The following is a 113,412-nucleotide window of genomic DNA, read 5'->3' as shown; positions in this document are numbered from 1 at the left end:
GCGACGGATCCACACGCCAAGCTCCGGGGTCTCAGACATTTGCTGTGTTCCGTTTCACCCGCGATCCCTACGCACCGTCTCTCCGGCTACGACTCAGGGCCTCGGCATCGCTGCCGCGAGATAACAAACCGGACATCCGTTGATGTGTCAAATACGGAGAGTGATCATCCGGCTTCGCACCCGGCGCTGGCATTTTCGGTATGACTTCACCCAGCACCACGCAGCGACGGAAAAGGACGGCCCGCTGGCAGGCAGGCCGTCCTTGTCGCACCCCCGCAAGATCCCCAAGCATCGGTCTCTGACGAAGGAGTACAACGTTGGCCACGGTAACCACCACTGGGCGGCGCAACCAGCGGACGACGGACAACCGAGCAGTGATCGTGAAGGCCTCACTGCTCGGATGCGGGTCCTTCACCACCGGCGTGACATCTCTGCTGGTCGTGGCGGGAAGGTTCGGAGTCAGCGATGAGCTCGCTCGTTTCGCGATCATCGCGGTCTGCATCATCGCGGCGCTCGGGCAGTTGACGGCGGCCGCCTGCCTTCTGACTCGGCATTCTCCCCGGCCGTAGCCCACCGACGCACGCCCATATATAAGGAAAGGCCCGCCCGGAGGGGCGGGCCTTTCCTGCTGCTCGGGTCAGGCGGCCGCGGTGGCCAGGGCGGCTTCCCGGCGCGCGCTGCGCTTCCAACGCCAGACGATCGTGGTGGTCAGGGTGAAGCCGATCAGGGCGGGGGCCAAGGTCAGCGGGTTCATGCCGCCGGGGTTGGCCACCGCGGCGCCGATCACGGCGTAGCTGACGGCGGACGGGATCGAGGCCAGCGTGGTGCCGAGCAGGTAGCGCTTGCGGCAGACGCTGGTGGTGCCGTAGGCGTAGCCGATCAGGCCGAAGGGGGCCAGCGGCAGGAAGCGGACCAGCAGCACCGCGGCCAGGCCCCGCCGGTTGAGCCAGCCGTCCAGGCGGGCCAGGCGGCCGCCGGCTCGGGCGTTCAGGGCGCCCCGGCCGGCCCAGCGGCCCGCGTAGTACGTGGCCGTTGCGGCGATCACGGCCGCGGCCAGCGCCGTGGCCGCGCCGGTGGCCGCGCCCAGCAGGGCTCCGCAGGCGAGGGTGATGGCGGTGCGCGGCACCAGGACGGACAGGAGCAAGCCGCCGACCACCGCGATCGCGACGGGGGCACCGTGGCCCAGCGCCAGGATCGCGTCGCCGATGTCGCGCAGGGGCAGGAGCGCCGCGGCGGCGGCCAGGCCGCCGACCACCAGCGCCAGGGCCCCCACGCGAATCAGTCGGCGCTTCCAGCCCATGGGCTCGGCTGCCGGCATGGCCGGCACGAGCGCCGAAGGGGCCGGAGGTGCGATCAGGGTGTCAGTCATGCAGGCGTACCGCCCCAACTCATCGTCGGTTCATGATCTGTGAACATGCTGGTCAGGCGCCCGCGGCTGCGAGCCTTTCGCCTCTGAGCCGGTCGGCCCACGTGTCGTCGACGGGAGCAAGGCTATCCGCGCCGATCGCCCAACGCAGTAGCAGATCGGCTATAGCTGGGTTGCGAGCCAACGCGGGGCCGTGGGAGTAACTGCCCAGGATCTTGCCGTGCCAGGCGCCCTCGGTCTGGCTGTCGTTGCCGATGCCCGCGGTGACCCGGGCCAGGGGCGACACTCCGGGGCCCAGGTGGGTGCGGCCGCCGTGGTTCTCGAAACCGGTGAGGGGAGGCAGTCCCAGCCGGGGATCGATGTCGCCGCGGAGCTCCCCGACCGCGCGGGTCTCGCCCCGGTCGGAGTGCAGGTCCAGCAAGCCTAGCCCGGGACATTTGGTGCCCTTGGCGAAGAACGAGTGACCGAACAGCTGGTAACCGGCACAGATGGCCAGAACCGCGGCACCCTGGTTGACCGCCCGGTGCAGGCCGCCGTCGGCGATCAGGCGCTGCGCGGCCAGGGCCTGCGGGCCGTCCTCACCGCCGCCGATCAGGTAGATGTCGGCGCTGGACGGCATCGGCTGGTCAGAGCGGATCTCGTACGCCTCGACCGGGATGTTCCGCATCGCGGCCCGCCGGGCCAGGATGAGCATGTTGCCCCGGTCACCGTAGGTCGACAGCAGGTCGGGGTAGATCCACACGATCCGCAGCGTGCTCTCAGAGGACACGATCCAACTCCGCTCGGATGTCCTGGAACGCCGTGTAATTGGCGATCACCTCGAGGCGGCCGGCCGGAACCAGCTGGATCGCCTCGTCAAAAGTCCTAACGTGCCGGAACGGCACACCGTTCACCTCGAGACGAACCGCGAGGTCGTAGGCCCGGTCGCCGGTGATCAGCACCGGGCGGTCGCGCAGCGGCGAGAAGTCGACGTCGTACAGCCAGCTGGTGTCCAGGCCGTCCGGGTCCCGGGCGTTGACGGAGAGCAGGGTGGGTGCCTGCTCGGCCATGTCGAACGCCTCGAGCCAGCTTGCCGGGTTCTTGGCGAGCAGCAGGCGGACATTTCGTCCGTCCCGGTCAACCTGCGCATACCGCCCGGCTACCGAGGCGACGTTGGTGAGCCGCGGGAGAGCCTCTATCGGGCGAACGCCGAACTCGGCCGCGACCGCGAGCGCGGTGGCCGCGTTGCCGAGGTTGACCGTGCCGGGCAGTTGCAGCTTGACCAGGTGCCAGTCGCCGCGCGGGTCGACCACGCCCTCGTCCTCGACCCGCCACTGGGCCTGCGGGCGGCGCAGCGGGCAGCCGGTGCACCACCAGTCACCGTTGGCGCGCTCGATCGGGTGGCCGCTCTGCGGGCAGACGAACGAGTCGTCGTGCCAGCGCTGGCCGGCGCTGAACCAGGTGACGTGGCCACTGCCCTCGGCCGCCCACACGACCATCGGGTCGTCGGCGTTGGCGACGACCCGCACGTCGGGATGGTTGGCGAGCGCCTCCCGCCACATCTGGGCCATCATCGAGACCTCTTTGGCCCGGTCCAGCTGGTCGCGGGAGAGGTTGAGCAGGGCGACGACCCGGGGCTCGGTGGCGTCGATCACCCGGGCCAGGTAGTGCTCGTCGACCTCGAGCACCGCGAACGGCGTCGAGCCCGCCTTGGCGAGCGCCGAGGTGTGCCCGGTGGGCATGTTGGCGCCGAACGAGTTGGTGGCGACCCGGCCCATCACCTCGAGCGCGGCGGTCGCCAGCCGGGTGGTGGTGGTCTTGCCGTTGGTCCCCGAGATCAGCGCGATCGCGCGGCCGCCGGCCAGGTGGTTCAGCAGCTCCGGGTCGATCTTGAGGCCGATCCATCCGCCGATGACCGAGCCGTCGCCGCGTCCCGCCGCCCTGGAGAGCGCGGCCGCGGTTTTCGACACGGAGGTCGCGACCTTGGCCCGCAGGGGCATCTTCCCGTCCGTCACGCCAGCGAGGGTACCGGACCCGGCGATTACGTCGAGTTGCGGAGGGCGGGCAGTCTACTGAACCGTTTCTGGCCTGCAAACGCGGGGTTACGGCCACTTTTTGTGTGTTCTGTTTCACCCGTAACCTTAAGCGTTCAGTGATTTGTCAGCTACGTCTCGTCATGGCATTTGTCTCGCGGAGATAACAAAACGGACAGCATCCAATATGCCAACCACGGAGCGTGACCAAATCGGCTTAACGATCACGGAAATTTTCAGGTAGCAAGGTTGGGCCGGTTCCCATCGAACCGGCTCGCGACGATCAGGCTCACGCCGAGCCCTGCCCCGGGTCGATCGCCGCGACCACCGCACGCACGACATAGGCATTCGGGGGCAGGGACGGGGGACCCAATTCTGGTCCGCTCCGCGCCACCCGCTCCGGTGGCGGTCAACGGAGCAGCCCTCGGGGTGAAGTCGGCCACCACGGCGACCGGGCACACCTTCCCGCCCGAACCCGACAGCTAACCTCGCAGGCGTGCCGGAGGGAATCCCTTACCGTGCACGAGCACAACTCGAGCCGGCGCCGACGGCTGTCCGTCGGAACCGGTACTGCCGCGCTGTCCCTGGGTCTCTGCCTCTGCGCAGGTCAGCTCATGGCTCCGACCGCGGCAAGCGCCGCCACGACCGCAACTCCCGTCGTGGCAGCAGTTCAGGCGGCCGCCAAGGTCACTCCCGCCGTCTCCATCAACTCCACCACCCGCACCATCAAGTGGGGTTCGAAGGTCAAGGTGACCGCCCGGGTCTACAACCCGAAGACGGGCAAGGCGGTTACGACCGGCTACGTCCGACTTGAGGGCAACCGGGGCGGCGCATGGACCTCCTGGGGTCAGGTGAAGGTCAACAGCAACGGCGCCGTCAATCTGTACGCCAAGCCGCTGGCCACCATCAACTACCGGGCTGTCTTCCTGGGCAACGGCGAGTACAACGTCAAGTACACCAAGGGCTACCGGTTCACGGTGAAGGCCAGCGGCGCGAAGGTGCTCGCCGAGGCCAAGTCGCACACCGGTGCGCTGTACAAGTTCGCCGCGGAGGGGCCGAAGCGGTTCGACTGCTCCGGCTTCACCAAGTACGTCTACAAGAAGACGACCGGCAAGGCCCTGCCGCACAAGGCGAACACCCAGCAGAAGTACGGCAAGGCCGTCAGCAAGAGCAACAAGCAGGTCGGCGATCTGATCGTCTTCCGCTCGGGCTCGTACGGCTACCACGCCGGCATCTACGCGGGTGGCGGCTACATGTACGACTCGCCGCACACCGGCGCCCGGGTCGGCAAGCACAAGATCTACGGCAGCAACTACGTCGTACGCCGGCTTGTCGCCTGAAAGTAGTTGATCGAAAAGGGGCGCCGCGCGGTTCGCGCGACGCCCCTTTCGGCATGGTTGTTAAATGACGACGCTGACCAGGCGGCCGGCCACGACGATGACCTTCTTCGGGGTACGCCCGTCGATCACCTCGGCGACAGCGGCCAGCGCGGCCTCCCGCACCTCCGATTCGGAAGCCTCCGGCGTCACCTCGACCCGGCCGCGCACCTTCCCGTTGACCTGCACCGGGTAGGTGATCGACTCGGCCTTCAGCTGCGCCGGGTCGGCCTCCGGGAAACCGGCGTAGGCCAGGCTGTCCTGGTGGCCCAGCTTGCGCCACAGTTCCTCGGCCAGGTGCGGCGCGAACGGCGACGTCATCAGCACCAGCGGCTCGATCGCCTCGCGGGACGCCGACGGCAGCGGGGTCAGCGTGTTCGTCAGCTCGATCAGCTTGGCGATCGCCGTGTTGAACCGCAGCTCGTCCATGTCCTCGCGGACCCCGGCGATGGTGCGGTGCAGATGTTTGCGGACCGCCGGCTCCAGCGGCTCGTCGGTGGTGCGCAGCGCGCCGGTCTCCTCGTCGACGACCAGCCGCCACACCCGCTGCAGGAAGCGCTGCGAGCCGATGACCGCCCGGGTCTCCCAGGGGCGGGAGACGTCCAGCGGGCCCATCGCCATCTCGTACACCCGGAACGTGTCGGCGCCGTACTGCTCGCACATCTCGTCGGGGGTGACCACGTTCTTCAGCGACTTGCCCATCTTGCCGTACTCACGGGTGACGGGCGCGTCGTTGTAGAACCACTTGCCGTCGCGCTCGACGACCTCCTCGGCCGGCACGATGACACCGCGAGCGTCGCGGAACGCGTACGCCTGGATGTAGCCCTGGTTGAACAGCTTCCGGAACGGCTCGAACGACGAGACGTGACCCAGGTCGTACAGCACCTTGTGCCAGAAGCGGGCGTACAGCAGGTGCAGCACGGCGTGCTCGACGCCACCGACGTACAGGTCGACGCCGCCGGAGTCGCCGTCCCGGGCCGGGCCCATCCAGTAGGCCTCGTTCTCCGCGCCGACCAGTTCCTTCTCGTTCTTCGGGTCCAGGTAGCGCAGTTCGTACCAGCACGAGCCGGCCCACTGCGGCATGGTGTTGGTCTCCCGGGTGTACGACTTCAGGCCGTCACCCAGGTCCAGCTCGACGTTGACCCAGTCCTTCTTGCGGGACAGCGGCGTCTCCGGCTCACTGTTCGCGTCGTCCGGGTCGAAGGTGCGCGGCGAGAAGTCGTCGACGTCGGGCAGCACGACCGGCAGCATCTCGTCGGGCAGGGCGATCGGCAGCCCGGTCTCGTCGTAGACGATCGGGAACGGCTCACCCCAGTAGCGCTGCCGGCTGAACAGCCAGTCGCGCAGACGGTAGGTGGTGGCGCCCCGGCCGTGCCCGTGCAGCTCCAGCCAGGCGATCATCGCGGCCTTGGCCTCGGCGATGCCCTTGCCGTCCAGCCAGTCGCTGTTGATGGCCGGGCCCTCGCCGGTGTAGGCACCTTCAAAACCATCAGGAGCTTTTACCGTACGGATGATGGGCAGCTCGAAGACCTCGGCGAAGGCCCAGTCGCGCTCGTCCTGGCCGGGCACCGCCATGATCGCACCGGTGCCGTAACCGGCCAGCACGTAGTCGGCGATGAAGACCGGGATCTCCTTGCCGTTGACCGGGTTGGTGGCGAACGCCCCGGTGAAGACGCCGGTCTTCTCCTTGGACTCGGTGCGCTCCTCGTCGGTCTTGGCCGCGGCCAGTGCCCGATATGCGGCGATCGCGGCGCCGGGGTCATCGTGGCCACCGGTCCAAGCCCGGTTCGTCCCGGCGGGCCATTCCGCCGGCGTGATCTTGTCGACCAACTCATGCTCCGGCGCCAGCACCATGTAGGTCGCGCCGAACAGGGTGTCGGGGCGGGTGGTGAAGACGGTGATGGTGTCCGCGCCGACCGGGAAGTCGACGTGGGCGCCCTTCGAGCGGCCGATCCAGTTGCGCTGCATCAGCTTGACCGGCTCCGGCCAGTCCAGCGTGTCCAGGTCCTCGATCAGGCGGTCGCAGTACGCGGTGATCCGCATCATCCACTGCTTCAGGCTGCGCTGGAAGACCGGGTAGTTGCCGCGCTCGCTGCGGCCGTCCGGGGTGACCTCCTCGTTGGCCAGCACGGTGCCCAGGCCCGGGCACCAGTTGACCGGGGCCTCGCTGACGTAGGCCAGGCGGTGGTCGTCGATCAGCTTGCGGCGCTCGACCGGGGACAGCTCCGACCACGGCTGCTCCGGCGTGGGCCGGGTGCCGGCCTCGAACTCGGCGATCAGCTCGGGGATCGGGCGGGCTTTGTGGATCTTCTCGTCGTACCAGGAGTTGAAGACCTGGGTGAAGATCCACTGAGTCCAGCGGTAGTACTCCGGGTCGGTGGTGGCGAACGAGCGGCGGTCGTCGTAGGCCAGGCCCAGCCGGCGCAGCTGGGTCTTGTACCGCTCGACGTTCGCGGCCGTGGTCACCGCCGGGTGGGTGCCGGTCTGCACCGCGTACTGCTCGGCGGGCAGGCCGAACGCGTCGAAGCCCATCGGGTGCAGGACGTTGTAGCCGGCCATCCGCTTGTAGCGGGTGTAGCTGTCGGTGCCGATGTACCCGAGCGGGTGACCGACGTGCAGGCCCGCGCCCGACGGGTACGGGAACATGTCCTGCACGTGCAGCTTGGGCGCGCCGGCCCGCGGGTGCGCCGGGTCGGCCAGGTCACCGGACGGGTTCGGGGCGTGGAACGTGCCGTGCTCGGCCCACCAGGCCTGCCAGCGCGGCTCGATCTCGTTGGCCAGCGCGGCCGTGTAACGGAACCGCGGTGTCTCTGACTCGCTCATGGGTTCGGCATCTCAATCAGTCGATGGGCACGAAAAAACCCCTCACGCAGGAGGGGTTCGCCGTGCTGTGCCCGCGTCTAGCGGCGGAAGCAGCACGGCCGGCTAAGAAGCAGGAACGGCCGGGCCATGGGTTGCATGATACCGGTCGCCGCCCGTGAGCGGCGACCGGTATCACTCGTACCGCTAGGCGGTGCCTCCGTAGACCGACAGCTCGGTCGAGTCCTGGAAGACACAGCCGCTGTAGGCCGGCGGCTGGTCGGCCGGGCAGAGCCCGGCGTCCTGGCCCTGCGTGGTGAGCATCGTGTACCGCACGAACTCGACGCCGGTGCCGGTGCCCGCGGCCAGCGCGACCGGGGTGGGCGTGACGGTGCCGTTCGGGAACGTGCCCGACGCCGCCGCGGTCCAGGTCGTGCCGTCCGCCGAGGTCTCCACCCGGTACCCGCCGGTCGACGCGGTGGTGTCGTCACCACAGGTCGCGGACGGGTTGATCACCAACTGGGAGATGTTCACCTTGCCGGACAGCTGGAGAATGATCCACTGCCCGCCGTCGGCGACGTCCGAGCCCCAGCCGGAGATCTGCGACTGATCGATCAGCTTGGCCGGGCCACAGGCGTACGGCGTGTAGTCCGGACCGCTGAAGTCGATCACCGTGCCGCCACCGCTGGACGCCGCCCAGTCCTTGCGGACCGCCCAGTCCTTGCGGACCGTGTGCGACGGGATGGACAGCGTGGTGACCAGCTGGTCGTAACCGGCGCCACGGGCGAAGACCTTCGCGTACGTCCCCGGGATGATCCCGGAGATGGTGTACGTGCCGTCCGCGGCCGTGGTGGCCTCGAGGTCGCCGGCGAAGCCGGAGGCGTGGCCGCCGAAGCCGACGGTCAGACCGCCGACCGGGCCGCCGGTGTCCTGGTCGGTCACCTTGCCGGTGAGCGCGCCCTTGGGGGTGTTGGCGGCCGGCGGCACCGAGAAGTCCTCGACCGGAGCGTTGTCGTCGCCGTCCAGCGAGGCGGCGAAGTAGCCCATTCCGCGCTTGGCGAACACCTTCCAGATGGTCTTGGACAGCTTGCCGCCGTTGACCACCAGGTCGGCCGCGAGGATCGAATTGCGCTCGTCCAGGAAGGACGGGTTCTCCGGGGACAGCTCCATGGCCCGGGTCACCAGCGACTCGGCCTGCTTGCTGCCGATCGCCTTGCGCAGGTCCCACAGCGTCTGCGCCCAGATCTCACCGTCGGCGTGCACCTCCGGACCGAACGGGTAGACCCGGCCGAAGTCACCGTAGGTGTAGCCGCCGGGGCCCGAGGTCGCGGTGCCGGGGCAGACCGTGGCGGGCGCGTCGACCGTGCAGTCGAGCGGCTCGCTGCGGATCGTGCTGTTGTTGGTGATGTACTTGCCGACCAGCACGTCGCCGATCGCCGAGGTGTCCTTCTCGAGACCCTCGTTGATCAGGTAGTCCATCGCGTACCAGTCGCTCCAGGCCTCACCCATCGAGCCGGCCTGAACGTTGCCGAGCGTGGAGTTGCCGTTGGCGTCGATCACGAGCCGGTTGGACAGGCCGTGCGTGTACTCGTGGTAGACGATGTCCGACTCGTCGCCCGAGTTGCCCGCGATGAACAGGTCGTCCGGCAGGAACAGGTACATCTGCATGGTCGGCGGGATGCCGTCCGGCGGGGTGTTCATGTTGGCGTTGTCGATGTGGTCGCCGTCGGGCAGCCCGTCCGCGGTGTTCGCGCCGTCGTCCGACTGGCCCTGAACCGCGTCGCCGTCGACCGCCTCGAAGTTGCCGGCGGTGCGGGTGAAGCCGATCGGCTTGGCCGCCAGGTGGTCGTGCCAGGTGCCCAGGAAGTAGTACATCTGGGTCGCGTTCTGCTCGCGGTTGACCTGCCAGGAGTTCGGCGTGTTCGGGTCCCACGAGCACGGGTTGGTGGCCGAGCAGTTGCCGCCGACCGTCGCCGAGAAGTCGGTGAACGGGTAGACGAAGCTCTTCTTCCCGGACGGCTTGACCTCTTCGGTGGGGTTCGCGATGTTGTCGTCGTTGACGTCGGAATAGACGTGCGCGACGTTACCCGCGAGCCACGGCGAGTTGTTCGGCAGCCACTTGCCGAGGTCGACCTTCTTCTGGGTGCCGCCCTTGGCCGCGCCCGGGTAGTTCGGCCAGGCCACCGCCGAGTCGGCGTCGACCGTGTTCTGCCGGTACAGGATCTCGCCGCTGGCCGCGTCGACGACGTGCACGTAGCCCTCGTCGACCGCCACCGTCTGCCAGGCCAGGCGGGCACCGCCGGCGGCCTGGAACCAGACCAGCTTGGCGTTGCCGCCGTCGGAGAACGTGGTCTTCTTGACGGCTCCGGCCTCGGTCTTGGTGACCTTGGCGGCGGAGTCGCCGAAGACGTCCTTCACCGCGGCCGCCCGCGCGCCGGCCGCCGTGATCTTCGCACTGCCGGCCGCTGCCGGGAGCTGCCGCAGCGGTGCACCGTCGAACTGGACGAGCTGGCCGTTCTTGGTGATGTGCGCCTTCAGGCCGTTGCCGAAGACCGGGACGCCGCCGACGCTCTGCACGAAGCTGAGGTGGTGGGTGCCCTGGATGTCGACGTAGTCCTGGCGCAGGGTGAGATTCGCGAGCGTCGCGGCGTCCAGGCCGAAGACGTCCGCGTGCGCGGCCAGGTAGTCCCGGGCGATCTTCTCCGGCTTCGCCTTGCTCTTGGCGGTCAGGAAGCCGTCGAGCTTGGCGACCCGGCGCGGCGTTCCGGTGGATTTGTCCACTTCGACGATGCCCTGCACGCCGAGCGAATCACGCAGTTTGTTCACCGCGGTGGTGGACGCCTGCGGGACGACCTTGGCCGCCAGGGCGGCGGTCGGCTGGGCGGCGGCGGCGGCGCCGAGGCTATCCCGGCTGTCGTAGTCGGCGCGGCGATCCTGCTGCTGACGATCGGTTGCCTTGGCGGCGGCTCCCTTACCGGGCTCCGGTGCGGCCTGCGCGGTTGCCGGCAACAGTCCGGCCAGCAACAACACGCCTGCGGTCGCCGCCCCGACCCGCCGGGTCACGGACGGTACGGATAACGGTCTCAATTCAGCCCCTCTCGATCGGGCGCCCGATGGTGGCGCCCGTCGATGGCTGACTCTGTCCGAAGATCGGGAAATGTAACTAGAGCGATGTCTGATTCTTTACCTATCCGATATTCGTGTCCGGTTGACGGTCGCCGAATGGCGGCCGACGGCCGCACTCGGCGAGTTGGTGTGATCGGGCTAACCTGTGGGGACGGGCGCGTGCTGGACAGCCCGCGTACCTTTCGCTGCCCTTTTTTCCGCGGCGCCGAAGCCGCGCAACGCGGCGAGAACGACTTGGAGGAGGCCCGTGACAACCCCGACCTGGGACGCGCCCGGTGGACCGATGACCGGCGAGGACTTCCGCACCGCGACGCAGGCCATCATGGCGAACATCGAGCAGGTCATCGAGGGCAAGAGCGCGACGGTCCGGCTGGCGCTGGCCGTGCTGCTCGCCGAGGGCCATCTGCTGATCGAGGACGTACCGGGCGTCGGCAAGACCAAGCTCGCCAAGGCGCTCGCCCGTTCCATCGACTGTTCCGTCCGCCGCATTCAGTTCACCCCTGACCTGCTGCCCAGCGACGTGACCGGGGTCAGCGTCTACAACCAGGAGACGCGCGACTTCGAGTTCAAGCCCGGCGCGGTGTTCGCCAACCTGGTGGTCGGCGACGAGATCAACCGGGCCTCGCCGAAGACCCAGTCCGCCCTCCTGGAGTGCATGGAGGAACGGCAGGTCACCGTCGACGGCACCACCTACGAACTGCAGGCGCCGTTCATGGTGATCGCGACGCAGAACCCGATCGAGATGGAGGGCACCTACCCGCTGCCCGAGGCACAGCGCGACCGGTTCACCGCCCGGATCGCGATGGGCTACCCGGACCCGCGGGCCGAGCTGGCCATGCTCAACGGCCACGGCGCCCACGACCCGCTGAACGACCTGCGCTCCGTCACCGACGCCGCCACGGTCCGTCGGCTGATCGCTACGGCCCGTGACGTGCACGCCGCCGAGGCCGTCCAGCAGTACGCGATCGCGCTGGTCACCGCGACCCGCGAGGCCCCGGAGATCCGGCTCGGCGCCTCGCCCCGGTGCACCCTCCAGCTGATCCGCACCGCCAAGGCGGTCGCCGCGCTCGAGGGCCGCGACTACGTGCTCCCCGACGACCTGCAGGCCCTGGCCGTGCCGGTCCTCGCGCACCGCATCATCCCGACCGCGGACGCCCAGCTGAACCGCCGCACCACCGACGCGATCGTGTCGGAGATCGTGCACCGGTTGCCGCTGCCGCACGAGCGCAGCCGCTCGCCCTACGACACCCGCCCGTCCTCCAACGGGGGCACCCCGTACGAGCCGAGGGGGCACTGATCATGCGAGAGGCCTTGCGGGGACTCACCACGCGCGGCCGATCCTTCCTGGCCGCGGCGGGGGCGGCCGGCATCTCGGCGATCGTCCTGGGCGAGCGCGACCTGCTGCGGGTGGCGGTGCTGCTCGCGGCGCTGCCGTTGCTCGCCGCCGCGTACGTCGGGCGCAGCCGCTACAAGCTGGCCTGCACCCGGTCGCTCGAGCCGGGCCGGGCCCCGGTCGGCTCCAGCGCCCGGGTCATCCTGCGGCTGCAGAACATGTCCCGGCTGCCCACCGGCACCCTCCTGCTGGAGGACAAATTGCCGTACGCGTTGGGCAGCCGTCCCCGGGTCGTCCTGGAGCGCCTCGGCGCCCACCAGGCCAGCTCGGTGGCATACACGGTGCGGGCCGACGTGCGCGGCCGCTACCCGATCGGCCCGCTGGTCATCCGGCTGACCGACCCGTTCGGCCTGTGCGAGCTGACCCGCTCCTTCCCGAGCGTCGACCGGCTCACCGTCATCCCGCAGGTGATCGCGCTGCCCACGGTGCGCCTCGCCGGGGAGTACGCCGGCACCGGCGACAGCCGGGCCCGCTCCGTCGCGGTGCACGGCGAGGACGACGCCGCGACCCGCGAATACCGTCGCGGCGACGACCTGCGCCGGGTGCACTGGCGGTCCACCGCCCGCACCGGCGAGCTGATGGTGCGCCGCGAGGAACAGCCCTGGGAGAGCCGGGCCACCGTGGTGCTGGACACCCGGGTCTACGCCCATCGGGGCGAGGGCCCGACGGCCAGCTTCGAGTGGGCGGTGTCGGCCACCGCCAGCATCGCCATGCACCTGCGCCACGCCGGTTACAAGCTGCGCCTGGTCACCGGCTCGGGCGTCGACATCGACGCCGCCGAGGTGGCCGGTGAGGGCGTCATCCTGGACACCCTCGCCGACGCGAAACTCGCCCAGAACGGCGACATCTCCGTCCTGGTCGAGCAGGTGCGCCGACGCTCCGACGGCGGTCTCGTGATCGGCATCTTCGGCTCGCTCACCGTGGCCGAGGCCGAGTTGCTGGCCGGGCTGCGCGGCAACGGCGCGACCTGCATCGGCTTCGCCATCGACAGCTCCACCTGGGTGTCGATGACGGCCGGCGAACGGACGGAGGCCGACCGGGAACACGCCGCCGCGGCGCTCGCCCTGGTGCACTCCGGCTGGCGGTCGGTGCCGGTCGTGCACGGCGCGACGCTGCCCAACCTGTGGCCGGCCGCGGCGCGCGGCTCCAGCGGCTTCGCCTGGCGGGCCGCGATGGCCGAGACGGTCGGCGGGGTGATCCGATGACCGGGCGCAGGCGACTCGGCGTCATCGCGGCCGGGGCCACGCTGCTCGCGGCCGCGCCGATCTCGTCCATCTTCGATACCTGGACCTGGCTGCTGCGCTGCATCCTCACCGTCGGCCTGATCGCCGGGGCGGTGCTGCTGGCTCGCACCCTGCGGTTCCCGGTGTGGGCTCAGGCGGTCACCGAAGTCATGGTGCTGCTGCTGACGCTGACCTGGATGTTCCCCAGCGGCCACGAGATCCTGATCCCCCAGCCGGCCACGTTCGCCCACTTCGCCGAGCTGGTCCAGCAGGCCGGGCAGGACACCCGGTCGTACGGGGTGCCCGTCCCCGACCGCGACGGCCTGCTGTTCATCACCACGTTCGGCGTCGGCTCGGTGGCGATCGCCGTCGACCTGCTCACCGTGGTGGCCCGGCGCCCGGCCCTGGCCGGCCTGCCGATGCTGGCCATCTACTCGGTGCCGGTGGCCGTCTACGTCGACAGCGTGCCGGTCCTGCCGTTCATCATCGGCGCGGTCGGCTTCATGTGGCTGCTGGTCTCCGACAACGTCGACCGGGTCCGCCGGTTCGGCCGCCGCTTCACCGGCGACGGCCGCGACGTGGACGTCTGGGAGCCGTCCCCGCTGGCCGCGGCCGGTCGCCGGCTCGGCGTGGTGGGCGTGGCCGCGGCGGTGGTGCTGCCGCTGCTGGTGCCGACCGTCAGCGGCGGCCTGCTGTCCCAGATCACCCAGAGCGGCAGCGGGATCGGCGGGGCCGGAGCCGGCAACGGCGCCGGCGGCCGGATCAACCTGTTCGCCTCGCTCAGCGGCCAGCTTCAGCAGAGCGAGACCACCCAGCTGATCAAGCTGAACACCACCGAGAAAAACCCGTTCTACCTGCGCTTCGGCGTCGCCGACCAGCTGACCAACCTGGGCTTCGGCAACCGCACACCGGTCGGCAACTCGGTCAACCGGGGTCTGCCCGACCCTCGCGGCGGCACCGCCGGTGGCGACTTCCAGCAGTACCACGCCCAGATCGAGGTCACCGACGCGCTGCGGCAGAACATGATGCCGATCTACTCGAACACCGTGCAGATCAGCGACATCGGCGGCGGCTGGTCCTTCGACCCCAACCAGCAGGTCATCTTCTCCAACCGGCAGACGACCAAGGGCAAGAAGTACACGTTCGACTACGTGCGGGCCAGTTACACCCCCACCGAGCTGCGCAGCGCCGACCCGCTCGGCCGGGACAACCCGCTGCGCACGCAGTACACGAACACCCCGCGCGACGCCGAGGTGGAAGCCCTGGTCGCCGACAAGATCAAGGGCAAGACCACCGAGTACGACAAGATGCGGGCGCTGTACGACTACTTCTCCAAGGACAACGGGTTCAGCTACAGCCTGTCCACCCAGTCGGCCGGCAACAGCTCGGACATCGCGGCGTTCCTGCGCACCAAGGTGGGCTACTGCCAGCAGTACGCCGCGGCGCTCGCCTGGATGGCCCGGGTGGCCGGGATCCCGGCCCGGGTCGCGTTCGGCTTCACTCGCGGCACCCCCGACAACGGCGCCTGGTCGATCACCAACCGCAACGCGCACGCCTGGACCGAGGTCTACTTCCAGGGCTTCGGCTGGATCCCGTTCGACGCCACCCCGGCGGCGAACGTGCTCGGCGCGGCCCGCTCCGACTACGCACCCGACACCGACGCCCCGGTCCCGACGGCCTCGTCGTCGACGTCCGCGGCGGCGCCCGGCACCAACCCGTCGGCCGCCGCGGCCGGCCCCGACGAGGCTGACCGGGGTGGCAACAACCCGGCCGGCAACGGCGGCTTCAACACCGCCGCCGACACCACGTCGTCGACCACCCTCTGGATCTTCGGCATCGTGGCCCTGCTGATCGCGCTGCTGCTGATCCCGGCGCTGCGCAGGGTCCTGCTGCGGAGACACCGGCACGCCGCGACGGTGCCCAAGGCACCGAAGGTGCTGTCGGCGTCGGGCGGGCCCGGTGTCGATCTCGCCGTCGAGGTCACCCCCGAGGCAGCACGCGCCCGCGAGGACGCCCACGCCGCTTGGGAAGAACTCCTCGACACCATGATCGACTTCCGGATCCCGGTCGACCCGACCGAGACGCCCCGCGTCACCGCACAACGACTGGTCCAGGACGCGGTCCTGCTCGAGGGCCCGGCCGCCGCAGCGACCCTGCTCGGCACGGCGGAGGAGCGGGCCCGCTACGCCCGTCAGCCGCTGCAGGGCGGCGAGCTGACGGCGGCGCTGGGCAACGTCCGCAAGGGCCTGTCCCGCTCGGCGAACCGCCGCACGCGGGTAATGGCCGTCCTGATGCCACCGTCGGTGCTGCTGCGCTGGCGACTGGCCCTGGCCGAGGCCTCGACCCGCACGGTCACGGTCTCCGGCCGCCTGCGCGACGTCCTGTCCCGCTTCAGCCCACTACGCCTGCTCCCAGGCCGCCGCTGACGCACCCGGATCAGGGCTGCACCGACCCACGACAGGACGCGGAAACGCCGCCCCGGCTACATCGGGGCGGCGTTTCCACGTCTCCCGCGGCCTGCGTCTCCCGCGGCCTGCGTCTCCCGCGGCCTGCACCGCCCGCGGGCCTGCACCGCCCGCCGCGCTGCATCACCCCGCCGCCAGCACCGCCCGCGGCCTGCACCGCCCGCCGCGCTGCATCACCCCGCCGCCAGCACCGCCCGGGGCCGGAGCCTCGCGCTCGTCGGCTGCCTTCAGCGGCCTGTGGTGAAGGCGGTCAGCCAGGCGTCGCCTACCTCGCCGAACGGCTCGTGCCGGTGCGTGATCATCGCGATGAGATCGTCGGCGGTGTGCCGGGCCTGGGTGATCACCTCGGCCGGGTAGCCGTAGAGCCGCTGGTGTTCCTCGAACTCGTCCTCGTCCAGCAGTTCGACGCTGCCGTCGCGCAGGCGGATCACGTCGAGGTCGAGGTCGACCGCTTCGACCAGACCGTTCGCGCGGACCGGGTCGTCGGTCACATCCACGTAGACGGCGACGTGCCGGTGCGCCGGGCCGTTCCAGGAGGCGACCCACCGGCCTCGCTCGGGCACCAGCACGATGAAGTCGTAGTCCACGACGACCGGTTCCTCGAAGCCGCGGCGCATCGACGTGCCGGCCGGGCAGCCGTACCACCAGCCGAACTCGTCGCTGCCCAGCGGCTCGGCCGCGAACCGCCAGTGCCGTTTGCCGCCCCACTTCGTATAGCGCACCTCGATCAACGCTCGACCCCCCGAAATTTGTCGTAGGCGGCGTCTAGTCTCCCCCGCGTGACGACAATCGTGGAGTTCGCCCGTTTCACCGTGCGCGACGGCGCCGAAGAAAAACTGGTCGCCGACCGGCCGGCGATGCTGGCCGCGCTGCGCGAACGATTCCCGGCCTGCCTGGCGGCCTATCTGACCCGCGAGGACGACGGCACCTGGGTCGACGTGCTGATCTGGCGCAGCCGCGCCGAGGCCGAGGAGTCCGCCGCCCAGATCGCCACGATCCCGGAGTGCGCGGCCTGGCTCGCCCACATCGCCGAGTCCGGCGGCATCCGCCACGGCGAGGTTCTGCACGCGTGGCCCGCGCTCTGAGACCGGTTGACACCGAAACCGACGGTCTGGCTTCCGGATCGACGCGGGGTCCGGATCGACGCTCGGCCTGGGCCGGCGCCGGCGCCGAGTCGGCACCGGCCACGGATTGCCGCCAGCAGGACGGCGGCCAGCGGCCCGTCCGCATACACCGCGTCTGGTCCGGTTTGACGCCGCGTCCGAATTGAGGCCCGCTCCGGGCGGCTGGAGCCGGGTCGGCACCAGCCTGGGAGAAGGCTCCGCGACCGATCCGGGCCGGCGCTCGCTCCGGGTCGGGCTAGTGCCAGGTCGGCACCAGCCCGAACGAAGGCTCCGCGACCGGGCCCAGGTCGGCGCCGGCTTTGGGCCGGACTGGCACCGGCCCGAAGGATGGCTCGGCGACCGGGTCCGGGTCGGCGGTGGCTCTGGGCTGGCGGTGGGTGCGGAAAAGCGCCGGCGCACTGAGCGCACGGCGCATCGAGAAACGGCGATGGCGGCCGGAGGCCGCCATCTGCCGGTCGCGGGCGCCCCGGAGGGCGCCAGCGTTGTTCAGTTTGCGCGCTCAGGTCGTCGAGCGCGCCGGTGTCAGCGGTGCCCCTCCGGGCGCTGACGCCACCGGTCTTCGAGCCGATCGATGAATCCTGCCTTGCGGGTCTGCCGCGTGCGGCGTGTGGCCGTGCCGCCGACCGCGTGCAGGTCGGGGGCGTTGACCTTGCGACGGGACTGCATCGCGAAGGCGGCCGAGCCCAGCATCACCACGAAACCGCCGACGGCGAGCAAGGCGTTGCTGCTCGCGGTGCCGAAGACGAGAAGGGCGAGACCAATGATGATCATGAAGGCGGCGACGAGGATCCGGCGTCGTGCGTGGAAACGCGGGTCGTTGGCCCGCACAGCCGAGGCGAACTTGGGGTCCTCGGCAAGCGACCGCTCGATCTGATCGAACAGCCGCTGCTCGTGCTCCGAGAGCGGCACGGCATTCCTCCCCGGGCGCATCGTTGATGAAACTCAGCCGGTCCCAAGGGCGGGGCCGGGGTGAAACAGGTAGGTGGCGCGGGACAGCCGTCGGCTGCCTTACCGAGCAAGTCTACGAGGGGGTGGGCGGCTCGGAAAGCGGGACGACCGTCCGCTGCGGGTGATTTTCGGCCCGGCGAAGATCGGTTCGTCCCAAAAGACTGGCTGGACCGACTCTTGCGCCGCCGAACCGGGCCGCCACGGCGTCGGCCGCGGCCTCCGCCTCGCGCCAACCGCGCTCCGGTTCACCGAGGCTGAGCTGCCGCGATGTGGTGGCCGCGGCGGACAGGCCCTCGACCCGGACGCCGATCAGCCGGATGTGATCACTCGCGCCGAGCGCTTCGAACAATCCCCAGGAGATCTCGAAGATCTCACGTGCCACATCGGTGCTCGTCGGCACCGTGCGGGATCGGTTGACCGTCCGGAAGTCGGCCAGCCGCACCTTGATCGACACGGTGCGGCCCACCTGACCGGCCGCCCGCACCCGCGCACCCACCTTCTCGGCGAGGGCGAGCAGGCTGCGCCGGATCACCTGCGGGTCGGCCACGTCGACGTCGAAGGTCATCTCGGCGCCGATCGATTTCTCCACGTGCTCCGGGGTGACCCGGCGCGGGTCGCGCCCCCAGGACAGCTCGTGCAGGTGGGCGGCGGCGGCCTCGCCGACGGCCCGGCGCAACATGCCCATCGGTGCCTGGGCCAGCTCGCCCACGGTGGTCAGGCCGAGCCGGCGCAGCGTCTCGGCGGCCCGCTCCCCCACGCCCCAGAGCGCGTCGACCGGCAGCGGGTGCAGGAAGTCGAGCACCAGGCCGGCCGGCACCACCAGCATGCCGTCGGGCTTGGCCCGGGTGGAACCGAGCTTGGCCACGAACTTGGTCGGCGCGACCCCCACCGAGCAGGTGAGCTGCTGCTCGGCGAACATCCGCGCGCGGATCTGGCGGGCGATCTCGGCGGGCCGCCCGAGCAGCCGCTGCGCGCCCGCGACGTCGAGGAAGGCCTCGTCGGACGAGAGCGGCTCGACCAGCGGCGTCACGTCGCGGAAGATCGCCATCACCGCCTCGGAGGCGGCCGCGATGGCCGGGCCCTCGACCGGCAGGAAGATCGCCTGCGGGCACAGCGCCCGGGCCCGGGCGGTGGGCATCGCGCTGCGCACCCCGAACCGGCGGGCCTCATAGCTGGCCGAGCTGACCACGCCGCGCGGCCCGACCCCGCCCACGACGACCGGTTTGCCGCGCAGCTCGGGGTGCGAGCGGACGGCCACCGACGCGAAGAACGCATCCATGTCGACGTGCAGGATCGTGCAACCCGCGTCGTCGGCCTCCGGACCGAACCGCGGGTCGCGCCCCCGGGGCACCACCTGACTACGTCCCACGTCAGGGACCCTAGCCGGACCCTCTGACAAAAGTCGGAGGTCAGCGGGCGATCAGTAGCGGGATCGTCATCTCGGCCGCGGTCAGCGAGCCGTGGTAGGCGATCAGGCGGCCCACGGTCAGCGGTTCTCGGTCGCTCGCCAGCACCACCGTGCGGTCCCGGCAGACCACGACGATCTCGCCGATCCGGTCCAGATGGTCGGCGGGCACCGGACCGTACCAGCCCTCGGCGATCGCTTCCGCCCTGGTCAGCACGTGAGCGGCCGAACCGAGGACACTCCGCCAGGTGGCGAGCACGTCGTCCCGCGCGCCGGCGGCCGGATAGAGATAGCGGACCCGCGGCTCGCCGGCCACCGCGACCACGCCGGCCGCGAGTTCCGGCATCTCGGCCATATCGAACCGACCGGCCAGCGGCACGTTCAGTTGCCCGTGATCGGCCACCACCAGCAGCGCCGACCGCGGCGGCAGCCCGTGCACCAGGCGGTCGAGCAGGGTGTTCACCCCGGTGACGGCCATCCGCCACTGGGGTGAGTCGACGCCGTTCTCGTGGCCGGCCTTGTCGACGTCGGGGTGGTAGCCGTAGACCAGCCCCCGGCCCGCCGACAGCGCGGCGAGCATGCCCTCGGCGAGTTCGTCGGAGTTCGAGGCAGCCACGTACGCCGCGCCCCGGTTCGCCGAGACGCTGAGCCCGCTACCGGCGTACTCCGGGCGGCTGACCACCGTGACCGGCAGACCGGCCGCGACCGCCCGCTCGAAGGCCGTCGGCACCGGCTGCCAGCTGCGCGGATCGGGTTTGGTGTCCCACTGGATGTGGTTGAGGATCGACCCGTCGGGCTGCTTCACGGTGAAGCCGAGCACGCCGTGCGCCCCGGGCAGCGACCCCGTCCCGAGGGTGACCAGGCTGACCGGGGTGGTCGACGGAAAACCGGCGGTCAGGGTGCGGGAGCCGGCCGCGAGGTCGGTGAGGACCGGAGAGTACGGCGCGGCGGTCGGCAGTTGATAGGCCCCGAGGCCGTCCACCAGCAGCACCGCGACCCGTTCCACCCCGTCCAGCGACGCCGCGAGCCCGAGGGTGTCGGCCATGCCGGGAACCCCCAGCACCGAGCCGACGCTGGGCATCACGTCGGCGAGACTGCCCGACCCGTAGGCGGGCCGCACCGTCTCGAACGCCGACTTCGGCAGGTGGTCGGGGATCACGAGCGGCGGCGCGCGAAGAGGTGCAGTTGGGAGGCGATGTCCCGAAACGGCGGCCGCGCGGACAGGGCCAGTTCGAGTTCGAGCAGCGCCTGCGGGTCCTCCTCGACGACCGCGGCCGGCAGGAGATCGGCCAGAACGCGTACGCCATGGGTCTCCTCCACCTCGAGCCCCGCCGAGCGCAGGAGAGCCGCCGCGGTTTCCGCGTCGTAGCGGCGGCGCAGCGTGTCGCGCGCGCCGGCGTGCCCCTCCGGGTCGTTGACCAGCGCGGACGCCGACCGCAGATGCCCGTTGATGGCCCGCCCGAGGACGGCCGCGGCGCGGCCGGCCACCAGCACACTGACCGCGCCGCCGGGCCGCAGGGCCGCGGTGATCGCGGCGACCACGTCGGCCGGCTGGTCGACCACCTCGAGCACCGCGTGGCAGAGGATCAGGTCGACGCTGCCCGGTTCGACCAGGCCGGCGAGCGCGTCGCCGTCGCCCTGCACGGCCCGGATGCGCGCGGCCACGCCGGCGTCGGCGGCCCGCCGGGTGAGAGCGGCGAGCGCGTCCGGACTCGCGTCGACGACGGTGACGGTGTGTCCGGACTGGGCGAGCGGCACGGCGAAGCCACCGGTGCCGCCGCCGACGTCGAGGACGGTCAGCTCACGTCCCTCGTGCCGCTCGAGCTCCTTGCGCAGCACCGCCCAGACGGCGGCGGTGCGGGCGTTGACGAGCGGGCGGGCCGTACGCGTCGATGCGGTTTCCACCCCGGCAGCGTATCGGCCCTTGCCACCGGTTACCCGTTTCGACCGCCGGCCTGGAAGTCGAAGAGGTCGGCGGTGGCCCGGCGCATCTCGCAGATGTTGCCGAACTTGTGACTCCACGTGACGGTGGTGCCGCGCCAGTCGCCGGCGATCTCCGCGACGACCGGCGCGTAGATCAGGATGCACATCTTCTTGGCCGGCACGATCCGGTCCACCTCGCCGCCGACCTCGGCAAGTTCGGCGCAGGCCAGGTCGGCGTGCGGATGGCCGCCGCCGACCGGGTCGCACTTGAGTTTGACCGCGGCGGCGAACCCGGCGTCCGCCCGGTAACTGAGCGTCAGATTCGAGCTCGCATAGCCGGCGTGATCCCGCGGCCCCGGCGCCGCCGCTCCGCCGGCGACGAGCGCGGCTGACGCCGCAAGACCCACGATGGTGGTGAACATGTGCTATTCCCCCGCTTTTTTGGCGTACGCCGTTAATGGTGCAAAGCGGGAGAATAGCTCACCGGAAGTCGCGGGATGCCGGGGTGACCGGCGGCGTGGCCGCGTCGAGCCGATCCGCGACCAGGTTGAGCACCCCCTCGGCCTTCTCCAGGCGCCCCCGCACGATCAGCGCCGAACTGGTCCGCGCCACCCGCCTGTACCGCTGCCACAGCCCCGGCGAACAGGTCACGTTCAACATCCCGCTCTCGTCCTCCAGGTTCACGAACGTCACCCCGCCCGCGGTGGCCGGCCGCTGCCGATGCGTGACGATCCCGCCCACCCGGATCCGGGTGCCCGCCTCGACCGCCGCCAGCTGCGAGATCCGCAACGCACCGACCCGCTCGAACTCCGCCCGCAGGAACTGCGCGGGATGCGCCTCCGGCGACAGCCCGGTAGCCCACACGTCCGCGACCAGCCGATCCACCTCGCTCATCCCGGGCAACATCGGCGCGTCGGTCCCGGTCACCGTCTCCGGCAGCCGATCCGGCCGGTCCTGCGCGGCCGCGCCGGCCGCCCAGAGCGCCTCCCGGCGCGAAAGCCCGAACCCGGCGAAGGCATCAGCGGTGGCGAGGGCTTCGAGGTGCGAGGTCTGACATCCGGTACGCCGGGAAAGATCAGCCATATTCCGGTACGGCCCGTGCGCCCGCCGCTCCGCCTCGATCGCCTCGGCCAGCTCCTTCCCCACCGTCCGGATGCTGCCGAGCCCCTGCCGGACCGCCGGCCCACCCAGCCCCCACGCGTGCCGGGGCTCGTCCTCACCGGCTTTCTTCTTGCTCTGCGGGGTCCACTCCAGCGTGGCGGCGGCGTCACTGAGGTTGATGTCCGGCCGGCGCACCTCCACCCCGTGCCGCCGGGCGTCGTCGACCAGCGACTGCGGCGAGTAGAAGCCCATCGGCTGCGCGTTGAGCAGCGCCGCGCAGAACGCGGCCGGGTGGTAACGCTTGAGCCAGGCGCTCACGTAGACCAGGTAGGCGAAGCTGATCGCGTGGCTCTCCGGGAAGCCGTAGTTCGCGAACGCGCACAGCTTCACGTACAGGTCGTCGGCCAGTTCCCCGCTGATGCCCCGTTCCGCCATCCCCTGGTAGAGCCGCTCGCGCATCTCCTCCATCCGCCGCACCGAACGTTTCGAGCCCATCGCCCGGCGCAGTTTGTCGGCCTCCACCGCGGTGAATCCGGCCGAGTCCATCGCGAGCTGCATGAGCTGCTCCTGGAAGAGCGGCACGCCCAGGGTCTTCTCCAGGGCCCGCGCCATCGTCGGGTGCGGCATCTCCCACTTCTCCAGGCCGTTCTTGCGCCGGATGTAGGGGTGCACCGAGCCGCCCTGGATCGGTCCCGGCCGGATCAGCGCCACCTCGACGACCAGGTCGTAGAAGACCTGCGGCTTGAGCCGGGGCAGCGTCGCCATCTGGGCTCGGCTCTCCACCTGGAACACGCCGACCGAGTCGGCCTCGCACAACATCGCGTAGACGTGCTTGTCGGACGGCCGGATGCTGGTGAAGTCCAGCTTGGACTCGATCATGTCGAACGCGTAGTGCAGCGCCGACAGCATGCCCAGGCCCAGCAGGTCGAACTTGACCAGGTTGATCGCGGCGCAGTCGTCCTTGTCCCACTGCAGCACCGTGCGGCCCGGCATCCGGCCCCACTCGACCGGGCACACCTCGCTCACCGGCCGGTCGCAGATCACCATGCCGCCGGAGTGGATGCCGAGGTGGCGCGGGAACGTCTGCAACTCGTTCGCGTACGTCACGACCTGCTCGGGGATGTCCTCGACGTCGACCGTGGCGACACTGCCCCAGCGGTCGATCTGCTTGCTCCAGGCGTCCTGCTGGCCCGGCGAGAAACCGAACGCCTTGGCGACGTCCCGCACCGCCGAGCGGGGGCGGTAGGAGATGACGTTGGCGACCTGCGCGGTGTGCCGGCGGCCGTGTTTCTCGTAGACGTACTGGATGACCTCCTCGCGCCGGTCCGACTCGATGTCCACGTCGATGTCCGGCGGTCCGTCCCGTTCCGGCGCCAGGAACCGTTCGAAGACCAGGTCGTACTCGAAAGCGTCCACATTGGTGATGTACAGCGCGAAGCAGACCGCCGAGTTCGCCGCCGATCCGCGCCCCTGGCAGTAGATGTCCTTCTCCCGGCAGAACCTGGCGATGTCGTACACGATCAGGAAATAGCCAGGGAAATCGAGTTCCTCGATCATCCGCAGCTCGTATTCGAGCTTCTCGTAGACCTCCGGCATCTCCTCCGGCAGCCCGTAACGCTCCCGGGCACCGCGCATGGTCAGCTCGCGCAACCAGCTCATCTCGGTGTGCCCGGCCTCCGGGATCGGGAAGGCCGGCAGCTGCGGCGCGACCAGCTGCAGGTCGAAGGCGAGCGCGGCACCCAGCTCGGCGGCGTGCTCGACCACGCCCGGGTAGGCGGCGAACCGGCGGGCCATCTCGGCGCCGCTGCGCAGGTGGGCGGTGCCGGCCGCGGGCAGCCAGCCGTCGATCTCGTCGAGGCTGCGACGGGCCCGGACCGCGGCGAGCGTGGTGGCGAGCCGGCGCCGGGCCGGGACCGCGTAGTGCACGTTGTTGGTGGCGACGGCGCCCAGCCGGCGGCTGCGGGCCAGCTCGTAGAGCACGTCGTTGCGGTCACCGTCGTCGGGGTTGCCGTGGTCGGTCAGCTCGACCACCACGTTGCCGGCCCCGAAGAGTTCGGCCAGCCGGTCGAGCTCTCCGGCCGCCCGGTCGATCCCGCCGGTGGCCAGCGCCTCCGGGACGATCCCCTTGCGGCAGCCGGTCAGCACCAGCACATGCCCGCGCAGCTCCTCGGCGATCTTCTCCACCGAGCCGTAGTCCGGTTTGCCCTTCTCACCCCCGGCGAGCTGCCCTTCGCCGATGGTCCGGCCCAGCGCGGCGTAACCCGCGGCGTCCCGGGCCAGCACCAGCAGATGCCGGCCCTCCGGATCGGGCTCGCCGTTCTGCGGTCCGGTCAGGCCGAGGGAGAGCTCCGCCCCGAAGATCGTCGGCAGTTTCAGCTTGCCCGCCGCCTCGGAGAACCGGACCACTCCGTAGAACCCGTCGTGGTCGGTGACGGCGAGTCCGGTGAGTCCGAGCCGGGCCGCCTCCTCGGCGAGTTCCTCCGGGTGGCTGGCCCCGTCGAGAAAGCTGAAGTTGGTGTGACAGTGCAGTTCGGCGTAGGGGACGGTGGTCTCGGTGCCCGGCACCAGCGCCGGCGCCTGATAGGGCTGCCGTTTCCGGCTCCAGACCGGCGAATCCCCGCCGTCCGCGTCCACCGCGAGCGGGTCCACGGCGAACGGCTGCGGTTTCTCCTCCCCGATCCGCCGGACCCCCTCCTCGGGCGGCGGCGGTTTCACCGGCCGTCCGGTGAGCGCCTCCTCCAGCTCGGACCAGGGCATCCGCGGGTTATGGAAGCCCATGGCGGCCTCGCTCAGTCATAGATGGCCTCCACCGCCCAGTGGCCGCCGGTCAGGGCCAGCAGCAGCGCCCGCCCGTCGGTCAGCGCCACCTGGAACCGCGCCCGGCGGCGGCTCTCGCCGGCCGCCCACCAGCGTTCGTCGATCGGCCACGGGCCGGCCCATCCGCTGATCTCGATCGGGCTGCCCCGCTCCACCATCAGAGCCGCCGGTTCGCCGGTCAGTTCGAGGCGCGCGCTGACCCCCACCGGCGTACCGCGGTCGTCGATCACCACCGCGGCCAGCGGGCGGAGCGGCACCACCGCGGGTGAGGGTTTCGGCAGCCGCCCCGGCCACGGCGGCAGGCCGGCGGCGGGATCGGCGGCCCGCCGCCCACCGCCCTTACGCGGACCCGGCGGCACGGCGATCACCGTGACCCCTCCGGCAGCTGAGCCCGCCGCGGCCTGACCCGGCGCAGGGTGCACCGCGGCCTGAACCGACGCGGGGTGCACCGCGGCCTGAACCGACGCGGGGTGCGCAGGCGCGGGCGTGAGCGCGGCCACGGGCGCGGGGTGCTCGGGTGCCTGGCCGACGGGTGGCACCAGCGCGAGCCGCCGGGCCGGCGCCGGGCCGTCGTCGCCCTTGGGCGCGGGCAGGTGGGAGATCGTGGCCAGGGCTTCCCTCTCCGCGGGCGGGGCTGATCTGCGGAACGGCAGCTCAATGACCTCGGCCTCGGCGTGGGCCTGCAAGGGGACGGTGATCAGGTCGGGGATGGGGTCGGTGTGCGGGGCCGTGGGGCGGTGGGGGTCGCGCTCGTCGCCCCAGGGGACCAGGCGGATCTGGTCGTCGGCCGAGCGGCCGCCGGTGGGCACCGGCGTCACCAGGGCTTCGGGGCCGAGCAGGCCCTGCACCCGGCTGAAGGCGCGGTGGGCTCGCTCGCGGTCGGCGCCGGCGTCGCCCCACAGGCCCGGCTGGAGTCCTAGATGGACCAGGACGCCGTCGGGGATCAGGCGCAGCCGCACCAGACCGGCGGTGGGACGGGCGGGCGCGCCGCGCCGGGCGCCGGTGAGCCAGCCGTCGAGTTGCCAGCGGACCCGTTCGGCGATGGCGGCCGCGGTCAGCGTGCCGTCGTGCCGCCACACCCGGTGCAGCTCCTGGCCGTCGGCGGTGACCGCCTCGATGCCGAGCCGGGTGCAGGCCAGGCCGTGCGCGGCGAGCCGGTCGTGCAGGCGCTCGGCCAGCGCTTTACCGGCGAACGCGGCCACGTCGACCCGGTCCAGCGGTTCGTCGTAGGTGTCGGCGACGTCCAGGTCGGGTGGCGGCCGGCGCACGGCCAAGGGGCGGTGGTCGCGGCCGCTCGCGAGCCGGTGGGCGAGGGCCCCGTCGAAGCCGAACCGGGTCAGCACGTCCCCGGCGGGCAGCGCCGCGAAGTCGCCCAGCGTCTTGACGCCGAGCCGTTTGAGCAGGTCGACCAGCTCGGGCCGGTCCAGCGCGGCGATCGGCCGGCCGGCCAGGAACGCCACGGTCTCGCCCGGGCCGAGCACCCGGCCGTCGCGGGCCGCGAGACCGGCCGCGAACACCCCGTCGGCGATCCCGACCTGGCTCTCCACCGCGCAGGTCTCGGCGATCTGCTCGACGATCCGCTCGGCCGCGGCCTCCTCCCCGCCGAAATAGCGGGCCGGACCGCGGGCGGCGAGCGCGAGCGCTCCCGGCCGGATCACCTCGACCCCGACCGCAACCTCCTCGACCGCGGCGACGACGGCCTCGAAGGCCCGGGCGTCCCGCCCGGGGTCGTGGTCGACGACCACCAGTCGCGGGCACCGGCTCTGCGCTTCCCGGCGCCGCAGACCACGGCGTACGCCGTCCTGCCGGGCCGCCTCGGAACAGGCGACCACCCGGTTTTCCCGCAGGACGGCCACCGGGCCGGCCGCGTCCACCCCGTCGACGATGTCGGCCGCGGTCACCGGCCAGTCCGGGCACCACACCAGCAGGGTCCGCACCTCATCCACGGAACACCCGCAGACAGCGAGCGGCCTTGCGGGTGACGCCCGGCATCCACATGGTTATCTCCTTGGGGCGGCTGGCGGCGCCGCGGCCCCGGGCCAGGATCGTCACCTCGCGGCGGCGCAGCCGGCCCCGGCCGGCGGACAGTCCTTCCCAGCGGCCCTCGGTGACCCGCAGCGTCACGTCGGCGCCGTCCCACCGGCCGAACGGCACGAGCACGCTGCCCCGCTGCCGGGCCCGGGCGGCCAGGCGGCCGGACACCGTGGCCGCGACCGGGCCGGGCACCGCGGTGACCACCACGTCGACGCCGTCGATCAGCGCGGCCACCACGGTGGGCCAGTCGGGACCGGGGTTGGGCACGAGGGCGAGCCGTTCCAGGACGATGCCGCTCTCCTGGGCGGCGAGCGCGCCCAGGGCCGGCACTCCGACCACGGCACACCAGGAGCCGGCCCGGGACGCCTCGGCCAGCAGCGCGAGCATCAGTGACGTGCCGCCGCCGGCGGGTGCCGCCCGCCCGGTGGCCACCGCGACCGTGCTGCCCCGGCGCAGCCCACGGCCGGGCAGCAGACCGCTCAGCTCGGGTGCCACCGGCAGGACCCGGTGCACGCCCGGCTCATCGGTCTCCTCCGCCGTGCGGATCAGCTCGGCGAGGGCGGCCGCACCGTTGATCATGCGTCCCGCCATCGTTGCCCCGCTCCGTGTCACAGTGTTTCTGGCCCGCGATCGGGCGGGTCAGGCAGCGGCGAGCGGTGGCTGGTAGCTCAAGCCCAGGGAGCTCTCGACCACCGTCACGAACTGCTCGGCGGCCCGGAGCAGGTCGTCGGCCTCCCGGGGACTCACCACCCGGGGGATGCCGGCCTCGGCCGCGGCCCGCTTGGTGGCGCCGAGGGCGAAATAGCTCGCCCACTCGCCGAACTCGGGGGCCACCAGGACCAGCAGGGACCAGACGCTGGTCACCGGGCGGCGACGGGTGGGTGCGGCGGGGCGGGCGCGGGCCGCGAGGATCGCGGCGGCGGCCCGGAGCGCGGCGAGGTGGGCCGCGGCGTAGCGGAGGCCGTCGGGGCGGGTGTGCGCCGCCTCGGTCAGGCCCTGCCGGGCTATCACCAGCAGCTGGGACGGGGTGCGGTGCGGCAGCATGTGCGCCGGGACCGTGGGGGCCTCCGTCTGGATGGCCGCGGTCGGCGCGTGCGCCAAGCCGGGAACCTGCATGAGGCCCGGCGCCGTGTTGCTCGCCATAGGTCGTCTCTCCTCGCGTGTGTCGCATCCGACGTGTCGGGGTCGAACCGATCAGCTGCGGAGGAAGGCGCAGCGGTGGTGGTGCCGCCGAGCCGGCCGGGCGTGAAGCTTCCCCACACCACACCCGGCCGGACCTGACCGGCGGGCCCGCCGCCCGCCACCCGGGGGTCGGGGGGCAGCGGACGGCGGTCCTGCCTTGTCTTGAGGGGACCGGACCCGCGAATGCCCGGAACCTCACGTGCGGCACTTCGCGGGTGCCGCACCCGGAAGCCGTGCCGCGAAACACCGCTTCCGGAGCTAGTTCGAATGCTTTCGAACATCCGTTCTAACCAAGAAGAAGGCTAGCACGCCTGTACGACAAAAACGCAACCCTCAGCGCGGGCCGACCGACTTCTCGAAGGTGAGCTGGTTGTACGGCGAATCGCCGTACGGCGGGATCTCCCGGTAGCCGCTGCTCCGGTACAGCGCCGCGGCCTCCGGCAGCGACGAGTGCGTGCCCAGCCGGAGAACCCGGATCCCCTGCTCGGCGGCACCGTGTTCGAGCCGGGACAGCAGCCGGCGCCCGAGCCCGAGCCCCCGGCACTCCGGGCCGATCCACAGGTGCCGGATCTCGGCGACGTGAGCGCGCCGCTCCAGCACCTGCCAGGCACCGCAGCCGACGGCCGTGCGGTCCTCGAACGCCACCAGGAACTCGCCGCCGGACCGGGCCAGTTCACCGGGACGGATCAGCGCGCTCTCGTCGTACCCCTCCGGAAAGCGGGCAGCGAGCTCGGCGGCGTATCGACGCAGGCATTCCCGCGCCGCAGGCGCGTCGTCCGGCACCGCCTCGACCACGACGGAGGCCATCCGCAGCAGCCGGCGGACCTGGTCCTGGGCCGCGACCAGCCGGTCCCGCTGCGCGGCGGTCAGCTGCCCGAGCAGCTCCCCCACGCTCTCCCGGGCCCGCGCGTCCAGGTCGGCCCGGGCCCGCACACCGGCCGGGGTCAGCTCGGCCACCCGCACCCGGCCGTCGGACGGGTGCGGCCGCACCACGACCAGGCCCTGCTCCTGCAGGGACCGCAGCATCCGGCTGAGGTAGCCGGAGTCGAGCCCGAGCCGTTCCCGCAGGTCACGCAGGTCGGCCGCGGCACCGATCTCGAACAGCAACCGGGACTCGCTCCACGGCCGGTCGAGACCCAGGTAGCGATCGTCGAGGACGCCGAGCCGCCGGGTGTAGAAGCGGTTGAAGTCGCGTACGAGCTCGATCTGGTCCATGGGGAAATTCTCTGACCTGAGTCAGAGAATTTCTAGACTCCGCCGACGTGGATGACCGGGCGACGCTCGATGTCGGGCTCGGTCTTGCGGATGATCTCGCGCACCACCGGGGCGGTGTCGCCGCGGCCGAGCAGCAGGTAGCGGAACAGGTGGACCAGCGGGCTTCCCTCGGCCCAGGCGAAATAGCAGTGCGGCCGGACGCCGGTGGCGTCGCGCAGGGCGAGCAGGACCGCCGCGATCGCGTTCGGTGCGGCCGGGCTCTTCACCCGCAGCACCCGGTGGCCGGCCACCTCGGCGCCGTGCACCTCGAGCACCCCGCTGAACCCGGACGGATCGGCCACCTCGACCTCGAGGAAGAGGATGTCGTTGCGGCCGGGCACCGGGTTCATCCGGCGCTGCTCGTCCTCCTTGTAGGCGTACTCCGCCGAGGTGCCGTGCTCCCGCCGGTTGGCGACGATGTCCAGCTCGCCGTCGTTGGTGATGGAGTCGGCGATGTACTGCCGGGCGGCCTCGTCGAACTCGATCCGCTCGGCCCGCAGCTCGGTGGTGCGGCTGACCCGGGAGATCAGCGAGACCACGATGATCCCGGCCACGAACACCGCCGAGATCGCGATCCCGTCCGGCTTCTCGATGATGTTGTCGCCCAGGGCGTACAGCAGGATCAGGGTGAGAATCGCGAAGCCGGCGGCGGCCCGCCGCTGTCCGGCCCGCGCGGCCGAGATGGTGACCGCGACCGCGCCGGAGACCATCATCGCCAGAATGCCGGTGGCATAGGCGCCGGCCTGCGCGTTGACGTCGGCGCCGAAGGCGATCGTGATGCCGACGCTGATCGCGGTGTAGACCAGCACGACCGGCCGGACGGCCCGGCCCCACTCCGGCGCCATGCCGTAACCGGGCAGGTAGCGGGGCACGATGTTGATCAGGCCGGCCATCGCGGAGGCGCCCGCGAACCAGAGGATCAGGATGCTGCTGATGTCGTAGGCGGTGCCGAAGACCTCGCCGAGCTTCTCGTGGGCGAGGTAGGCGAGCGCCCGGCCGTTCGCCGCGCCGCCCGGTTCGAACTCGTTTTTCGGGATGAGAACGGTGGTGATGAACGACGTCGCGATCAGGTAGACGCTCATGATCAGCGCGGCGGTGGTGAGCAGTTTGCGGGTATTGACGATCCGCTGTTGCGGCGAGGACGCCCTGATCAGCGGCATCATGCTGACCCCGGTCTCGAAGCCGGACAGGCCGAGGACCAGCGCCGGGAAGGCCAGGATGGACGGTCCGAAAGGATTGCCGGACGAGGTCAGCGAGGAAGTCCAGGACGAGAAGGCACCCGGCGTGGTGAAGACGTCGACCAGGCCGACCACCGTGATCACCGCGTTGAGCAGCAGGAAGATCGCGACCAGCGGGATCGCGACCCCGACGGCCTCGCTGAAACCGAGCAGAAAGACAAAACCGAGGATCAACAGCAGGACCACGGTGATGAGTACGGCATGACCGTGGAAGAAACTCGGAAAGTACGGGTTCTCGGACATGTGCACGGTGGCGTCGGCCGCCGACAGCGTGATCGTGATGATCCACGAGGTGCACACGAAACCGAGCAGGACCAGCACGAACAGCTTGCCCCGCCAGAACGGCAGCAGATGCTCGAGCATCGCCACCGAGCCCTGGCCGTGCGGGCTCTCCTTGGCGACCCGCCGGTACATCGGCAGCATCCCGAACAGGGTCAGCGCCACGATCAGCAGCGTCGCGAGCGGCGAGAGGGCACCGGCGGCGAGCGCCGCGATGGCCGGCAGATAGGACAGCGTGGAGAAGTAGTCGACCCCGGTCAGGCACATGACCTTCCACCAGGGCTGCTCGTGGTCGGTCTGGGCGGACTCCGGGCCGACCGGCTGCACCCGGTGGGCGAGCAGCCAGCGACTCACCGTGTGCTGGGGAACGTGCGGGTGCGCCGGACTCTCGACCACAGCCGGCACGTTGATCTCGGTACTCATCGCTCCCCGATCGTGGATGAAGATGCCAGGATGCACCAATGGATCGGACCGTAGTCATCACGGGCGCCAGTTCCGGGGTCGGCCTGGCCGCCGCCGAGCAACTGGCCGCGCAGGGCGACCGGGTGGTCGTCGTCGGCCGCAACCCCGAGCGGCTGGCCGCCGCCGTCGCGAAGGTACGGCAGGCCGGGAATGGGCGGGAGCCGGGGCAGTTCCGCGCCGATTTCGAGTCGCTGACCGAGGTCCGCGAGCTGGCCGCGCACCTGCTCGACACGTACCCGAAGATCGACGTGCTGGCCAACAACGCGGGCGGCATGATCGCGCAGTATCGAAAGACGGTGGATGGTTACGAGGCCACCGTCCAGGGCAACCACCTGGGCCCGTTCCTGCTGACCAACCTGCTGCGTGAGCGCCTGGCCGGCGGCCGGATCGTCAACACCGCCTCGGACGCGCACCGTTCCGGACAGCCGAATCCCGACGACTTCACCAGTGGCCAGGGCTTCCGTGCCTACGGCGGCGCCAAGGCCGCGAACATCCTCTTCGCGTCGGAGGCGGCCCGCCGCTGGCCGGACATCACCAGCGTGTCGTTCCACCCGGGCGTGGTGCGCACCAACTTCGGCGACGGCACCCTGACCCGGCTGTTCTACCGGTTCGCGCCGTTCCTGGTGACTCCGGAGAAGGCCGGCGCCCTGCTGGTGTGGCTCGCCACCACGCCCGATCTGGTCGACGGCGGCTACTACGTCGGGCACGAGGTGAAGAAACCGGCCTCCTACGCCGCCGACCCGGCCGCCGCGGCGAAATTATGGGACGCCAGCGCCGCCGCCGTGGGTATTTAATCGCCGGATGAGATACCGGACCCTCGGCCCGAGCGGGCTGCGCGTGTCGGAGCTGATCCTCGGCGCGATGACCTTCGGCGAGCAGGGCGGCGTCGGCGCGCCGCCGGAGGAGTGCCGCCGCATCCTCGACGCGTACGCCGAGGCGGGCGGCAACACCGTCGACACCGCGATCAACTACCGGAACGGGCAGAGCGAGGAGATTCTCGGCGACCTGCTGGCCGGCCGGCGCGAGTCGTTCGTGCTGTCCAGCAAGTACACCGCGACCCGCGACGCGAACGATCCGAACGCCGGCGGCAACGCCCGGAAGAACCTGCGCGCCTCACTGGAGACCAGCCTGCGCCGGCTGCGCACCGACTACCTCGACATCTACTGGGTGCACGTGTGGGATTCGGCGACTCCGATCGAGGAGACGATGCGGGCGCTCGACGACGCCGTACGCTCGGGAAAAGTTCTTTATGTCGGCATCTCCGATGCGCCGGCCTGGGTGATCGCCCGCGGCCAGACCCTGGCCGAGCTGCGCGGCTGGTCCCCGTTCACCGCCCTGCAGATGCCGTACAACGTGATCGACCGCGACATCGAGCGGGAACTGCTGCCGATGGCCGAGTCGCTCGGCCTCGCGGTCACCGCCTGGAGCCCCCTCGCCGGCGGCATCCTTTCCGGCAAATACACCGACAAGTCGGGGACCGGCCGGCACAATCCGGCCGACATCGACGAGCGCCAGCACGCCGCCGCGGCCGCCGTACAGAAGGTCGCCGACGAGATCGGGGCCACCCCGTCGCAGGTGGCGATCGCCTGGACCACCGCCCGCTCGAAGTCGATCATCCCGATCATCGGCGCCCGCTCCCTCGACCAGCTCACCGACAACCTGGGCACCCTCGACGTGACGCTGACCCCGGAGCAGGTCGACACGCTGACCGCGGCCACCGACTTCAAGCTCGGCTTCCCGCACGACTTCGTCAACGGCATCGCGCCCTGGGTGTTCGGCCGGGGCTACCTCGGGAAAGAATGATCGACATGGAGAACCACCCGAACGTCGTCGCGGTCCGGGACGCCCTGGACGCCGCGGGCGTCGGCCAGACCCAGGTGATCGTCCTGGACGAGGCCGTGCACACCGCCGCCGCGGCCGCCGCGGCCCTCGGCGTCGAGGTCGGCCAGATCGCCAACTCGCTGATCTTCGACGCGGACGGCGCGCCGCTGCTGGTCCTGACCTCGGGCGCGCACCGGGTCGACACGGCCAAGCTGGCCGCCGAGCACGGCATCACCAAGGTGCGCCGAGCCACCCCGGAGTTCGTCCGCGAGCACACCGGCCAGCCGATCGGCGGGGTCGCGCCGCTGGGTCACCCGAAGCCGGTGCGCACGCTGGTCGACACGGCTCTGCAGCAATATGACGTGATCTGGGCGGCCGGCGGCGTGCCCCGCGCGGTCTTCCCGATCACCTACGCCGAGTTGGTCCGGGTCACCGCGGGCACGCCCGCCGCGGTGGCCTGACCACCCATGCCGGTAACCCTGCACGTCTGGCGGGTGCCGAGGCGGAGGATCGGCGCGGTCCTGCTGCGCCGGGCCCTCGCCCTCACCCAGAAAAAACCGGACAAAGTCCAATTCGCAAAATTCCTGGGTACGGGTACGGGCGACACCTTCGGTCCCGGCGACTCGGATCTGACCCGGTGGGCCGCCCTGATCGTGAGCTCCGCCCGGACGGAACTGCCCGCCTGGGATCGGCTGGCCGCGGCCAAGGCAACCGTCGACCTCACCCCGCTGACCAGCCGGGGCACCTGGTCGGGCCGCACCCCGTTCGGCGACCCGTCCGGCGGGAAGCACGACGGCATGGTTCTCGCCCTCACCCGTGCGCGCCTGCGCCCCAGCCGGGCCCTGACCTTCTGGCAGGCCGTCCCGCCGGTGGTCCGGGAGTTGCACAGCGCGCCCGGCCTGCTGGCCCGGTTCGGCATCGGTGAGGCACCGATCGGCTGGCAGGGCACGGTCAGCCTGTGGCGTGATGCGGCGGACCTGACCCGGTTCGCGTACCGTCAGCCGGAGCACCGCGCGGTGATCGCACGCACCCCGGCCACCCGGTGGTACGCCGAGGAGTTGTTCGCCCGGTTCGCGGTCGACGGCATCACCGGTGACCGCACGGTGCTGGGCTGGCTGGAAGAGGGGCAGACTGAGGTATGAGGCTCGTTGCGTGGCAGCCGGACGACCTGCTCCGCCGCCTGGACGACGTGGTCGCCGTCTACGGCGAGGCCATGGGCTACCGCCAGGAGCTGCTGCAGACGCGGCGCGGCTACATCGGCGCCCACGTCCGCCGGCCCGGTTTCCGGGCAGTGGCCACCCTCACCACCGACGGCCGGCTCGCCGGTTTCGGCTACGGCTACACGTCCGGTCCCGGCCAGTGGTGGCACGACCAGGTGCGCTCGGCCCTCGACGACCAGAACCGCGAGCACTGGCTGTCCGATTGCTTCGAGGTGGTCGAGCTGCACGTCCGGCCGGCCGCGCAGGGCCACGGCGTCGGCGCCCGCCAGCTGCGCGCCCTCCTGGCCATGGCCGACGGCAAGACGGTGCTGCTGTCCACTCCCGAGGCCGACGAGCAGAAGTCCCGGGCCTGGCGGCTGTACCGGCGGTTCGGTTTCGTCGATGTGCTGCGCGACTTCCTCTTCCCCGGCGACGAGCGCGCGTTCGCGATCCTGGGCCGCGAGCTGCCGCTGGTGGACCGGCCCGTCGAGGACGCGCCCGGCATCGTCGGCATGTAACCGGACGATGCGCACCCGCCTGCCGTGGGCGCTGCTCGCCGCCCTGGTCCTGGCCCAGATCTGTTATCCGCTGACCGGCGGCGGCACCCGCGCCGCACTGACCGTCAGCACGGTCCTGCTCGGTTACGCCACGTCGGTCGCGCACGCCGGGCTGACCCGCGGCCCGCGCGCGGCCGCCGCCCTGATCGGCACGGCCACGGTGGGCGGTTTCGCGGTGGAGGCGATCGGCGTCGCGACGGGTTTCCCGTTCGGCACCTACGACTATTCCGGCGAACTCGGACCTAAGCTCCTCGACGTCCCCCTGATCATCCCGCTGGCCTGGACCTGGATGGCCTGGCCGGCCTGGGTGGCGGCGACCCGGCTCACGCGGAACCCGACAATTCGCATCGTCGTGGCGGCCGCCGGCCTGGCCGCCTGGGACCTCTTCCTCGACCCGCAGATGGTCGCCGAGGGTTACTGGCGATGGCACTCCCCCACCCCCGCGTTGCCCGGCGTGCCCGGCATCCCGATCGGCAACTATCTGGGCTGGCTGGGCTTCGCCCTGCTGCTGATGCTCGCCCTGTCCGCCGCCGGCGGCCGGGCAGTCAACACCCCCACGGTGGGTGACGCGCCGATCATCACACTCTGGTTCTGGACGTACGCTTCGTCGGTGCTCGCCCACGCGGTCTTCCTGGGCCTCCCCGCGTCCGCGGCTTGGGGAGCCGTTCTGATGGGCGCCGCAGCTCTCCCCTTGGCCGCAAAGATGATCAGGGCACGAAAGCATGGGCCGCGGATCCCCGGCGCGGAGATCGAGGCCCCGCGATGACCCCGTCGCCGGCCCTGGCGTGGCTGGCCCTCCTGCCCTGCCTGGCCCTGACCGCCCACACAGCCGTCAACGCCACCCTGCTTCGCCGCCTCCCCCGGCCCGACCAATCCGAAATATCCGGCAAGCGGAGGGACGACAGCAGGGTGAGCGTTCTGCTTCCGCTTCGCGACGAAGCCGGGCGGGTGGGGCCCTGCCTCGAGGCCCTGCTGGCGCAGCGAGGCGTCCCCGAGCTGGCTATCCACGTCCTCGACGACGGCTCGACGGACGGGACCGCTGATGTGGTCACGGCGATCGCCGGCGACCGAGTGCAGCTGATCAAGGGCGCGGAGTTGCCCGAAGGCTGGCTCGGCAAACCGCACGCCTGCCACCAGCTTGCCCAAGTCACGAAAAATGCTGACATCCTGGCCTTTGTGGATGCGGACGTCGTTCTCGAACCGCACGCGATCGCCGAGGCCACGGCGCTGATGCGCGGGATCGGCGTCGACCTGCTATCTCCGTACCCAAAGATCGTCGGCGCCGGAAGCGGCCTCCTACAGCCTCTCCTGCAGTGGTCCTGGCTGACGTTTCTGCCGCTCCGCGCGATGGAACGCTCGCCGCGGCCGTCGCTCGCGGCGGCCGGCGGCCAGTGGCTGATGATCGACGCCGAGAGTTACCGCCGGGCCGGCGGCCACGCCGCCGTGCGCACCGAGATCCTCGAGGACATCGCGCTGGCCCGCCAGGTCAAACGCTCCGGCGGCCGGATCGCGCTGGCCGACGCCACCGGCGCCGCCACCTGCCGCATGTACGACTCCTGGCCGGAAATGATCAACGGCTACACCAAATCGCTCTGGGCGAGCTTCGGCTCACCGGTCGCGGCCGGCTGCGTCGTGGTCCTGCTGCTTTTTCTGTACGTCGTTCCGCCCGTCGCCGCACTGGTCCTCGCCGTCACGGGGTTCGGCGTTCCCGCACTCGTCGCGTCGGCGGCCTATCTCCTGGGCGTGCTCGGCCGGGTCATCACCGCCGCCGCGACCGGCGGAAAGGCCTGGGCCGCCATCGCCCACCCGGTCTCGATCGTCCTGTTCACCTGGCTCGTGGCCCGCTCGTTCCGCCTGCGCCGCGCGGGCCGCCTGACCTGGCGAGGCCGCGCGGTATGACAATCAAGGAGACCGGGATGAGCCGGGTCGTGGTGATCGGCGCCGGGGTCGGGGGGCTGGCCGCCGCGATCCGGCTGGGTGCGGCCGGGCACGACGTCGAGGTGCACGAGCGGGCCGTGACCGTCGGCGGCAAGCTGGCCGTGTACGAACGGGACGGGTTCCGCTTCGACACCGGGCCGAGCCTGCTCACGCTGCCGCAGGTCTTCACGGATCTCGGGCTGCGGCTGCCGGCGCTGCAGCCGCTCGACCCGGTCGTCCGGCACTTCTTCCCGGACGGGACGGTTCTCGACTCGTCCGCCGAGCACGAGGTCTTCCTGGAGCGGATCGCCGGCGCGTTCGGGACCGGGGCGGCGGCCGACTGGAACCGCCTCTGGCATCGCGCCGAGCGGATCTGGCGGGCGTCGTGGCGGTCGGTGCTGCGCCGCGAGGTCACCCCCGCATCCCTGGCCGCGCTCTCCTGGCGGCTGACCGACCTGGCCGCGATCGCCCCGGGCCGCAGCCTGCGCCATCTGAGCCTGCGCTATCTGCGCGACCCGCGGCTGCGCATGCTCCTGGACCGGTACGCCACGTACACCGGCGCCGATCCGCGCCGGGCGCCGGCCGCGCTGGCCGCGATCCCGTACGCCGAGCTGCACTTCGGCGGCTGGTACCTGCCCGGCGGCCTGGGCACGATCGGCACCGCGATGGTGGACCGCTGCACCGACCTGGGCGTCCGGATCGTCACCAGTTCGGCGATCACGAAGATCGAGACTTCCGGCGGCCGGGCCACGGGGGTGCGCTCGGCGGCCGGCCGGACACCTGCCGACATCGTGGTGTCCGATGTGGATGCACTCACTCTCTACCGCGATCTGCTGCCCACCCCGAGGCGGCTGGCCCGGCTCACCGACCGCAGCCTCGCCGGTTTCGTCCTGCTGCTGGGCGTGCGCGGCGAGACCCCGGGACTGGCCCACCACAACGTCTTCTTCCCCGGCTACTACGACGCCGAGTTCGACGCCGTCTTCGGCGCGCACGACCGCCGGGCCGTCCCGGCGAGCGACCCCACCATCTTCGTCACCCGGGCCACCGATCCGGCGGTGCACCCGCCCGGCACCGAGGCGTGGTTCGTGCTGGTCAACGCACCCCGGCACGGCACCGCCCGGTCGGCGGTCGACTGGCGGCGTCCGGGGCTGGCCGACGCGTACGCGAAGCATGTCCTTGATCTTCTGGCCCGTCGCGGCCTGGACGTGCGCGATCGCCTGCTGTTCACCGAGACCCGCACCCCGGCCGATCTGGCCGATGCGGTGGCCGCGCCCGGCGGTGCGATCTACGGCACGGCCGGCGGGCTGCTCCGGCCGCCCAACCGCGGCCCGGTCGGCGGACTCTACCTGGTCGGCGGCTCGGTGCACCCGGGCGGCGGCCTGCCGATGGTGACCCTGTCCGCGAAGATCGCCGCCGACCGGATCGCCAAGCATTCGCGGTCTTGAGCCGGACCCGGCTCCTCGCGGCCGCCGAGCGCGGCCGCTGCCGCACCGTTTGCGCGCCCGCCGCCGCACAGCCTTGCGCGCCCGCCGCCGCACAGCCTTGCGCGCCCGCCGCCGCACAGCCTTGCGCGCCCGCGGCCGCATGACCTTGAGCGTGCCCGCTACCGTGGCGGAGTGCCGATTGTGGACGATCCGCGCGCTGCCGTCCGGCCGGGCCTGCCGATCGAGGCCGACGGCCTCGGTCAGGTCGCCCGCGGTGGCCGCCGCCTGCTCGACGACGTCTCCCTCACCGTGCGGCCGGGTGAGCTGGTCGCGATCATCGGGGCCAGCGGCGCCGGTAAGACGACCCTGCTGGAAACCCTGGCCGGGGTGCGCCGGCCCGGGAGCGGCACGGTTCGCCACGACGGGCGGCCGGCGCCGGACGCGACCGTCGGCTACGTGCCGCAGGACGACATCATCCACCAGGAACTGCCGCTCGCCCGCACCCTGCGCTACGCGGCCCGGCTGCGCCTGCCGGCCGGCACGTCCCGGGCCGGGGTGGAGGACCGGGTCGCCGAGGTTCTCGGCGTGCTCGGCCTGACCGGGCGGGCGGACACCCGGGTGGGCAGCCTGAGCGGCGGCGAGCGCAAGCGGGCCAGCATCGCGGTCGAGTTGCTCGCCCGGCCGCGGGCCCTGTTCCTCGACGAGCCGACCTCGGGCCTCGACCCGGCCACCGCGGCCGAGTTGCTGACGCTGCTGCGCGGGCTGGCCGCCGACGGGGTCCCGGTCGTGCTGACCACGCACAACCCGGCCGACGTCAACCGCTGCGACACCGTGGTGGTGCTGGCGCCGGGTGGCCGCCTGGTCTTCGCCGGCCCGCCGGCCGCGGCTCCCGGCCATTTCGGCGCCGACGACGTAGCCGGCGTCTACGGCCGCCTGACCGACGCACCTTCCTGGCCCTCCACCGTGGACGCCGCCACGGCAGCCGAAGACACCGGCGCCGCCACGGCGGCCGCCGACGCCGGGACGGCAGCCGAAGGTGGTCGGCGAGTGGCGCCGGGCACGCCCGGTCCGCTGCGTCAGGCCGCCCTGCTCAGCCTGCGCAATCTCGACATTCTGCGGGCCAACCGGCTCACCCTGGCGATCCTGATCGGGTCGCCGCTGGTGATCCTGGCGATGTTCCTCATGCTGTTCCGGGCCGGCGCGTTCGACCCGGGCCGCCCCGACCCGGCCACCACCGTGATGATCCTGTTCTGGATCGCGTTCGGGGTCTTCTTCTTCGGCCTCACCTACGGCCTGCTGCAGATCTGCGCCGAGCTGCCGATCCTGCGCCGCGAGGTCTTCGCCGGCCTGCGCCTCGGCCCCTACCTCGCGGCCAAGGTGGCTCTCCTGCTCCCCCCGCTGGCCTGCGTCGACCTGCTCCTGCTGGCCGTGCTCCGGGGCCTCGACCGACTCCCGGCCACCGGCCACTTCGCCGAGCTCTACCTGACCGCGCTGCTCGCCTCGGCCTGTGCTCTCGCGCTCGGCCTGCTCTGCTCGGCGAGCGTCTCCGACGTGGCCCAGGCCAGCCTGCTGCTGCCGATGCTCTGCTTCCCGCAGGTGCTGTTCGTCGGCGCGATCCTGCCGGTCCCGGTGATGGCCCCGGTCGGCCGCGCGCTCAGTTACGCGATGTCGAACCGCTGGTCGTTCGAGGCACTCGGGCATTCGGCCGGGCTGGAGGAGCTGTGGCGCGACGGCGGTTCGCCGCTCGGCCCGCCGCTGCTGGCCACCTACGGTGACTCGTTCGCCCGCGAGCCGTGGCAGAACTGGCTGATCCTCGGCGGCATGACGCTGCTGTTCCTGGCCGGCGCGGTGCTGGTGCTGCGCCTGCGCTGCGGGCGGCGCCGTGGCTGAGCTGAACTTCCTCGATCGTTACCCCAGTTACCGCGACACGACCCGGCTCGACGAGCTGCGCGCCACCGAGTACTCGCACCTCGACCACGTCTACCTCGACTACACCGGCGCCGGGGTGTACGCCCAGGCCCAGCTCCGCGCCCACCACGAGCGGCTCGGATCGCGGACATTCGGCAACCCGCACTCGGAGAACCCGGCGTCGGTCGCCTCCACCGAGCTGGTCGATTCGGCCCGGCGCGCAGTCCTGCGCTTCCTGAACGCGGATCCCGCCGAATATGCGGTGATCTTCACGCCGAACGCGTCCGGGGCGTGCCGGCTGGTCGGCGAGGCGTACCCGTTCGGCCGGGGCCGCGATCTGGTGATGACGTTCGACAACCACAACTCGGTCAACGGCATCCGCGAGTTCGCCCGCCGGGCCGGCAGCCGCCGCCGCTACGTCCCGCTGGTGCCACCCGACCTGCGGGTCGCTTCCGCGGCGGTCGACGCGGCGCTGAAACCGAGAAAGGGCCTCTTCGCCTTCCCGGCGCAGAGCAACTTCACCGGCGTGCAGCACCCGTTGAGCTGGGTCGAGAAGGCCCACGACAACGGGTACGACGTACTGCTCGACGTGGCCGCCTACCTGCCGGCCAACCCGCTCGACCTGAGCCGGGTCAAACCGGACTTCGTGCCGATCAGCTGGTACAAGGTGCTCGGCTACCCGACCGGTGTCGGCTGCCTGGTCGCCCGGCGGGACGCCCTGGCGAAGCTGCGCCGGCCGTGGTTCGCCGGTGGCACGATCGCCGCGGTCAGCGTCGGCGCCGAGTGGCACCAGCTGGCCCCGGACGAGACCGCGTTCGAGGACGGCACCCTCAACTTCCTGCACATCCCGGACGTCGAGTTCGGACTGTCCTGGCTGACCGCGATCGGCCCGGAGTTGATCCGCGAGCGGGTGCGCACGCTCACCGGCTGGCTGCTGGACCGCCTGGTCGTGCTGCGGCACGCCAACGGCAACCCGATGTGCCACATCTACGGCCCGACCGGCCTGGACCACCGGGGCGGCACGGTCGCTTTCAACCTGCTCGACCCGGACGGCCGGATCGTCGACGAGCGCCTGGTCGCCACCGAGGCCGCCACCCAGGGCCTGTCGCTGCGCACCGGCTGCTTCTGCAACCCGGGCGCCGGCGAGGGCGCCTTCGACATCGGCCGGCGGCAGCTGCGTGGTTCGGCCCGCTGGGGCGTACGCACGATCGACGATTACCTGACGATGATCGGCCTGCCCAGCGGCGGCGCGGTCCGGGTCTCGTTCGGTGTCGCCTCCACGTTCGGCGACGTACAGCGTCTGCTCGATTTCCTGGAAGGCACCTACCGCGACCGCGGCGCCGACGCGGCCGGCCTGGCACCGCGCCTGCGTTGCTGAAGCGAGGCTAGGCCGGCGCGTGCGCGGCCAGGAACGCCTTGGCCAGCGCCGATGCCAGGTCGGCCGGGTCCTTCGCGGCGATCGCCTTACCGCCGGTCACCTTCGCGATGTCGTTGAGCGTGGCCATGTCCGCGTCCGGCCCGAAGCCCACCCCGATGACCGGCACCGGCCGCTGCGCGTCGCCCTCCTTCGCGAGCCGGGTCAGGAACGTCTTCTTCGGCATCGTGTACTTCGACTCGGCGTCCGAGCCGTCGCTCAACACGATGATCATCGTGTTGGCCCGGGGCTTGACCCGCGGTTTCATCGCCGCCCGGGCGTCCAGGATGGTCTGGAACAGCGGGGTGCCGGCCTGGTTGGGCGCGGTGTAACCGGTGATCGCCGCGGCCAGCGCGTCCCGCCGGCCCGTGCCGCCGGCCCGGCCGGTGATCGGGCCGAACGGCACCACCTCGACGTGCGGTGGGCTCTCCGGTTTCGGCGTGTTGAAGGTCCACATGCCGATGCTGGTCTCGTCGCCGAACAGCTGGGCCGCGGCGAGCCCGGACTGCCGCAGCAGCCCGGCCTTGGTGGTGGTGCGGCCGGTCTTGTCGGTGGCCGGCTTGTTCATCGAGCCGGACGAGTCGATCAGCAGCAGCACCTGGAACTCGAGCGCGCGGTACTGCGCCCACTGGACGGCCGGGTCGAGCACCTGGTCGGAGCGCTCCGGCACCTCGATCGAGAGCGGCATCTTGTAGGCCCGGAAGCCCGCCTCGGTGATCGCCGGCACGCTGATCGCCGCCCGCAGCCGCTCGGCCAGCGCGCCCTGCTTGGTCGAGGTCGAGATCGCGAACGGATAGTCCGCCTCGACCAGCCCGTCCGACGGGTAGGAGCCCTTCAACGCGACCGTGTTCCCGCCGCGCTGGTACATGGTGAGCTGCTGCTCGGTGATCGGGAAGACCCCCACGTCGTTGGCGACGGCGTCCGCGTCCGTCTGCGCGGCGACCCTGCGCAGCAGTTCCGCCGGGTCGGCCGAGGCGTCCTTGAGCCGGCTGCGCAGGGTCAGCGCGCGCAGCTGCGCGATGCCGGCGTCGGGCGTGCTCTGCACCATGGCCGCCTGGATCGCGTAGACGGCGAGCAGGCCGACGCTCGAGTGCAGCGGGTCGGGCATGGTGACGGCCGGGATCTGATGCCCGGCGACACCGGTCATCAACTGAAGCCAGGAGGTCTGGTCACCCTTGGCGAATTTCGCGGCGACGGCGGTAGGTGCGGCCAGGACGATCGGGCTGCGGGCGATCGGCCCACCTTCCAGGCGGTACGCGTTGATCCCGCCCACCAGCGCGATCCGCAGCCAGACGCTGCTCGACGGAATCCACACGTCGGGCTGCTGGGCCGCGAGCGCCGTGACGGCCGGCTCCTGCGCGGTGACGGAGATCGGCCCGCACCCGCTGTCGGGGTTGAGGCTGCGCGCCGCCTCCTCGACCGCGGGCGCGATCTCCGGGGCGGCGACGACGTGCAGCAGGGTCTCGTCGCAGGGCCCGGCGACGGCCCGGTTCTCGGTGCCGGTGGCGACCGGCTTCTGCGCGTAGAGCCACCAGGCGGTGCCGCCGGCCACCAGGACCAGCACAATGACGATCATCCCGGCGAGCATCACGCGAACGCCGGGACTGACGGCCTGTCCCATTTCCGGATCATGCTCCGGCAGCGGCTCGCGCCATAGCGGATCCGACATGACACTTCCCTTCGGGCGGTTACCCAAGGTCGTCTTTGGACGAGGCCGAATAGTAGCCACAGATTCACGTCGAGCAACAGAGAAACTGGCGCTTGGCAGATGTCACCAGACGAATCCGCAGCCAGGACCACCCGCGCCGCGCGAATCGGCTGCTCTTCCGACCGAAATCGGCCATCCCCCCGAGACCCTATTGATCGACACGAAGAGTATTTGTCACCGATCTATACGCTCCGTCGCAAAGGGACATGGAACGGCGACCGAAAATCGAAAGATCGTGGCCCGGCGATTGAAGATCGGAATACCGCGAACGCACCCGGTAGCGTCCGGCTCCGCCGATTACAACCGATCGTCAACGGCACCGCTCGACGGCAAGGCGGTGAAGGTCCTGCCGGCGCCGACGCCCCGACCAGAGGTCCGCGAGATCGTCGCCTGGGGTCCGAGCCGCAACGGTGCACTCCAGAGCAGATCCGGCAGGCATACCACCGGCTCGCGGGGCAGAATCCGCTGCGGGTCGATGGGTAGGGTCGCGGCATGGGATGGCTGCCGGACGCTCGCTACGCCGCGGAGCTGGAGGCCGAGGCCGACCGGCTGGCCGCGGCCGTCACCAATCGCTCGCCGGACGAGACCGTGCCGAGCTGCCCCGAGTGGACGGTCCGGGACCTGATCACCCACGTCGGCACCGGTCACCGCCTGGCCGCTGGAATCATCGAGGACCGACGCACCAGCATGGCCGAATACCGGCTGGTCGACGCACCCGCCGACCCGCACGACTGGGCCGACTGGCTGGCCGCCGGGGTGCGGCGGCTCAACGCGGCGGTCGACGACCTCGGGTTCGGCAACCGGGTGTGGACCTGGCAGCCGAAATATCAGACTGCCGGGTTCTGGCAGCGCCGCATGCTGCACGACCTGATCGTGCATCGCTTCGACGCCGAGCCGGACGGCGACCTCGCGCCCGACCTGGCGGCGGACGGCGTGGCCGACTTCCTGGACACCATGTCCTACCTGGCCAAGGTGCGCGGCAACGACGAGACGCTGCTCTTCACCGCGACCGACACCCACGACTCGTGGCTGGTCACGCTCTCGCCCGGCAGCATCACCTGGCGGGACGGGGGTAAGGCCGCCAAGGCCATCGTCGTCGCGCCGGTGACCGAACTGCTGCTGATCCTCAACCGCCGTCGCGAACCGCGAGCGGTCCACGGCGACATCGCGCTCTATCAGCACTGGCAGAACGGAACGCGCTTCTAGAGCGGGCGTACGCCGGAGGGCAGTTCCTGCGTGGCCACGTGCGCCAGCAGCGTCGTACGCAATGCTTCTGCCGCGTGTGGGAGCACGGACCGTTTGCGGTGGGCCAAAGCGATCGTCCGGCGCATGCCGGGCGGCGCCAGCGGCGTTGCCCGCAGCATGGGGCGATTGGCCAGCACCATGCTCGGCACCAGCGCCACGCCCAGGCCGGCCTCGACGAAGGCCAGTACCGCGTCCATCTCGCCGCCCTCGACCGCGAACTTCGGGGTGAAGCCGGCCTGGTGGCAGGCCTCCAGGGTGACGCCGCGGATGTCGTAGCCGGCCCGGAACATCACCAGCGGTGTGTGTTCCAGCTCGGACAGGGCGATCTGGCCGTGCGTGGTGGGTGGCGGGCGGTCGAACGCGGACGCCACCACCAGGCTCTCCCGCAGCACGGGGGTGGTGGTCAGGGCCGGGTCGACGCCCAGGTCGGGCTGCACGATCAGGGCCAGGTCGAGCGTGTGGGCCAGCAGGTTCTCGATCAGGTCCTGGGAGCTGCCCTCGTTCACGTACAGCTGGATGTCGGGGTGTCCGGCCCGGAAGGTGCGCAGCACCTCGGGGACCAGCGACGAGCAGAGGCTCGGGGTCGCTCCCAGGCGGACGTCGCCGCGGCGCAGGCCGACGATGTCCTGGACGGCCTCGCGGGCGGCGTCGGCGTCGGCCACCATGCGCTGGGCCATCGGCAGGAGGGTTTCGCCGGCGACGGTGAGGGCGGCGGCGCCGCGGATGCGTTCGAACAGGGGCGCGCCGAGGCTCTGTTCGAGCGTGTGAATCTGCTTACTTAAAGTTGGCTGAGAGACGCCCAGATTGTCAGCCGCCTGGGTGAAATGCCGGGTTTCTACGACTGCCAGGAAGTAACGAAGCTGCTGGAGCTGCACCCCCATAGCCTATCTCTATCGTTACCTACCCGATCATGCATTAGACGAATCGCCAGGGACTTCATACCGTCATTCCTGTGGCGGTAGACACGAAAGTTCCCAAGGCGCCGGCCGCGCCGGTGCGGAGCAGGAAGCGGACCTCGTCCGTCCTGCTCAAGATCATCATGGCCGTGACCGGCATCCTGCTGATCCTGTTCCTGTACCTGCACATGATCGGCAACCTGAAGATCTTCTTCGGTGCGGAGGCCTTCGATCACTACGCGCACTGGCTGCGGACCATCGCCACGCCGCTGTTGCCCAAGACCTGGTTCCTGTGGATCCAGCGGGGCGGCCTGACGATCGCGGTGGTCGCGCACATCGCCGCGGCGATCATCCTGGCTCGCCGGGCCGCCGCGGCCCGGCCGGTCAAGTACGCGCACCGGCCCAAGGTGCAGGGCAGCTACGCGGCCCGCACGATGCGCTGGGGCGGCGTGATCGTCCTGCTCTTCGTGATCTTCCACATCCTCGACCTGACCACCGGCACGCTCAACCCGGTCGGGGACAAGTCCCACCCGTACGCGAACGTGGTCGCCGACTTCGCGCTCGACCGCTGGTACGTGACGCTGTTCTACACGCTCGCGATCGTGGCGGTCGGTTTCCACCTGCGGCACGGCATCTTCAGCGCCGTACGCACCCTGGGCCAGCAGACCGCCAAGGGTGAGCGGATCGCCCGGGCCTCCGCCCTGGTTCTGTCGCTCATTTTGGTCGTCGGCTACCTCTCGGTGCCGTTCGCGGTCATGACCGGATTGGTGGACTGATGACTGACTTCTGGAACGACGGCGACCCCATTGCCGACACCGCCGCCCCCGACGGGCCGATCGAGACCCGCTGGGAGCGCCGCAAGTTCTCCGCCAAGCTGGTCAACCCGGCCAACCGCCGCAAGCTCACGGTGATCGTGGTCGGCACCGGCCTGGCCGGCGGCTCGGCCGCGGCGACCCTGGCCGAGGCCGGTTACCACGTCAAGTCGTACTGCTACCAGGACAGCCCGCGCCGGGCGCACTCGATCGCGGCGCAGGGCGGCATCAACGCGGCCAAGAACTACCGCAACGACGGTGACTCGATCTACCGGCTCTTCTACGACACGGTGAAGGGCGGCGACTTCCGCGCCCGCGAGTCGAACGTGTACCGCCTGGCCAGCGTGTCGGTGAACATCATCGACCAGTGCGTGGCCCAGGGCGTCCCGTTCGCCCGGGAGTACGGCGGCCTGCTGGACAACCGCTCGTTCGGCGGCACCCAGGTGTCCCGCACGTTCTACGCCCGCGGGCAAACCGGTCAGCAGCTGCTGCTCGGGGCCTACCAGGCGATGGAACGGCAGATCGGTCTCGGCAACATCGAGATGAACGCCCGGCACGAGATGCTCGAGCTGATCGTCGTGGACGGCAAGGCCCGCGGCATCGTGGTCCGGGACATGGTGACCGGCGAGATCACCACCGAGATGGCGGACGCCGTCGTCTTGGCCTCGGGCGGCTACGGCAACGTCTTCTTCCTCTCCACCAACGCCAAGGGCTGCAACGTCACCGCGTCGTGGCGGGCGCACCGCAAGGGCGCGCTGTTCGCGAACCCCTGCTACACCCAGATCCACCCCACCTGCATCCCCGAGTCGGGCACGCACCAGAGCAAGCTCACCCTGATGAGCGAGTCGCTGCGCAACGACGGCCGGGTGTGGGTGCCGCGCGCCGCCGGCGATTCCAGAAAACCGGGCGACATCCCCGAGGACGAGCGCGACTACTACCTCGAGCGGATCTACCCGTCCTTCGGCAACCTGGTGCCGCGGGACATCGCGTCCCGGGCGGCCAAGAACGTGTGCGACGAGGGTCGCGGCGTCGGCCCGGGCGGGCTCGGCGTCTACCTGGACTTCGCGGACGCGATCGCGCGGCTCGGCCAGAAGGCGGTCGAGGCCAAGTACGGCAACCTGTTCGAGATGTACGAGCGGATCACCGGCGAGAACCCGTACCAGGTTCCGATGCGGATCTACCCGGCCGTGCACTACACGATGGGTGGCCTGTGGGTCGACTACGACCTGCAGTCGACGATCCCCGGTCTGTTCGTGGTGGGCGAGGCGAACTTCTCCGACCACGGCGCGAACCGGCTCGGCGCGTCCGCGCTGATGCAGGGTCTCGGCGACGGGTACTTCGTGCTGCCGACGACGCTGGGCAACTATCTCGCGAGTGGGCCGTACGAAAAGATCTCGCCGGATCACGAGGAGGTCGTCGCCGCCCGCCAGGCCGTCGAGGACCGCATCGCGAAGTTCCTGTCGATCGACGGTGACCGGACCGTGGACTCGTTCCACCGCGAGCTCGGCCACATCATGTGGGAGTACTGCGGCATGGAGCGCACCGAGGAGGGCCTGACCAAGGCCATCGGCCTCATCCGGGCGCTGAAGGACGAGTTCTGGCAGCGGGTCAAGGTGCCGGGCACCGGCGAGCAGCTCAACCAGAACCTGGAGAAGGCCGGCCGGGTCGCCGACTTCTTCGAGCTGGGCGAACTGATGTGCATCGACGCGCTGCACCGCCGGGAGTCCTGCGGCGGCCACTTCCGGGCCGAGTCGCAGACCCCGGACGGCGAGGCGCTGCGCCACGACGACGAGTTCGCGTACGCCGCCGCCTGGGAGTACTTCGGTGCCGACCAGAAGCCCACCCTGCACAAGGAACAGCTCGAATTCGAGTACGTCCACCCGAGCACCCGGAGCTACAAGTAATGGACATCCAGGTTCGCGTGTGGCGCCAGACCGACTCGTCCGACAAGGGCCGGATGGTGACCTACGACGTCAAGGACATCTCCCCCGACGCATCCTTCCTGGAGATGCTCGACGTCCTGAACGAGAAGCTGATCCTCGACGGGGACGACCCGGTCGCGTTCGACCACGACTGCCGCGAGGGCATCTGCGGCGCGTGCAGCATGGTCATCGACGGTGTGGCGCACGGCCCCGAGCGGGCCACCACCACCTGCCAGCTGCACATGCGGCACTTCAAGAACGGTGACGTGATCGACGTCGAGCCGTGGCGGGCCGCCGCCTTCCCGGTCATCAAGGACCTGGTGGTCGACCGCACCGCGTTCGACAAGATCATCCAGGCCGGTGGCTACATCACCGCGCCGACCGGTGCCGCCCCCGAGGCGCACGCGACGCCCGTACCCAAGAAGGACGCCGACCTGGCGTTCGAGGCGGCCACCTGCATCGGCTGCGGCGCCTGCGTCGCGGCCTGCCCGAACGGTTCGGCGATGCTGTTCACCGCGGCGAAGGTGGCCCACCTGGGTCTGGTTCCGCAGGGCCAGCCGGAGCGGGACACCCGGGTGCTGGACATGCTGCAGGCGCAGGACGACGCCGGCTTCGGCGGCTGCACCAACATGGGTGAGTGCACCACGGTCTGCCCGAAGGGCATTCCGCTGACCCTCATCGGGCGCCTGAACAGCGATTACCGCAAGGCACTGCGCAACAGCAACAGCTGATCTCCGGGCCGGGCACAATGGCGTGCCCGGCCCGGCTCCTTCATACCCGGTTGCCGCCGATGCCCCCGTAGATGAACGAGGTCAGCGTCTCGATGGCCTCGTCATCCGGCAGTTTCGACATCCATTCCGCCGCGAACGTCGACACCAGCGCGCCGAAGATCGACGCGATGACGAGCGGCTCCCCCGGCAGGTCGAGTTTGGCCAGGTGAGCGGCGATGTGCCCGCGGTCGGGCTCCATCATCGACTGGACGACCCGCTCGAACTCCGGGTCGACGATCGCCGCCTGCCGCAGCGCGTCCATCACCACGTGATGCCGTCGGTAGAAGCCCCAGAACGCCGCCACGTGATAGCGGACCGCGGCCCGGTCGCGGAAATCCTCGCCGTGCCCCGGCGCCGCGGCTGACTCGTCCCCTTCGAGCAGCAGCTCGGCCAGCAACGCTTCGAGCAGCTTCTCCTTGCTCGCGAAGTGCTGGTAGAACGACCCGGTCGCCCGGCCGGCCTCCGCCGTGATGTCGGTGATCTTGGCGTTGAGATAGCCGGTCCGCGCGAACACCCGGATCGCCGCGGCCTTCAGCTCCGCCTCGGTCTGCGCCGCCCGCAGCTTGCGCACGCCCGTCTCCGCCATTGACGCAGAATATCAACCTGCCGTACGGTGAATCCATGTTCACTGAATCAGAATTCATAATGATCGTCGGCGCCGGACCCACCGGCCTCACCCTGGCCCGCGAGCTCCAGCGCCGCGGCGTCCCGTTCCGCATCGTCGAGAAGGAGGAGTCGCCGTTCACCGGCTCCCGCGGCAAGGGCATCCAGCCCCGCACCCAGGAGATCCTCGACGACCTGGGCCTGATCACGCAGTTCCAGAAGCACGGCGGCGACTACCCCGAGCTGCTCATCCACCTGCCCGGCGGCGGGGAGATGCGGCAACGGATGGACGAACCGCACGACCCCACGCCCCCGGTGCCGTACCCGAATCTGCTGATGGTCCCGCAGTGGCGCACATCGTCCCTGCTCGCCGAGGGCATCCCGATCGAGTACGGCACCGGCCTGTCGGCCTTCACCCAGGACACGGCGGGGGTGCACGTCACGCTCGACACCGGCGAGACCGTGACCTGCCGTTACCTGGTCGGGGCGGACGGCGGCCGGAGCACCGTCCGGCAGCGGCTCGGCGTGCCGTTCGAGGGCGAGACCCACGAGACCGAGCGCCTGTTCATCGCCGACGTCCGGATCGACGATCTCGACCGCGGCAACTGGCACATCTGGCCCGGCGCCGCCGCCCGCTCCCTCCGGCTCGGCCTGTGCCCGCTCCCCGGCACCGACGACTTCCAGCTCACCGCCCCGCCCACCGACCAGTCCGTCGAGGAACTGGTCGCCTCGGTCGACCCGTCCCTGAAGGTCACCCACGTCGGCTGGACGTCGCACTTCCGGGCCAACATCCGGATGGTCGCCCGCTATCGGGCCGGCAACGTCTTCCTGGCCGGCGACGCCGCCCACGTGCACTCCCCGGCCGGTGGCCAGGGCCTCAACACCGGCATCCAGGACGCCTGGAACCTGGGCTGGAAACTCGCGACCGGCGACGACCCGCTCCTCGACACGTACGAGGCGGAACGCCTGCCCGTCGCCGCGGACGTCCTGGGCATCACCACCCGCCTGCACCAGCGGCACGTCGACGGCGAGGCCGACGCGATGCGCCGCACCGACCCGGAACTGCGCCAGCTGTCCCTCACCTACCGGGGCGGCCCGCTCGCCGCCGAGCATCGCGTGACGCCCGGCCTGATCCGGGCCGGCGACCGCGCCCCCGACGGCCTGCTGCCCGACGGCCGCCGCATCTTCGACCTGCTCCGCGGCCCGCACGCCACCCTGCTCGCCCTCGGCTGGGACGGCGACCTGCCCTTCGAACCAGCCCACCGGATCTCCGATCCGGCAACCATGGAGGCGTACGACGTACGCGAGCCGACGCTTTTCCTGGTACGCCCGGACGACTACATCGGATGCGCGACGACCGACCCGGCCGACATCAGCGCCTACCGCACCCTGATCGGCCAGTAACGCGTTGATCATCGTGTGAGATTGTTCCGGCCACGCGCCGTCGCCGCCCTCGCGCTCATCCTCACCCTGGTCGTCGACCCCGCCTGCGCCGTGGCCGGCCCGGGACCGGCCCCGCTGCGCTACGTCGCGCTGGGTGACTCGTACTCGGCCGGGGTGGGCAGCGGCGGCAGCGAGAGCGGCGGCAGTTGCCGGCGCAACACCAACGCCTACCCGGTCCGGTGGGCGAAAGCCCACCCCGATTACCACCTCGTGCATATCGCCTGCTCCGGCGCCGGGGTGGAGAGCGTCCGGCGGACCCAACTGCCGAGCCTGACCCCGGCGACCACCCTGGTCACCGTGACGGCCGGCGGCAACGACATCGGCTTCGCCGACACCATGACCGTGTGCGTCGTCGACCCCCGCCCCGCGAGCTGCCTGGCCGGTGCCGCGCGGGGCAGCAAACTGGCCAGGACGGTGCTGCCGGGCCGGCTCCGGCAGCTTTACCGGGAGATCCGCAGCCGGGCCCCCGAGACGTCGGTGCTGGTCTTCGGCTACCCGCGCTTCTTCCGCACCGGCAGGCTGGGTTGCCGCCTCCTCACCACCGGAGAACGCGAGGCCGTCAACGACACCATCGACGTCCTGAACCGGGTCATCGAGGCCGAGGCGACCGCGGCCGGCTTCCGCTACGTCGACGTACGCCCGGCGTTCGCGGGCCACGGAGCCTGCGCGGCGACCCCGTGGCTGAACGCGGTGACGTTCCCGCCGAACAACTCGTTCCACCCGAACGACGCGGGCCAGCGCGAGGGCTATTTGGCCGCCATGAACGCCGCCCTCGGCTAGGCGGCGGTTACCGCAGCGGAGTGCCGACGAGCACCGGCGAGAGTCAGCACCGCTATCGGCGCGGTCAGGGCGGCGGCGATCAGCAGCGGCGCGGCGGGTCCGAGTTGGACAGCTACCGCGCCGAGCGGGATGGCCACCGCGACCGGCCCGAACATGACCGTCGTGGAGGTGGCGCCGACCCGGCCGAGCAGGTGGTCCGGGGTCTCGGTCTGCACCACGGTCATCCCGGCGATCAGCGCCCAGACCAGGCCGATGCCGGCCAGCGCGCTGCCCGCGATCATCGACGGCCACCACGGCATCGCGGACGCCACGCACCCGGCGCCGAAGACGAGCGCGCCCAGCGCCGCGATCGCCGCCGGGCCGCGCCGGGCCAGCAGCCGCCCGGCCACCAGACCGCTCACGATGGATCCCGCGCCCTGCGCGGTGGAGAGAAACCCGAGCCGGGTGGCCGGCAGGTGCAGCCCCTGCGTGACCTGCGCGATGACCCCCGCGTTGGTGAGCCCGGAGAGCCCGATGGCGACGGCCGCGACCAGCACCGGCACCCGAACGGCCGGATTCCCGAACAGCGCCCGCAGCCCGTCCCGGACCTGCCCGGGCCTCCCCCTCGTCGGAGCACTCTCCTGCGTCGAGGCGACGTCCGTCGCATTCGCCGTTGTCGGCAGGTTCAGCCGTAGCAACGCGTAGCAGGCGGCGGTGAGCAGCGGCATCGCGGCGGCGAGCAGCACCACCGGGGTCGGGCCGGTCCAGGCGTAGAGGCCGGCGCCGGCCAGCGGGGCGACCAGCTTCATGCCCTCCTGGGCGCTGGTGCGCCAGCCGTTGACGTCGCCGAGGCGGTCCGGGGGCAGCGCGGACGGCAGGATCGCGGTCTCGCCCGCGTCGATCAGCACGTAGCTGACGCCGCGGGCCAGCAGCACCGCGTAGATCAGCCAGGCGTCACGGGCCGCCGAGACCGTCAGCAGGGTCAGCATGATCGCGGCCAGCAGCAGGTCGGTCCAGATCATCAGCGGACGGCGGGGCAGGCGGTCGACCAGCGCGCCGAGCCACGGCGCCGCTAGCGTCGGCGCGTAGATGCACAGCCCGGTGAGGGCCGCGATGCCCGGTGAGCCGGTCAGGTCGAAGACCCAGATGCCGGCGGACAGGGTCATGGCGGTGCTGCCGAACCCGGACACCAGGGAGATGACCACAAACAGGACAGCGTTCCGTCGCACCGCATGACCTCCCGAGGATGGAGCCGACCCGGCTCATCCTCAAGACTTGAGTGGTAATCTGTCAACCCTGCGATGCTGCGGCCCGAAGTCGCTCTATCGCTGTCCGGGTCGGCCCGGGCAGCGCCGGCCCGACCTCGGCGAGATCACCAAGAACCGCTTCGACCAGCGAATACAGCGCACTACCGGGTGCTTCCGGAGCGACCGAGAGGGTCTGGCGCACCAGGGCGGCCCGCACGAACCGGCGATCCCAGCGCCGGTCGGCCCCGATGCGCCGATGCAGCTCCACGGTGGCCGCGCGCAGATCGGCGAGCTTTTCGCCGTACGCCTGGTCGAGGTCTCGTCGCACCGGCCGCAAGGTCACCGCCAAGCGCAATCGCCGCTGCTCCGCCGCCTGTCGGCTGGTCAGGCCGAGCGCTGCGGCGATCTCGGCCCAGGTGGCGCCGTCGCGGCGCGCCCGGTCGATCAGCGCGAGCTCCTCGGCATCGAGCCGGGCCCGCCGCTCCGGAATCCCCCGCAGATCAGTCAGCTCAACCACGCGGCTACTCTAGCAGTTGTCAATGATTCATTGACAAGCTGGAGCTGATACAGTCCGGTCAGTCGTCCGGTGCCGCCTCGGTCCGGGCCAGACATTTCCGCCCGGCGATCTGGGGTGGCGGAGCGGGCGTGTGTCCGCCCCTCCGCAGTCCTGAGAGCGTCCCGGTCGGGCCACGGGTCGCGCCCAGTTTCACCGGCACCGGCGACCCCGGGTGGTCCGCGTCGCCCGGCGGCGGCGAAGGACCCCATGTCGTCCGCCTATCTCCCGTTGCTGCGCACCCCCGGTGCCGCCGTCTTCTTCCTCTCCGCCGCCGTGGGCCGGGTCGGCATCGCCATGACCGGCCTCGGCCTGATCTGGCTGGTGCACGCCCGCACCGGCTCCTACGGCGTCGCGGGCCTGGCCACTGCCGGGTTCGCGGTCACCGAGGCCCTGATCGGGCCGCAGCTGGCCCGCCTGATCGACCGGTTCGGCCAGCCCCGCGTCCTGCCGTTCCTGCTGGCCGCGCACGGCACGGCCGTCGCGGTGGTGCTGGCCGCCGGTTCACCGGCCGCGATGATCGCCGCGGCCACCTGCGCCGGGGCGGCCGTACCCCAGTTCGGGGCGCTCTCCGCGGCCCGCTGGGCGCACCTGCTGCGCGCGGACCGGGCCGGCGAGCTACCCACCGCCTTCTCGCTGGAGTCGCTGGCCAACGCCACCGCGTTCCTCCTCGGGCCGGCCGTGGTCGCCGCCCTCGGCGCGGCCGGCAACCCGGCCGTGGCCAGTGCCGTCGCCGCGACCCTGATCCTGAGCGGCGGCGGCGCCCTGGCCGCTCAGCACCGCACCGCGCCGCCCGGCCACATCCCGGGCACCCGCACCGGCCGACCGGCCTTCGTCCTCCTGATCGCCGCCCTGCACGTGGCCGTCGGCCTCTACTTCGGCACCATGAGCGTCGCGATCAGCGCCTTCGCCGTCGGCCGTGGCACCCCCGGGGCGGCCGCACCGATCATCCTGGCCGCGAGCCTCGGCGGGCTGCTGTCCGGCTGGCTCTACGGCCTGCGCCGGCACCGCGCCCCGACGGCCGTCCAACTTGTCATCGTCAGCGCCTACCTGACCGGCACGGCCCTGCTGCTCCCGTTCGCGCCGGCGCCGATCTGGCTCGGCGCGGCCGCCGTGGTCGCCGAGGCGGCGGTCCCGCCGACCCTGGTCCTGCTGGCGGTCCGCACCGAACGGTCCGTCCACCCGGCGGTGCTGACCGAGGCGTTCACCTGGAACAACTCCAGTAGCGCGGCCGGTTCGGCGATCGCGGCCGCCGTCGCCGGACGCCTCGCCGACAGCGCCGGTGCCTCCGCCGCCTTCGCCCTGGCGCCGGCGGCCGGCCTGGCCCTGCTCGTCCTCGCGGTCACCGCGCTCAGGAAGTCGCGTCCGAGTAGATCTCCACGTCGTAGAGGAGCCGGACGGGTTCGCCGTTCGTGACGCCGACGAAGACCGGCTCCCCGGCCGGCGTCCACCCGCGGCGCCATACCTCGGCGCGGGCGGCCTCCCGGGACTCGTGATGGATCCGGTCGGCCCGATGCAGCTCCATGACCCGGCGCGCGGTGGAGCGATCGGCCTCGAGGTGGATGCGCAACAGTGGCATGCCTTAACTTAACACCGTTAAACTAAGGCATGCCCACCTCGATCTGGTTACGCGAAGACCCACCGGCCCAGCGGTCCTCCCCGCTGAGCCGGGAACGCATCGTGGTCGCCGCCGTGCAACTCCTCGATCAGCTGGGCACCGGCGGCCTGACCATGCGGCGCCTCGCCCAGGCCCTCGACGTCACCGCCACCGCGCTGTACTGGCACGTGACGACCAAGGAGGACGTCCTCGACCTGGCGCTCGACCAGATCTTCGGCGATGTGCCGCTCCCCGCCGCCACGACCGACTGGCGAAATGACGTGCGGAGCCTGATCCGGAACTGGCGGGCTGCCATGCTCCGCCATCCCTGGGCTCCGAACCTGATCGGCCGGCCGATGCTCGGACCCCACGTCCTCGCCCGCACCGAGTTCCTGCAGTCCGCGCTGTCGCGGGGCGGCCTCGCCGAGCTGGAGTTGGCGGTGACCACTCGGCTCCTGGCCAACTATGTGATCGGCGCGGCCCTGACCGAGGCAACCTTCCGGCAGGCGGGCGGCGAGCACGCCCAGGCCCGGCGGCACATCACGGCGAGCCCGACGGCCTATCCCGTCCTCAATGCCTCCGGGCATCTCGATCCCGGTCGCTGGACCGACGACGAGCTGTTCGAGCGCGGCCTCGATGCCGTCCTCGCCACGATCAGCACCGGCCCCGCACCGCTCACGACCAGGTGATCTCGCCGTCGCGGTCGATGAAGCGGCCGGAGCCGTGGCCCGGGCCCTCGGTGGCCAGGGTGACGATCGCGTCGGTGCCCTCGGTGACGGTCTGCGGGCCGGAGTTGCCGTTGAGATCGGTCGCCGTGTAACCGGGGTCGGCCGCGTTGATCCGGATGTCCGGCAGCGCCTTGGCGTACTGGGTGGTCAGCATGGTCAGGGCCGCCTTCGAGGCCGTGTAGGCGGGGACGATCACCTTCGATTCGGCGCGGGTCGGGTCGTGGGTGGCGGCGAGCGAGCCCATCGAGCTGCTGACGTTGATGATGACCGGGTCGGCCGAGCGCCGCAGCAGCGGCAGGAACGCGGTGCTGGCCCGCACCACCCCGACGACGTTGACGTCGAGCACGCCCAGGACGTCGGCGCCGGTCAGGCCGCTCGGGTCGCCGAAGGGACCTTGCACGCCGGCGTTGTTGATCAGTACGTCGATCCGGCCCTCGTGCTGTTCGACGTCGGCGGCTGCCGCGGTGACCGACGCGTCGTCGGTGACGTCGATCTCGACGAAGCGGGCACCGAGTTCGGCGGCTGCCGCGCGGCCGGCTTTCTCGTCGCGGGCGCCGAGCAACACGGTGTGGCCCTGGTCGATGAGGCGGCGGGCGGTCTCGCGGCCGAGGCCCTTGTTGGCCCCGGTGATGAAGGTGATGGTCATGCGTCCATGGTCGGCGCGGCCGGCGGAGTCATCCAGAGAACAGCGTTACCACCCTCGGGCCGTGGCCCCGCGCGAGAATTGCCGGCATGGAACTCGGCGTGACCCTGCGGGCCTGGCGCGATCGGCTCTCCCCGGCGGCGGCGGGACTGCCGGCCGGGCGTTCCCGCCGGGCCGCCGGGCTGCGCCGGGAGGAGCTCGCCGACCTGGCCGGCATCTCGGTGGACTACGTCGTACGCCTGGAGCAGGGCCGTTTCACCTCGCCGTCGGCGCAGGTGGTGGCCGCGCTGGCGCGGGCACTGCAGCTCACCGTGGCCGAACGCGACCATCTGTACCGGCTGGCCGGTCTGGTCCCGCCGACCGGCGGCCAGATCTCCGAGCACATCCCGCCCGGCCTGCGGCGTGCCCTCAACCGGCTCGGCGACGCGGCGGTGGCCGTGTTCGCCGCGGACTGGCAGCTGATCTGGTGGAACCGGGGCTGGGCGGCGCTGCTCGGCGACCCGTCCTCGGTGCCGGTGCCGCTGCGCAACTTCGCCCGCGACACCTTCCCGGTGGGCGACGACGGCGGTCCGTACATGTCGCAGTGGCCGGTCGTCTCGCACGCCCCCGACGAGGTGGAAGCGGCCGTCGTGTCCGACCTGCGCCGGGCCACCGGCCGTTTCCCGGGCAACCCGCGGCTGACCCGGCTGATCCGGTCGCTGACCGAAGGTAACCGGCGGTTCGCCGAGCTGTGGTCGGCCGGGTCGGTGGGCGCGCACCGCGAGGACCACAAGGTCGTCCAGCATCCCGTGGTGGGGCCGATCGAGGTGGACTGCGACGTCATGTCGGACGGCGACGCGGACCTGAAGGTTGTGATCCTCACCGTCGTCCCGGACACCGAGGACGAGAGCCGGTTCCGGCTGGCGCTGGTGGCGGGCGTGTCGGCGCCGGCCTAGTGCTGCCACTGGAGCATCGCGGCGGTGGCGTCGTCGCGGAGCTCGCCGTCCTCGTACGTCACGATGGTGTGCACCAGGCGGCGCATGATCTCCGGGGCCGTCAGGCCCCCCTTCAACGCCGTGATCATGAAGTCGGACAGCCGGTCCGGGCCGAACAGGACGCCGTTCGCGTCCCGGGCCTCGGTGATGCCGTCGGTGTAGAGGACCAGCGTGTCGCCCGGCTCGAGCTGCTGCTCGGTGATGCCCGGGGCGCGGCCGAGCATGTGACCGAGGCCGAGCGGCAGTGCCGTCGGCGTGCGCAGCGCCGGCAGCAGACGGCCGTCGCGCAGCAGCAGTTCGGCCGGGTGGCCGGCGCTGATCCGCCGGTAGTGGCCGGTCGCGGTGTCCAGCTCGACGAGCAGCGCGGTGACAAAACTGCCGGGGTACTGCGCATTGATCCACTTGTCGATCGAGCGGCAGGTGTCGGCGAGCGACAGGCCGGACCGGCGGGCGTTGCGGTAGGTGTTGAGGGTCAGCGTGGTCAGGGCGCTGGCGCTGATGCCGTGCCCGACCGTGTCGAACAACCCGACGTGCAGCACGTCGCCATTGACCGCGTAGTCGAACGCGTCTCCGCCGACGTCGTAGCAGGGTTCCAGGACCGCGGTCACCACGGTGCCGTCGACCGCGCAGGTCAGCGGCGGCAGCTGGTTCCAGATGATCTCGGCGGCCAGTTGCATGGGCAGGCGGCGCCGGGTGTGCTCGACCGCGTCACCGTAGAAGCGGCGGCTCGCGATCAGCTCGGCCACCAGGGCCGCGATAACCTCGAGGTCGTGCCGGACCGCGGCCGACGGCATCTCCTTGAAGCCCAGCCCGAGGACGCCGAGCCGTTCGGCGCCGTGCAGCAGCGGCAGCCAGAGGTGCCCGTCGTCGTGGGTCTCGGTCGCGGTGATGAAGCACCGCCCGGCGGCGGTCGCCTCCACCGCCTGCGGTCCCAGATCGCCGTCCGTGCTGCCGTGCAGCGGGCACAGGGACAGCTGGCCGTAGTCGATGAGCAGCACGCCCGCCGAATTGGCATCCAGCAGTGGAGCGGCCCGCGCCAGCACGACGGGCAGATCTTCGGCCCGCCCGTGCCTCAGCGCGAGCAGCCGGCGAACCGCCTCCATCGCGAGCATCGGCTCATCATCCAGCGGCAAGCTCCTGACCGCTACTCAGCGACACCGCAGCGTGGGCGAAACCACGGATCACCGGGTGTACGCCGTCCGTGTGCAGCTCCGGCTGGAAGAGCGTGGCCAGGAAGAACGGGTGCCCGGGCAGTTCGGCCACGCGCACCTCGCCGGAATCGTCGTGCCCGGAGAAACGCATGCCGTGCGCGGCGAGCAGGTCGATGTAGCCGGCCGCGATGCCGTAGCTGCAGTGGTAGCGCTCCACCGTGCGGCTCGCGCCCAGCAGCTCCTCGATGCGGGAGCCGGCGTCCAGGTTGATCGCACCCTCGTGGCCGACCAGCGAGCAGGACAGCTCGGCGATCAGCGCGTCGGTGCCGGGCCCCTCCTCGTTCTCGGCGTGCCGGGCATCGGGCAGGTCACAGACGTTGCGGGCGAACTCCAGCATGGCGTGCTGGAAGCCGCCGCAGGTGCCGAGGAACGGGATCCCGGCGGTGCGGGCGGTGTGCGCGGCGGTCACGGCGCCGGCTTCGCTGCGGTACGGGCTGCCGGGTGCCAGCCAGATCCCGGCGTAGCCGTGCAGGGCGGCCGGGTCGGCCGCGTCGGGGGACGGGATCCAGTACGCGTCGAGGTCGATCTGTTCCTCCTCGCGCAGCGCGTCGAGGATGGCGGGGATGCGCGAATGGGCTCGCACGGCGGGCGACCGGTCACCGACCAGGGCAATCGAAATCATGTCCCGATGCTGCCCGGCCCCGAACATAAGGTCCAACGATGATTGGTACCGGTTCCATTAGCATCGCTGATGTGGATCCGCACCTGCTCCGCACGTTCCTCGCCGTGGCCGACACCGGCTCGTTCTCGGCGGCCGCCCAGACCCTCAGGTACACCCAGTCGGCCGTCTCGCAGCAGATCGCCACCCTCGAGGCCGACCTCGGCACGCCGCTGCTGACCCGTCGCCCGGTCGCGCTGACCCCGGCCGGTGAACGGTTGCGGCGGCACGCGGCCCTGATCCTGGTCCGCCTGGAGGCGGCCCGCGCCGACGTGACCCGCGCGCTCGCCCCGGGCCGTCTCGACCTGGGCCTCACCCCGCTGGCCTGGGCCGCGCCGGTGGCCACCGCCCTCGCCACGATCCGCGCCGACTCGACGCCGCTCCGCACCCACGTCCGGGTCGCCGGCCGGGACCGGATCGTCGAGGCGGTGGCGACCGGCGAGTACGACCTGGGCCTGCTCGACGGGTTCACCGCACCCAACGATCCGCTGCGCCTGCCCGAGCCCGGGGCCGGCGGTCCCCGCTCGATCGGTGTCGCCGAGAGCCCGGCCGTCGTGGCGGTGCCGGCCGGCCACCCGTTGCGCGGGCGCCGGCGGGTCGACCTCACCGACCTGGCCGACGCGTACTGGATCGACGCTCCGGAGATCGCGCCGTTCACCCGGCTGCCGGTCGACGGCCTGCGGGCGAGCCTGCGCTACGACGGCTGCGACGTCACCGTGCTGACCGGTCTGATCGCCGCCGGGCACGGCCTGGCCGTGCTGCCCGAGCCGCTGGTCGCCGCGCACGACGGCCTGGTCGGCGTGCCGGTGGCCCGGCTGGTCCACCGGGTGGAGCTGCTGTCGCTGCGCGCCGACGACGGCCCGGCGGCCCGGCTCTCGGCGATGCTCAGCGCAGCGACTTGAGCAGGGCGATGTCGGCCGCGTGGCCCTCGTGCTCGACCGTCGGCGTCTCCACGATCACCGGGACGCCGGCCACCGCCGGGTGGGTCATCAGCTCGGCGAACGCGGCCTCGCCGATGCGGCCCCGGCCGATCGTCTCGTGCCGGTCGCGGGTCGAGCCGCACTCGTCCTTCGAGTCGTTGGCGTGGATCAGCATCAGGCGGCCGGCACCGACCGTGTCGATCAGCGCGTCCAGGGTCGCCGTCATCCCGCCCGGGGTGGCCAGGTCGTGCCCGGCCGCCCAGGCGTGGCAGGTGTCGAAGCAGACGCCCATCCACGGGTGCTGCTCCACGGCCGCCAGGTAGGGGCCCAGGTCCTGCACCTTCGACGCCAGGCTGCGGCCGCCGCCGGCGCTCGGCTCGACCAGCAGTTTCGGCAGGCCACGGGCGGCCGCGTCGTCGAGCAGCGGCAGCAGCGCCTCGCGCAGCTGGTGCATCGCCTTCGCGTCGTGCTCCGGATCGACCGAGCTGCCCGCGTGGTAGACCACCCCGGCCGCGCCGATCGCCCGGCCGCGTTCCAGCGCGTGGGCCAGCGTCGCGATCGACCGTTCGACGGTCAGGTCGGTCGGCGAACCCAAGTTCACCAGCAGAGAGGCATGGATGTACGCCGGGAGGCCGCGCTCGCCGATCCCGTCGCGGAACAGGGTGTCCTGCTTCGGGTCGCCGGGCGGCAGCGCCCAGCCCCGCGAGTTGGAGACGTACACCTGAAGCGTCTCCGACCCGGCGGCGTCCACGTATGGCAGAGCGGCCTTGGCCAGCCCGCCCGAGGTTTTGGTGTGCGAGCCGATGGGCCGATCTAGAAGCACGCGATGACCACCTCGGTCTGCGGCGGCACCTGGGTGTTCACCGGACTTTGCTGGCGCACGAAACCGTTCTGGTTGAAGCCCTCGATCCGCACCCGCAGGTTGAGCCCCTGCAGTGTGCCCGCGGCCTGCTGGCAGGGCTGGTTGTTGAGGTCGGGCACGGCGACCAGCGGCGGGCCCTTGCTCACGTCCAGGGTGACCTCGGCGTCCTTGGCCGCGCCGGTGGCCGGCTTGGGGCTCTGCGCGATGACCGTGTCGGCCGGCTGGTCGCTGTCCTTGTAACGCTCGACGGCGGTCAGGCCGAGCCTCTGCAACTCGTTGCGGGCGTCGTTGATGTTCTTGCCGACCAGGTCGGGCACCTGGATCGGGGCGCGGCCCTTGCTGACCACGACGGTGACCGTGTCGCCCCGCTTGAGCTCGGTGCCCTTCGCCGGGTCGGTGGAGACCACCGCGCCCTCGGGGACGGTGTCGCTGTACTGCGCGGTGCCCTCTTTGACCTTCAGGCCGTTCTGGTCGAGCTCGGCCTTGGCCGCGGTCAACTCGAGCCCGGCCAGGTCGGGCACGTCGAACCGCTCCGGGCCCAGCGACAGCACGAGCGTGATCCGGCCGCCGTTGACGATCCGCGCCTTCGCCGCCGGGTTCTGGCTGACCACGGTGTCCTTGGGGACGGTCTCGCTGTAGGCGCCGTCGGCGTAGAACAGCTCGAAGTTGTTCTGCCGGGCGAACAGGTCGGCCTGCTCCTTGGTCATGTTGACCATGGTCGGCGCCTCGGTGTAGCGGCCCAGGGTCACCCACCAGGTGCTGCCGATGACCACCAGCACCATGATCGCGATGGCCGTGGACAGCAGGATGCGCCGGCGGTCGAAGCCACGGGTGCGCCCCAGGGCCGCGTCGCCACGCCGGTAGACCTGGGTGTTGCGGCTCTGCTCGGGCAACCGCGCCCAGCTGGGGCGGTCGGGGTGGTAGCCGTCGGTGATGGCCGGGACCATGGCGGTCGCGTCGGCGTCGGCGTGCCGGGAGTGCGGCACCTGGCGCAGCAGTGCCGTCTCGACGTTGGCCGCGCCCAGGTCGTCGCGCACCGCCTGGACCTCGGCGAGCAGGGCGCCGGCGTCGGTCGGCCGGGCGCCCGGGTCGCGGCGGGTGGCCCGCGCGACCAGGTCGTCGAGCGCCTTGGGGACACCCTTGACGATCTTGGACGGGGGCGGCACGTCGTTGTCGACGTGCTGCCAGGCGACCTCGACCGGGTCGTCGCCGTCGAACGGGACCTGGCCGCTGAGCATCTCGTAGAGCACGATGCCGGCCGAGTAGACGTCGGTGCGGGCGTCCGCGTGCCCGTCGGTGACCAGCTCGGGCGCGACGTAGGCCACGGTCGCCATCAGCTGGCCGGAGTCGTCGACGCTGCTCGCCTCGACGGCCCGGGCCAGGCCGAAATCGGCCACCTTGACCACGGCGTCGACCAGGTTGCCGGCGCCGCCGCTGGGCGCCTCGGCGACCAGGACATTTTCCGGCTTGACGTCGCGGTGGACCAGGCCGGCCCGGTGGGCGGCGGCGATCGCGGCGAGCATCTGCTCGAGGATCGCGCAGGCCTCGGTGGGGTTGAGGCGACGGCGCTGGCTGAGCACGTCCCGCAGGGTGCGACCCTGCACGTACTCCATCACCAGGTAGGGCAGGCCCTGGTGGCGGCCCTGGTCATACACGGCCACGACGTTGGGGTGGGTGAGCCGGGCGATCGTCTTGGCCTCGTCGGTGAACCTGTCCACGAAGTGGACATTGGTCGCCTGCGACGGGTGAATGATCTTCAAAGCCACGGTGCGCTCGAGTCGCTGGTCGGTGGCCGTGTAGACGGTCGCCATGCCACCACGGGCCACGCGACCGGTGATCCGGTAGCGGCCGTCAATCGTCGTGCCGATCAGCGTGTCGGCGACTGTGGTGTCCATCGGCGTGAAGTGTATGTGTCTTTCGCGTGGGGGCAGACCAGGATGTCATAGCTGAGTCCAAACGGGTACGCCCGCGATCCTGACCAGCGGCTTTCACCGGCCGTCCGCCACCGGTCAGCCACTGGTCAGCCCATCGCCTGCTCCTCGTCTGCCCCGACAAAAGGCGATTTAGTGTCTGCGGTGCCGATGCCGGTAATCGGGGGATTCGCTGGGTTGGACCGAATCGGAGGGTGTGGCCGAGGTCTCGCTGGGTGAGACGGAACCGCTCGGCGACGCGCTGCCGGACGGGCTCGGCGATGCCGGTGAGCTGGGCACCGTCGGCGTGGGCACCGGCGGGTTGTCGCAGAGACATCCGGGTTTGGTGGTTTGTGTCGTCCGAATCGGACTCACCTTTTCCGGCTGCGGCGCCACCGGCGGGACGGGAACCGTCGTGGCCGGGCCGGGTGCCTCCGCCGCCGGCAACGCGCCGGCTGCCTGGGTACGGGGTGAGCTGGGCACCGCCGCCACGGGACCCTCGCCGATCCCGGCATTCGGGGTGAACGTGGTGGTCGCCGCCGGTGGCGACGGCACCGTGTCCGCGGCCGCCGACGTCTCGTTCAGCAGCGACCCGAGCCCGTTCACCACCCCCAGGTAGGCCGCCGTCGCGCCGACCACGGTCAGCACCCCGAACCCGGCGACGGCGAGCGCCCGGCGCGGCCGCCGCGCCCGGTGCGCCGGGGCGGCCGGTGCCGGATCGGCGACCATGCAGCCACCGAACGTGTTCATCCCGGTCGACGTGACGTCCGGGCCGCCCGACGGTGGTTCCACCGGTCGCCGGCCCATGTCGTAGCGCACCGAGCGCCACGCTCCGGTCAGCTCGGTGCGGACTCTCCGCAACAGGCTCATCGCGTTCGTTCTCCGATCTGGCACGCTGTAGGAGTGAGCGATTCTGTTACCGCCGGACCGGCCGCCTGGGTCAACCTGCCGGACCTGTCCGAGAAACTCGGTGTGTCGATCAGCAAGGTCCACCAGATGATCCGGGACGGGCAGCTGCTGGCCGTCAAGCACGAAGGGGTCCGCCAGGTTCCCGCCGAGCTGGTGGCCAACAGCACCGTGCTCAAGCACCTCCCGGGTGTCCTGAACTTGCTGCGCGACGCCGGGTATAACGACGAAGAGGCCCTCCGGTGGCTCTACGAGCCCGATCCGACCGTCGACGGCAACCCGGCGCGCGGGCTCGGCGGCGACCGGGCCCGTGAGGTGAAACGGCGGGCGCAGGCCCTCGGTTTCTAGTGCGCCGGGGTTTCTGATGCGGCACCTCGCCTACCTGCTGGTCCTCGCGGGCTGCCTCGGTGCGGCGAGCTGGCTCGAACCCGTGCTGCGGGTGCACGTCTTCCGCCGGTGGCGGCGACTGTTGCTGGCCGTCGTCCCGGTGGTGATCGTCTTCGTCCTGTGGGACCTGGCCGCGATCGCCGCCGGCCACTGGCACTTCGACCCGGCCCAGACCACCGGCATCGTCTTCCCGGGTGGCCTGCCGCTCGACGAGGTGCTGTTCTTCGCGGTGGTTCCGGTCTGCGCGATCCTCGGCTTCGAGGCGGTCCGCGCCGTCCTGGGCAAGCCGGCCGGTGACGAGTGACCTACACGGCCGCCGCGGTGACCGGTGCCCTGGCCGCGATCGTCCTGGACCTGTTCGTGCTGCGGGTGCGGCTGGTGCGCCGGGCGGTCTTCTGGGCCACCTACCCGATCATCATCACCTTCCAGCTGCTCTCGAACGGCATCCTGACCGGCCGGAACATCGTGATGTACGACCCCGACGCGATTCTGGGCCTGCGGATCGCGTACGCCCCGGTCGAAGACCTGGTTTTCGGTTTTGCCCTGGTTCTGCTGACCTTGGATCTCTGGGTCTGGTGGGGCCGCCGCGGCGTGCAACGCACGCCCCGCGCGGGCGAAGGCTCCGCGCTGCTGCGCAAGATCCGCCGCTGACCATCACCAAATTTTCCGAGATTTCCGGCGCAATGCGCCGGGCTGGGCGGTCCGTTGCGCGATCTAGACGGTGCGGCGGGTGGCCGCGTCTGCGAGCGCGCGCAGGACCGTCCGTGCCTCCTCGTCGATCGGCGCCGCTTCCAGGGCCGACAGAGACGCGGTCATCAGGTCGTCGATCCGCTGCTCGGTGGCCCTGAGCGCGCCGCTGTCCCGGATCAGCGCGCGCAGGCGCTGCACGCCGTCGTCGGTGAGCGACTGGTCGCCGAGCCCTTTGTCCAGTTCGTCCCGGGCGCCGTCGTCGAGGGCACCGAACGCCGCCGCCACCAGGTACGTCCGCTTCCCCTCGCGCAGGTCGTCGCCGGCCGGCTTGCCGGTCTGCGACGGGTCACCGAACACGCCGAGCACATCGTCACGCAGCTGAAAAGCCTCACCCAACGGCAGACCGAAGGCGGTGTACGCCTCGTGCACCCCGGCCGGCGCCCCCGCGATCGCCGCGCCCAGCAGCAGCGGCCGCTCGACCGTGTACTTCGCCGCCTTGAATCGGGCCACCTTGCCGGCCCGCTCCAGGGAGGTGTCCGCGGTCGCCTGGGTGAGGACGTCGAGATATTGACCCACGGTCACCTCGGTGCGCATCTCGTCGAAGACCGGGCGGGCCCGGGTCAGCTCGTCCGGGCCCAGCCCGGAGGTGTGCAGCAGCTCGTCCGACCAGACCAGTGACAGGTCGCCGAGCAGCACCGCCGCGGCATCGCCGAACGACCCGGCCGCCCCGCGCCAGCCGGCTTCGGCGTGCCGGCTCTCGAACCGGCGGTGCACCGACGGTTCGCCGCGCCGGGTGTCCGAGCGGTCCATCAGGTCGTCGTGGATCAGCGCGCTCGCCTGCACCAGCTCCAGGGCCGCCACCGCCGCCACCACCTCGTCGCCGTCGGCACCGCCGGCACCCCGGTAACCCCAGTAGGCGAACGCCGGGCGCAGCCGCTTGCCGCCGCCCAGCACGAACGCCTCCAGCGCGTCGGACACGTCGGCGAGGGCCGGGTCGATGCCGGCCAGCCGGGTGCGCTGCCCGGCCAGGAACGCGCTGAGGGCCTTGTCGACCCGGAGTAGCAGGCCGGCCACTTCGACAGGGGAGGTCACGGGCAAACGCTAACCGACGTCCGGCCGGTAGAGTTCCTGACGTGGCTCTCGGACTTCCCTCACGTCTTCCCGGCACACCGGCGATCGGTGACCTGATCCGCGCTGGGCTGAGCCGGAGCGGCCCGCCGACCTTCTCGTTCGAGTTCTTCCCGCCCAAGACGGCCGAGGGCGAGAGGCTGCTGTGGCAGGCCATCCGCGAGTTGGAGCCGCTGCGGCCGAGTTTCGTCTCGATCACCTACGGCGCCGGCGGCACCACCCGCGACACCACGGTCGCCGTCACCGAACGGGTCGCCACCGAGACCACCCTGCTGCCGATGGCCCACCTGACCGCGGTCAACCACTCGGTCGCCGAGCTGCGCAACGTGATCGGCCGGCTGGCCGGCGCCGGCATCCGCAACGTCCTCGCGGTGCGCGGCGACCCGCCGGGCGACCCGATGGGCGAGTGGGTGCGCCACCCCGAGGGCGTCCTCTACGCCGAAGACCTGGTCCGGCTGGTCAAGGAGTCGGGCGACTTCAGCGTGGGTGTGGCCGCGTTCCCCTACAAGCACCCCCGCTCGGGCGACATCGACAGCGACACCGCCAACTTCGTGCGCAAGTGCCGGGCCGGCGCCGACTTCGCGATCACCCAGATGTTCTTCGACGCCGACGAATACCTCCGGCTGCGCGACCGGGTGGCCGCGGCGAGCTGCCCGACCCCGATCGTGCCCGGCGTGATGCCGGTGACCAGGATGGCCACCATCGAGCGGTCCTCCCAGCTGTCCGGCGCGCCCTTCCCGCCCAAGCTGCTCGAGCGGTTCGAGCGGATCGCCGGCGACGAGGCCGCGGTGCGCGAGCTCGGCATCGAGGTGTGCGCGCAGATGTGCCAGAAACTGCTCGACGAGGGCGTGCCCGGCATTCACTTCATCACGCTCAACCGCTCCACCGCGACCCGTGAGGTGTGGCAGCTGCTCACCCCCTCCTCGGTCGCCGCGGCCGCCTGACCCGCGGTGACCTGGGCCGAATACTGCGCCGCCTGGTCGAGGCTGCACGGCGGATTCGACCCGGCCACCGCCTCTCCCGTGGTGCGGGGTTGGGTGCTCACGGCGTACAAAATCGGATCCTGGCTCGGCGGTAAGCGCATCGGGCCCTCGGCGGTGACCACCGCCGGGCTGGTCCTGTGTCTGTGCGTGCCCGGCGCGGTGAGCCTGGGCCGCGCGGGTCTGCTCGCCGGCGCGGTGCTGGTGCTGCTGGCGGCACTCGCCGACGGGCTCGACGGCGCCGTCGCGGTGATCACCGACCGGGCCAGCCGGCTCGGCTACGTCTACGACTCGGTGGCCGACCGGCTCGGCGAGGCCGCCTGGCTCTACGCCTTCTGGCTGGCTGGAGCGCCGGGCGGGCTGGTGGTCGCGGCGGGAGCGGCGAGCTGGCTCCAGGAGTACGCACGGGCCCGCGCCGCCTCCGCCGGAATGACCGAGATCGGCGTCGTGACGGTTGCCGAACGGCCCACCCGGGTGCTCGTGGCGATCTTCGGCCTGCTGCTCGGCTTCGCACTGTCGCAACTGGTCACGGTCGCGATGATCATCTGGGTCGCGCTGGCCGGAGCCGGCCTGCTGCAGCTGCTGATCGCCGTCCGCCGAGACCTCGGTGATCATTAATCGGTTGTCCTGGGTAGAGCGCTTTCCTACCGTGGTGTCATCGCTCAGTCACGCGGGGAGGTGGCCACGATGAGCGCGGTACTTGTTCTCAACGCCGACTTCGGACCGCTGCACCGGGTCAGCCTCCGGCACGCCGTCCGCATGCTGTTCCGGCAGGTGGCCGTCGTGCACGAGGCCGAGCCCGACCGGCAGATCGGCGTCTATCCGATGCCGACGGTGGTGCGGCTGGTCAGTTACGTGGTGACCCGCTGGTGGCACAGCCGCGGCCCGATGTGGTCCCGCGCCGGCGTGCTGGCCCGCGACCACCGCGCCTGCGCCTACTGCGGCGCCGCCGCCTCCACCATCGACCACGTGCTGCCCCGCTCGCGCGGCGGCGCCAACGAATGGACCAACACGGTGGCCGCCTGCGGCCGCTGCAACAACCGCAAGGGCAACCGGACGCCGTCCGAGGCACGGATGCCGCTGCGGGTGCGGCCGTTCGCCCCGACCTGGGCCGCGCTCGCCTGACCTTGCGGCTCGATCGCGGCCGGCGGGCCGGCACGGGGGCAGGTCCGCCGGTCGTCCCGGGTCAACGATGCGAAAGCTTGTCCAGGTCACGCCGGCAGAACCGGTGGTGCGCCCATTCCTCGTTGAGCACGGTGCCGAGGCATTGCCGCACTGTCCGCCCCTTGGCGTACGGCGGCCATCGGTCGTCGTCCGGGATCGGCGCGGTCTTCGCGAGCTGATCAGGCGTGACCTCGGCCAGCCATGCCTCGATCTCCGACGCCTGCCGCAACCGCACGGCGAGCACCTCGTCGAGGCTCGGCCGGGCGGACGGGTCGAGCCCGTCCGCCCGGTCCATGACGACCGGTGGACCCAGTCCCATGGCCGTGAACGGCTCGGTGAGCCCGAGCACGCAGCGCCGGAACCAGGAGTCGTGCACGAAGACGAGGTGGCGCAGAGTTTCGACCATCGACCACTCGCCGTCGACGCCGTGATGCTCGCTGTTCTCGGGCATGGACCGGACTCGCTCGGTGGTCGTCGCCCAATCGTCGCGCAGTTGCCGCCAGGCCTCGCGCAGGTCGTCCGGCTGATCTGAGCGGATCAGCAGCCGCACCGGGTGACGACGGTCGAGCTCGGCCTCGACGTACGCCATCACCTCGACCCCGTTGACCACAAGATTGGTGACCAGGCCGTCGATCTCGACGTCCTGCATGACCACGCCGACCAACCGCGCTCTGCTCAGGTCGCACTCGCGGAATTCCGCGCCGGTGAGGTCCTCATCCTGGAAGCGTCGCATGCGGACAGGTTAGGCCGCACGACTAACCTGCGGTCGTGGCAGGAACCGAACTGGACGAGTTGATCGTGGCCGACAGTGCGGCGCTACGCGCGTGGCTGCTGGACAATCACACCGCCTCACCTGGCGTGTGGCTCGCTCTGACCCGGAAGGGTGGCTCCGTCACCACGCTGACCTGGCAGCAGGCGGTCGACGAGGGACTGTGCTTCGGCTGGATCGACGGGCAGGCCCGCAAGCGCGACGAAGAGAGTTCCTGGCGAAGGTTCACCCCACGCCGGCCGCGCAGCATCTGGTCCCAGCGCAACGTCGCCAACGTGGCCCGGCTCGAGGCGGCCGGCCTGATGCTGCCCGCCGGCCGCGCCTCGGTGGACGCCGCGAAGGCCGACGGGCGGTGGACGGCCGCCTATGCGCCGCCGTCCGAAGCGGAGGTGCCGGCCGACCTGCTGGCCGCGATCGCCGCCGACCCGGCGGCGCAGGCGATGTTCGACGTGCTCACCAGCACCAACCGCTTCTCCCTCATCGGCCGGGTCAATGCCGTCAAGCGGGCCGAGACGCGCACCCGGAAGATCGCCGAGTTCGTGGCGATGCTGGCCCGGCACGAGACGATCCACCCGCAGCGAGCCAGGCCGGCCGACCCGCCGACGTCCTGACTCAGCGACCCGCGCCGGCCGGCCGCGGCGGTCGTCCCGCGCTCGGATCATCCGCTATCGGATGATCCGGGGATAGGATTGCCCGCATGGCAGCACGCGAACGCACAGCAGCACCTGACCGGACCGGCGCACCCGAACGGACCGAGCGGGACATCACCGGGCTGCTCAACATGGCCGGGCATGCGCTCTCCAACCGACTGGGGGCGGCGCTCGCCGATATCGACCTGACGCCGCGCATGCAGTGTGTGCTGATTCATGCGCTCCAGGAGGATCGCACCCAGATCCAGCTGGCCGCCTTGGCCGACCTCGACAAGACGACCATGGTCAGCACCGTTGACGACCTCGAGCAGCGCGGGCTGGCCGAGCGCCGGCCGTCGGCCACCGACCGGCGGGCCCGGATCATCGCGGTCACCGACAAAGGGCGCGCGGCCGCCGAGGAGGGGCAGCGGATCGTCGATCGGGTGCACGCCGAGGCGCTCGGTGCCCTGTCGCCGGCCGACCGGGCCGCTTTCGTGGCGGCGCTCGGCGCGCTCGCCGGCACTCCCAAGGATCCCGGGCCGCAGCCGATCCGCCGCGCGCGGGGCAGGTAGGTGATTAGCAGATAGTCCGCTAACGGATTATCTGTTACGGTCGGGTCATGAGCCCTTCCGTGAACCATCGCGCGGCCGCCCTTGCCGTGCTCTGCGCCATGTCGCTGATGATCGTGCTGGACAGCACGATCGTCGCCGTCGCTGTCCCGGACATTCAACGTGAGCTGGGGTTCTCGGCGGCCGGGGTGTCCTGGGTGGTCAATGCCTACCTGGTCGCCTTCGCCGGCCTGTTGCTGCTGGCCGGGCGGCTCGGCGATCTCCTCGGCGCCTGGCGGGTCTTCCTCGCCGGGCTGGCCCTGTTCACCGTGGCCAGCCTGCTGTGCGGGCTGGCGCCCACGGCCGGGTGGCTGGTGGCCGGGCGGTTCGTTCAGGGTGCGGGCGGCGCCCTGGCCGCGGCCGTGGTCATCGGCATGATCGTGCGGCTGTTCCCGGAGCCGGGCGCGCAGGCGCGGGCGATGGGCATCTACAGCTTCACCCAGGCGGGTGGCGCGGCGCTCGGCTTCGTGGCCGGCGGCGTCCTCACCGATGCGGTCAGCTGGCCCGCCATCTTCCTGATCAACGTGCCGATCGGTGTCGCCGTGTATCTGGCCGGCCGGCGGCTGCTGCCGCGCGAGACCGGCCCGGGCTTCGCCGCGGGCCTGGATCTTCCGGGGGCGGCGCTGATCACCGCGGGCCTTTCCGCCGGGGTGTACGCGATCATCGCGAGCTCGCCTCTCGCCGGTGTGCTGGCGCCGCTGCTGATCGCCGCGTTCCTGCTGCGGCAGCGGTACGCCCGCCGCCCGCTGATCGCCCTGCGCGTGCTGTCGCGCCCGTGGCTCCTGACGGCGAACGCCGCGGTCCTGCTGATCTTCGCGACCGGCATGGGGTTCCAGTTCCTGAACGCCCTGTTCGTGCAGCGGGTGATGGGCTACGACGCTCTCGGCACCGGCCTCGCGTTCCTGCCGACGCCGCTGGTGATCGGCGTCGTCTCGCTGTTCGTGGCGCCGCGGGTGACGGGCCGTTTCGGGCCGCGCCGGGTCCTGCTGGCGGGGCTGTCCCTCTTCCTGGTGGGCCTGCTGCTCCTGGCCCGGATGCCGGTGGACGTGTCCTATGTGGCCGACATGCTCCCGCCGCTGATCGTGATGGGCCTGGGCGTGGGCATCACCGTCCCCGCGATCATCATGCTGGCCATGGCGGGCGCCGCCCCGGCCGACACCGGCACGGTCTCCGGCTTCACCAACACCGCCCAGCAGGCCGGCGGCGCCCTCGGCCTGTCGATCCTGGCCGTGGTCGCCGCCAACCGCACCGGGGCCTCCACCGAGGTGGCTGCGCTGCACGACGGCTACGTCCGGGCATTCCTGGTGGCGGCCGGCTTCGTCGTCGCCGCCTTCGGAATCACGGCCCTGCTGCTGCGCCACCCGCCGCTGACCCCGAGCGGGCCCCGCGACTCAGCCGGTGCCGGTAGCCAGGCCGATGGCGGTGGCGAAGAGGTGCATGCTGGTCTGGCTGGCGGTCACGCCCTGGCTGATGTCGGGCAGGGTGAGGTAGCGGACCGTCTTGGCCGGGTCGAGCGGAACTGACGTGAAGTAGAGGCTGACCTTGCGATCGCGCCGGCCGCTCGCCGTGTTGTGGTAGGCGAGCGACGTGACGATGTCGCCCCCGGCGGCCGGCGCGTTGGCGTACCAGTCGGCGAAGGTCAGGGTGAACGGCTGCGTGGTGCCGTCGGTGTAGGTGATGGTCGCCGGGCCGGAGGCGGTGCCGCTGACGCCGGTGCCGACCAGCCCGAGCGTGGTGCCGGAACCGGTCAGCTCGATGGTCTGGCCGCCGGCCACCACGTTGCCGGCGGTGCCGGGCGCGGCCTCCGGCCAGGTGAACTCGAGGCCGTCGTGAGTGAAGCCGGCCCCGGGGGTGAGGGCCGGCGTCGCCGCGGCCAGGGCCTGCGCGGAGTAGGAGTAGCCGCCGCCGTCGAGGTTGCCGGCCGCCGGCTGGGTGTCGTCGCTGACACCAGCGTTGCCGTACGCCGCGGCGAGGGACGGGAACGGCAGGGTGACGGTCCGGGCGGCCGAGGCGGTGGCGAGGCCACTGGTGCTGCGGAAGGTGGCCTGGGCGGTCACGTCGTACCGCCCGGGCCGGTCGGCGGGGGTGAGGGTCCACGAGGCCCGCGCGGTCCCGCCGGGGGCGACGGACGCGAAAGCGGTCGGGCCATCGGCGGTCACCGTCCAGCCGGCGGGAGCGTCGATGCCGAGCGTCACGCCGGTCAGCGGGACCCGGCCGGGGTTGGGCAGGGTGGCCGTGGCGGTGACGGCGCTCCCGGCCGTGGTCAGGGCCGGGACGTCGAGGGTGAACGGCTGCTTGACCACGATCGGGGCGGTGCCGGTGACGCCGCCGACGGTCACCGCGACGGTGGTCACGCCGGCCGCGACCGCGGTGATCCGGCCGGACGGGCTGACCGTGGCGACCCGCGGGTTACCGCTGCGGAAGGTCACCCGGGTGCGGTCCAGGTCGGCGAACGACTCGTCGTTGCGGACGGCCTCGATCACCCCGTCGGCCCGGGGGTGCTCGCCGGGCCGGGCGGTGTCGTCGGCGATCCACGGGTTCCGGCCGCGCAGGTCGAGGGTGTCGCCGGGGCTGAGTTGCACCCGGTCGGGTTGCACGGTCACCGACGTGATCCGCGGGGTGATGCGACCGTGGATGCGGACGTCGGCGGATCCGGCCACGTGCACCGCGTCGGCGCCCACCTGGAACCGGTAGCGGCCGTTGTAGACCACCTGCCTACGCTGCCGCTCGTCGTAGAAGGCCAGGTCGGCGGCCTGGACCGGGATGGTGACGGTCTCGTGTTCGCCCGGTTGCAGGATCCCGGTCTTCCGGAAGCCGGCCAGCCGTTCGGCCGGCAGGTCGACGCCGGGTACGGCCGGTGCGGTCGCGTACAGCTGGGCGACCGTGGCGCCGGCCGCGGTGCCGGTGTTCGTGACGTCGAACCGGACGGTGATCCGCCCGTCGGGTGTCGTGCTGGTGCGGTCGGCGCGGACCGGCCCGTACGCGAAAGTGGTGTAGCTCAGGCCGTAGCCGAACGGGTAGCTCGGGGTGCCGGTGAAGTACTGGTAGGTGCGGCCGAGCCCGCCGGTCTGGCCGGGGGTGAGCCCGTAGTTCTCGATGCCGGGCAGCTGGGCGTCGTCCCGGTACCAGGTGAAGCTCAGGTGCCCGCTGGGGTTCTGCCGGCCGAAGAGCACGTCGGCCAGCGCGGTGCCCTGGCTCTGCCCGTTGTAGGCGCCGAAGACGATCGCCGGGAACTTCTGCTGTACGTCCTCGATGGCCAGCGGCCCGCTCGCCTGCAGGGCCAGCACGGTCCGCGGGTTGCCGGCCGCGCCGACCTGGTCGATCAGCGACCGGTAGTTGCCGGGCAGCGCCAGGGTGGAGCGGTCGCGGCCCTCGGTCGCCACGTTGAGGTCGGTGCCCGCGACGACCACGACCAGGTCGGCGGACGCCAGGTCGGCCAGGGTCCGCGCGTCGCAGGCGGCCGGCGTGGTGGCGGTGGTCGAGGTAGCGCAGGCGTCGAAGGTGACGGTGGCCCCGGGCAGCGCCTTCTGGATCCCCTGCACCGCGTTGACCTGCACGGACGGTTCACCGGAGTAGCCGCCGAGGGTGACCTTGCCGGCTAGGTCGCCGACCACCACGACGTGGTCGGTCCGGGCCGGGTCGGCGGGCAGCAGCGGCCCGTCGTTCTTCAGCAGGACCAGCGAGTTGGCCGCCACCTGCTCGGCGAGACGCTGGTGATCCGTACTCTCGATCTGGTCTTTCTTGATGGCGGTCCAGGCCACCTCGGCGGGCGGGTCGAACTCGCCGGTGGCCATCCGGGTGGTGAAGACCCGGACCAGGGCGTCGTCGAGCACGCCCTCGCTGAGCACGCCCGCACCGATCGCTTCCACGACGTTCGCCAGGGTGTACTCGTCGCCCTTGCAGTTGAGCTGGGTGCCGGCCCGCAGCGCCCAGGCCTGCCCGCCCGCCGCGCCGGAGAGCTGCCGGCCGGCCGCGGTGTTCGTCCAGGTCGTCGCGCCGTTCGCGGTGGTGGTGGTCCAGCCCGGCGGCGCCCAGTTGTGCCGGTTGCTCGCCCAGATGTCGGTGATGGCACCGCAGTCCGAGGTGGTGTAGCCGCCGAATCCCCAGGTCCGCTCGGCCAGCAGGTTGGCCAGGTAGGTGTCGGCCGGCGCGGGGGTGCCGTTGACCCGGTTGTACGCGGTCATCAGGCCGGACACGTGGGCGTCCTGGACGAGGCTGCGGAACTGCGGCGTGTAGTAGTTGCGGATGTTCGCCTCGGTGGTGTCGGAGCTGCCGGACTGCCGGGTCGCCTCGACGTTGTTCAGCGCGAAGTGCTTGGCGGTGGCCGCGGTCTTCAGGTACGGCGTCAGCCGCTCGCCGGACCGGGTCTGCCCCTGGTAGCCGTTGACGTACGCGCCGGCCAGGGTCGCGGTCAGCACCGGGTCCTCACCGAAACCCTCGTCGTTGCGGCCCCACCGGGGATCGCGGGCCATGTTGACGGTCGGCGCCCAGTAGGTCAGGTTCCCGTACGCGGTGGGGTCGGGTCCGATGTTGTTCTGGCCGGTCCCCCACAGTGACCGGTCGAGCAGACCGCGAGCCTCGTCCGAGATCGCGGTGGTCTCGCGGTAGATCAGCTCCGGGTCCCAGGACATCGAGGTGGCCAGGTTGGTCGGGAAGCTGGTCGCGTGCACGCCGCCGCCGACGCTGCCGTGCCGGGCGTTGCCGCCGAGCCGGTTGACGCCGTGCTGGCCCTCGTTCCAGTACGTGTACTGCTGGACGCCCAGGCGCGGGATGGCCGGCGCGCTGTTGGTGTGCAGCTGCGCGACCTTCTCCGGGAGCGTCATCCGGGACACCAGATCGGCGGCCCGTTCGGTGAACGAGTACCGCGTGTCGAGATAGGCCGGGGTGGGTGGTGCGGCCGCCCGGGCCGGTGTGACCGGGATGATCCCGGCCGCCAGCAGTCCGGCGATCAGCACGGCGGCCCTGGTCCGATGACGCGCCATATCGTCCTCCCTCGATGTCTTCGGGAGGAGGCTAGGCAGCTGAACGCAATTAAGTCAATCCATGAAACTAATATCCGGTTTTCGTTATCCGCCGCTCGCCGGTCGCACTACCAGGTAGCTCCCCGGGTCGTCCTCGGCCGGTGGGGCCGCCCGTTTCGCTACCGGAGGAGAGACCCGCGGATGTCAGGCAACAGAAGGAGAATGCGGCTGCTCATGGCCGCCGTGGCGCTGGCCGTCCCCGGCGCCCTGATCGGCTACGCGGCACTGCCGTCGGAGGCGGCCGCCGCCCCGGTCGCCGGCACGACGTATCAGCTGGCGGTGACCAAGAGCGGCATGTGCATCGACGTGACCGCCGGGTCGACCGCCAACAGCGCGCTGCTGCAGCAGTGGGGCTGCACGGACGGCGCGACCTGGCAGCAGTTCAAGCTGGTCGCGTCCGGCTCGAACTACCAACTGGTCAACGTCAAGAGCGGCAAGTGCATCGACGTACCGAACTACTCCACCGCGTCCGGCGTGCAGCTGCAGCAGTACACGTGCGTGTCGAGCCAGACCAACCAGCAGTGGCGGCTGGTCGCGAGCGGCACCGGCACGTACCAGATCATCGGGGTCGGCAGCGGCCTGTGCATCTCCGACAAGGACGCGTCCACCGCCTCCGGCGGGGCGATCATCCAGGAGACCTGCACCGCCAACTCCAACAAGCAGTGGGCGTTCAGCCCGGTCGGTAGCACCGCCCCGGCCGGCAGCCTGGTCGTGGCCAAGGACGGCACCGGGCAGTACACGACGGTCCAGGCCGCGGTCGACGCCGTGCCGGCCGGCAACACCGCCCGGGTGACGATCGCGATCAAGGCCGGCACCTACCGGGAGAGCGTGGTCATCCCGTCGAACAAGCCGTTCATCACCTTCCAGGGCCTCGGCTCCGGCCCGGCGAACACGGTGATCGTCAACAACAAGCCCGCCTCCACCGCCGGGACCACCGGCTCGGCCACGGTCTACGTGCAGGCCAAGGAGTTCAACGCCACCAACCTGACGTTCAACAACGACTACGACGAGACGGTGGCCGCGTCGCAGGCGCTCGCGCTGGCCCTCTACGGCGACAAGGCGGTCCTCAAGAACGTCCGGATCACCGCCGACCAGGACACCCTGCTGATCTACAACAGCGCCCGGGCGTACATCGCGAACTCCTACATCGAAGGCACCGTCGACTTCATCTACGGCAACGGCCAGGCGGTCTTCAACGCCTGCCAGATCTACGAGAAGCGCAGCACCGGCGGCCCGATCACCGCGGCCAACACCCCGGCGACCCAGACGTACGGCTTCCTGATCTACAAGTCGACGATCACCGGCGCGACCGGCAACACCACCACGCTGGGCCGGCCGTGGGGTCAGGGCGCGCAGGTGCTCTACCGCGAGTCGTCGCTGAGCGCGACCATCGCCACCGCACAGCCGTGGGTCAACATGTCCACCAACACCTGGCAGAACGCCCGGTTCTACGAATACAAGAACACCGGTTCGGGCGCGACCGTCAACGGCAACCGCCCCCAGCTGACCGACGCCCAGGCCGCGAACTACACCCCGCAGAAATACCTCGCGGGCGCCGACGGCTGGAACCCCATCGGCTGACCCGGCCCGGCCGCTACGGATAGTCCTCCGCCGAGGTGCGGACCGCGACGACCGTGGCGGCCGGGATGTCGAAGCCCAGGGTCAGGAAACGGCCCGGGGACAGCTCCACGCTGGACGGGTTGGCCTGGTCGGGGTGGCCGGAGTCGTACAGCGGGATGTCGCGGTAACCGTTCCAGGTCTCCAGCGGGCGCCGGATCAGGCGGCCCACCGTCGCGCGGTGGTCGGCGAAGCGCTTGGCCAGGTCGCCGTAGGTGACCAGGACCTCGCCGCTCGCCAGGCGCAGCGCGTGGTGGGAGGAGGCCGGCATGTCGGTGGGGGCGGGGGCGGTCCAGGTGCGGCCGTTGTCGGTCGAGCGGGAGAGGTACGCGTGCTCGACCGTGGTCCGGATCAGGGCCACGATCTGGCCGTCCAGGACGGTCAGGGTCGGCTCCTGGAAGTGGAACGTCTTGCCCAGCGCCAGCGAGACCTCGGACGACGCCGGCCAGGTGTGGCCGCCGTCGGTGCTGCGGACCACCACGGCCCGGTGCCATTTCTCGCCGGGCGGGCGGTTGTAGACCGGCAGGAGCAGGTCGCCGCCGGGCAGTTCGACGGCGGCCCCGTGTGACGCCCACCAGTGGCTGCCGGCCTGCACCGCGTGCGACCAGGTGTGGCCGCCGTCGGTGCTGCGCCGCACCTGGACGCCGTGGTTTTCGTGCGTTCGCTCGCCGGTCCACTCCAGGACGAAGTAGCTCAGCAGGACGGTGCCGTCGGAGAGGACGGCCAGTTTCGGGTCGCGGTCGTCGTGTGCGCCGTCGACCACGACCCGCGGCCGGCTCCAGGTCTGCCCGTCGTCGGCGGAGGACACCACGGCGATCCGGCCCTCGTGGCTGATGTGGCCGGTGCCCTCCCGGTAGGCCGCCAGAAGCCCGCCGCCGGGCAGCCGGACCACATCGGGGAAGTGTGCCTGCAGGCCGTCGGCGGCCCGGGCCACCACGATCGGCTCGGGCATGTCACGCCTCCTCGGCGAGGATCCCCGTCAGTACCGTGATCGCCCGATCGAGGGCGTTGTCGTCGACGTCCAGGTGGGTCACGATGCGGGCCAGGTGCGGCAGCATCGCGGCGATGTGGACGTCCTGGGCGGCCGCCCGGGCGACGAACGACGCCGCGTCCAGCCGGGTGCCGCTCAGGTCGACCAGAATCAGGTTGGTGCGGACCTGGGTGGGGTCGACCACCCCGTACTTGGCGAGGGCCACCGCCACTCGCTGGGCGCGCTCGTGGTCCTCGGCCAGCCGGGTGATGTTGTGGGTCAGCGCGTAGTCCGCCGCCGCCGCGAGGATGCCGACCTGCCGCATGCCACCGCCCAGCCGCTTGCGGATGATCCGGGCCTGGGCGATGCGGTCGGCGCTGCCGATGACCAGCGAGCCGACCGGCGCGCCGAGGCCCTTGGACAGGCACACTGAGAGCGTGTCGAACAGGCGGCCGTAGGTGTCGAGGGGCACCCCGTCGGCGACGTGCGCGTGCCAGATCCGGGCGCCGTCGCAGTGCAGGGCGATCTCGTGCTGGTCGGCGATGTCGCGCAGCGCCTGCAGAGTGGGCAGCGGCACCACTCCCCCGCCGCCCAGGTTGTGGGTCTGCTCGACGGCGATGGCCCGGGTCGCCACCGTGTAACCGCCCGGCTTGCGCACCATCGCGCCGATCTGGGCGGGGTCGAGGTCGGCCCCGACCGAACCCCAGGTGCGCGACGAGATGCCGCCGACCACCGCGGCCGCGCCCATCTCGTACACCAGGACGTGCGCGTCGCCGCCGGCCAGCAGCTCGCCGCCCGGGGGCACGACCAGCTGGAGGGCGATCTGGTTGGCCATCGTGCCGGACGGCGCGAACAGCGCCGCCTCGTGCCCGAACATCGCGGCCACCCGGGCTTCGAGGGCGTTGACCGTGGGGTCGTCGCCGAAGACGTCGTCGCCCACGATGGCCTCGGCCATCGCCCGCCGCATCGCGATCGACGGCCGGGTGACGGTGTCGGATCGCAGGTCAGCCACGGAGCATCTCCGCCACCAGGAAGGCCAGTTCCAGGCTCTGCTGGGTGTTCAGCCGCGGGTCGCAGGCCGTCTCGTAACGGTCCGGCAGGTCGAGATCCTCGATGCCCTGCGCGCCGCCCAGGCACTCGGTGACGTCCTCGCCGGTCAGCTCGATGTGGATGCCGCCCGGGTGGGTGCCGAGGCCGCGGTGCACCTCGAAGTAGCCGAGCACCTCGTCGACGATCCGGTCGAAGTGCCGGGTCTTGTAGCCGTTGGACGACTCGTGGGTGTTGCCGTGCATCGGGTCGCACTGCCAGACGACCTTGGCACCGGTCGCGGTGACCTTCTCGACGATCGGCGGCAGCGCGTCGCGCACCCGGCCGTTACCCATCCGGCTGATCAGGGTGAGCCGGCCGGGGATGTTGTCCGGGTTGAGCTTCTCGCACAGCTCGATCGCGGTGTCCGGCGACGTGCCGGGGCCGAGCTTCACGCCGATCGGGTTGGCGATCCGGCTGATGAAATCGATGTGCGCGTGGTCCAGCTGCCGGGTGCGTTCGCCCACCCAGAGGAAATGACCACTCAGGCCGTACGCCTTGCCGTCGCTGACCCGGGCCAGCGCCCGGTCGTACTCCAGGGCGAGGGCCTCGTGCGAGCAGTACAGGCTGACCGTGCGCAGCGCCTCGTTGTCGGTCATGCCGCAGGCCCGGATGAAGTCGAGCGCGCGGTCGATCTCCCGGGCGATCGCCTCGTAGCGCTCGCCGGCCGGCGAAGCCCGGACGAAGTCCTTGTTCCAGTCGTGCAGGCCGTTCAGGTCGGCGAGGCCACCGGACAGGTAGGCCCGGAGCATGTTCATCGCGGCGGCCGAGTTGGCGTACGCCCGGATCATTCGTTGGGGGTCGGCGACCCGGGCCTCCTCGTTCGGCTCGAGCGAGTTGATCAGGTCGCCGCGGTAGGCGGGCAGGCCGAGCGAATCGGTCGGCGCCGAGCGGGGCTTCGTGTACTGCCCGGCGACCCGGGCCACCTTCACCACCGGCATCGACGCGCCGTAGGTGAGCACGACCGCCATCTGCAACAGGGTGCGGGCGTTGGCGAGCAGGTGGCTCTCGGTGTTGGCCTCGAACGTCTCGGCGCAGTCACCGCCCTGGAGCAGGAACGCGCGCCCCTCGCACACCTCGGCGAGCTTGGCCCGCAACTGGTCGACCTCGTAGGGCGCGACGATGGACGGGACGTTGTCGAGCACCTTGCAGACCGAGGCGACCTCAGCCATGTCCGCCCACGGTGGCATCTGCACGCGGGGCAGGTCACGCCATCGATCGAGGCCGAGCGCGGCGTCCTCGGCCGAGTCGTCGGACGGGCGGGAGGTCTGGAAGGCCGGGTTACCGACCCCGGGGTAACTCAGCTGGTGCCACTCACGGCGCATGCCGCCAAGCCTACGAAAGCGGGGCACCGAGCTTGCGCCCGGTGCCCCGCTTCTCACCTGAGGAGATGAGATTCGTTAGGCGTACGCCTAGAGGTTGTTCTTGATCGCGGAGATCAACTCGCCGTTGCTGGTGTCACCGGAGAACTCCCAGAAGAACGCGCCGCCGAGACCCTGCTGCTTCACGTAGGTCATCTTGCCGGCGACCGTCGACGGGGTGTCGTAGCTCCACCAGTTACTGCCGCACTTGGCGTAGGCGGTGCCGGCGACCGTGCCGGTGGCCGGGCAGCTGGACTTGAGGACCTTGTAGTCCTCGATGCCCGCCTCGTACGTTCCGGGCGCCGCGCCGGTGGCCGAGCCGCCGGGTGCCGCCTGGCTGACGCCGGTCCAGCCGCGGCCGTAGAAGCCGATGCCGAGCAGCATCTTGCTGGCCGGAACGCCCTTGCTCTTCAGCTTCTGGATCGCCGCGTCCGAGTAGAAACCGGCGGTCGGGATGCCGGAGTACGAGGTGAGCGGCGAGTGCGGGGCGGTCGGGCCCTGCGGGGCGAACGCGCCGAAGTAGTCGTACGTCATCGGGAAGACCAGGTTCAGCTTCGCGATGCCGGACGCGTAGTCGGCCACGTCGAGCTTGCCGCCGTTCGAGCCGTCCGCCGAGATCGCCGAGGTGATCAGGAAGGACGAGCCGAACTTGTTCCGCAGCGCGGTGATCACGTTGTTGTAGGCGGCCGGCCCGCTGGCGTCGCAGGACAGGCCACAGGCGTTCGGGTACTCCCAGTCGATGTCGATGCCGTCGAAGACGTCCGACCAGCGGGAGTCCTTGACCAGGTTGTAGCAGGAGTTGGCGAAGTTGGTCGGGTTCGCCGCGGCCTGGGTGAAGCCGCCGGACCAGGTCCAGCCGCCGAACGACCAGATCACCTTGAGGTTCGGGTACTGCTTCTTGAGCTTGCGCAGCTGGTTGAACGAGCCGCGCAGCGCGCCGGTGTCCCAGGTGTCGGCGACGCCGTCGACGCTCTCGGCCGCCGAGTAGGCGCGGTCGTAGTCGGCGTACGAGTCACCGATCGAGCAGGTGCCGCCGGTGGTGTTGCCGAACGCGTAGAGGATGTGCGTCAGCTTGGCGGCGGAGCCCGAGGTCACCAGGTTCTTGACGTGGTAGTTGCGGCCGTAGACGCCCCACTCGGCGAAGTAGCCGACGACGTTCTTGCCGCTGGTGCCCGGGGGCGCCGTGGTGGGTGCGGTGGTCGGCGACGTGGTGGGCGACGTCGTCGGAGCCGTCGTGGGGGTGGTGGTCGGCGGCGTGGTCGGGGTGGTTCCGCCGCAGGCGCCACCGTCGATCCAGACGTCCCACTGTCCGCTGTGCGTGGCCGGGGACTCGTTCTGAGTCCACCACTTGGCGGTGTAGTTGTGGCCGTTCTGGGACGCGGTGTTGTCCTTGACGTACACGGCGGTTGAGGACCAGGCGGGGGCACAGGCCGCAGCGGCTGACGCCTGGACCACGGGGACCGTGGCGGTGGCGGCCGCGACGATCACCCCGGCCCAGAGAGCGCGGCGGAGGGATTTCTGCACTTCGTCTCCTCAAGGGGGATGTGAACAGTTAGGAAAGTTTCCAAAAAGTCCGTGAGGGAGACGGTAGTCACAGGTATTCACCACCGTCAAGATGCGGGACCTGGATTAATCACGGTCTTAACTTCCCCGCGCCGAGATGTACAGGGTGCACACGAACGGGCACAGCGCGTAGTCTGCCGTCATGACCATCTTCGACGTCGACATCGACGCCCGTACCGGTGGCCGAGGGTCCAAAAGCCGATGAGCATCCACGTGATCGGCGTCGACGCATACGCCCTGGGTTGGGTCGGTGTCGAGCTGCGCGACGGCGCGTTCGGCCGTGCGGTGCTCGCCGCCTCGCTCTACGAGATCGTCGCGAACAGCTCCGGTGCAGCGGTCATCGGTGTCGATATCCCCCTCGGCATGCTGCCCGACAAATGGCGTGCCGCCGACACCCTCGCCGCCGACCAACTCGGCCCGCGCCGCGGCAGCATCTTCCGGGTGCCGCCCCGCCAGGTCTGGATGGAGGCGGACTTCGCCGCGGCCAACCGCCTCTGCCGCGACCTGACCGGGGCCGGCCTCAGCCGGCAGTCCTGGGCCCTACGGCCCAAGCTGCTGGAGGCCAACGCGATCTGGGAACGGCATCCGGGCCTGCTCTTCGAGGCGCACCCCGAGGTCTCCTTCCGCACCATGGCGGGCGAGCCCTTGGCGTACGCGAAGAAGACATGGGCCGGTCAGGCGCGCCGGCGGGAGTTGCTGGCCCGCAACGGCATCGTGCTGCCCGATCAGATCGGCCCGGCCGGTCAGGCCCCGCCCGACGACATCCTGGACGCGGCCGCGGTCGCCTGGTCGGCCCACCGGATGGCGACCGGCACGGCCCTGAGCCACCCCTCGCCGCCCGAGGAGAACAACGGTTCGAAGATCGCTATTTGGTATTAGGCGCCGACATCTGCGTGGCGATCTCGGCGGCGCGGTCCCGCGCCGCCTCCAGCGCGGAGAGGAAAGCAGCGCGTACGCCGTGATCCTCCAGCTTGCGGATCGCCGAGATGGTCGTGCCGGCCGGTGAGGTGACCGCCTCGCGCAGCTTGACCGGGTGCTCGCCGGAGTCGCGCAGCATCACGGCCGAGCCGATCGCGGTCTGCACGATCAGCTCGTGCGCGATCTGGCGCGGCAGCCCGAGCAGGATGCCGGCGTCGATCATGGCCTCGACCAGGAGGTAGAAGTAGGCCGGCCCGGAGCCGGACAACGCGGTCACCGCGTCCTGCTGCGACTCGGGCACCCGCATGGTCTTGCCGACCGGCTTGAAGATCTCCTCGGTGAGGGCCAGGTGCTCCTCGGTCGCGTACGGTCCCGGGGAGATCACCGTCATCGCCTGGTCGACCAGCGCCGGGGTGTTGGTCATGACCCGCACCACCGGGATGCCGCCGGGCAGCCGCTCGGCGAAGAAGCTGGTCGGCAGCCCCGCGCAGAGCGAGACCACCAGCTTGTCCGGCGGCACCTTCATGCCGAAGTCGTCCAGCAGTTTCGCCGCGTCCTGCGGCTTCACCGCGATCAGCAGCACGTCGGCCTGGGTGATCGCGGTCAGGTTGAGCACCGGCCGGATGCCGTAGCGCTCGGCCAGCTCGGTCGCGCGCTCGGGGCGGCGGGTGGTGGCCAGCAACTGGCTCGCCGGCCAGCCGGAGCGCAGCAGTCCGGAGAGGACCAGCTCGCCGAGCTTGCCCGCGCCGATCACGGCGACACTGTGCTTGGTCACTTTCACCCTTTCGGACAAAAAACGAGAGGGCGGCCGAACGGCCGCCCTCTCGTCAAAAGATCAGCTGCCGAAGAAGACTTCAGCCTCTTCGTAGCGGGAGAGCGGCACGGTCTTGAGCTCGCCGGTGCCCTCGATCAGCGGCACGCGGACGATGTCGGTGCCCCGCAGCGCCATCATCTTACCGAAGTCACCCTCGTGGACGGCGTCAATCGCCTGCAGCCCGAAGCGGGTGGCGAGCACCCGGTCGAACGCGGTCGGGGTGCCACCACGCTGGATGTGACCGAGGACGACCGTACGGGCCTCCTTGCCGGTCTTCTCCTCCAGCTGCTCGGCCAGCCACTGGCCGATGCCACCGAGGCGGACGTGGCCGAACGAGTCGAGCTCCTGGTTGTGCAGGACCATCTGGCCCTCGAGCGGCTGGGCGCCCTCGGCGACGACCACGATCGGTGCGTACTCCACCTGGAAGCGCTTGGTCACGTAGGTGGCGACCTGCTCCACGTCGAAGTTGCGCTCGGGCAGCAGGATCACGTTGGCGCCACCGGCGAGGCCGGCGTGCAGCGCGATCCAGCCGGCGTGCCGGCCCATGACCTCGACGACCAGGGTGCGGTGGTGCGACTCGGCGGTGGTGTGCAGCCGGTCGATCGCCTCCATCGCGATGTTCACCGCGGTGTCGAAGCCGAACGTGTAGTCGGTCGCGTTGAGGTCGTTGTCGATCGTCTTCGGCACGCCGACCACGTTGACGCCGAGGTCGTTGAGCTTGGTGGCGACGCCCAGGGTGTCCTCACCGCCGATCGCGACCAGCGCGTCGACGCCCTGCTCGGCCAGGTTGGCCTTGATCCGGTCGACACCACCCTCGATCTTGAAGGGGTTGGTGCGCGAGGATCCCAGGATGGTGCCGCCGCGCGGCAGGATGCCGCGGACCTCCGCGATACCGAGCGGCTTCGTCAGGCCCTCGAGCGGGCCCTTCCAGCCGTCGCGGAATCCGACGAACTCGTGACCGTACGCGGCGACGCCCTTGCGGACCACCGCCCGGATCACCGCGTTGAGACCGGGGCAGTCGCCGCCGCCGGTGAGCACGCCGATACGCATGATTTGCTCGTCCTCCCTGAATCGGGTCGCGAGGATGCAGAAAGCCCGTCAGCCCCAGGGAGCACTCTCGGCAGCGTTGCCGGGCCCGGGGCGGGCCGCGAACGGAACCTTAGTCGCAGCCAGAAACGTGGGCGAAAGCGCCCCGACATCAGGCTAAGCCTTCAGTACCTCCCAGCGGGCCAGATTGTGCCGGGCGTCCACCAGCGCGTCGTGCCGGCCGGACATGCTCGGCAGATGCGGCCGGCCGCGGTCGTCCCAGAGCTGGCGCAGGTCCTTGGTGAAGCGCGGGATCTCCCGCGGCAGGGCCGGCATCGCGCCCCACAGCTGGGCCAGGGCGACGTGGTCGTAGGCGGCGAACCAGGCCCACAACTCCATCTGCTCGTCGCGGCCGCGGATCGGCTCCATCAAGAACTCGAACAGGTCTTCCCGGATGCGCTCGCGGGAGCGCCACGCCTTGTCGGACGGCGACGGGAGCTTGTCGAGGACGTTGCGGCGCACCCAGGGGATCGCCTTGGTGTCGTCGAACTCGGTGCTGACCGCGTAGAACTCGCGGCCGAACTCGTCGACGACCCCGATCGAGACAAGATCGACCACGCGGCCGTCCTCGATGAACTCGCAGTCGTAGAAGTACCTGTATGCGGCCACGTGACCATCCTCGCCCATGCTCAGCCGGCCGCCGACTCCAGGGCCGTGCGGGCACACCCGAGGGTGCGGGAGTCACCCCGGCGGGCGGCTCGGTCGGCCCGCACCGCCCAGCGCAGCCGGGTCAGCACCGGCAGGGCGGCCTCGAGCTCGTCGCGGCGCACCGGCCCGGCCGCCAGGTAGCCGTCGATCAGGTCGGTGGCCTGCTCCGGGCCGCCGGCGTAGCCGACCGCGGCGGCCACGTCGTAGACCAGCGGGCCGACCCCGCTCGCCCCGCAGTCGAGCAGTCCGGCCCGGCCGGTACCCGGGTCGACCACGAAGCTGCCCGGGGCCGGATCGCCGTGCAGTACGCCGTACGTCAATCGGTCGGTGACGGTCAGGCGGGTGGCCGCGCCGACCGCGTCGGCGACGGCGGCGCGGAGCCATGGCTCCGCGGCCAGATGGGCCGCGCCCGGGTCGAGCGGCTGCCACGGGCGCAGGCCGGGGTGGTGAAAGTGCTGCAAGACCTTGTGTACGACGCCCAACCGGTCCCCCCACCACTGCTGATCGATCGGGTCGCCGCCGTGGAGCGGCCGGCCGGGTGCGCGGCGCAGCAGGGCCAGCGCACCGGCCGGGGTCTGCGCGGTGAGCCCACCGCCGAGGGTGCGCACCGGTTCACCGGCCACGACGTTCCGGGCCCGCAGGTGCTCGGCGGCGATCAGGCCGGCCTCGACCGGCTGGCGGGCGCCCGGTTCGGCGAGCCGGCAGACGTAGCGGTCCGGCCCGGCCGACACCTCCCAGCCCTGGGACAGCAGCTCGTCGGGCAACGCGACGATCTCGCCGGGCAGCAGATGCCACTGATCGCGCAAAGTGGAGAGAACAAGGTCGTCGTGCGGCACGGCGGGAGTATCGCGGCATCGGCCGGCGTCACGACGGACAGGACGGGTGACAATCACGCTTGGCTATTAGGAGGTTTACAGATAGCGACCGGCGCGACATGATCAGACGAGGCCGTGGCGGTCTGACTGCGCAGAATGGCGCTGGAGGACTGCTTCATGCTATTAGTGATCGTTCGCGTCGAGGGGCCGACGCCGGCCGGGGGGCCTACGGCGCGGTCCCCACCGGGGGAGGGATAGCGCCGTGGACCATCGTTTGCCGGATTCCGGCGACGCGCTCGCCGGCGTGGAGATGTTCGCCGGCCTGGAGCCGGACGTCCGGCAGCGGGTGATCGCCACCGCCGTTCCACGCAACTATCGCAAGGGACAGATCCTTTTCGTCGAGCACGACCCCGGCGAGTCCCTGATCATTCTCAAGCGCGGCGCCGTCGCGATCTTCCGCACCGCCCCGACCGGGGAGCGTGCGGTGCTCACCGTGGTCCGCCCGCCGGACGTGCTGGGCGAGGTGTCCCTTCTGGACGCGTCGACCCGCAGCACCTCGGCCGAGGCGATCGAGGACTCGCAGGCGCTCACCCTGTCCCGGGCCGCGTTCATGGACCTGGTGCACTCCAACCCGCGCATCCTGGACGCGGTGATGCGCTCGGTCGGCGCCCTGATCCGCCGGCTCACCGAGCAGAACACCGATCACGTCTTCCTCGACCTGCCCGGGCGGGTGGCCAAGACGCTGGTGCGGCTGGCCGGCGAGAGCCAGGCTCCGATGATCACGATCGAGCTCAACCAGAGTCAGCTGGCCGAGATGGCCGGCGGTTCCCGGCAGAGCGTCAACCAGGCGATCGGGTCGTTCGCCAGCCGCGGCTGGCTGCGCACCGAGGGTCGCCGGATCGTGGTCACCGACCTTCAGGCGCTCCGGCGTCGAGCGGGGATGGGTGTGCCGTAACCGGCATCTCTATCGAGGTCTTGAGCTTCGTGGCGTAGACATCGACGTACTCGCGGCCGGACAGCACCATCAGCTCGTACATGATCTCGTCAGTGATGGCTCGTTCGACGAAGCGGTCGCCGCGCGAGTCGGCGTAGCGGGAGAAGTCGAGCGGGTGACCGAACCGCATCCGTACCCGCTTGATCTTCGGAATGAAGGTGCCGGTCGGCTGGATCTCGTCGGTGTTGAGCAGCGCCACCGGGACGACCTTGGCGCCGCTCTCCAGGGCCAGCCGGGCCACCCCGGTCTTGCCGCGGTAGAGCCGGCCGTCCGGCGAGCGGGTGCCCTCCGGATAGATGCCGGCGATGCCGTCCTCGCCCAGCACCCGCAGCAGCGTGTCCAGAGCCGCCTGGGCAGCGCGGCCGCCCGAACGGTCCACCGGGATCGTCCCGGTCGAGAGGAAGAACTGGCGCATCAGGCGACCTTTGATGCCCTTACCGGTGAAGTACTCCGCTTTCGCGACGAAAGTCACCCTGCGGCCGACCATCAGGGGTGTGAAGATCGAGTCGGAGAACGAAAGATGGTTGCAGGCGAGGATCACCGGCCCCGACCCGGGCACATTCGCCAGGCCACGCACGTCCGGCCGGAACAGGACACGCAGCAGCGGCCCGAGAACCACGTACTTCAGCAACCAATAGAACACCAGCGAAGCGTACGAAGCGGGACGGCGCGCCACAACGCACTCCCGCAACCGGTACTTGGCGTGTCACCATTCAAGGCACGGTCGGCGAGGGAGTGTGCAGGGTGACAGCGGGTGGCGCCCGCCGCGGGCGGCGGGACAACGGGATCGACGCGGCCGACTTCGCAGCGGCCGGTGACGTCGATCCGCGCGTCGGTGAGCACCTGCTCGACGTGCTGCAGGCCGCGGGCATCGCGGCATACCTACAGCCCACGGCCGATCTCAACCCGATCCTGCGGGCCACCACGCTGCCGGCCCGGCCGACCGACCGGCTCTATGTGGATCGCACCCATCTCGACGAGGCCCGCGAGCAGCTGCACAAGGTGACCGGCGGGATTCCGCCGACCCCGCCCGCTGATCCCACCGCCGAGCCGAAGAGCACCGGGCCGGACATCGAGGCCGAGTGGGCAAAGATCGTGGCCGGCTTCCACACCTCGGTCGACCCGACCGCCGCGCCCTGGCCCGCCTCCGAGGAGCTGCCGGCCGAGCCGGCCCCGCCCCCGGCCGCCGAGGGAGCCGGCTACGGCCGCCGCCGCACCGACCAGAAACCGGCCGCCGAGTCGTCGCTGCTCGATGGGCTCGACACGTTCGGCGCCGACCTCGAGGACGAGGAGGAGGACCGGTACATTCCGCCGGATCCCCCGCCGCTGCCCCGCCTGTCGAAATACGCGATCGCCGGCATCCTCGGCGTCCTGGTCGGTTTCGTGCTCTTCCTCTTCCCCGGCATCCTGCCGATCGCGCAGGACTACGTGACCCTGATCGGCTTCGCGGCGATCGTGTCCGGCGCGGTCATGCTCGTGTGGCGCCTGCGCTCCGGCGACGACGAGGAAGACGACTACGACGACGGCGCGGTCGTCTAGGCCCTGTCCGGGCGCCCCGTCTGTGCCGTTTCTGGCCGTTCAGTTGAATTGACCACTGTCGGTGTAGCGCACTGGTGGGTAACTAGTAACCTTCGGTGATGCGCCAGAGCTCGTTGGTCGTGGTCGCCAACCGTCTCCCGCTCGATGACAACGTCGCTCCCGACGGGGCCTGCGAGTGGCGACGGAGTCCGGGTGGGCTGGCCAGCGCCCTGCACGCCATCCTCGAAAGCACCCCCGCCACCTGGGTGGGCTGGGGCGGCGGGGTCGGTCCGGCGCCCCCTCTCGCCGACATCGGCACGCTGCGGCTGCGCCCGGTCCCGCTGACCGAGGACGAGCTGCGCGGCTACTACGAGGGCTTCGCCAACTCGACGCTCTGGCCGCTCTACCACGACGCCGTCGAGCAACCCGTCTTCGACCGCGGCTGGTGGGAGACCTACCGCACGGTCAACCGCCGGTTCGCCGAGGCCGCCGCCGAGGTGGCCGAGCCGGGCGCGGCCGTCTGGATCCAGGACTACCACCTGCAGCTGGTGCCACAGATGCTCCGCGAGCTGCGCCCGGACGTACTGATCGGCTTCTTCATGCACGTGCCGTTCCCGCCGCCCGAGCTGTTCATGCAGCTCCCCCGCCGGCTCGAGCTGCTGCGCGGCATGCTCGGCGCCGACCTGGTCGGCTTCCAGCGGCCGCAGGCCGCGCACAACGTGGCCCAGCTGGCCGGCAAGCTGCTCGGTGCGAAGGGCGCCGACGACGCGATCCTGTTCGACGGCCGGGTGGTGCGCACCGGCGCGTTCCCGGTGTCGATCGACGTCACCGAGATGGAGGCGCTGAACGCCCGGCCCTACGTGGTCAACCAGGCCCGGCAGCTGCGGCACGATCTCGGGCTGCACAAGAAGGTGCTGCTCAGCGTCGACCGGCTGGACTACACCAAGGGCATCGAGCACCGCCTCACGGCGTACAGCGAGCTGCTGCGCGACGGGCGGGTCAAGGTGCGCGACGTGGTGATGGTGCAGGTCGCGGTGCCGAGCCGGGAACGCGTCGAGAGCTACCGAGGCCTGAAGGACCGGATCGAGAGCGAGGTCGGCCGGATCAACGGGGAGTACGGCCGGGTCGGCCAGCCGGCCATCCACTACCTGAACCAGCCGTTCGACCGGGCCGACCTGGCCGCGCTCTACCAGACCGCCGACGTCATGGTGGTGACCCCGCTGCGCGACGGGATGAACCTGGTGGCCAAGGAATATGTGGCGGCCCGGGCCGACGACACCGGCGCGCTGGTGCTCAGCGAGTTCGCCGGCGCGGCCAACGAGCTGGAGGACGCGTTCCAGGTCAACCCGCACGACGTGGACGGGTTGAAGGAGACGCTGCTGCGGGCGCTGGTCGCCGAACCGGCCGACCTGTCCCGGCGGATGGCCGCGATGCGCGCGCACATCACCGAGAACGACATCCACGCGTGGGCCCGCGCCTACCTCACCGCGCTCGACCACTCCGGCCAGCTGGCCCGCCACCTGCCCCGGCAGCGGGAGGCGCTAGCTCCCCGCGCTTAACTCCTTGGTCAGCCAGTCCAGGATCGCGTCGATCGGCTCCGGCCAGCCGGTGTCGAGCATCAGGGCGTGGGCCATGCCGGGGAACAGCAGCGGGGCGCCGCCGTAGTGGGTGGCGACCCGGTCCAGGGACTTGCGCGGCACGACCCGGTCGTCCGGCGAGCCCACCACCAGCACCGGCGGGCGGCCGACCGGGCGCGGGGTCTCCTTCGGGACGGTCAGCCGGCGCGAGAAGGCCATCCGGGCCAGGTACGCCTCGGCGTCCACGCCGTCGCTGAACAACTGCTTACGGTTCAGGCGGGGACGGCTGCGCAGCGTACCGAAAGGGTTGGCCTTGAGAGCGGCGCCCAGCGTCGCCCATCGGTCCATCACCGGCGCGACCAGCACGGCCGCGCGGGCCGGGTAGCGGCCCAGCGCGCGGGACACGACCAGGGCGCCGGCGCCGTGCCCGATCAGCACCGCCTGCCGGGGCAGCGACGCCGCCGTCTGCACCACGTCGTGCACGTGGGCGCGCAGGCCGCCGTCCGCGCGCGGAGTCAGCGCGTGCGCCGGGAAACCGCGGCCGGCCGCGTGCGCGAGCCAGTGCTCGGCGAACGCCCACGCCCCCAGGCCCGGACCGGGCACGAACAGCAGCGGCGGCTGCCCGTCCTCCCCCTCGACCAGCCGGGACAGCACCTCCCGCTCGACCGGCGGAACGGGCGACGTCCAGTCGTCGAAGCGCAGCAGGTCGGTCATGTGGCCGGCTCCATCTCGTGCAACAGCTCCCCGACCGACTTCAGGTAGGCGATGTGGTCGACCTCGAACCAGTGCCGGCGGGTGTCCACCACCTGGCGGCGCGACCAGCTGCTGACCGGGCGGGCCGACTCCTTCTGCTGCACGGCCGCGGCCCGGACCGGGTCCTCCCGGCGCAGCTGCAGCCAGCGGGCCACCGCCACGCTCTGCCAGTGCGCGAGCGGCAGCAGCCCGGCGTCCGGCTGGAGCAGGCCCACCACGGCGAGCGTCGGGTGCTTGCGGGCGAACGCGTGCAGGTGCAGGTCGGGCCGGCCGTCACCCTCGGTGCCGATCAGCTCGGGGCCGAGGAACTCGAAGCGCGGGGCGTAACCGGTCGCGGTGATCACCAGGTCGGGGTCGATGCCGCGGCCGTCGGCGAGCTCGACCCGGCCCCCGGCGAACCGGGTCACGTCCGGCACCGGTTTGATCCGGCCGTGGCCGAGGTAGTACGGCAGCTGGCTGTTGACGATCGGGTGACTCTCGTACGGCCGGTGGTCGGGCGCCGGGAGGCCGTAACGGGACAGGTCGCCGGTGGTCAGCGCGAGGGTGCGGCGGTAGATCCACTGCCGCATCTTCAGGGGCAGCCGCCACTTGAGCAGGCGGTCGTTCACCTGGTCGGCGGGGCGCCCGGCGATGTACTTGGGGGCGTACCAGTAGCCGCGCCGGGTCGAGTGCCAGACCGTGGTGGCCTGCTGGGCGGCCTCGACCGCGATGTCGCAGCCGGTGTTGCCGCCGCCGATGACGAGCACCTTGCGGTTGCGCAGCTGGGCCGGGTCCTTGTACTGCGCCGAGTGGATGACCTGGCCCTTGAAGTCGCCCGGGATGTCCGGCTTGGCCGGGGACCAGTTGTGCCCGTTCGCCGCGATCACCGCCGCGTAGCGCTGCACCCGCGACGAGCCGCCACCGGTCGACCGGGTGGTGACGTCCCAGCGGCCGTCGCCGACCGGCACCGCCGACACCACCTCGGTGCCGAACCAGATGTGCTCGCCCAGTCCGAAATGCTTCGCGTACCGCTCCAGGTAGGACAGCAGCTGACTGTGGTGCGGGTAGTCGGGCCAGTTGTCCGGCATCGGGAAGTCGGGGAACTCGGTCAGCGGCCGTGACGAGATCAGGTGGGTGTTCGCGTAGACCGGGCTGCGATCGTGCCGCCAGTTCCACGCGCCGCCCACCGACGTCTCGCGCTCATAACAGTCGACCGCGAAACCGTGCTCGCGAAGGTTCTTGATCGTCGCGAGTCCGCTGGCCCCGGCCCCGATGACGCAGACCGCGTCCCGACGGTCGGCGATGTCCGGAGTGTCGTGCACGCGGCGATACTGCCAGATACGTGGGCTAGGAGGAAGGGAGCGAAAGGTCCGCGAGAACCGGAAGATGATCACTGGCCCGGCGGGCCAGGTCGGACTCCACCACCTCGTACCGCTCGATGGTGATGTCCGGGGTGACGAACAGCCCGTCGATGAGCCGTGCGGGAAGCGTCGCGGGGTAGGTGAACGAGCCCGCCGACGAGGAGACCAGGCCGTCCTCGACCGTGCGCCAGGCGCCCCCGCCCGGGCCCTCGTTCAGGTCGGCGGCCGCGATCACCGGGCCCTCGACGCCGTCGAGGGCCTCCTTCCAGAGGGCCGCCTGGGCCGGCCGCTCGGCCGGATCGGTGGCCAGGTGCGAACCGGACACGGTGAACCCGCCGCCGCGCACCGAGCCGCGCAGGAACGCGGCGCCGCGCAGGTGCCGGCCCGGGGTCAGCGGGTACCGCATGCACCAGGTCTCGTGCACCCGGACCCGCATGCTGACCAGCAGCAGGTTGCCCAGCGCCGGCAGCCCGCCGGCCCCGACCACCATGCCGGTGTCGTTGGCCAGCGCCGCGCACTTGTGCCGCCACAGGAACCGGCGCGGCGCCTCCTGCACCACCAGGACGTCCGGGGCCAGGTCGCGGATCAGGGCGATCAGCGCCGCCCGGTCGTCGCGCAACCCGTGCACGTTGTAGCTGAGAACCCGCAGCGGCGGCATGCCTAGGCCCGCCGGGCCAGGTCGGCCGCGCCGACCACTCCCGCCGTGTTGCCCGTCTCCGCGGCCACCACGTCGGCGACCGGGAAGCGGCCGCGCTGCTTGAGCTGGTCCCGGTAGGTGTTCCGGGTCGGCGTCATGAGCAGGTCACCGGCGTCGACCACGCCGCCGCCGACCACCAGGATCTCCGGGTCGAGGCTCTGCGCCAGGTCGGCCATCGCCACCCCGAGCCAGTAGCCGATCTGCGCGAACGCGTCCCGGGCCACCCCGTCACCGGCGTGCGCCGCCTCGGTGATCTGCCGCCCGGTGATCGCCAGCGGGTCGCCGCCGGCCAGCGCGAGCAGCTTCTCGGCCCGCTCCGGCTCCTGCCGGGCGCCGGCCCGGGCGAATCGGACCAGGGCGTTACCGCTCGCGTACTGCTCCAGGCAGCCCAGCCGGCCACAACCGCAGGGGTGACCGTCCGGCACCGACTGGATGTGCCCCAGCTCGCCGGCGATGCCGTTGGCGCCGCGCCACAGCTTGCCGCCGAGCACGATGCCACCGCCGATCCCGGTCCCCACGGTGATCATCACCATCGAGTCGTCGGCGTGCCGGGCCACCCCGAACCGGAACTCGGCCCAGGCCGCGACGTTGGCGTCGTTCTCCAGCACGGTGGGCAGGCCGACCGCCTTGGCGACGTAGTCGCGCAACGGTTCGTCCCGCCAGGCCAGATTGGGCGCGAACAGCACGGTGGAGGCGGCCGCGTCGATCCAGGCGGCGGCCCCGATGCCGATCGCGGTGGCCTGCGGATATTGAGCGGCCAGCTCGGCGGCCACCTCGACGATGGTGTCCCGGGTGCCGGCCGGGTCCTCGGCAGGCGTGTCACGGCGGTTGGACGCCAGCACCGTGCCGTGCTCGTCGACCACCCCACCGGCCACCTTGGTGCCGCCGACGTCGACTCCGATGGTCAGCGTCACGCTGTCTCCTCTGCTACCCGCTTACTGTGCGCCGTCGCCGGGGGCCGCGTCGCCCGCCGCGCCGTCGCGCTCACCGGGCGCCTCGGCGCCCGGAACATCATGATCCACCGTCGCGGGTCGCGCCACGCCGCCAACACCCGCATCAGCGGTGGCCGCGGCCCACACATCAAACCTTTGAGGGGTACGGGCGGACCGCCCCGCCCTGGCATTCGTGTCCCCCGTCTCGGACGTCGGCGTCCCGGACCCCGTCTCGGCCCTGGTCGACCCGGCTGCCTCCGCGCGGGCGTTCGCTTTGGCGGCTTCGGCCAGTGCTGCCGCCTCCGCCACCCGGCGCGCCGCCTCGGCGGCTGCCTCACGGGCGGCCTTGGCCGCCTTGCGCCGGGCCGCGTCGGCCGCCCGGCGGGCGCGCAGGCGCTCAGCTTCTGCCTCGGCCGCGCTCACCGCCGATGCCGCGGCCCACGGGTCGCCCGCGAAGCGCGGATCGTCGCCGGCTACAGCACCGGCGCCCGCCTCCGCGTCGCCACCCGGCGCGGCGCCCTCGTCCGACCCGGCGCCCTCGTCCGGAGCGGTCTCCGGAGCGGTCCGGCGCGTTGCGAACGACCAGGCGTCGTCGGGGTCCGGCGCAGCCGGGGCCGGGCGGGACGGCGTTGGTTTCGGGCGGTCGCCGGCCAGCGACGACAGCGCGCGCATCATGCTCGCGACGCCGGCCGCCAGGTCACCGGCGCCGACGGCCAGGCGGGCGGCGGTGTCGGGGCTCGGGTCACGCACCGCGGCGATCGCCCGGCAGACCGGGCAGACGCAGCACGCGGCGCTGCCGGTCGACCAGGTGTGCTGCTGGCTCCCCTGCTTCTCGCCGCCGGGCCCCTGGGCGCTCGACCCCTGGGCGCTCGGCTCGTGGCCGCTCGGCTCCGGGCCTCTTGCGAGGCGGCCGACGATCCCGCTGACCGACTCGGCGATCGCGCCCAGTCCGGCGGCGACCGCGTCCCGCGTACCGGAAGAATCGTCCGAAGCTCGCGCCGCGGCACCCAGGCCGCCGCTCGCGGCCATCGCGATCATCGTCGCGACCAGCCGCTCGGCCTCTTCCCGTGCCGACGACGTCATCCCCGAACCTCCCGCTCAGCTCGCCGGCAGGCTCTCGACACGGCGCTTGAGCTGCTTCAACGCTGTGTCCATGATCATCTTTTCGGCCTTGCGACGGAACATGCCGAGCATGCCGATGGAGAGCTCCACCTCGAGTGTGTAGGTGACCGTGGTGGTGTCGTCACCGTTATCGGCGAGGTCGTAGGAACCCTCCTGCGACTTCTGCGTCTTGGACGGCTCGATCAGGTGCCATTCGATGCGGGACAGATCGTCGGCATATGCGTACTCCAGGGTGTAGTCGTCGGCCATCACCCCGGCGTCGATCACCCACCGCACCTGGGCCGCGTAACCGTCTTCGTACTCCTGAAGGACCTCGATCTGCTTCAGCGCGTCGACCCACTCCGGGTAGCGCGGGAAATCGCAGATCACCGCGGCCACGCGGTCGACGGGCGCATGAACCTGGATCGACTGCGTCGAGGTATCCGCCATGCACGGAGGCTACCTCTTCGGTCCGACAATCCCGACGACCGGGCCGAGCCGTTCCGGCCCGGTACGACTACCATCCGTCAGGTGCCGGTGCTAGCCAATGTTTCCGCGCGCGTCCAGCCGCTCGCGGTGGCCGCTCGCATCGTCATGCTCGCGCTGGTCGCGGCATTGACCCTGATCGCCACCCGGGAGCCCGCGCAGCTGCGCTGGATCGCCCTGCTGGTGGTCGCCGCCCTGCCCGCGTTCCTCGCTCCCGACCACCGCGTCTTCGGGCCGCTGGGCCGGTTCGCCGAGGTCGCCGTCACCGGGCTCGCGGCCGGCTCGATCGCCGCGGCCGCCGACGCGACCGGCACTGTGGACGCCGGCTTCGGTGCCGAGGCCGTGTTGCCCTACCTCGCCGTCCCGCTGCTCACCGCGGCCCTGCGCCGCCGCCCGACCGAGGGCGCGGCGCTGCTCGGGGTGGCCGCCGTGGCGCTGGTCGCCGGGGGCACGCTGACCGGCGACGACAGCCCGATCACCCAGCCCGGTTTCCTCGCGGCGGGGGGACAGTGGCTGGTTCTCGGGGCGATCGTGACGTTCGCGGCCGATACAATGCGGCAACTGATGCAACCCGCCGAGCCCACCCCCCAGCCGTACGCTGAGGCCACCCGCCTGCTCACCCAGCTGCGGAGCGTGGCCCGCTCGCTGCCGGGCGCCACTCTGGACCCGGGCGGCATCTCCGAGCACCTGCTCGAGGAGCTGCGCCTGGTCGCCCCGGGTGACCGCGCCGCGGTGCTGTCCACCAGCGGCGGCGGCCGGCTCGTGGTGCTCGCCCAGACCGGCGCCGAGCGGGTCGACTGGGAGACGACGCTCGACGCCGACTCGGCCATCGCCGACGCCTGGGCCACCCAGCAGCCGCAGACCGCCAGCCGCTCGCAGGCCCGCTCGCACCGCCGCGGCGAGGTCTCCTCGCTGGTGGTCCCGCTGGTCGCCGGGGTCCGCACGATCGGCCTGGTGATCCTCGAGGCCGACGTGAGCAGTGCGTACCCGTCGTCGGTCGTCTTCGAGGTCACCGGGGTGACCGAGCCGGCCGCGATCCGGCTCGAGGCCGCCCTGCTCTTCGACGACGTGCGCTCGCTGGCCACCAATGAGGAGCGTCAGCGGCTCGCCCGGGAGATCCACGACGGCGTCGCGCAGGAACTCGTGATGGTCGGCTACGGCATCGACAACGCCCAGGCCACCCTGCCCGAGGGCGCCGAGGAGACCGCCGAGGAACTGCGGTCGCTGCGCAACGAGGTCACCCGGGTCATCACCGAGCTGCGACTGAGCCTGTTCGAGCTGCGTTCCGAGGTGGACCGCAACGGCGGCCTGGCCGCCGCGATCGCGGAGTACGCACGGACTCTGGGCACCTCGGCCGGTCTGCGCGTGCACTTCACCTTCGACGAGTCGACCGCGCGCCTGCCCGCCGCGACCGAGGCGGAGTTGCTGCGGATCGCCCAGGAGGCGATCACCAACGCGCGCAAACACGCGGGAGCCTCTAATCTGTGGGTTACCTGTACGGTGGACCCGCCGTACGCGGAGATCGAGGTCTCCGACGACGGCAAAGGCTTCGCCGACGACCGCCCGGACGGTCGTTACGGTCTGACCATCATGGCCGAGCGGGCGGAACGAATCCGGGGCCGATTGAAAATCACGCCGCGACACCCCAGCGGGACAACCGTGGCCGTAGTGCTCGGATCGTCGGGGAGGCGCGATAGCGTGCGGGATAGCGTTTCCGCTCCAGAAGGGGAGTAACCCGAGCATGTCGACCAGTCCTGCGCCGACCACGCGCACCAAGGTCCTCCTTGTCGACGATCACGACCTGATTCGTAAGGGGCTGCGACACGCATTCGAGCGCGACCGCCAGTTCGAGGTCGTCGGTGAGGCCGCCACGGCCGCCGAGGCGGTGCGCCAGGCCGGCGCCCTGCAGCCGGACGTCGTGATCATGGACCTGCGCCTGCCCGACGGCAGCGGTCTCGAGGCCACCAAGGCCCTGCGAAAGAACAATGCCAACATGGGCATCGTCGTGCTGACGATGTATGCGGGCGACGACCAGCTGTTCGGTGCGCTCGAGGCCGGCGCCAGCGCGTTCGTGCCGAAGACCGCCCCGGCCGACGAGGTCGTGGCCGCGGCCCGGCACGCCGCCTCGGCGCCGAGCGCGTTCACCGCCGCCGACCTCGCCGAGGCCATGAAGCGCCGGCTCGCCCCGTCCGGCCCGCAGCTCTCCCCCCGCGAGGGTCAGGTGCTTCGCCTGCTGGCCGACGGCATGAGCGTGGCCGGCATCGCCAAGCAGCTGTTCGTCTCGGAGTCGACCGCCAAGACGCACATCTCGAAGCTCTACGAGAAGCTCGGCGCGGCCAACCGGGCCCAGGCCCTGATGACCGCGCTGCGACTCGGCCTGCTCGAGGCCCCCGACGCGCCGAAGTTCTAGGCCCGGACCGAAGCCCGCTTGATCAACAAGTAGGCCTCGCAGCCCAGACAGAGTCCGAAGGCCGCGTTCAGGAATGCCGCGAGCAGGCCGAACGCGGCCGCCACCACGCCCAGCGTGGTCAGCCCGGTGAGATAGCCGACCGCGCTCAGGCCCAGAAAGGCAAGACCGACAGTCTGGGCAAACCGGACGGGAGCGACGGGCTCCCGCTCGGTCGGCGGGCCGAGGCGCGGCAGGATCAGGGCACGATAGACGTACGAGTACGGACCCTTGCGTGGATCGAGGGCCGTGATCGCGAAGACGACGGCCTGGGCCAGCGCGAGCCAGCCCGAGCCGGTCGCCAGCACCAGGATGATGACGGCGCTGGTCAATGCCGCGGCGAAGCGCTGCCCGCGGGGGTCGAGTTCCATGTCTCGAAGCCTCGCTGTTTTTCCTGGTGAGCGCGCCGTGAGCCTGATCACTACCTACTCGATAGATTTGGTTACCTTTCGCAGCAGGGCGTTGAGCTGCACCAACTCGTCCGGCGACAGGGCGCTCAGCATCTGCCGGTCACGGGCCATCCCCTCGAAGATGTGCTTGTTCCACTCGGCGCGCCCGGTCGCCGTCGGCCGGACGATCACCCGCCGCCGATCGGCCGGGTCGACCTGGCGGGTGACCAGGCCGGCCGACTCCAGCCGGTCAAGCCGGCTGGTCATCGCGGCCCTGGTCACGTGGGTGGCGTCGGCCAGTTGCGCCGGGGTGGCCTCCATCGGGTGCGGCTGCACCATCAGCGCGTGCAGCGTCTTGTAGTCCTCCATGGTGAAGGCCTCGTTGCCGGCGAACGCGGCGGCGTCGGCCCGACGGGCCCACTTGTGGATGTCGTTCATCCGCACCAGGGCGCCCTCGATCTCGGGCTCGAACCGGGGATCGTCCTTCCAGAACGCCGCCCAGCGGGCGACGTGCAGATCCACGCCGTCTCTCTCATCCGTCACGGATCTCAGTGTAATTCGATTGCTAATAGTTCGACGTCGAACTACTGTCTCGAACGTGTTCACCGACTTCCGCCTGCTCGCCGCGGGCCAGACCCTGTCCTGGATCGGCAACGGCTTCCAGACCGTCGCCCTGGCCGTGGCCGTCGTGTCGACCGGCGGCGGCGCCCGCGACCTCGGCCTCGTGATGGCCTGCTCGGTCACGTTCACGCTGATCAGCTCGCTGTTCGGCGGCGTCTGGGCCGACCGGCTCCAGCCGCAGCGGCTGATGGTCTTCTCCGACCTGATCCGGCTGCTGGCCGCGGCCGCGATGGCCGTCATGTTCGCCGCCGGCGGCTACCACCTTGCCCTGCTGTGCACCCTGGCCGCCGTCTCCTCCGCGGCCGGCAGCTTCTTCAACCCGGCGATGGCCGCCCTGCGCCCGCTGATCATCCCGGCCGACCGCCGGCAGTCGGCGAACGCGACGCTCAGCATGCTGCAGACCGGCAGCTCGGTGGTCGGCCCGGCGCTGGGCGGCCTCACCGTGGCGGCGTTCGGCGCACCCGCCGGCTTCGGGGTCAACGCGGCCAGCTTCCTCGCCTCGATGGCCGCCTGCCTGCTGCTGCGCGTCCGCACCACGCGGGGGCCGAGGACGTCGATGCTCAGCGAGCTGGGCGCCGGCTGGCGCGAGATCAGCAGCCGGGACTGGCTGCTCGGCGGCCTGCTCGGGGCCACGCTCTACCACGTCGCCAACGGTGTGATCCTGGTGCTGGTGCAGGTCGTCGCGATCGAGCGGCTCGGCGGCGCCTCCGCGGCCGGCTTCATCGCCGCGGCCGAGGGCCTCGGCGGCCTGATCGGCGCGGCGGTCGCGCTGCGCTTCAAACCCCGGCGGTTGCTCCGGGCGGGCTGGCTCACGCTCCTGCTGATGCCGCTCTGGGCGCTGGCGTACGTGTGGCCCGCCGAGCTCATCGCGGTGCTGATCGGCGCGGTGATCGGCTGGGCCGGCCTGATCTTCTTCGACGTGGCCTGGGAGACCGCCCTGCAGGACCGGATCCCGCAGTCGTCCCTGGGCCGGGTCGCCTCCTGGGACTACCTGGCCTCCTACCTGGCCATGCCGGTCGGGAACGCGCTGGCCGGCCCACTGTCGGCGCGGTTCGGCACCAGCCCGGTCCTGACCGTCTGCGCCGGCGTGCTGTTCCTGGCCGGCGTCTCCCAGCTGCTGATCCCCGGCGTGCGCGACCTGACCCGCGCGACGCAGGCGACCGCGCCCCCGACCACCCCGCCCGAGCTGGCCGAGGCCACCACCGGCTGACTGACCTCGCCGAGCCCAGAGCCCGGTGTCCGGCGTCAAGCCTCGGGAAGGAGGTCCGCCACGGCGGCGATCAGCTGGGGCTTGCTCGGGACGCCGGTGGCCCGCTTCACCACGTGACCGCCGGCGTCCACGATCAGCAGGGTCGGGGTGCGCCAGATGTTCAACTCGCGCACCTCGGCCAGGTGGCTCTCGGCGTCGACCTCCACGTGCTGGACGCCCGGCAGCAGCGCGGCCACCTCGGTGCTGACCCGCCGCACCGCCCGGCACGGCGCACAGAACGCCGACGAGAACTGCAACAGCGTCACCGGTGCCGGCCCGACCCCGAGCCGGTCGAGCAGACCCTGATCGAGGCTCTCCCCCACCGTGCTCGCGTCCGGCGAGTTCTCCTCGACGACGCCCGGCTCCTCCCGTGCATCCGGGACCACGCCCGGGCGCCCGTCGGCCGTTTTCGAGGCGGCGCCGCCCACCCCTACGCCGCCGTGGAACGCGGCCGCGGCCGCCCCGGAGGCGGCCTTCGCGGCCGTCGCGGCGTTGGCCGACGGCGACTTACGGTCCGGCAACTCGACGACCTCGAGGCCGGCCGCCGCCAGAAGGCCGGCGCGTTTCCGCTTGTCGGCGGCCTCGTCGCGGATCATGCCGTCGGTCCGCCGGCGCCACAGTCCGATCGTCGTGGCGACCACCAGCACGGCGACGATGACGCCGATACCCAGCACGTCCATGGGCCAACTGTGGCACGCCCAGGTTGCGATCGTCGCTGCGATCCCACTCACGCCGACTGATAGGCGCTGGCCTGCAGCGTAAACAGCTGCGCGTAGATACCCTTCGCCGCCATCAGCTCCTCGTGATCACCCTGCTCGACTACCGCGCCGTGGTCGAGCACGTAGATCCGGTCGGCCTCCCGCACACTCGCCATCCGATGCGTGATCAACACGACCGTCCGGCCCGACGCCAGCTCCCGAAGCCGCTGGTAGACGTCGTGCTCGGCCCGGGCGTCGAGATTCGCGGTGGGCTCGTCGCAGATCAGCAGCGGCGCGTCCCGGTAGAAGGCCCGGCTCACCGCCAGCCGCTGCCACTGCCCGCCGGAGAGGTCGGCGCCGTCCGTGAAGTGCCGGGACAGCAGCGTCTCGTACTGCCGGGTCAGCTCCATCACGAACTCGTGGGCGTCGCCGGCCCGGGCCGCCGCGTGCACGAGCGCGGTCTCCACGACCCGGTCGTGACGGCCGATGGTGATGTTGGCGCGGGCCGAGAGCGGCCAGCGGGTCGGTTCCTGCATCACCACGGCGACGCGTTCCCGCACCGTGTCCGGATCGAGGCCGGCCGCGTCCTGACCGTCCCAGGTGACGGTGCCGTGCTGCGGGCGGTACAGGCCGGCGAGCAGTGCGGCCAGGGTCGACTTGCCGGAACCGTTCTCCCCGACCAGGGCGATGATCTCGCCGCGGCGAAGGGTCAGGCTCACCTCGCGGACGGCCGGGCGGTCGGCGTCCGGATAACGGAAGGTGACCCGGTCGAGCTGGATCTCCCGGAAGCCGTCCGGCGCCACACCGCCCGGCGACGGTTCTGCCCGCAGCCGGGACAGCTCGCAGAAGCCCTGGAAGTCGTTGAAATACAAACCCTGCTCGAACACCCGGTTGGCGGTAAAGGCCAGCTCCCGCAGCTTCCCGATACCCATATTGATCGCGTACGCCGCGGCACCGCCCGCGGCGAGTTCCATCCGTCCCGTCCAGAGCAGCCACAGCAGCACCCCGTAGGTGACACCGGTGGCGACCGCGCTCAGCACCGTGCCGACCAGGGTGGTGCGCACCATCCGCCCGGCCACCCGGATCTCCTCGTTGGTGGAGATGGCGAGCAGCCGGCGCACCTCGTCGAGCAGGAACTCCCGCAGCGTGAAGGCCCGCAGTTCGGGCGCCGGCTCCCGCGCGGCGAGCAGCTCGGCCAGCATCCGCTGCCGCCGCCAGACCGCGATGAGCCGCAACACCCGCCGGTGCCCGAGCCGCGCCGACCGGACCGCCGCCCACGCCACCGGCACCACCGACAACACCAGCAACGGCAGCAGCACCGGGTGCAGCACGGCCAACACTCCCGCTGCCGCGGCCAGCCCGATCAGGTTGGTGGCGAGCTCGATGGCCCGGTCGACGAGCTGCTCGGCCGCCGAGATGCCCCGGTCGCGGGCCCGCTCCATGGCGTCCCGCCAGTCCGGATCGTCGAAGGTGGCCAGGTCGACCCGGGTGGTGAGGTTCAACAGCCGCATCTCAGCGGCCTGGTAGACCTTGGGCGACAGCCGGCCGTTGGCCGCCGAGGCGGCCGCGGTGAGCGCGCCCCGCACGGTCAGGGCACCGATCAACAGCAACAGCGAGGGTACGGCGGCCCGCACGCGCTCGGGTGTCGGCCCGGCCTGCAGCAGCCCGTCGAACACCCCGACCACACTGATCAGCCCGACCGCACTGGCCGCCCCCGCCGCGACCTGCAACGCGGCGACCGCGATCGTGGTCCGCCGATCGGCCTGCCAGGCGATCACCCAGGCGTCCCGCAGCAGTTTCGGCAGCCGCCGCAGCATCCGCATAAAGGAGGTGTTGGCCGCCTCTTCCGTGCTGGTCAGCCAATAGGGAAGCTCAAGTTCGCCGTCATCGAGCTCCCGCTCGACATCGGCCCGCGCGGTAGCCCGTCCGGAGTCGGCCGAGCGGCCGGGCTCCCCAGCGCGACCGGGTTCCCCAGCGCCGCCGGGCTCCCCAGCGCCGCCGGGCTCCGCGGGAAGGCTCGCCCCCGCCGGAGGGCTGGTCCCCGCCGGAGGGCTGGTCCCCGCCGGAGGGCTGGTCCCCGCCGGAGGGCTGGTCCCCGCCGGAAGGTTGGTTTCGGCGGGAAGGCTCGCCCTGGCTGAAGGGCTCACCCTGGCTGAAGGGCTCACCCCGGCTGAAGGGCTCACCCCGGCTGAAGGGCTCACCCCGGCTGGAGGGCTGGTCCCAGCGCGAAGGTCGGTTTCGGCGGCGAGGTCGGTTTCGGAGAAGGCGTCCGACATCGGAGGCTCCGTCTCGGGGGTCCCTCAGCGCGAGCTCCGCGTCCGCGCTCGGGCGCGCGCGACGCACGGGCAGCGCGCAACGCCGCGCACCGGAAGCTCCAAACCCCTTCCTACGCCGGGGTCACGCCCCCGTCCATCGGGTTCCGGACGCAGCCGAATTCATTCACGCCGACGAGTGCGACGCCCCGGTCCGACCCAGGCCGCGCCGCAGCCGGGCGGCGGGCCAGCCAGGCGGCGGCCCAGCCAGGCGGCGGGCCAGTCCGCGTCGAGGAGGTGGGTCAGTCCGCGTCGAGGAGGTGGGTCAGCCCGCGTCGAGGAGGTGGGTCAGGCGGGCGGCCTGGGTCTCCCAGCGCCACTCCTGCTCGACCCATGCGCGGCCGGCCTCCCCCATCGCCCGGGCCCGAGCGGGGTCGGACAGGAGGTCGACCAGCCGGGACGTCAGGGTCGGCAGGTCGTGGCCGCCGACCACGTAGCCCGTCTCGCCCTCGCGGACCGCGTCGGGGGCGCCGCCCGAGTCGCCGCCGACCACCGGGAGGCCGGTGGCCGACGCCTCCAGGTAGACGATGCCCAGGCCTTCGACGTCCAGGCCGGCGGCCCGGGTGCGGCAGGGCATGGCGTAGACGTCGCCGGCCGCGTAGTGCTCCGGCAGCTCGGCCCACCGGACCGAACGGGTGAAGATCACGTCGGACTCGACGCCCTGCTCGCGGGCCAGGCGTTCCAGTTTGGGGCGGTAGGGGCCGCCGCTGACCAGTAGTAACGCGGCACCGGGGACCCGGCGGCGGATGGCCGGCAGGGCGCGGATCAGCATGTCCTGACCCTTGCGCGGGACCAGCCGGGAGACGCACACGATCACCGGCCGGCCGGTGAGGCCGTAACGCGCGCGCACCGCCGAGCCGTCGACCCCGGGATGGAACGCCTCGATGTCGACGCCGGGGGCCAGGCGTTCGAGGTGGGTCAGGCCGTGCAGGGCGCGGTCGAGCCGGACTCGCTGATAGTCGCCGAGGTAGGTGATCACGTCGTTGCCCCGGGCGATGCGGCGCAGCAACTGGCGGGCGCCGGGCAGGGCCGCCCAGCCGATCTCGTGGCCGTGGGTGATGGCGACCGCGCGGGTGACACCGGCGTTGCGGCGCAGGCCGTCGGCGAGCAGGCCGAGCGGGGCCGCCGCGCCGAACAGCACCCGGTCGCAGTCGTGCGCGCGGGCCAGCTCGGCGGCCCGCCGTGCCACCGCGGGGGTGGGCAGCAGCACGCCGGTCTGCTCGCGCACCACCTCGAACGGCTGCTCGGCGTCGAATTTCTCGGCGCCCTTCCAGGTCGAGGCGTAGACCACCACCGACCCGGGCGGCTGGCGGACGGCCAGGTTGTGCACGAACTGCTGGATGCCGCCGGGGCGGGGCGGGAAGTCGTTGGTGATCAGCAGGGTGCGGGCCATCAGCGCTCACCCCGGGCGTAGGCGCGGGCCGCGGCCATCCGTTCCACCGTGGACGGGTGCGAGGCGGAGATCAGGTATTCCCAGGTGGGCGGGTCGGGGTCGGACAGGTTGACGGTGCCGAGCCGGCGCTGCATGGCCTCGAATGTGGCCGGGTCGCCGGTCAGCACCAGGGCGTGCTCGTCGGCGCGGGCCTCGATGCGCCGGGACAGAAACGCCTGCGCCGGCCCGGCCAGGAGCCCGGCCACCGAGACGATGGCCAGCATCAGTCCGATGGCTCGCGGTTCGCCGATCGAGTCGACCCCGGCCAGCCGCAGCAGGCCGGCCCAGGAGCCGAGCAGGTAGAGCGCGATCACCGCGACGGCCGTGCCGAGCGCGCCGAGGACGGTGCCGACGAGCACGTCGCCGTCCTTGGCGTGGCCCAGCTCGTGCGCCACCACCGACACCACCTCGTCGGGGGTGGCCTCGGTGATCATGGTGTCATAGACGACGATGCGCCGGGTCGGGCCGAGACCCGACACGTAGGCATTCACGGCTTTTGTACGCCGGGACGCGTCGGCCACCAGAACGTCCCGCACCGGCACCCCGTCGCGATCGGCCAGCTCGATGAGTGACGAGCGGAGCGGGCCGTCGGCCATCGGGGTGAACTTGTTGAACACCGGCTCGACCAGCACCGGCAGCACGAAGGACAGCAGCACGACCAGCCCGGCCGCACCCACCGCCCCGAACGCCCACCACCAGCGCGGCGCGAAGTGGGTGATCGTGTAGAAGCCGAGCAGCGCCACCGCCCCGATCACCGCGCCGACCGCCCACGACTTGAGCAGGTCGACGCTCCAGGCGCCCCAGCCCTGGGTGGAAATGCCGTAGCGGACCACGACGGTGTGCCGCCAGGCCGCGAACGGCAGCGTGACCACCTCGCCGGCCAGCGTGACGAACAGGCCGCCGAGGACGGCGCGGGCCACCCAGTTGCCGCCGAACGGTCGGCCGGCCAGCTCGACCAGCCAGGCGCCGGCCGGGGTCAGCCCGAGCACCAGCGCGACGATCAGGCCGATCCCCATCGCGCCGTAGGAGCCCGGGCGCAGCGCGGAGTGGAACTCGCGGGCCCGGGCGACCTGCTCACCCGGAAGCCGGCCGAGGGCGGCCAGCTGGTCGGCCCGCGGCGCGGGCGGCCGGTGCCACGGGATGCTCACGGCGGCATAGACCGCGAGCAGCACGAGCAGCACGACGAGGGTGCCGGCGGCCCAGGCTCGTGGAGTCATCGCGACAGTCTAAAAGTGATCACGCAACGTTGCGGCGGCGCGGGAGCATCGGCACCACGACCGGTGGCTCCGGCGTCTCCAGCAACTCCACGTCGAAGCCGGCCAACTCGAACGCCTCGATCGCCCGCAGCTCGGCGGGCATCAGGTCGGCAATGCCGTCGGGGGTGTCGATCAGCGCGCTGACCAGGCAACCCCGGCACTCGCCGGACCGACCGGCGCAGCGACCGCAGTCGATGATCATCACTCCTCCTCACCCGGGTGGCTGGACCACCATCGGTGACCGTCACGCTAGGCGAGGGGTATGACAAAAAATTACGACCGGGCGAGCCGCCGCAACAACGAGTCGGCGCCCATCGGGTAGGCACCGTGCCGGCGCACCCCGTCGGCGACCTCACGGTCGGACGAGATGACCACGATCGGGCGCCCGGCCGGTTCGGCCCGGACCAGCTGGCGGATCAGTTCGTCGGCGGTGTCGCCCTTGCGGGAGAACAGCACCCGGACGCCCCGGGGCGCGGGCGGCAGCCCGTGCACCCGCTCGGCGCCGTCGAAGACCACGGTGACCTCGTCGCCGGTCTGCGCCGCGATGCCGCCCAGCCCGGTGATCAGGCGTTTGCGCTGCTGTTCGAGGGACATCTCGGCGAAGCCGCGTTTGGTCACGTTGTACCCGTCGACGACCAGGTGCGCCCGGGGCAGGGCCAGCAGCTGGTCGAGGCGGCCGGGGTCGTCGGTGTCCTGGGCGCGGGCCCGGGACCGCTCGGGCGAGCCGGGCCGCTCGGCCGAGGTGTCGGCCACGAAGTCGGCCGGCATCTTCTCGGACGGGCCCAGGGCCAGCTCGCGGCGCAGGCCGGAGGCGGCCTGCCCGATCGTCTCGATGAGCAGCCAGAGGCGGGCGTCGTCGGCGGCCCGGGCGTCCTTGGCGGCCTGCTTGCCGGTGGCGGCCATCGCCTCCGCCTCGGCCAGGCGCGTCCGCAGACGGCGTACCTCGGCATCGTGATCGGCGGTGATCCGCGACGCGCGGCCCTTCTCCGTCGCCAGCAGGTCGCTCGCGCGCTTCTGCGCGGCCTGCGCCTCGCGCAGGGCGCGGGCGGCCGACCGCGCCTCCTCACGAATCTGGCCCAGTTCCTCGCGGACCCGGGCCAGCTCGTCGCGGAGCTTGTCGGCCTCCACCTTGGCGACGGCCCGATCGTGTTCGGCACGGGCGGCACGGTGCTCGGCGTCACGGATCTGGCTCGCCGTGGCCGCGCTGTCGGCCGCGGCCCGCACCGCGTCGCCGGCCCCCTCGATCAGCTCCCGCCAGCCGTCCGGGCGGACCAGGTAGGCCAGGGCCGCGACCTCGACCGGGTCGGCGGCGGCCGGCGCCACGCCGGAGGCGACCGCGGCGCCCAGGTCACCGGTGTCGGTGACCACCCGGCCACTGATCCGCTGGCGGAAGAGCGGGTCGGCGGTCAGCTGCGCGGCGATCTCCCGGCCACCCAGGCGAGCCCGGCGGTTCGGTGCAAATCGGGCGACCCGGCGCATCGGCACCGGGATCTCCTCCCCTGGCAACCCGGGCAGGGCCGCGGCGGCGAGGGCGATGATCCGCTGCCGGACCGGTTCCGGGAGGCTGGGCTCCGGGAGCTCGACGTCCGCATCCTGGACAGCCGCCTCTTCCGAAGGGCGGTCGCCGGGAAACGGAGGCTCGTACATCTACCCATTCTCACACCGTGGGCAGCAGAAAAGCTTGTCGAAGCAAGTGATCTTTTCCGGGCGCCCGGACGTTTCTGTCGTACCCCCGCTCTAATCTCCCCGCCGTGGCACAACCCGCTTATGTCCAGGGCACTCTGGACACGCTTCTCACCGACCCGGCGGCGCTATCCCTGGTCGACACCACCTTCGTGGTGCTCGACCTGGAGACGACCGGCGGCGCGGCCGACGGCGCCGGCGTCACCGAGATCGGTGCGGTCAAGGTTCGCGGCGGCGAGGAGCTCGGGGTCTTCGCGACCCTGGTCAATCCGGGCGAGCGCATCCCGGCGTTCATCACCGTCCTGACCGGCATCACCGACGCCATGCTGGCCCCGGCCCCGCCGATCGAGACGGTGCTGCCCAGCCTGCTCGAGTTCCTCCGCGGGGCGGTGCTGGTGGCGCACAACGCGCCCTACGACGTCGGCTTCCTCAAGGCGGCCTGCGCCCGGCACGGCTACCCGTGGCCCAATCCGAAGGTGCTCGACACGGCCGCCGTGGCCCGCCGCGCCCTGACCCGCGACGAGGTGCCCAACCGCAAGCTGTCCACGCTCGCCCAGTTCTTCCGCTCGGCGGTCCAGCCCAACCACCGCGCCCTCGACGACGCCCGGGCCACCGTCGACGTGCTGCACGGCCTGATCGAGCGGCTGGGCAGCTTCAAGGTGCACACCCTCGGCGACGCCATCGAGTTCGCCAAGGCGGTCACCCCCACCCAGCGCCGCCAGCGGCACCTGGCCGACGGGCTGCCGCACGCCCCCGGGGTCTACGTGTTCCGGGCCGCCGACGACCGCCCGCTCTACGTCGGCACCTCGAAAGACATCGCCACCCGGGTGCGCAGCTATTTCACCGCCAGCGAGAAACGGGCCCGCATCTCCGAGATGCTCGGCGCCGCCAGCCGGGTCGAGGCGGTCGAGTGCGCCCACTCGCTCGAGGCCGAGGTGCGCGAGCTGCGGATGATCGCGGCCCACTCGCCGCCGTACAACCGCCGCTCGAAATATCCGGAACGGGTGGTCTGGCTCAAACTGACCACCGAGGCCTGGCCCCGGCTGTCGGTGGTCCGCAAGCTGACCGACGACGGCGCGGCCTACCTGGGCCCGTTCTCCTCCCGGCGCACGGCCGAGCTGGCCGCCGCGGGTGTCTACGACGCGCTGCCGCTGCGGCAGTGCGGCCACACCCTGAGCGTGCGCACCCCGATGCCGGCCTGCGCGCTGGCCGAGCTGGGCCGCTGCCCGGCGCCGTGCGAGCACCGGATCACCCCCGAGCTCTACGCCGCGACCGCCGCGCTGCCGTTCCGCACCGCGATCCACGGCGACCCCGAGATCGTCGTGGCGGCGCTGATGGGCCGGATCGAGGCGATGAGCGAGAGCCGGCGCTACGAGGAGGCCGCGGTCCTGCGCTCCCGGCTGATCGCCCTGCTCCGGGCCACCGTCCGGATGCAGCGGCTGACCGCGCTCACCCGGCTGACCGAGATCGTCGCCGCCCGCCGGGACGGCGTCGGCGGCTGGGAGATCGTCGTGGTCCGGCACGGCCGGCTCGCCGCGGCCGCCACCTCGCCGCCCCGGGAGCATCCCCGGCCGACCCTCGACGCGGTCCGGATGACCGCCGAGACGGTCCTACCCGGACCGGGTCCGGTGCCCGCCGCGTCCGCCGAGGAGACCGAGCGGATCCTGGCCTGGTTGGAGAAGCCCGACACCCGCTTGGTGGAAACGTCCGGCGACTGGGTGTCACCGGTTCGTGGCGCCGCGCGCTTCACTCACCTGCTCAACCGGGCAGAAGCCGCAGCATCGGGCAAAGACTCGGCCGTTCGCTCATCGGTAACTGACCGTTCGGATGACGCTCGCTCGCTTAGGCTGTAAGGCAAGTGGAATCACCCGGCGCGGTTAGGGTGGCTTCACGGCGATTTGCCAGGCGGATCGCCCCGGGGCACGAGAGGTGCCGGGCGACCGAGCGGTGAGGGGGTGTCCAGTGGACGTCGACGCCGGCCACGGCGCCGCCCTTGGACGCGCCCTCCCCACGCAAGCGCCCGCCTCGAAGGACATTCCCCTCGGCAAGCGGCTCCGGTCGTTCCTGAGCTTCCCGGGCGGCGATGACGACCCGGTCGCCAAGCTCACCAAGACCCACCGCGGCATCCATCCCTCCGCCGACGCGGGTGTCCTGCGCCGCAGCTACGCCATCGCGGAAAACATGCACCGCGGTCAGATGCGCAAGTCCGGCGATCCGTACATCACGCATCCGCTCGCCGTCGCGCAGATCTGCGCCGAGCTCGGCATGGACACGACGACCCTGGTCGCGGCCCTGCTGCACGACACGGTGGAGGACACCAGCTACACCCTCGAGGCGCTGCACAGCGACTTCGGCCCCGAGGTGACCCACCTGGTCGACGGTGTGACCAAGTTCGACAAGGCGTTCTACGGCAAGGCGGCCGAGGCCGAGACCATCCGCAAGATGATCGTCGCGGCCGGCAAGGACGTCCGGGTCCTGGTCATCAAGCTGGCCGACCGGCTGCACAACATGCGCACCCTGGACGCCCGGTCCCCGGCGAGCCGGGCTCGGATCGCCACCGCCACCCTCGACGTGCTGGTCCCCCTCTGCGACCGCCTCGGCATCCAGGCCCTCAAGCGCGACCTCGACGACGTGGTGCTCTACCACCTCGAGCCGGATTCCTACGCGCGCATCGACGACCACGTGCAAAACCGTCCCGGCTGGCAGGAATACCTCGCCGAGGTCAGCGCCAAGGCCCGCTCGGCCCTGCGCCGCCAGCGGGTGACGGCCGAGGTCACGGTGCGGCCCCGGCACTACTACTCGATCTGGAAGGACACGGTCGCGGGCGGCCACGCCGTCCCGTTCGATCTGCCCCGCATCGCGGTGATCGTCGACGGCCCACCCACCGACTGTTACGCGGCGCTCGGCGCGATCCACGGCCAGTGGCGCCCGGTGGCCGGCCGCTTCAAGGACTTCATCGCCTCGCCGAAGAACAACCTCTACCGGTCCCTGCACACCACCGTGACCGGCCCCGACGGCCGGCTGGTCGAGGTGCTGATCCGCACCGAGCAGATGCACCGCTTCTCCGAGTTCGGGGTGGCGACGACATATCGCTATCCGAAGAGCACCGAGACCGCCGACCCGTCCGGCGCCGACCAGCTGTCCTGGCTGAAGCGGGTGCTCGACTGGCAGCAGGACACCACCGACGCCGCCCAGTTCCTCGCCTCGCTGCGCTGCGACCTGGCCGAGGCCCAGATCACCGTTTTCGCCCACGGGCAGGCGTTCGAGCTGCCCAGCGGCTCGACCCCGGTCGACCTGGCCTACGAGTTGAGTCCCGACACCGGCGACCAGTGCCTGGCCGCGACGATCAACGGCCGGCTCGCCCCGCTCAGCTCGCCGCTGCGCGACGGCGACGTGGTCGAGATCTTCTCGGAGGCCGATGACCACGTCGAGGTCGAGCCCGACGCTCCGCGCGGGCCGCGCCGGGAGTGGCTCGGCTTCGTCAAGTCCAGCCAGGCCCAGATGCAGATCAACCGTTACTTCGACGAGAAGAACGAGCCCGGCATGAGCATCGCCGACAAGGTGAAGCTGGGCCGGGCGACGATCGGGCTGACCCTGCGCAAGCACGACCGCGGCCTGGCCAGCGAGGTGCCGCTGCGCCGGCTGGCCGAGGAACTGGGCTACCCCGACCTGGAAACGATGCTGGTCGCGGTGTGCGAGCGCAACCTCGAACCGGACGCGGTCGTGGAGCAGCTGATCGCCCTGGTCGACCACCCCGACTGAGCTCACAGCGGGGCACCGCTAGCCTTGCCTACGTGAGTTTCCCTCGGCGAGTGCGCGGCTTGGCGTACACAACGTTCTATCGCTTGCCGGGGTCGATGCGCCGCCGGGTGGCCCGCATGGTCGCGCCGAAGTTCCTGGTGGGCGCGGTGACCATCCTGCACGACTCGGAGGCGACCGGGGCGGCCCGGCTCCTGCTGCTGCGCCAGCCCTCGCATCACGGCTGGGGTCTGCCGGCCGGCCTGCTGAAGAAAAACGAGCATCCGCACGTGGGCGCGGCCCGCGAGCTGTTCGAGGAGACCGGCGTCCGGGTCGACCCCGACGACCTGACCGCCGGCAATCCGAACGCGATCGTCCACGTCGTCGGCGTGGTCGACACGATCTTCTTCGCCGAGGTCCCGGCGTCCGAGACGACCCTGGTGGTCGACGGCGCCGAGGTGCTGGAGGCGGCCTGGTTCCCGGTCGACGACCTCCCCCACCTGACCATCAACACCGCCCTGCTGCTCGGCCGGTTCGGGATCGGCCCGCGAGCATGATCTGCGGCGTCATCCTCGCGGCCGGCGAGGGGCAGCGCCTGCGCCCGCTGACCGAACTGATACCCAAGGCCCTCTGCCCGGTGGGCAACGTCCCGCTGCTCGACCGGGCCCTGGCCCGGCTGGCCGGCCTGGGCCTGACCGAGGTCGCGGTCAACGCCGCCTACCTGAGCGACCAGATCGTCCGGCACGTCGGCGACCGGGCCCACCTCTCGGTGGAACCGGACGGCCCGCTCGGCACCTCGGGCGGCGTCGAACGCCTCAAGCCCTGGATCGACGGCCGCGGCGTGCTGGTCGGCAACGCCGACGCCTATCTCGCCGACCCGGCCCGGGAGCCCGGCAAGGACATCGCCGCGCTGCTCGAGCGGTGGTCCGGCGACACCGTCCGGATGCTGACCAAGCCGTGCCGCGACGGCGAGGCCGGCGGTTTCTCCGGCCGCCGCTTCGCCGGTTTCTCGCTGATCCCGTGGCGTTACGTCCGTGGTCTGCCGGCCGGCGACGGCAGCCTGGTCCGCACGGTCTGGCGCCCGGCGGAACGGGCCGGCGAGCTGGAGCTGATCCCCTACGAGGGCCTCTACATCGACACCGGCACTCCGGCCGACTACCTGAGAGCCAATCTGCACGCCGCGAACGGCGGCAGTCTCATCGACCCCTCGGCACGCATCGACGGAGCCGTCCACGAGTCCGTGATCGGGCCGCGGGCCCATGTGCGCGGCCGGGTCGCCCGCAGCGTCGTCCTCGCGGGCGCCGAGGTGGCCGGGACGGAGTCGCTGACCGACGTGATCCGCGGGCCCGGCGGTCTGACGATGCCGGGCCGATAGCATGGTCACCAGCCCGTCCCGCTCTCATCGCCGAGGAGCCCCCAGGTGAACACCGCGATCGTGCACATCGACTGCGCCACCGACTCGATCCCCGAGGTCGCCGAGGCGCTCGCGGCCCTCGACGGCGTCAGCGAGGTCTACTCGGTGGCCGGCAACGTCGACCTGATCGCGATCGTCCGGGTCCCGAAATTCGACGACATCGCCGAGGTCATCGCCGGCAAGATCTCCAAGACCGCCGGTGTCCTCAACACCGAGTCGCACATCGCGTTCCGCGCCTACTCCAAGCACGACCTCGAGGACGCCTTCGCCATCGGCCTCCCCGACGCCGACTGAAAAACCTTTATGAGTACGCGTCGGCGAACGGTCCCGCCCACTCAGTCCCGCGCCGTCGTGCGCACGCTCCGCGCGCCCGCGCCGGGCGGGCCCG

Annotated in this window: 103 protein-coding genes, 1 pseudogene and 1 riboswitch; of the genes and pseudogenes, 48 read left to right on the top strand and 56 right to left on the bottom strand. The window is 71.5% G+C overall.

Features of this window, described 5'->3' with window-relative positions:
- The first annotated feature begins 317 nt into the window (after nt 1–317).
- The gene (locus Ato02nite_RS31685) at nt 318–569 is read left to right on the top strand and encodes a hypothetical protein (RefSeq protein ID WP_213010332.1); all 252 of its coding nucleotides are present in this window, start codon (nt 318–320) and stop codon (nt 567–569) included.
- A 68-nt stretch (nt 570–637) separates the two neighbouring features.
- Here Ato02nite_RS31685 and Ato02nite_RS31680 read toward each other — a convergent pair whose 3' ends face one another.
- Genes Ato02nite_RS31680 through Ato02nite_RS31670 form a run of 3 tightly spaced genes read right to left on the bottom strand, consistent with a single transcriptional unit; the run spans nt 638 to nt 3,345 of the window.
- Nucleotides 638–1,369 (bottom strand): TVP38/TMEM64 family protein, encoded by a 732-nt coding sequence (locus Ato02nite_RS31680; RefSeq protein WP_213010331.1) that lies wholly within the window; start codon nt 1,367–1,369, stop codon nt 638–640.
- A 52-nt stretch (nt 1,370–1,421) separates the two neighbouring features.
- On the bottom strand, nt 1,422–2,135 hold the full coding sequence (locus Ato02nite_RS31675; protein WP_213010330.1) for a type 1 glutamine amidotransferase: 714 nt from the start codon (nt 2,133–2,135) through the stop codon (nt 1,422–1,424).
- Nucleotides 2,125–3,345, bottom strand: a complete 1,221-nt coding sequence (locus Ato02nite_RS31670) for a Mur ligase family protein (protein WP_213010348.1) — start codon at nt 3,343–3,345, stop codon at nt 2,125–2,127. The genes Ato02nite_RS31675 and Ato02nite_RS31670 overlap by 11 nt, the downstream gene beginning before the upstream one ends.
- Nucleotides 3,346–3,749: 404 nt before the next feature.
- Nucleotides 3,750–3,890: riboswitch (cyclic di-AMP (ydaO/yuaA leader) on the top strand.
- Nucleotides 3,891–4,037: 147 nt separating this feature from the next.
- Between Ato02nite_RS31670 and Ato02nite_RS31665 the strand changes: the two genes are divergently transcribed.
- Entirely contained in the window at nt 4,038–4,718 is a 681-nt protein-coding gene (locus tag Ato02nite_RS31665) for a C40 family peptidase (RefSeq protein ID WP_246607643.1), read from the top strand.
- 60 nt (nt 4,719–4,778) lie between these two features.
- Here Ato02nite_RS31665 and leuS read toward each other — a convergent pair whose 3' ends face one another.
- Both leuS and Ato02nite_RS31655 read right to left on the bottom strand, forming a co-directional pair.
- On the bottom strand, nt 4,779–7,577 hold the full coding sequence (leuS, locus tag Ato02nite_RS31660) for a leucine--tRNA ligase (protein WP_213010328.1): 2,799 nt from the start codon (nt 7,575–7,577) through the stop codon (nt 4,779–4,781).
- Nucleotides 7,578–7,760: 183 nt separating this feature from the next.
- Nucleotides 7,761–10,616: a M36 family metallopeptidase gene (locus Ato02nite_RS31655; protein ID WP_246607641.1), complete on the bottom strand. Its 2,856-nt coding sequence runs from the start codon at nt 10,614–10,616 to the stop codon at nt 7,761–7,763.
- 310 nt (nt 10,617–10,926) lie between these two features.
- Here Ato02nite_RS31655 and Ato02nite_RS31650 point away from each other — a divergent pair, with 310 nt between their 5' ends.
- From Ato02nite_RS31650 to Ato02nite_RS31640, 3 genes are read left to right on the top strand one after another with little or no spacing between them, the layout of a single operon-like run.
- Complete coding sequence (locus Ato02nite_RS31650) at nt 10,927–11,976, top strand: AAA family ATPase (RefSeq protein ID WP_438873086.1); 1,050 nt, start codon at nt 10,927–10,929, stop codon at nt 11,974–11,976.
- A gap of 2 nt (nt 11,977–11,978) precedes the next feature.
- Nucleotides 11,979–13,277, top strand: coding sequence for a DUF58 domain-containing protein (locus tag Ato02nite_RS31645; RefSeq protein WP_213010327.1), 1,299 nt, complete (start codon nt 11,979–11,981; stop codon nt 13,275–13,277).
- Nucleotides 13,274–15,721, top strand: a complete 2,448-nt coding sequence (locus Ato02nite_RS31640) for a transglutaminase TgpA family protein (protein WP_213010326.1) — start codon at nt 13,274–13,276, stop codon at nt 15,719–15,721. The genes Ato02nite_RS31645 and Ato02nite_RS31640 overlap by 4 nt, the downstream gene beginning before the upstream one ends.
- A gap of 266 nt (nt 15,722–15,987) precedes the next feature.
- Here the strand turns inward: Ato02nite_RS31640 and Ato02nite_RS31635 are convergent, their stop codons facing one another.
- A complete protein-coding gene (locus tag Ato02nite_RS31635) occupies nt 15,988–16,482 on the bottom strand; it encodes a ribonuclease FAU-1 family protein (RefSeq protein WP_246607639.1) in 495 nt (164 codons plus the stop codon).
- 57 nt (nt 16,483–16,539) lie between these two features.
- Between Ato02nite_RS31635 and Ato02nite_RS31630 the strand changes: the two genes are divergently transcribed.
- On the top strand, nt 16,540–16,845 hold the full coding sequence (locus tag Ato02nite_RS31630) for an antibiotic biosynthesis monooxygenase (RefSeq protein WP_213010344.1): 306 nt from the start codon (nt 16,540–16,542) through the stop codon (nt 16,843–16,845).
- 274 nt (nt 16,846–17,119) lie between these two features.
- Here the strand turns inward: Ato02nite_RS31630 and Ato02nite_RS31625 are convergent, their stop codons facing one another.
- The 12 genes from Ato02nite_RS31625 to Ato02nite_RS31570 form a co-directional block, all read right to left on the bottom strand.
- A complete protein-coding gene (locus Ato02nite_RS31625) occupies nt 17,120–17,299 on the bottom strand; it encodes a hypothetical protein (RefSeq protein ID WP_213010325.1) in 180 nt (59 codons plus the stop codon).
- 107 nt (nt 17,300–17,406) lie between these two features.
- Entirely contained in the window at nt 17,407–17,793 is a 387-nt protein-coding gene (locus Ato02nite_RS31620) for an SCO2097 family morphological protein (protein WP_213010324.1), read from the bottom strand.
- Nucleotides 17,794–17,905: 112 nt separating this feature from the next.
- On the bottom strand, nt 17,906–19,201 hold the full coding sequence (gene dinB / locus Ato02nite_RS31615; protein WP_213010323.1) for a DNA polymerase IV: 1,296 nt from the start codon (nt 19,199–19,201) through the stop codon (nt 17,906–17,908).
- A gap of 40 nt (nt 19,202–19,241) precedes the next feature.
- Nucleotides 19,242–20,396, bottom strand: a complete 1,155-nt coding sequence (locus tag Ato02nite_RS31610) for an alkaline phosphatase family protein (RefSeq protein WP_246607637.1) — start codon at nt 20,394–20,396, stop codon at nt 19,242–19,244.
- Nucleotides 20,393–21,142, bottom strand: coding sequence for a methyltransferase domain-containing protein (locus tag Ato02nite_RS31605; protein ID WP_213010322.1), 750 nt, complete (start codon nt 21,140–21,142; stop codon nt 20,393–20,395). The genes Ato02nite_RS31610 and Ato02nite_RS31605 overlap by 4 nt, the downstream gene beginning before the upstream one ends.
- Before the next feature lie 29 nt (nt 21,143–21,171).
- The gene (locus tag Ato02nite_RS31600) at nt 21,172–21,582 is read right to left on the bottom strand and encodes an SSI family serine proteinase inhibitor (RefSeq protein WP_213010321.1); all 411 of its coding nucleotides are present in this window, start codon (nt 21,580–21,582) and stop codon (nt 21,172–21,174) included.
- Nucleotides 21,583–21,640: 58 nt separating this feature from the next.
- Nucleotides 21,641–25,039, bottom strand: coding sequence for an error-prone DNA polymerase (locus tag Ato02nite_RS31595; protein ID WP_213010320.1), 3,399 nt, complete (start codon nt 25,037–25,039; stop codon nt 21,641–21,643).
- Between the two features lie 11 nt (nt 25,040–25,050).
- Complete coding sequence (locus Ato02nite_RS31590; protein WP_213010319.1) at nt 25,051–27,024, bottom strand: Y-family DNA polymerase; 1,974 nt, start codon at nt 27,022–27,024, stop codon at nt 25,051–25,053.
- Nucleotides 27,017–27,703, bottom strand: a complete 687-nt coding sequence (imuA', locus tag Ato02nite_RS31585) for a DnaE2-dependent mutagenesis accessory factor ImuA' (RefSeq protein ID WP_213010318.1) — start codon at nt 27,701–27,703, stop codon at nt 27,017–27,019. The genes Ato02nite_RS31590 and imuA' overlap by 8 nt, the downstream gene beginning before the upstream one ends.
- Nucleotides 27,704–27,751: 48 nt before the next feature.
- Nucleotides 27,752–28,228 carry an SAV_6107 family HEPN domain-containing protein gene (locus Ato02nite_RS31580; RefSeq protein ID WP_246607646.1) on the bottom strand — a complete coding sequence of 159 codons (477 nt, stop codon included), beginning with the start codon at nt 28,226–28,228 and terminating at the stop codon, nt 27,752–27,754.
- A gap of 399 nt (nt 28,229–28,627) precedes the next feature.
- Nucleotides 28,628–29,509 (bottom strand): bifunctional helix-turn-helix transcriptional regulator/GNAT family N-acetyltransferase, encoded by an 882-nt coding sequence (locus Ato02nite_RS31575; protein ID WP_213010316.1) that lies wholly within the window; start codon nt 29,507–29,509, stop codon nt 28,628–28,630.
- Nucleotides 29,510–29,541: 32 nt separating this feature from the next.
- Nucleotides 29,542–31,488 carry an APC family permease gene (locus tag Ato02nite_RS31570; protein WP_213010315.1) on the bottom strand — a complete coding sequence of 649 codons (1,947 nt, stop codon included), beginning with the start codon at nt 31,486–31,488 and terminating at the stop codon, nt 29,542–29,544.
- A 38-nt stretch (nt 31,489–31,526) separates the two neighbouring features.
- On the opposite strand from Ato02nite_RS31570, the gene Ato02nite_RS31565 reads away from it, so the two are divergent.
- The 10 genes from Ato02nite_RS31565 to Ato02nite_RS31520 all read left to right on the top strand — a co-directional run bounded on the left by Ato02nite_RS31565 (nt 31,527) and on the right by Ato02nite_RS31520 (nt 41,731).
- Nucleotides 31,527–32,321 (top strand): SDR family NAD(P)-dependent oxidoreductase, encoded by a 795-nt coding sequence (locus tag Ato02nite_RS31565; RefSeq protein WP_213010314.1) that lies wholly within the window; start codon nt 31,527–31,529, stop codon nt 32,319–32,321.
- Nucleotides 32,322–32,328: 7 nt separating this feature from the next.
- On the top strand, nt 32,329–33,330 hold the full coding sequence (locus Ato02nite_RS31560; protein ID WP_213010313.1) for an aldo/keto reductase: 1,002 nt from the start codon (nt 32,329–32,331) through the stop codon (nt 33,328–33,330).
- Nucleotides 33,331–33,335: 5 nt separating this feature from the next.
- Nucleotides 33,336–33,809, top strand: coding sequence for a YbaK/EbsC family protein (locus Ato02nite_RS31555; protein ID WP_213010312.1), 474 nt, complete (start codon nt 33,336–33,338; stop codon nt 33,807–33,809).
- A gap of 6 nt (nt 33,810–33,815) precedes the next feature.
- Nucleotides 33,816–34,490: a monooxygenase gene (locus Ato02nite_RS31550; protein ID WP_213010311.1), complete on the top strand. Its 675-nt coding sequence runs from the start codon at nt 33,816–33,818 to the stop codon at nt 34,488–34,490.
- Nucleotides 34,487–35,065, top strand: coding sequence for a GNAT family N-acetyltransferase (locus Ato02nite_RS31545; protein WP_213010310.1), 579 nt, complete (start codon nt 34,487–34,489; stop codon nt 35,063–35,065). The genes Ato02nite_RS31550 and Ato02nite_RS31545 overlap by 4 nt, the downstream gene beginning before the upstream one ends.
- Before the next feature lie 7 nt (nt 35,066–35,072).
- Nucleotides 35,073–35,870 (top strand): carotenoid biosynthesis protein, encoded by a 798-nt coding sequence (locus Ato02nite_RS31540; RefSeq protein WP_213010309.1) that lies wholly within the window; start codon nt 35,073–35,075, stop codon nt 35,868–35,870.
- Nucleotides 35,867–37,003 (top strand): glycosyltransferase family 2 protein, encoded by a 1,137-nt coding sequence (locus Ato02nite_RS31535; protein WP_213010308.1) that lies wholly within the window; start codon nt 35,867–35,869, stop codon nt 37,001–37,003. The genes Ato02nite_RS31540 and Ato02nite_RS31535 overlap by 4 nt, the downstream gene beginning before the upstream one ends.
- A gap of 17 nt (nt 37,004–37,020) precedes the next feature.
- Nucleotides 37,021–38,466, top strand: a complete 1,446-nt coding sequence (locus Ato02nite_RS31530; RefSeq protein WP_213010307.1) for a phytoene desaturase family protein — start codon at nt 37,021–37,023, stop codon at nt 38,464–38,466.
- 171 nt (nt 38,467–38,637) lie between these two features.
- Nucleotides 38,638–40,335, top strand: a complete 1,698-nt coding sequence (locus Ato02nite_RS31525) for an ATP-binding cassette domain-containing protein (protein WP_246607635.1) — start codon at nt 38,638–38,640, stop codon at nt 40,333–40,335.
- Nucleotides 40,328–41,731, top strand: coding sequence for an aminotransferase class V-fold PLP-dependent enzyme (locus tag Ato02nite_RS31520; RefSeq protein WP_213010306.1), 1,404 nt, complete (start codon nt 40,328–40,330; stop codon nt 41,729–41,731). Before Ato02nite_RS31525 ends, Ato02nite_RS31520 begins: the two co-directional genes overlap by 8 nt.
- A 7-nt stretch (nt 41,732–41,738) precedes the next feature.
- On the opposite strand, the gene Ato02nite_RS31515 is transcribed toward Ato02nite_RS31520, so the two are convergent.
- Nucleotides 41,739–43,436 carry a substrate-binding domain-containing protein gene (locus Ato02nite_RS31515; RefSeq protein ID WP_213010305.1) on the bottom strand — a complete coding sequence of 566 codons (1,698 nt, stop codon included), beginning with the start codon at nt 43,434–43,436 and terminating at the stop codon, nt 41,739–41,741.
- 531 nt (nt 43,437–43,967) lie between these two features.
- Between Ato02nite_RS31515 and Ato02nite_RS31510 the strand changes: the two genes are divergently transcribed.
- A complete protein-coding gene (locus Ato02nite_RS31510; RefSeq protein ID WP_213010304.1) occupies nt 43,968–44,681 on the top strand; it encodes a maleylpyruvate isomerase family mycothiol-dependent enzyme in 714 nt (237 codons plus the stop codon).
- Here Ato02nite_RS31510 and Ato02nite_RS31505 read toward each other — a convergent pair.
- Entirely contained in the window at nt 44,678–45,601 is a 924-nt protein-coding gene (locus Ato02nite_RS31505) for a LysR family transcriptional regulator (protein WP_213010303.1), read from the bottom strand. The two genes, Ato02nite_RS31510 and Ato02nite_RS31505, sit on opposite strands and share 4 nt — an antisense overlap.
- 113 nt (nt 45,602–45,714) lie before the next feature.
- Here Ato02nite_RS31505 and Ato02nite_RS31500 point away from each other — a divergent pair, with 113 nt between their 5' ends.
- Genes Ato02nite_RS31500 through Ato02nite_RS31490 form a run of 3 tightly spaced genes read left to right on the top strand, consistent with a single transcriptional unit; the run spans nt 45,715 to nt 49,081 of the window.
- Nucleotides 45,715–46,392: a succinate dehydrogenase cytochrome b subunit gene (locus Ato02nite_RS31500; RefSeq protein ID WP_281419847.1), complete on the top strand. Its 678-nt coding sequence runs from the start codon at nt 45,715–45,717 to the stop codon at nt 46,390–46,392.
- Nucleotides 46,392–48,332: a fumarate reductase/succinate dehydrogenase flavoprotein subunit gene (locus Ato02nite_RS31495; protein WP_213010302.1), complete on the top strand. Its 1,941-nt coding sequence runs from the start codon at nt 46,392–46,394 to the stop codon at nt 48,330–48,332. Before Ato02nite_RS31500 ends, Ato02nite_RS31495 begins: the two co-directional genes overlap by 1 nt.
- On the top strand, nt 48,332–49,081 hold the full coding sequence (locus Ato02nite_RS31490; RefSeq protein ID WP_213010301.1) for a succinate dehydrogenase/fumarate reductase iron-sulfur subunit: 750 nt from the start codon (nt 48,332–48,334) through the stop codon (nt 49,079–49,081). Before Ato02nite_RS31495 ends, Ato02nite_RS31490 begins: the two co-directional genes overlap by 1 nt.
- A gap of 40 nt (nt 49,082–49,121) precedes the next feature.
- Here the strand turns inward: Ato02nite_RS31490 and Ato02nite_RS31485 are convergent, their stop codons facing one another.
- Nucleotides 49,122–49,706, bottom strand: coding sequence for a TetR/AcrR family transcriptional regulator (locus tag Ato02nite_RS31485; RefSeq protein ID WP_213010300.1), 585 nt, complete (start codon nt 49,704–49,706; stop codon nt 49,122–49,124).
- 35 nt (nt 49,707–49,741) lie between these two features.
- On the opposite strand from Ato02nite_RS31485, the gene Ato02nite_RS31480 reads away from it, so the two are divergent.
- Both Ato02nite_RS31480 and Ato02nite_RS31475 read left to right on the top strand, forming a co-directional pair.
- Entirely contained in the window at nt 49,742–51,127 is a 1,386-nt protein-coding gene (locus Ato02nite_RS31480; protein WP_213010299.1) for an FAD-dependent monooxygenase, read from the top strand.
- A 21-nt stretch (nt 51,128–51,148) separates the two neighbouring features.
- Nucleotides 51,149–51,946 carry an SGNH/GDSL hydrolase family protein gene (locus Ato02nite_RS31475; RefSeq protein ID WP_213010298.1) on the top strand — a complete coding sequence of 266 codons (798 nt, stop codon included), beginning with the start codon at nt 51,149–51,151 and terminating at the stop codon, nt 51,944–51,946.
- On the opposite strand, the gene Ato02nite_RS31470 is transcribed toward Ato02nite_RS31475, so the two are convergent.
- The gene (locus tag Ato02nite_RS31470) at nt 51,943–53,154 is read right to left on the bottom strand and encodes an MFS transporter (protein ID WP_213010297.1); all 1,212 of its coding nucleotides are present in this window, start codon (nt 53,152–53,154) and stop codon (nt 51,943–51,945) included. The genes Ato02nite_RS31475 and Ato02nite_RS31470 overlap by 4 nt on opposite strands.
- Nucleotides 53,155–53,215: 61 nt before the next feature.
- Nucleotides 53,216–53,689 carry a hypothetical protein gene (locus tag Ato02nite_RS31465; RefSeq protein ID WP_213010296.1) on the bottom strand — a complete coding sequence of 158 codons (474 nt, stop codon included), beginning with the start codon at nt 53,687–53,689 and terminating at the stop codon, nt 53,216–53,218.
- Between the two features lie 246 nt (nt 53,690–53,935).
- Between Ato02nite_RS31465 and Ato02nite_RS31460 the strand changes: the two genes are divergently transcribed.
- A complete protein-coding gene (locus tag Ato02nite_RS31460; protein WP_213010295.1) occupies nt 53,936–55,141 on the top strand; it encodes an MFS transporter in 1,206 nt (401 codons plus the stop codon).
- Here the strand turns inward: Ato02nite_RS31460 and Ato02nite_RS31455 are convergent.
- Nucleotides 55,077–55,304 carry a hypothetical protein gene (locus Ato02nite_RS31455; protein WP_213010294.1) on the bottom strand — a complete coding sequence of 76 codons (228 nt, stop codon included), beginning with the start codon at nt 55,302–55,304 and terminating at the stop codon, nt 55,077–55,079. The two genes, Ato02nite_RS31460 and Ato02nite_RS31455, sit on opposite strands and share 65 nt — an antisense overlap.
- Before the next feature lie 29 nt (nt 55,305–55,333).
- On the opposite strand from Ato02nite_RS31455, the gene Ato02nite_RS31450 reads away from it, so the two are divergent.
- On the top strand, nt 55,334–56,011 hold the full coding sequence (locus Ato02nite_RS31450) for a TetR/AcrR family transcriptional regulator (protein WP_213010293.1): 678 nt from the start codon (nt 55,334–55,336) through the stop codon (nt 56,009–56,011).
- Here the strand turns inward: Ato02nite_RS31450 and Ato02nite_RS31445 are convergent.
- Nucleotides 55,998–56,696, bottom strand: a complete 699-nt coding sequence (locus Ato02nite_RS31445) for an SDR family NAD(P)-dependent oxidoreductase (protein WP_213010292.1) — start codon at nt 56,694–56,696, stop codon at nt 55,998–56,000. The two genes, Ato02nite_RS31450 and Ato02nite_RS31445, sit on opposite strands and share 14 nt — an antisense overlap.
- 86 nt (nt 56,697–56,782) lie before the next feature.
- On the opposite strand from Ato02nite_RS31445, the gene Ato02nite_RS31440 reads away from it, so the two are divergent.
- Nucleotides 56,783–57,628: a helix-turn-helix domain-containing protein gene (locus tag Ato02nite_RS31440; RefSeq protein WP_213010291.1), complete on the top strand. Its 846-nt coding sequence runs from the start codon at nt 56,783–56,785 to the stop codon at nt 57,626–57,628.
- On the opposite strand, the gene Ato02nite_RS31435 is transcribed toward Ato02nite_RS31440, so the two are convergent.
- Both Ato02nite_RS31435 and Ato02nite_RS31430 read right to left on the bottom strand, forming a co-directional pair.
- Nucleotides 57,625–58,779 carry a PP2C family protein-serine/threonine phosphatase gene (locus tag Ato02nite_RS31435; protein WP_213010290.1) on the bottom strand — a complete coding sequence of 385 codons (1,155 nt, stop codon included), beginning with the start codon at nt 58,777–58,779 and terminating at the stop codon, nt 57,625–57,627. The genes Ato02nite_RS31440 and Ato02nite_RS31435 overlap by 4 nt on opposite strands.
- A 7-nt stretch (nt 58,780–58,786) precedes the next feature.
- The gene (locus tag Ato02nite_RS31430; RefSeq protein WP_213010289.1) at nt 58,787–59,500 is read right to left on the bottom strand and encodes a CTP synthase C-terminal region-related (seleno)protein; all 714 of its coding nucleotides are present in this window, start codon (nt 59,498–59,500) and stop codon (nt 58,787–58,789) included.
- A 71-nt stretch (nt 59,501–59,571) separates the two neighbouring features.
- On the opposite strand from Ato02nite_RS31430, the gene Ato02nite_RS31425 reads away from it, so the two are divergent.
- Nucleotides 59,572–60,438: a LysR family transcriptional regulator gene (locus Ato02nite_RS31425; protein WP_213010288.1), complete on the top strand. Its 867-nt coding sequence runs from the start codon at nt 59,572–59,574 to the stop codon at nt 60,436–60,438.
- On the opposite strand, the gene Ato02nite_RS31420 is transcribed toward Ato02nite_RS31425, so the two are convergent.
- From Ato02nite_RS31420 to Ato02nite_RS31410, 3 genes are all read right to left on the bottom strand, one after another.
- Nucleotides 60,422–61,279: a deoxyribonuclease IV gene (locus tag Ato02nite_RS31420; RefSeq protein ID WP_213010287.1), complete on the bottom strand. Its 858-nt coding sequence runs from the start codon at nt 61,277–61,279 to the stop codon at nt 60,422–60,424. The genes Ato02nite_RS31425 and Ato02nite_RS31420 overlap by 17 nt on opposite strands.
- On the bottom strand, nt 61,270–63,213 hold the full coding sequence (pknB, locus tag Ato02nite_RS31415; RefSeq protein ID WP_213010286.1) for a Stk1 family PASTA domain-containing Ser/Thr kinase: 1,944 nt from the start codon (nt 63,211–63,213) through the stop codon (nt 61,270–61,272). The genes Ato02nite_RS31420 and pknB overlap by 10 nt, the downstream gene beginning before the upstream one ends.
- Nucleotides 63,214–63,381: 168 nt before the next feature.
- Nucleotides 63,382–64,098: a hypothetical protein gene (locus Ato02nite_RS31410; protein ID WP_213010285.1), complete on the bottom strand. Its 717-nt coding sequence runs from the start codon at nt 64,096–64,098 to the stop codon at nt 63,382–63,384.
- A 33-nt stretch (nt 64,099–64,131) separates the two neighbouring features.
- On the opposite strand from Ato02nite_RS31410, the gene Ato02nite_RS31405 reads away from it, so the two are divergent.
- The 3 genes from Ato02nite_RS31405 to Ato02nite_RS31395 are packed head-to-tail and all read left to right on the top strand — an operon-like array spanning nt 64,132 to nt 65,172.
- Entirely contained in the window at nt 64,132–64,482 is a 351-nt protein-coding gene (locus tag Ato02nite_RS31405; protein ID WP_213010284.1) for an Rv2175c family DNA-binding protein, read from the top strand.
- 16 nt (nt 64,483–64,498) lie between these two features.
- Nucleotides 64,499–64,825 carry a lycopene cyclase domain-containing protein gene (locus Ato02nite_RS31400; protein WP_213010283.1) on the top strand — a complete coding sequence of 109 codons (327 nt, stop codon included), beginning with the start codon at nt 64,499–64,501 and terminating at the stop codon, nt 64,823–64,825.
- Nucleotides 64,822–65,172, top strand: a complete 351-nt coding sequence (locus Ato02nite_RS31395; protein WP_213010282.1) for a lycopene cyclase domain-containing protein — start codon at nt 64,822–64,824, stop codon at nt 65,170–65,172. Before Ato02nite_RS31400 ends, Ato02nite_RS31395 begins: the two co-directional genes overlap by 4 nt.
- Before the next feature lie 63 nt (nt 65,173–65,235).
- On the opposite strand, the gene Ato02nite_RS31390 is transcribed toward Ato02nite_RS31395, so the two are convergent.
- Complete coding sequence (locus tag Ato02nite_RS31390) at nt 65,236–66,303, bottom strand: polyprenyl synthetase family protein (RefSeq protein WP_438873085.1); 1,068 nt, start codon at nt 66,301–66,303, stop codon at nt 65,236–65,238.
- 41 nt (nt 66,304–66,344) lie between these two features.
- Here Ato02nite_RS31390 and metF point away from each other — a divergent pair, with 41 nt between their 5' ends.
- The 3 genes from metF (at nt 66,345) to Ato02nite_RS31375 (ending at nt 68,444) form a co-directional block, all read left to right on the top strand.
- Nucleotides 66,345–67,283: a methylenetetrahydrofolate reductase [NAD(P)H] gene (gene metF / locus Ato02nite_RS31385; protein WP_213010280.1), complete on the top strand. Its 939-nt coding sequence runs from the start codon at nt 66,345–66,347 to the stop codon at nt 67,281–67,283.
- Nucleotides 67,284–67,289: 6 nt separating this feature from the next.
- The gene (locus Ato02nite_RS31380) at nt 67,290–67,937 is read left to right on the top strand and encodes a CDP-alcohol phosphatidyltransferase family protein (RefSeq protein WP_213010279.1); all 648 of its coding nucleotides are present in this window, start codon (nt 67,290–67,292) and stop codon (nt 67,935–67,937) included.
- 69 nt (nt 67,938–68,006) lie between these two features.
- The gene (locus tag Ato02nite_RS31375; protein ID WP_213010278.1) at nt 68,007–68,444 is read left to right on the top strand and encodes an HNH endonuclease; all 438 of its coding nucleotides are present in this window, start codon (nt 68,007–68,009) and stop codon (nt 68,442–68,444) included.
- A 61-nt stretch (nt 68,445–68,505) separates the two neighbouring features.
- On the opposite strand, the gene Ato02nite_RS31370 is transcribed toward Ato02nite_RS31375, so the two are convergent.
- Nucleotides 68,506–69,216 carry a DinB family protein gene (locus tag Ato02nite_RS31370; RefSeq protein WP_213010277.1) on the bottom strand — a complete coding sequence of 237 codons (711 nt, stop codon included), beginning with the start codon at nt 69,214–69,216 and terminating at the stop codon, nt 68,506–68,508.
- Nucleotides 69,217–69,251: 35 nt separating this feature from the next.
- Between Ato02nite_RS31370 and Ato02nite_RS31365 the strand changes: the two genes are divergently transcribed.
- From Ato02nite_RS31365 to Ato02nite_RS31355, 3 genes are all read left to right on the top strand, one after another.
- Complete coding sequence (locus Ato02nite_RS31365) at nt 69,252–69,863, top strand: YdeI/OmpD-associated family protein (RefSeq protein WP_213010276.1); 612 nt, start codon at nt 69,252–69,254, stop codon at nt 69,861–69,863.
- Nucleotides 69,864–69,949: 86 nt separating this feature from the next.
- Nucleotides 69,950–70,453, top strand: a complete 504-nt coding sequence (locus Ato02nite_RS31360; RefSeq protein ID WP_213010275.1) for a MarR family winged helix-turn-helix transcriptional regulator — start codon at nt 69,950–69,952, stop codon at nt 70,451–70,453.
- Between the two features lie 47 nt (nt 70,454–70,500).
- Nucleotides 70,501–72,012 carry an MFS transporter gene (locus Ato02nite_RS31355; RefSeq protein WP_246607633.1) on the top strand — a complete coding sequence of 504 codons (1,512 nt, stop codon included), beginning with the start codon at nt 70,501–70,503 and terminating at the stop codon, nt 72,010–72,012.
- A gap of 525 nt (nt 72,013–72,537) precedes the next feature.
- Here Ato02nite_RS31355 and Ato02nite_RS31350 read toward each other — a convergent pair.
- Nucleotides 72,538–75,120 (bottom strand): annotated as a pseudogene (locus Ato02nite_RS31350) (glycoside hydrolase family 3 C-terminal domain-containing protein); the annotation flags it as partial.
- Between the two features lie 552 nt (nt 75,121–75,672).
- On the opposite strand from Ato02nite_RS31350, the gene Ato02nite_RS31345 reads away from it, so the two are divergent.
- Nucleotides 75,673–77,091: a pectinesterase family protein gene (locus Ato02nite_RS31345; RefSeq protein ID WP_246607630.1), complete on the top strand. Its 1,419-nt coding sequence runs from the start codon at nt 75,673–75,675 to the stop codon at nt 77,089–77,091.
- 13 nt (nt 77,092–77,104) lie between these two features.
- Here the strand turns inward: Ato02nite_RS31345 and Ato02nite_RS31340 are convergent, their stop codons facing one another.
- The 4 genes from Ato02nite_RS31340 to Ato02nite_RS31325 form a co-directional block, all read right to left on the bottom strand.
- Nucleotides 77,105–78,079 carry a sialidase family protein gene (locus tag Ato02nite_RS31340; RefSeq protein WP_213010272.1) on the bottom strand — a complete coding sequence of 325 codons (975 nt, stop codon included), beginning with the start codon at nt 78,077–78,079 and terminating at the stop codon, nt 77,105–77,107.
- Nucleotide 78,080: 1 nt separating this feature from the next.
- Entirely contained in the window at nt 78,081–79,109 is a 1,029-nt protein-coding gene (locus Ato02nite_RS31335) for a threonine aldolase family protein (RefSeq protein ID WP_213010271.1), read from the bottom strand.
- Complete coding sequence (locus Ato02nite_RS31330) at nt 79,102–80,508, bottom strand: class II 3-deoxy-7-phosphoheptulonate synthase (RefSeq protein ID WP_213010270.1); 1,407 nt, start codon at nt 80,506–80,508, stop codon at nt 79,102–79,104. Before Ato02nite_RS31330 ends, Ato02nite_RS31335 begins: the two co-directional genes overlap by 8 nt.
- Nucleotides 80,509–80,595: 87 nt before the next feature.
- Nucleotides 80,596–82,068, bottom strand: a complete 1,473-nt coding sequence (locus Ato02nite_RS31325; protein ID WP_213010269.1) for a glycosyl hydrolase family 18 protein — start codon at nt 82,066–82,068, stop codon at nt 80,596–80,598.
- A 240-nt stretch (nt 82,069–82,308) separates the two neighbouring features.
- Between Ato02nite_RS31325 and Ato02nite_RS31320 the strand changes: the two genes are divergently transcribed.
- Entirely contained in the window at nt 82,309–82,986 is a 678-nt protein-coding gene (locus Ato02nite_RS31320; RefSeq protein WP_213010268.1) for a DUF429 domain-containing protein, read from the top strand.
- Here the strand turns inward: Ato02nite_RS31320 and proC are convergent.
- From proC to Ato02nite_RS31300, 4 genes are all read right to left on the bottom strand, one after another.
- Nucleotides 82,973–83,800 carry a pyrroline-5-carboxylate reductase gene (proC, locus tag Ato02nite_RS31315; protein ID WP_438873084.1) on the bottom strand — a complete coding sequence of 276 codons (828 nt, stop codon included), beginning with the start codon at nt 83,798–83,800 and terminating at the stop codon, nt 82,973–82,975. The genes Ato02nite_RS31320 and proC overlap by 14 nt on opposite strands.
- Before the next feature lie 60 nt (nt 83,801–83,860).
- The gene (locus Ato02nite_RS31310) at nt 83,861–84,889 is read right to left on the bottom strand and encodes a 6-phosphofructokinase (protein WP_213010266.1); all 1,029 of its coding nucleotides are present in this window, start codon (nt 84,887–84,889) and stop codon (nt 83,861–83,863) included.
- A 153-nt stretch (nt 84,890–85,042) separates the two neighbouring features.
- Nucleotides 85,043–85,534 (bottom strand): polyadenylate-specific 3'-exoribonuclease AS, encoded by a 492-nt coding sequence (locus Ato02nite_RS31305; RefSeq protein WP_246607629.1) that lies wholly within the window; start codon nt 85,532–85,534, stop codon nt 85,043–85,045.
- 20 nt (nt 85,535–85,554) lie between these two features.
- Complete coding sequence (locus Ato02nite_RS31300) at nt 85,555–86,409, bottom strand: phosphotransferase enzyme family protein (RefSeq protein WP_213010264.1); 855 nt, start codon at nt 86,407–86,409, stop codon at nt 85,555–85,557.
- A 289-nt stretch (nt 86,410–86,698) separates the two neighbouring features.
- Between Ato02nite_RS31300 and Ato02nite_RS31295 the strand changes: the two genes are divergently transcribed.
- On the top strand, nt 86,699–87,343 hold the full coding sequence (locus Ato02nite_RS31295; protein ID WP_438873087.1) for a Crp/Fnr family transcriptional regulator: 645 nt from the start codon (nt 86,699–86,701) through the stop codon (nt 87,341–87,343).
- On the opposite strand, the gene Ato02nite_RS31290 is transcribed toward Ato02nite_RS31295, so the two are convergent.
- Nucleotides 87,294–88,025 (bottom strand): lysophospholipid acyltransferase family protein, encoded by a 732-nt coding sequence (locus Ato02nite_RS31290; protein WP_213010262.1) that lies wholly within the window; start codon nt 88,023–88,025, stop codon nt 87,294–87,296. The two genes, Ato02nite_RS31295 and Ato02nite_RS31290, sit on opposite strands and share 50 nt — an antisense overlap.
- Nucleotides 88,026–88,126: 101 nt before the next feature.
- Here Ato02nite_RS31290 and Ato02nite_RS31285 point away from each other — a divergent pair, with 101 nt between their 5' ends.
- Nucleotides 88,127–88,921 (top strand): DUF308 domain-containing protein, encoded by a 795-nt coding sequence (locus Ato02nite_RS31285; protein ID WP_213010261.1) that lies wholly within the window; start codon nt 88,127–88,129, stop codon nt 88,919–88,921.
- Nucleotides 88,922–89,019: 98 nt separating this feature from the next.
- Nucleotides 89,020–90,459, top strand: a complete 1,440-nt coding sequence (locus Ato02nite_RS31280; protein ID WP_213010260.1) for an alpha,alpha-trehalose-phosphate synthase (UDP-forming) — start codon at nt 89,020–89,022, stop codon at nt 90,457–90,459.
- Here the strand turns inward: Ato02nite_RS31280 and Ato02nite_RS31275 are convergent.
- The 6 genes from Ato02nite_RS31275 to Ato02nite_RS31250 are packed head-to-tail and all read right to left on the bottom strand — an operon-like array spanning nt 90,442 to nt 95,750.
- The gene (locus Ato02nite_RS31275) at nt 90,442–91,191 is read right to left on the bottom strand and encodes an alpha/beta hydrolase (RefSeq protein ID WP_213010259.1); all 750 of its coding nucleotides are present in this window, start codon (nt 91,189–91,191) and stop codon (nt 90,442–90,444) included. The genes Ato02nite_RS31280 and Ato02nite_RS31275 overlap by 18 nt on opposite strands.
- On the bottom strand, nt 91,188–92,531 hold the full coding sequence (locus Ato02nite_RS31270; RefSeq protein WP_213010258.1) for a flavin-containing monooxygenase: 1,344 nt from the start codon (nt 92,529–92,531) through the stop codon (nt 91,188–91,190). Before Ato02nite_RS31270 ends, Ato02nite_RS31275 begins: the two co-directional genes overlap by 4 nt.
- 25 nt (nt 92,532–92,556) lie before the next feature.
- Nucleotides 92,557–93,228 carry an endonuclease/exonuclease/phosphatase family protein gene (locus Ato02nite_RS31265; RefSeq protein ID WP_213010257.1) on the bottom strand — a complete coding sequence of 224 codons (672 nt, stop codon included), beginning with the start codon at nt 93,226–93,228 and terminating at the stop codon, nt 92,557–92,559.
- A gap of 2 nt (nt 93,229–93,230) precedes the next feature.
- Nucleotides 93,231–94,181, bottom strand: coding sequence for an ROK family glucokinase (locus Ato02nite_RS31260; protein ID WP_213010256.1), 951 nt, complete (start codon nt 94,179–94,181; stop codon nt 93,231–93,233).
- 21 nt (nt 94,182–94,202) lie between these two features.
- Nucleotides 94,203–95,282: a hypothetical protein gene (locus tag Ato02nite_RS53340; RefSeq protein ID WP_213010255.1), complete on the bottom strand. Its 1,080-nt coding sequence runs from the start codon at nt 95,280–95,282 to the stop codon at nt 94,203–94,205.
- Between the two features lie 15 nt (nt 95,283–95,297).
- Nucleotides 95,298–95,750 (bottom strand): SRPBCC family protein, encoded by a 453-nt coding sequence (locus Ato02nite_RS31250; RefSeq protein ID WP_213010254.1) that lies wholly within the window; start codon nt 95,748–95,750, stop codon nt 95,298–95,300.
- An 81-nt stretch (nt 95,751–95,831) separates the two neighbouring features.
- Here Ato02nite_RS31250 and Ato02nite_RS31245 point away from each other — a divergent pair, with 81 nt between their 5' ends.
- Together Ato02nite_RS31245 and Ato02nite_RS31240 are read left to right on the top strand one after the other, a co-directional pair.
- A complete protein-coding gene (locus Ato02nite_RS31245; RefSeq protein WP_213010253.1) occupies nt 95,832–97,520 on the top strand; it encodes a GAF domain-containing sensor histidine kinase in 1,689 nt (562 codons plus the stop codon).
- A 7-nt stretch (nt 97,521–97,527) separates the two neighbouring features.
- Entirely contained in the window at nt 97,528–98,196 is a 669-nt protein-coding gene (locus Ato02nite_RS31240) for a response regulator transcription factor (protein WP_020512124.1), read from the top strand.
- Here Ato02nite_RS31240 and Ato02nite_RS31235 read toward each other — a convergent pair.
- Nucleotides 98,193–98,603, bottom strand: coding sequence for a DUF4395 domain-containing protein (locus Ato02nite_RS31235; protein WP_213010252.1), 411 nt, complete (start codon nt 98,601–98,603; stop codon nt 98,193–98,195). The two genes, Ato02nite_RS31240 and Ato02nite_RS31235, sit on opposite strands and share 4 nt — an antisense overlap.
- 54 nt (nt 98,604–98,657) lie before the next feature.
- Nucleotides 98,658–99,164, bottom strand: a complete 507-nt coding sequence (locus tag Ato02nite_RS31230; protein ID WP_213010251.1) for a MarR family winged helix-turn-helix transcriptional regulator — start codon at nt 99,162–99,164, stop codon at nt 98,658–98,660.
- A gap of 55 nt (nt 99,165–99,219) precedes the next feature.
- On the opposite strand from Ato02nite_RS31230, the gene Ato02nite_RS31225 reads away from it, so the two are divergent.
- A complete protein-coding gene (locus Ato02nite_RS31225) occupies nt 99,220–100,452 on the top strand; it encodes an MFS transporter (RefSeq protein ID WP_213010250.1) in 1,233 nt (410 codons plus the stop codon).
- Between the two features lie 35 nt (nt 100,453–100,487).
- Here Ato02nite_RS31225 and Ato02nite_RS31220 read toward each other — a convergent pair whose 3' ends face one another.
- The 6 genes from Ato02nite_RS31220 to Ato02nite_RS31195 all read right to left on the bottom strand — a co-directional run bounded on the left by Ato02nite_RS31220 (nt 100,488) and on the right by Ato02nite_RS31195 (nt 107,836).
- Nucleotides 100,488–101,171, bottom strand: a complete 684-nt coding sequence (locus Ato02nite_RS31220; RefSeq protein WP_246607627.1) for a TlpA family protein disulfide reductase — start codon at nt 101,169–101,171, stop codon at nt 100,488–100,490.
- A gap of 47 nt (nt 101,172–101,218) precedes the next feature.
- Complete coding sequence (locus tag Ato02nite_RS31215) at nt 101,219–103,012, bottom strand: ABC transporter ATP-binding protein (protein WP_246607625.1); 1,794 nt, start codon at nt 103,010–103,012, stop codon at nt 101,219–101,221.
- 754 nt (nt 103,013–103,766) lie between these two features.
- Nucleotides 103,767–104,894: a glycosyltransferase family 4 protein gene (locus Ato02nite_RS31210; RefSeq protein ID WP_213010249.1), complete on the bottom strand. Its 1,128-nt coding sequence runs from the start codon at nt 104,892–104,894 to the stop codon at nt 103,767–103,769.
- Complete coding sequence (locus tag Ato02nite_RS31205) at nt 104,894–106,150, bottom strand: M48 family metallopeptidase (protein WP_213010248.1); 1,257 nt, start codon at nt 106,148–106,150, stop codon at nt 104,894–104,896. The genes Ato02nite_RS31210 and Ato02nite_RS31205 overlap by 1 nt, the downstream gene beginning before the upstream one ends.
- 19 nt (nt 106,151–106,169) lie before the next feature.
- Entirely contained in the window at nt 106,170–106,391 is a 222-nt protein-coding gene (locus Ato02nite_RS31200) for a hypothetical protein (protein WP_213010247.1), read from the bottom strand.
- Nucleotides 106,392–106,462: 71 nt separating this feature from the next.
- Nucleotides 106,463–107,836 (bottom strand): NYN domain-containing protein, encoded by a 1,374-nt coding sequence (locus tag Ato02nite_RS31195; RefSeq protein ID WP_213010246.1) that lies wholly within the window; start codon nt 107,834–107,836, stop codon nt 106,463–106,465.
- A gap of 104 nt (nt 107,837–107,940) precedes the next feature.
- Here Ato02nite_RS31195 and Ato02nite_RS31190 point away from each other — a divergent pair, with 104 nt between their 5' ends.
- The 5 genes from Ato02nite_RS31190 (at nt 107,941) to Ato02nite_RS31170 (ending at nt 113,318) form a co-directional block, all read left to right on the top strand.
- Complete coding sequence (locus Ato02nite_RS31190; RefSeq protein ID WP_213010245.1) at nt 107,941–109,725, top strand: DEDD exonuclease domain-containing protein; 1,785 nt, start codon at nt 107,941–107,943, stop codon at nt 109,723–109,725.
- Between the two features lie 109 nt (nt 109,726–109,834).
- Complete coding sequence (locus tag Ato02nite_RS31185; protein ID WP_213010244.1) at nt 109,835–111,634, top strand: RelA/SpoT family protein; 1,800 nt, start codon at nt 109,835–109,837, stop codon at nt 111,632–111,634.
- 95 nt (nt 111,635–111,729) lie between these two features.
- Nucleotides 111,730–112,167: an NUDIX domain-containing protein gene (locus tag Ato02nite_RS31180; protein WP_213010338.1), complete on the top strand. Its 438-nt coding sequence runs from the start codon at nt 111,730–111,732 to the stop codon at nt 112,165–112,167.
- Entirely contained in the window at nt 112,164–112,985 is an 822-nt protein-coding gene (locus tag Ato02nite_RS31175) for a nucleotidyltransferase family protein (protein WP_213010243.1), read from the top strand. The genes Ato02nite_RS31180 and Ato02nite_RS31175 overlap by 4 nt, the downstream gene beginning before the upstream one ends.
- A 45-nt stretch (nt 112,986–113,030) precedes the next feature.
- On the top strand, nt 113,031–113,318 hold the full coding sequence (locus Ato02nite_RS31170) for an Lrp/AsnC family transcriptional regulator (protein WP_213010242.1): 288 nt from the start codon (nt 113,031–113,033) through the stop codon (nt 113,316–113,318).
- Nucleotides 113,319–113,412 lie beyond the last annotated feature (94 nt).

It is taken from the genome of Paractinoplanes toevensis (genome assembly GCF_018332695.1).
In the GTDB taxonomy this organism is placed as follows: Bacteria; Actinomycetota; Actinomycetes; order Mycobacteriales; family Micromonosporaceae; genus Actinoplanes; species Actinoplanes toevensis.
Note: the sequence above shows the minus strand (reverse complement) of the source record. Positions and strands in the feature narration are given on the sequence as shown.

Bases quoted from the DNA above. Each gene is read 5' to 3' on its own strand.
- Ato02nite_RS31310 (WP_213010266.1), bottom strand. From the start codon at position 84,889: ATGCGTATCGGCGTGCTCACCGGCGGCGGCGACTGCCCCGGTCTCAAC.
- Ato02nite_RS31445 (WP_213010292.1), bottom strand. From the start codon at position 56,696: ATGACCATCACCTTCATCACCGGGGCCAACAAGGGCCTCGGCCGCGAG.
- Ato02nite_RS31600 (WP_213010321.1), bottom strand. From the start codon at position 21,582: ATGTTCACCACCATCGTGGGTCTTGCGGCGTCAGCCGCGCTCGTCGCC.
- Ato02nite_RS31220 (WP_246607627.1), bottom strand. From the start codon at position 101,171: ATGGACGTGCTGGGTATCGGCGTCATCGTCGCCGTGCTGGTGGTCGCC.
- Ato02nite_RS31435 (WP_213010290.1), bottom strand. From the start codon at position 58,779: ATGCTCGCGATGGAGGCGGTTCGCCGGCTGCTCGCGCTGAGGCACGGG.
- Ato02nite_RS31570 (WP_213010315.1), bottom strand. From the start codon at position 31,488: ATGAGTACCGAGATCAACGTGCCGGCTGTGGTCGAGAGTCCGGCGCAC.
- Ato02nite_RS31625 (WP_213010325.1), bottom strand. From the start codon at position 17,299: ATGCGCCGTGCGCTCAGTGCGCCGGCGCTTTTCCGCACCCACCGCCAG.
- Ato02nite_RS31430 (WP_213010289.1), bottom strand. From the start codon at position 59,500: ATGATTTCGATTGCCCTGGTCGGTGACCGGTCGCCCGCCGTGCGAGCC.
- Ato02nite_RS31330 (WP_213010270.1), bottom strand. From the start codon at position 80,508: ATGCGCCGTGAGTGGCACCAGCTGAGTTACCCCGGGGTCGGTAACCCG.
- Ato02nite_RS31360 (WP_213010275.1), top strand. From the start codon at position 69,950: ATGGCAGCACGCGAACGCACAGCAGCACCTGACCGGACCGGCGCACCC.
- leuS (WP_213010328.1), bottom strand. From the start codon at position 7,577: ATGAGCGAGTCAGAGACACCGCGGTTCCGTTACACGGCCGCGCTGGCC.
- Ato02nite_RS31265 (WP_213010257.1), bottom strand. From the start codon at position 93,228: ATGCCGCCGCTGCGGGTTCTCAGCTACAACGTGCACGGGTTGCGCGAC.
- Ato02nite_RS31580 (WP_246607646.1), bottom strand. From the start codon at position 28,228: ATGCAGGTTCCCGGCTTGGCGCACGCGCCGACCGCGGCCATCCAGACG.
- Ato02nite_RS31640 (WP_213010326.1), top strand. From the start codon at position 13,274: ATGACCGGGCGCAGGCGACTCGGCGTCATCGCGGCCGGGGCCACGCTG.
- Ato02nite_RS31450 (WP_213010293.1), top strand. From the start codon at position 55,334: ATGCCCACCTCGATCTGGTTACGCGAAGACCCACCGGCCCAGCGGTCC.
- Ato02nite_RS31295 (WP_438873087.1), top strand. From the start codon at position 86,699: ATGTTCGCCGGCCTGGAGCCGGACGTCCGGCAGCGGGTGATCGCCACC.
- Ato02nite_RS31440 (WP_213010291.1), top strand. From the start codon at position 56,783: ATGGAACTCGGCGTGACCCTGCGGGCCTGGCGCGATCGGCTCTCCCCG.
- Ato02nite_RS31510 (WP_213010304.1), top strand. From the start codon at position 43,968: ATGGGATGGCTGCCGGACGCTCGCTACGCCGCGGAGCTGGAGGCCGAG.
- Ato02nite_RS31175 (WP_213010243.1), top strand. From the start codon at position 112,164: ATGATCTGCGGCGTCATCCTCGCGGCCGGCGAGGGGCAGCGCCTGCGC.
- Ato02nite_RS31340 (WP_213010272.1), bottom strand. From the start codon at position 78,079: ATGCCCGAGCCGATCGTGGTGGCCCGGGCCGCCGACGGCCTGCAGGCA.
- Ato02nite_RS31485 (WP_213010300.1), bottom strand. From the start codon at position 49,706: ATGGCGGAGACGGGCGTGCGCAAGCTGCGGGCGGCGCAGACCGAGGCG.
- Ato02nite_RS31530 (WP_213010307.1), top strand. From the start codon at position 37,021: ATGAGCCGGGTCGTGGTGATCGGCGCCGGGGTCGGGGGGCTGGCCGCC.
- Ato02nite_RS31490 (WP_213010301.1), top strand. From the start codon at position 48,332: ATGGACATCCAGGTTCGCGTGTGGCGCCAGACCGACTCGTCCGACAAG.
- Ato02nite_RS31215 (WP_246607625.1), bottom strand. From the start codon at position 103,012: ATGCGGATGCTGCGGCGGCTGCCGAAACTGCTGCGGGACGCCTGGGTG.
- Ato02nite_RS31555 (WP_213010312.1), top strand. From the start codon at position 33,336: ATGGAGAACCACCCGAACGTCGTCGCGGTCCGGGACGCCCTGGACGCC.
- Ato02nite_RS31460 (WP_213010295.1), top strand. From the start codon at position 53,936: ATGTCGTCCGCCTATCTCCCGTTGCTGCGCACCCCCGGTGCCGCCGTC.
- Ato02nite_RS31505 (WP_213010303.1), bottom strand. From the start codon at position 45,601: ATGGGGGTGCAGCTCCAGCAGCTTCGTTACTTCCTGGCAGTCGTAGAA.
- Ato02nite_RS31480 (WP_213010299.1), top strand. From the start codon at position 49,742: ATGTTCACTGAATCAGAATTCATAATGATCGTCGGCGCCGGACCCACC.
- Ato02nite_RS31565 (WP_213010314.1), top strand. From the start codon at position 31,527: ATGGATCGGACCGTAGTCATCACGGGCGCCAGTTCCGGGGTCGGCCTG.
- Ato02nite_RS31250 (WP_213010254.1), bottom strand. From the start codon at position 95,750: ATGGCGGATACCTCGACGCAGTCGATCCAGGTTCATGCGCCCGTCGAC.
- Ato02nite_RS31195 (WP_213010246.1), bottom strand. From the start codon at position 107,836: ATGTACGAGCCTCCGTTTCCCGGCGACCGCCCTTCGGAAGAGGCGGCT.
- Ato02nite_RS31495 (WP_213010302.1), top strand. From the start codon at position 46,392: ATGACTGACTTCTGGAACGACGGCGACCCCATTGCCGACACCGCCGCC.
- Ato02nite_RS31410 (WP_213010285.1), bottom strand. From the start codon at position 64,098: ATGAGCCTGTTGCGGAGAGTCCGCACCGAGCTGACCGGAGCGTGGCGC.
- Ato02nite_RS31575 (WP_213010316.1), bottom strand. From the start codon at position 29,509: ATGGACCAGATCGAGCTCGTACGCGACTTCAACCGCTTCTACACCCGG.
- pknB (WP_213010286.1), bottom strand. From the start codon at position 63,213: ATGGACACCACAGTCGCCGACACGCTGATCGGCACGACGATTGACGGC.
- Ato02nite_RS31670 (WP_213010348.1), bottom strand. From the start codon at position 3,345: ATGCCCCTGCGGGCCAAGGTCGCGACCTCCGTGTCGAAAACCGCGGCC.
- Ato02nite_RS31235 (WP_213010252.1), bottom strand. From the start codon at position 98,603: ATGGAACTCGACCCCCGCGGGCAGCGCTTCGCCGCGGCATTGACCAGC.
- Ato02nite_RS31535 (WP_213010308.1), top strand. From the start codon at position 35,867: ATGACCCCGTCGCCGGCCCTGGCGTGGCTGGCCCTCCTGCCCTGCCTG.
- Ato02nite_RS31550 (WP_213010311.1), top strand. From the start codon at position 33,816: ATGCCGGTAACCCTGCACGTCTGGCGGGTGCCGAGGCGGAGGATCGGC.
- imuA' (WP_213010318.1), bottom strand. From the start codon at position 27,703: ATGGCGGGACGCATGATCAACGGTGCGGCCGCCCTCGCCGAGCTGATC.
- Ato02nite_RS31680 (WP_213010331.1), bottom strand. From the start codon at position 1,369: ATGACTGACACCCTGATCGCACCTCCGGCCCCTTCGGCGCTCGTGCCG.
- Ato02nite_RS53340 (WP_213010255.1), bottom strand. From the start codon at position 95,282: ATGACGTCGTCGGCACGGGAAGAGGCCGAGCGGCTGGTCGCGACGATG.
- Ato02nite_RS31275 (WP_213010259.1), bottom strand. From the start codon at position 91,191: ATGACCGACCTGCTGCGCTTCGACGACTGGACGTCGCCCGTTCCGCCG.
- Ato02nite_RS31205 (WP_213010248.1), bottom strand. From the start codon at position 106,150: ATGACTCCACGAGCCTGGGCCGCCGGCACCCTCGTCGTGCTGCTCGTG.
- Ato02nite_RS31545 (WP_213010310.1), top strand. From the start codon at position 34,487: ATGAGGCTCGTTGCGTGGCAGCCGGACGACCTGCTCCGCCGCCTGGAC.
- Ato02nite_RS31540 (WP_213010309.1), top strand. From the start codon at position 35,073: ATGCGCACCCGCCTGCCGTGGGCGCTGCTCGCCGCCCTGGTCCTGGCC.
- Ato02nite_RS31240 (WP_020512124.1), top strand. From the start codon at position 97,528: ATGTCGACCAGTCCTGCGCCGACCACGCGCACCAAGGTCCTCCTTGTC.
- Ato02nite_RS31200 (WP_213010247.1), bottom strand. From the start codon at position 106,391: ATGATCATCGACTGCGGTCGCTGCGCCGGTCGGTCCGGCGAGTGCCGG.
- Ato02nite_RS31370 (WP_213010277.1), bottom strand. From the start codon at position 69,216: ATGCGACGCTTCCAGGATGAGGACCTCACCGGCGCGGAATTCCGCGAG.
- Ato02nite_RS31210 (WP_213010249.1), bottom strand. From the start codon at position 104,894: ATGGCCCGCACCCTGCTGATCACCAACGACTTCCCGCCCCGCCCCGGC.
- Ato02nite_RS31645 (WP_213010327.1), top strand. From the start codon at position 11,979: ATGCGAGAGGCCTTGCGGGGACTCACCACGCGCGGCCGATCCTTCCTG.
- Ato02nite_RS31455 (WP_213010294.1), bottom strand. From the start codon at position 55,304: ATGCCACTGTTGCGCATCCACCTCGAGGCCGATCGCTCCACCGCGCGC.
- Ato02nite_RS31400 (WP_213010283.1), top strand. From the start codon at position 64,499: ATGCGGCACCTCGCCTACCTGCTGGTCCTCGCGGGCTGCCTCGGTGCG.
- Ato02nite_RS31355 (WP_246607633.1), top strand. From the start codon at position 70,501: ATGAGCCCTTCCGTGAACCATCGCGCGGCCGCCCTTGCCGTGCTCTGC.
- Ato02nite_RS31375 (WP_213010278.1), top strand. From the start codon at position 68,007: ATGAGCGCGGTACTTGTTCTCAACGCCGACTTCGGACCGCTGCACCGG.
- Ato02nite_RS31345 (WP_246607630.1), top strand. From the start codon at position 75,673: ATGCGGCTGCTCATGGCCGCCGTGGCGCTGGCCGTCCCCGGCGCCCTG.
- Ato02nite_RS31280 (WP_213010260.1), top strand. From the start codon at position 89,020: ATGCGCCAGAGCTCGTTGGTCGTGGTCGCCAACCGTCTCCCGCTCGAT.
- Ato02nite_RS31560 (WP_213010313.1), top strand. From the start codon at position 32,329: ATGAGATACCGGACCCTCGGCCCGAGCGGGCTGCGCGTGTCGGAGCTG.
- Ato02nite_RS31180 (WP_213010338.1), top strand. From the start codon at position 111,730: ATGCGCCGCCGGGTGGCCCGCATGGTCGCGCCGAAGTTCCTGGTGGGC.
- Ato02nite_RS31515 (WP_213010305.1), bottom strand. From the start codon at position 43,436: ATGTCGGATCCGCTATGGCGCGAGCCGCTGCCGGAGCATGATCCGGAA.
- Ato02nite_RS31595 (WP_213010320.1), bottom strand. From the start codon at position 25,039: ATGGGCTTCCATAACCCGCGGATGCCCTGGTCCGAGCTGGAGGAGGCG.
- Ato02nite_RS31320 (WP_213010268.1), top strand. From the start codon at position 82,309: ATGAGCATCCACGTGATCGGCGTCGACGCATACGCCCTGGGTTGGGTC.